Below are 111,227 nucleotides of genomic sequence, written 5' to 3' on the forward strand. Positions count from 1 at the left end.
TAAGCTGCTCAGGGCTTTGCTGTAAGCGTTACGTCTTTGTGACGCGGGGTTTGTGGCCTCGGTCCCACACGATGCCCAGGCCTGTGCCTGGGCATTTGTGTTTCTGGGGTGTGCCAAAGGTTGCGCCATCCGTCTGGATGGCAGACCTTCCATCCCTAAAGCCTGTGCGACTGCCTGAGCAGGCTATTGTCGGTACGCCGGGCCTCTGATAACGTAGACTGCGGGGTCACTACATAAATGGCCACGCCCAAACCATGTCCGGGCGGGGGCGGTTCTGCAAACGTGTGAGGGGTGGTAATTGGCAAAGTCTTCAAAAGCGGGAGCAGGCTCTTTCTGGCGCGCCGACTGGTTCGCTGGCGTGCTCGTCGTATTGGCGACGGTGGCTTTGCACCTGTCCACCGACCTCATTGGCACTCTGGAGCGGCGTTTCTACGATGTGGCCAGCACAACAACTTCCCGTCAGCCTTCGGACCGCATCGCCGTCATCGCCATTGACGACCAGAGCATTGCCAACCTGGGGCGCTGGCCCTGGCCGCGCGATATCCACGCAAAGCTGATCGACCAGCTTGCGGCCGCCAAGGCCAAGACGGTGGTGCACACCGCATTCTTTTTTGAGCCGCAGGTGGATCGCGGCCTGGTGTTCATCCGCAAGATGAAGGAAGCGCTGGCAGCGGGTGGGGAGACCGGCGCTGCCAATGAATCCGTCAGCAACCTGATCACGGAAGCTGAAACCGCCTTGGACACGGATGCAATACTGGCAGCTAGTCTGGAAAAGGCGGGCAATGTGCTGATTCCTTCTGTATTCACACTGGGTGAACAGCAAGGCAAACCCGACAATCCCTTGCCACCGTACGCGCTCAAGAGTGCGTTGGACGACGTGAATGGTTTTTCCGTCAGTGCTGTGCGCGGCCAACAACCCATTGAACTGCTGGGCAATGTGGCTTCAGGCATTGGCCACCTGAATCAGTTTGTGGATGTGGACGGCGCGGTGCGCAGCGAGCCATTGCTGGTGAATTACTACGGCAAGGACATTCCGTCCATCTCCCTGCTGGCAGCGCTCAAGAGCCTCAATCTCAATGTGGGAGATGTTAAGTTGCACCCGGGTGAGTCCGTGCAAATTGGCAAACTGCAGGTACGTACCGATGACTCCGCATTGATGCTGCCCCAGTTTTACCGGGGACGGGACGGCCGACCCGCGTTTTCTGTGGATTCGTTTTACGACGTGCTGACCGGCAAGATTCCGGCCAGCAAATACACCGACAAGATCGTCATCATCGGAGCGACTGCCGCTGGCGTTGGCGTGCAGTTTCCCGTGCCGGGCAATCCGGCCCTGTCACCCGCCGAAACCGTCGCGCACATCACCTCCAGCATATTGAACGAGCACTTCATCGTGCTGCCATCCTGGAGCCACTGGGCTTCATTGGCGGCGTTTGTCCTGATTGCTGCCTATGTGATCGGGGCATTGCCAAGACTGTCTGCGGGCAAGGCGGCCGGTCTGACGCTCGCCGTATTCGTCATCCTGCTGGTGACGGAATTCAGCTTACTGTCTGTATCTGCGACCTGGGTCAAGCTGGTGTTTCCCGCCATGGCGCTGCTGCTGGGGCATCTGGCGCTGACCACCAAGCGCTTCCTCATGACCGAGGCGGGCAAGGTGAAATCGGATGAGGAGTCTGCCGAGACCAATCGCATGATGGGGTTGGCACTGCAGGGCCAAGGGCAGTTGGACATGGCGTTCGACCGTTTTCGCCGCGTGCCCATGGGCGAGGCGGTGATGGGCAATCTCTACAGCCTGGCGCTGGACTTTGAGCGCAAGCGCCAGTTCAACAAGGCCGAGGCCGTGTACGAACACATGGCGGCCTTTGATCCGGACTACAAGGACATCAAGGCCAAGCTCAACCGCGCCAAGAATCTGTCGGAAACCGTCATCCTGGGCGGCGGCAACGCACACCCGGGCGGCACCATGCTACTGGACGGCGGAGCCGTAGAGAAGCCCATGCTCGGGCGTTACCAGGTCGAAAAAGAGCTGGGCAAAGGAGCGATGGGCGTGGTCTATCTGGGCAAGGATCCCAAGATCGGCCGTGTGGTTGCCATCAAGACGATGGCACTCAGCCAGGAGTTCTCGGGCGACGAGCTGATCGATGCGCGGGAGCGGTTTTTCCGCGAGGCGGAGACGGCTGGACGGCTGCAGCACCAGAACATCGTCACCATCTTTGATGCGGGCGAAGAACACGACTTGGCCTATATCGCCATGGAGTTCCTCAAAGGGCGGGACCTGACCGATCACTGCAAGCGCGACCAGCTGTTGCCGGTGCCAACCGTCCTGAGCATTGTGGCGCGGGTGGCGGAGGCGCTGGCGTACGCACATCGCCAGAACGTGGTGCATCGGGACATCAAGCCGGCGAACATCATGTACGAGGGCCAGAGTGATTCGGTGAAGGTGACGGATTTTGGCATTGCGCGCATCACCGACTCCAGCAAGACCAAGACCGGCCTGGTGCTGGGTACACCCAGCTTCATGTCGCCGGAGCAATTGGCCGGAAAAAAGGTGGATGGCCGCTCGGATCTGTATTCGCTGGGCGTTATGCTGTACCAGTTGCTGTCGGGCGTGTTGCCGTTTCGCGGTGAATCCATGTCCGAGCTGATGTACAAGATTGCCAACGAGGAAGCTGCCGATATCCGCACGATTCGGCCAGAACTCTCTGAAGGATTGGCCAATGTGGTGGCGCTGGCACTGAGCAAGCGGCCTGAAACGCGGTATCAGACGGGTGAGCAATTCGCGGCAGATTTGCGTTCTGTGGATGCGGGCCTGACAAGCTCTGCCTCGGTCCCTGCTGCTGCCGAAAGTCGTAGCGGATCTGGCATGGAGAAGACCGAGGCGTTTGAAGTGACTGTCCCGACCATGCCGGCTGGCATTGCACGGACGGATGACAGTGCGGATATTGAAATATAAAGACGGTAATGATTTACAAATTTTGCGCAAAAACCGATACCGGCCGTGCCCGAGACAACAATGAGGACTCCGTCTCCATTGATGAAGAAAGCCGTGTTGCGGTATTGGCCGATGGCATGGGGGGCTACAACGCCGGTGAAGTGGCCAGCGGCATGGCAACTGCCTTCATCAAGTCCGAACTCAGTCGGTGGCTGGCAGAAGCTGGTGCCAATGCACGTGCCAAGGATGTGCGCCGGGCCATGGAAATCTGCGTGGACAGCGCCAACACCTCGATTCTGAATGCCGCGACCGCCAATGCCCAATATGCTGGGATGGGAACCACGCTGGTGGTTGGCGCCTTTCGCGACGATGGCTTGGTGTTGGGACATATCGGAGATTCGCGTTGCTACCGACTGCGTGCCAACCGGCTGGAGCAGATCACACGCGACCACTCTTTGTTGCAGGAGCAGTTGGATGCTGGCTTGGTCACACCCGAGCAGGCGCAGCACTCCACCATCAAGAATCTGGTCACCCGCGCGCTGGGCGTGGAGGACACGGTCATGCTGGAGGTGAGCGAATACCCTGTTGAGGCGGGGGATATCTATCTGATGTGCTCGGACGGGCTGTCCGATATGGTGAGCGATGGAGCCATCGCTAAAATTGTTTCCTCCGATTCGGGGCTGGAGCAAAAGGCGCAGATGCTGGTGGATACCGCCAACGAAAATGGCGGGCGCGACAATATTTCCGTTTTAATGGTTGAAGTCAGTGAAGCCGCCGAAAAGCGGGGTTTAATTGCAAGATTGCTCGGGAAATAGTGCATGTTTAGTTTTCCAGAATCAAATTACAGGAAAAGGAGCCGATCGTGCCGAAGATGATCGTGTCAATTGACGAGGTTGTCATCAAGGAAGTGCAGCTGACCAAGGACAGAACCACCCTGGGGCGCAGGCCTTACAACGACGTTGTGATTGATAACCTTGCCGTCAGTGGTGAGCATGCTGTCATCTTGATGCACGGCTCGGAGGTCACTTTGGAGGACCTCAACAGCACCAATGGAACGTACGTCAACGGCAAGGCCATCAAGAAGCAGGTTTTGCAAAATGGCGATTCCATTGAAGTTGGCAAGTACAAGATCAAATTTGTGGGAGATGCCGCTGCCGACAACTTCGACAAGACCATGGTGGTACGTACCCCCCGTCCTGCGGCACCTGCTCCGGTGCCCACGCCGGCCGCTGCCGCTCCGGTTGCGGAGGCTCCTGCGGTCTCCCTTGCGGCAGCATCCATCAAGGTGCTGTCCGGGGCTGCCGCCGGGCGCCAGGTTCCGCTTACCAAAGTGGTGACAACCATTGGTAAGCCGGCGGTGGCTGTTGCGGCCATTACCAAACGTCATCACGGCTACGTCGTCCACCATGTGGAAGGTGGGGGGAGTCCTACCCTCAACGGCTTGCCGATAACGGCAGATCCGGTGCCCCTGAAGAATGGCGATGTGATTGAACTGGCGGGTACGCAAATGCAGTTTGTCCAGACCTGAAGCACGCCGATTCGGAATCGGGACAGTTCAGCTTATGACATGTACAACCGCCTGACATGCGCTCCTTATCCAAGCACTGGCCCCGCATTGCAGTAACCCTGCTGCCGCTGGTGATCGCGCTGATGCATGCGGTAGGGGTGATGCCCCTGGGTGTGCTCAAGCGCTTGGATGACATTATTTATGACGCCCGGTTGACGGCCACCGCCCCCAAAACGCTGGATGACCGGATTGTCATCGTCGACATCGACGAGAAGAGCCTGGCGGAGGTGGGGCGCTGGCCGTGGGGGCGCAACCGCATGGCCCAACTGGTCAACGAATTGTTTGACCAGCAACAGATTGCCATTGTTGGGTTCGACGTAGTCTTTGCGGAGCCGGACGGCAGCTCCGGTTTGCCCCAGCTCAATGCGCTGGCCAGCGGAGAGCTCAAGGATCAGCCCGCCTTTGCCGAGCGCCTGCGCAGCTTGCGCCCGGCGTTGGACTACGACGGCCAGTTTGCCAAGGCGCTGGAAAACCGCCCGGTGGTTCTTGGCTACTACCTCAATAGCGATGCCAAGGAACGTGTCAGTGGGGTCTTGCCTGAGCCGGTCATTCGTGCCGACGCGTTGCAGGGGCGCATGATTCGCTCTACGTCATGGACTGGATACGGCTCCAATCTGGAGGTATTGGCCAAGGCGGCTCCCGTGGCGGGGTTTTTCAATTCCATCACCGATTCTGATGGCGTAGTGCGTTCACTGCCCTTGCTGGCTGAGTACAAAGGACAGTACTACGAGTCATTGGCGTTGGGCATGTTCCGCATGATGGCAGGCTCTCCGACTGTGGCGCCCGGCTTCTCCAACGAGCAGTACCTGTCGCACGCATACCAGGGAATGGACAGGGTGCTGCTCAAGCAGGGCGACAAAAGTCTAGCCATCCCCGTGGACTTCCGGGTGGCAACGCTGGTGCCATTTCGCGGACGGGGCGGTCCGGATGGCGGGTCTTTCAAGTACATCTCAGCGGCGGACATCCTCGCTAAGCGTCTCGCGCCAGGAACTCTGCGTGACAAGATCGTGCTGGTCGGCACGACAGCGCCGGGTTTGCTTGATTTGCGCGTGACACCCATGAGCGAGGCCTATCCGGGTGTGGAAACCCATGCCAACCTGATCTCCGGACTGTTGGACGGAAACGCGCTGCTGCGGCCGGATTACGAATTGGGGTATGAAGTACTCACCCTGATTCTTGCGGGATTGATTCTGGCGCTGGCGCTGCCTTTGTTACCGGCCCTGCAGGCGGTTGGTTTGAGTGTGTTGGTAACGGCATCACTTGTGGGCTTGAATTTTTGGCTGTATGGCTCCTACGGCCTGGTGTTGCCGTTGGCATCTTCGGTATCGATGGCTTTGACAGCGTTTGCGCTCAACATGAGCTACGGCTACTTTGTGGAAAGCCGCACCAAGCGTGAACTGGCCAATTTGTTCGGCACCTATGTGCCGCCCGAATTGGTGGACGAAATGATCAAGGACCCGGACGCCTATTCCATGAAGGCGGCCAACCGTGAACTGACCGTGATGTTCTGCGACATGCGCGGCTTTACCAAGATGTCCGAGAACATGGAGCCAACCCAGCTGCAGGAGCTGCTGACGGGTCTCTTCAGCAATCTGACCACCCTGATCCGCAACAACAAGGGGACCATCGACAAATACATGGGGGATTGCGTGATGGCCTTCTGGGGTGCGCCCGTGGAGACGCCCAACCATGCTTCCTTGGCGGTGAAGTCGGCCATTGAGATGACTTATGCGGTACAGGACATCAATGCGGAGCATCGCACCAAGGGTCTGCCCGAAATCGGTATTGGCATTGGGTTGAATACCGGCCCCATGTGCGTGGGAGACATGGGCTCCAATATCCGGCGCGCCTATACCGTCATTGGCGATTCGGTCAATCTGGGTTCCCGTCTGGAAGGCCTTTCCAAGGCCTATGGCGTTGAAGTTGTGGTGAGCGAATCTACCCGCAAGCTGGCTCCTGATTTCGAGTGGGAAGAACTTGACAGTGTTCGCGTCAAGGGGAAGGCGCAGGCTGTGTCCATCTTCAGGCCGCTAGCGGTGAAGGGGGGCTTGTCCGAAGAGGCAGCACGCGAACTCAAGACCTGGGGCGTCTTCCTGGCTGCCTATCGGGCGCAGGACTGGAATCAGGCGGAACTGTTGCTGGGCGAACTGATGCGGGCCAGTCCCAAAACCTACCTCTACCAGCTCTATGCTGAGCGAGTGGCCTCCATGCGTTTGCTGCCCTTTGATCCCACCTGGGATGGCGCAACCAATTTCGAAACCAAATGAGGTCAACACCGTGAAAGTACGTGTTCTCGGCTGCTCCGGCGCCATCGCCAAAGACTGCAGAACCACGTCTTTCTTGATTGACAAGGACCTGCTGGTGGATGCCGGTACCGGGGTGGGAGATCTCACCATCGAAGAGATGAGTCAGGTGGACAGCGTTTTGTTGACCCATTCCCACCTGGATCACATTGCGGCGTTGCCGCTGATGCTCGACACCGTGGCCTCGCGGCGCAAGGAGCCGCTGAAGGTATATGCCTTGGCGGGAACCATCGCCGCCCTGAAGGCGCATGTGTTCAACGATGTGATTTGGCCCGACTTCAGTCGCATTCCCACGCCGGAAAACCCGTTCGTCCGCTTTTACGAGATCACCACCGGCCAGACCATGCAATTCACCAACAAGGTGGTAGAGGTCATGCCGGCCTTGCACACGGTACCGGCAGTTGGCTACGCCATTACGTCCGGTGACGGGTGCTGGGTCTTTACCGGTGACACTGAACGTAACGAGGCATTTTGGTTTCGCCTGAACCAGTTGCGTGTCGCCATGCTGGTCATCGAAACCGCATTCAGCAATCGGGAGAAGGATCTCGCCAGACGTAGCTTGCATCTGTCGCCCGAATCCTTGGCCGAAGAACTCGATTGCATAGCCAAGGACAAGCGCTTTCCCATCTACATTACGCACACCAAGCCGACGGAAACAGAAATGATCATGTCTGAGATTCAGCAGTTTGATCAGACCATGCCGTTCGGCGCCCACGTCACCCACGATATCCGCTGGCTTCGGGCTGGCCAAGAGTTTGATCTATGAGTGCAGTGCTACCTGCTTCTGGTCCGGAAGGTTCTGCAGAGCAGGCCTTTTACGAATCGCAAAAACTGCCATCGCAAAAGCGGGGCATGACTTTTGAAGCGCTGTTCTATCGGCAGCTGCATCAGGTGACGGCGCGCATCCACGACACGGTCAACGTGGAGCAGATCATGCTGGAAACCAGCCAGGACATCTGCAAATTGCTCAACGCGGACCGTCTGACGCTGTATGCGGTCAATGAGGATCACACGGCCATCGTCTCCAAGATCAAGACTGGACTCAACAGCAGCCGTGACCTTAAATTGCCGATCTCTCCCCAGAGCCTTGCAGGTTATGTGGCCTTCAGCAAGAAGGCGCTGAATTTGCCGGATGTGTATGACGATGAAGCGCTCAAGCGCATTCACCCGGCGCTGACCTTTCTGAAAGAGGTCGACAGGCGTTCGGGATATCGCACGCGCCAGATGCTGGTGGCACCCATTCTGGAGGGCGACGTCCTGCATGGCGTACTGCAGGTGATCAACAACAAGAGTGATGAGCCTTTTGGTGCGCTGGAGTTGGACGGCGTCTCGGAGGTTTGCAAGACGCTCGCGACGGCCATACGCCAACGTGCACTGAAGTCGGACGAAGGCCCACGGCGCAAGGCAACCAAATTTGATGGACTGGTCACCGACGGGCTGCTGACGCAAGAGGAATTGAGTCAGAGCGTGCACGATGCTCGCATGGAAGAAATGCCGATCGAGCAGGTGCTCATCAACAATTTCAAACTCAAGCCCGCACAGATCGGTTCGGCGTTGTCGAAGTTTTTTGGTGTTCCCTACGAGCCCTTCAATGCCGGGCGCATCCGGTCCGAGGCATTGCATGGCATTCTCAAGCGTGAGTTCGTTGAGGAGCAGGGCTGGATACCGCTGGAAGAGTCGCCCGAAGGGTTGGTCATCATGTGCCGTGACCCTGAGGCCGTGCGAGGCTCCAGGGTGGTGCCGCAGGTGTTTCCGCGCATCACCAAGTTTGCCTATCGCGTCACCACCCATTTTGATTTTGACCAGACGCTGGCCCAGTTATTTGGCGCCGCCATTGACAGTACGTCCATCGACCAATTGCTGGCCGATATGGATGGCGGTCCGGTAGACGACGGACTCAACGAAGATTCCCTGGAGTCCGCTGCGGCAGACAACGAGCTGGTCAAGTTCGTAAACAAGGTCATTGTGGATGCCTATAACCAGAAGGCATCGGACATCCACATCGAGCCCATGCCGGGCAAACTCAAGACCGGTATCCGCTTTCGTATTGACGGCAGCCTGATTCCCTACATCGAGGTTCCAGCGCATTTCCGCCAGGCCATGGTGACCCGGTTGAAGATCATGTGCGAGCTGGACATCTCCGAGCGCCGCAAACCGCAAGACGGCAAGATCAAGTTCAAGAAATACGGACCTCTGGACATCGAGCTGCGCGTTGCCACTATCCCTTCTGCTGGCGGGGTGGAAGACGTAGTCATGCGTATCCTCGCGGCTGGCGAACCGATCCCGCTGGACAAGCTGGGCCTCACCCCGCACAACAAGGCGCGGCTGGAAGCCACGGTCAGCAAACCCTATGGACTGTTTTATGTCTGCGGACCTACCGGCTCCGGCAAGACAACGACGCTGCACTCCATACTGAAGTTTCTCAATACGCCCGATACCAAGATATGGACGGCAGAGGATCCAGTCGAAATTACGCAAAAGGGTTTGCGCCAGGTGCAGATCAACAAGAAGGCAGGCATCGATTTCGCATTGATCATGCGGGCCTTTCTGCGGGCCGATCCAGACATCATCATGGTGGGTGAGTCGCGTGACAAGGAAACCGTTTCCATGGGCGTGGAGGCCTCGCTGACAGGGCACTTGGTGTTCTCCACCCTGCACACCAATTCAGCGCCCGAATCCATCACCCGTCTGATGGACATGGGCATGGATCCGTTCAACTTCGCGGATGCCCTGCTGGGCATTCTGGCGCAGCGCTTGGCCAAGCGATTGTGTGACTGCAAGCAGGCCTACGTACCCGACGCCGAGGAGATGCGCCTGTTTGCAGCGGAATATGCCGAAGAGTTGCGTCACTCCAAAGCCTGGACCTTGGACTATGCCGGCGAAAGCAAGAAGATGGTTGACCAATGGCAGCAAACATACGGAGAGAACGGCAGCATCAAGCTGTACCGGGCCGTAGGATGCGATAAGTGCAACAACACGGGTTACAAAGGGCGTGTGGGGCTGCACGAACTTCTGGTGGCCGACGATGGCGTGAAAAAGCTGATCCAGGAAAGAGCCCGCGTGGCGGAGCTGTTTGCTGCCTCGGTGGAGGGTGGTATGCGTACCCTCAAGATGGACGGTATGGAGAAAGTCATGATGGGGCTGACCGATCTAAAGATGGTCCGACAGGTCTGTATCAAGTGAACAGGGGTATGTGACAAAAATGTCGACTGCGTTCGGTTTTTGTCACACATCAGGGGGAATCCTGACCCATTTGGTCAAAATGTTTAGACAAATGACATCAAACCGTAGCTAGAATGTGTGGCATGGAACCTGCTGGTACGTAGGCTCCTGTACTTTCAACCAAGGAGCTGAATATGAAGCGTTCTATGCAAAAGGGTTTCACCCTGATCGAATTGATGATCGTGGTAGCGATTATCGGTATTTTGGCTGCGGTGGCATTGCCTGCGTACCAAGACTACACAAACCGTGCGAAGTCGTCAGAAATTATTTTGGCCGCCAGCGGGTTGCGTACCTGCGTGACTGAGTCCGTCAGCACCATTGGTAGTGCTAGTGGTCTAGCTGCAGCTTGCCCGTTCACACCGACCCAGAGGGCAACTGCTGGAAACATTAATGACACCGGGCCTGTCATCACAATCACAGGATCAATCCTTGCTGCGGATGACTTTATCGTATCGTTGGCTGGTAGTGTTTCTGGCGGCGCTGTTGTTTCGTGGTCATGCAAGTCAAGCAACACTAAATGGGCGCCGTCCAGCTGCAAGTAGGCTCCTTTTGAACGTACGCAAAAAAGGGGGGCAACCCCCTTTTTTTATGTCTAAAAATAGCGAACCCAAAAATGGAATTAAAAATTAGTTCATTTTGGCTTGCTGTGATGTCAGCTGCGCTTTCGTTGGCCTATTTATTGCCAAATCACTATGCCCCATGGAGTTCATTCCACGCAGAAGCAGTGGCATGCGTAACATTAATAATTCCGTGCATATGGGTAGTGCTACAGTCGCGAGAGTCCATTAGGATATACAAGTCTAACCTAACAATATTGATGGCAATATTGATATGCGTAATGCAATTCGCATATGGAGTAATTGAATTTTTTGGTATTCTTTGGCTAGATATAGTGTATCTATTTGGTTTCTTGCTTATGCTACACGTTGGTGATGCTTGGCAAAGGCAAAAGCCCGGGCAGTTACTAAATTACCTCTCCTACGCGTTTATGCTGGCAGCAGCCATATCATTGCCCATACAGATGTATCAATGGATGGGTATGATGGCGGAAAATCCATTAATAATGAACGTGCCAAATGTTCAGCGACCATTTGCGAATATAGCGCAGCCAAACTTGCTAGCGGATTTGTATTTAATGTCCCTTGTTGGCATATCGTGGATAGTGAACCAGAATAGGAATTATGTTAGGACCGCATTTATTTTTTCCATATTCATGATATGGGGGGTGTCGCTAACTGGGTCCAGAGCCGGATGGATTAATGTTGCTATATTGACGGGATTTGCTCTATATAGCCCACGCAGAAATGGAGTCGTAATTTCCAGACGAGCAGTTATGGCGTTATTTGCAGTGTTTGTGATGTTTGTTGTGACAATGCCAATAATACAGAGGGTGCTGCTGGAGACGCAAAATCAGGAGATGGCGCAGTACACAAGTGCATCACTGTTTGGGCGCATAAACGTTTGGAAAATGATGCTTTCAGCAAGCTTTCTTAGTCCATGGTGGGGATATGGATGGGGCCAGACAATAAAGACAAATTTCGTTTTTGATGATGCGCTCGGAGTTGAAAAGGGATTGTTTAATCAATCACACAATATATTTCTAGATTGTGTATTGTGGATGGGTTATCCGTTAGCAATTATATTCTCATTTTTATTAATATGGTATTTTATAAAGCTAATGAAAAAAAAAGGAGATGGCATGATGTGGCATGCTCAAATGATGTCAATCGTTTTTGCCACGCGCTCGTTGGTTGAGTTCCCACTTTACTATATGTACTTCTTACTTCCATTAGGACTGGTATTAGGAGCAGTCCAGAGACAAGTATTTGCAAAACCGGTTTTTGAGGTGCGTAGTATCTTTGCCATTTCGGCAATTTGCATAGCGATTGCCATGATCGCGCTGACAGTAAAGGACTATTTCCTAATTGAAAAGAGCTACTATGCACTTCGCTTTGAAAGTAGAGGGTATCTTACGGATCAAAAAAGAGAGCCGCCAAATGCATTGGTATTGACACAATTGAAAGAACATCTGCGTTTTTCACGTAGTGAAGCTAATAAACATAACAATCCTGAAGACTTTATTTACATGGAGCGCGTAGTGCGGCTTACGCCGGGAGCATATATCATGTTCAAGATTGCATTGAATTACGGGTTAAGCGGAAATGCAGATAATGCCAGATTTTGGTTGAAGCAAATTTGTGAAAAAATTGCAGTGACGCAATGTTCATATGCGGAAGAAAAATGGGAGGCGGCAATTCAGAAATATGGAGCAGAAAATTTAATGCCTTGGCCACTGCAGTGAGATAGCGTACTAAATCTAGCTTTCAATGTCTTTCCGCTGCAGCATTACGGCACGATGATCAGAGAAGTAAACCGTCCATTTATTAACAGCATTAGGATTCGCCACGTTAAACTTTTGGAAGACCCCTGTATCCATCAGGATGTAGCGAACATCGTACCGATTAACAAATTCATCCAGCAATTTATTATCTATGAAAAGTGTAGAAATGAAGCTGTTATATTCGACATTGTATGAATCAACTCTACAATCAATAGCTGGTTTCAATCTTGGGTAGGCCAGATAGATAAGTTCAGCCCCCAGCTCCATGGTATTCAATACGTTCCCATGTATTTTAGGATTCTTAATGGCTTGAACCATCGGAATGGTAAATTTAAACCTATCAAGGCTGTTATAAATCCCATTCTTAGAAGCATTCCCAAACCGATTGGCCAAGAATAAAGTGATTATGCCAATCGCGATGCAAAGCACATAAATGAGGCGTTCTTGGCGTTTGCTACATCTTTTTGAATAGGTGCAAGTGGGGATAATATAGGCCGCTACAATTCCGAGATAAACAGGAAATCGGATAGCTTTGACGGCAAGAATGGAGAAGGCTAAAAATAACCCAACCTCGGAAAATCCAATCCTATTGCGCCCATAAAACATAAAGAATAAAGTCAAAAACCACACAAATAATCCAATCCAAAAACCCGGTATATGAAACATGACCGGAGAGAATGTAGGCATCCATTCTGTAAGGGTACGGGTGGCGTCGGCATCGGCGCTAAAAGAGAAAGCAAAATAAATTAGATCAATGCCAAATGGATTGATAAGGCAAGCGGCGGAAACAGTAACAAGCAGCATTGACAGTTGTTGAACTGTCGCTGCATTATTTAGTTCGCGTTTCCCTAGTTTTCTGTCAAAAAGTCTTCCTGCAGCAAGGATGGCGGTCACTATGGGGCCCAAAATAAAGGAGCCGTGTGAATTGGCCCACACTATCATTATCAGAGCGCATATAACATAGTGTTTTAATTGCGGTCTATTGGCAAATGATTGAAGTGTATAAAGCAGCCAAGTAAATAGAATTAAAGTTGGAAGCTCAGGACGCAATACATGCCGATAATTTTCAGCGAGCACTGCCAAAAATCCGCAGAGCAAGGCAATGGGATAATCCCCGTTGCTACGAGCATAGGCCAGCTGAGTTGCGGAAATAAATAGAGTCAATCCCAAGCCTCCAATCATGAATGGCATTACGTCCTCTCCTAAATGTGAAAGAGAGAAGTAAAACAACAAAGATGTTAACCACTCATGAGCGTTAAAATGCTCAGTGGCAATCTCAGTGAAGGGGAATAGTAGCGTGCTGGGAATGGAGTGATTGATCGCTATCAGTTCACCGATTTTTGCTTGCAACCAAAAATCAATTCCAGAAAGACGAACTGTACTGGCATAAAGAACGCAGATAACTATTGAAGTCGTAGCTGCTATGGAATATACCGACGTCTGGTATGTTTTTATATTGACATGCATCTGTGTGAAATACTGGATTGTTAACCAAACAAAATATAGATCGCTGGGGTTAATGGCTTTCTATAGAGATATCAGACCTTTGAAACAGTACAGCCTTATGGTCCATGCAGTAGATCCGCCATCTTCCCTGTTTCCAACTCATCAGACTGATAAAGTCATTGTACTTTCCCCCATCGACTAGTACGTATCGGACGTCATACCGTGTGACAAATGCATTGAACGCTGCATCGTCTTTCAGCAAAGAATAAATGTAGTTGACGTATTCTGTCCCGTAGGAATCAAGTCTAGAGTCAATTGCAGGTCTTAAACGGGGATAGGCTCTGTAGATTAGTTCAGCTCCAAGTTCCATGCTGTTTAGCACGTTGCCACGAACCAAGGGGTACGATATAGCACTTATCATCTTCTGTGTGAGTTTAGTTGGATCGTCATAGTAGTATGGCCTTCTTCCTGCAGCATTTCCATACAATGATGCAGTACAAATGATGCCAAGGACCAATACGCACATTACTTGTAAACAACGTGTCACCCTGGCGGAACTGCAAATTCGTGAATTCAAATATGACGGGCAAATATACGCAAACGCCATGCCTAGATAGACTGGAAAACGAATGGCCTTAGCAGCCAGTATGCTAAAGGCAATATAAACAAGAATATCTGTGGAAGACGAACGACGAATATTGGCAAACAATATGACAGACAAAGCCAACCAGACGATAAGAGCAAACCAAAAACCTCGTAGCGAATACAGTCGATGATCAAATGTTGGAATCCACTCTGTCAGATATGTTGGAGAGTCAACGTTGCTGCTGAAAGAAAAGACGAATCGAATCAGTTTCCAGCCATATGGGTTAATAAGACAGCAAGTTAACATAGCTACTATCAATATGAACAGACGGCGTGTAAGCTGGCTTTGATAAAGGGATGCAAAATCTGTGTTTCGAATATCATCCAGATAGTGACCGAAAGCATATAGAGCAACAAGAATAGGCCCCAGCACAAATGATCCATGACAATTCGCCCAAAAGATCATTGTCAGCATCATCAGCGGGGCTTTGGATACATTCGGAAGACGTCGAAAATCTTCCAATACATTCCAAAAAATCGCCATAAGCAATAGGGAGAGCAATTCTGGTCTAAGCTCGTGACGATAGTTTTCTGCAAGCATAGACATTGAACCGCAAATAATGGCGACAGCAAAGTTATGTCCTCCCCTTAGATATGCGAGACGAGTCAAAAGTGCAAACAGGAATAGGCCGAGAAGCCCAATAAACAAAGGCAGCAAGTCCTCGCCTAAAAAATCAAGCAAAAAATAAAACACCACAGAAGCCAACCATTCATGAGAATTGAATTTAGCAGCGGAAATCTCGGTAAAGGGGAATAGCAGAGTAGCTGGTATGACGTGTTCATGAACAATAAGTTCGCCGATCTTCGCTTGTAGCCAGAAATCATTGCCACCTATGGGCACAATGCTTACATATAGAACGCATATGGCCACCAAAGTCGTCGCGCAAACTCGCCAGAAAGAAAGAAAATTCGTGGATGAATTACCGGGGAACATCGACAGAAATTCTTTCTAATAAAATAGCCTTGTAATCCTCTGAGATAGTGCGCCACTCTGATGGTATTAGGGTCTTCTTCTTTAAGAGAGAGTCATAATCTTTACCATCAACCAAAACAAAACGAACGGCGTACTTATTTAGGAATGCCCTCATGAGAGAACGATCGGACAAGAGTGCTTCGTGCATCCAAAAGTACGCATCGCCATAAGAGTCAACTCGGGAGTCAATTGAAGGCTTCAATCGAGGATAAGACCTATATATTAGCTCAGCACCTAAATCGTAGGAAACGAAAACATTTCCCTGCAATTGAGGATTCGACAAACTCCTGATCATTAAGGGTGAAAGTGACTGTTCATCGGGGGGCGTAAAAGGATAGACGCCATAGGCATTTCCGAATTTGGCAACAAGGCACCACATTCCCACAATCATTGAAGCAAGAGCTGCAAAGTTGCGAAGCTGAGAAGACATGGAAGTCGATTTGGAATAAGAAGCTGAATAAGCTAAAGCAATCCCAATGTAGACAAGAAATCTTACTGCCTTAATTCCCAATGTGGCGAATATAAAGAAAATGAATACATCGCTAAAACGCAGCTGCTTTCGGGAGCGCCACATAAAAAATACACCTATGCACATGACTGTTAATCCAATCCAAACCCCCCAGATACTCCGAACACGGCGGTCTAACGTAGGGATCCACTCAATGATCAGACTCTTTGCGCTGGAAGATTGGGAGAAGTCAATCACAAAGCGCCAAAGATCTGCTCCTGAAGGGGTAATAAGGGTGCAAAGAAAGGTAAACGCTAACAATGAGAAGTAGGTGGAAAAACCAGTTCCCGGCAGATGCTTCATTCGTCTAAACCGCATGTCCAACCATTCGCCAATAGTAACAGCGGCTACCAATATTGGAGCAAGAATTACGGAGCCATGCGTATTGGCCCAAACCAAAGTACTAATGCAGTAAACAAAAAAGCTCGGTCTTGAGTATTTTTCTTGCATCTGACGAAGACAGTTTAGGCAGACTACAAGACAAAGCAAAGACAGTAATTCGGGGCGTAAAATGTGGCGATAATTCTCCGCAGCGATGGCAAGTAGCCCAAATGCCAAAGACAAAGGTAGATTGCCGCCGCTCTTCTTGTAGGCGAGCCACACTACCAATATGAAGAGAAGGCACTCGATGCCGCCACTTACAAATGGCAGACTGGATTCGCCTAAAAAATGTACATTCAGATAGAAAAGTACGGATGCCAGCCACTCATGTGAATTGAACGGAGAGTCGCGAATTTCAGTAAAAGGGAAATATAAGGTTGCAGGGATTGAATGGTTTGAAAGTACCATTTCGCCAATTTTTGCTTGCAACCAGAAGTCATTGGATACTTGCTGCGTAACGCCAACAAATACAACGAGAGACAAGGCGCCAATTATGGAAATAATACGTAAGATACGTAGAGAGTCTTCTCCAAAGGATGTAAATATTCTTGATCGTGTGAAGACGGTCATTGGCATTGAATTGTGATGTGGGTGCGTGCCGCTATAAAAGAAGATGCTAACGCGATACAACTGAAAGGTGTGTTTTCCTTGATCTTAAGCCGAGAGCCATGTCTACATCCACCATTTAGATAAAATGTTTGATGACATCACACGGGAAGATCGCAAACGTGAAGTACAACTCCCATGCGGAAAATGCCATAAAAATTCGGACTCTAAGCATTTCGTTCTTGGTTACTGGACTATTGGCCTTGCCTTGGCTCAATCCAATTGTCTATGGCCCAACTCCTGCAGTGCTTCAGTGGTTGATCGCATGGTCGGCAGGAGCGCTGAGCTGGCTACTCATGCAAGCTACAGCTACTGGGAGTCGTGCCAGAGTTCAGATTGTCATCTTCGCGTGGATAGCGGCCGCACTACTCAGCGCCGTGATCGGAATGCTGCAGTACCTAGGGCTGTCAGGGCATTTGGGCGGTCTCGTAAGTTATGTAGAGGCGGGGCAAGCATACGCAAATCTGCGACAACGAAATCAACTTGCAACATTGCTGTCTATAGGAATAGCAGCACTCGTATGCGCAATGTCGAATTCCCAGAGCGAAGGAAGTCCAAGCTTCAATCTCCAGTGGAAACATGGAGTATGGGTGGGATCCACCATACTTCTTGCTGCAACGGACGCTGCAACAGGGTCCAGAACCGGTTTGATTCAAATGCTACTACTGTTGGCACTTGCAGTGATTTGGAAGCGAGGACGAAGGACCATGGCCTTGGTAGCCATAGCCTATCTCTTTTCCGCCTACCTTTTGCCACTGGCGATAGGAATTGACCCGCTCAGTAGCACCATTCTGGGGAGGCTCAGGGAGGCGGCGGCTCCATGTACGAGCCGGTTGACGCTGTGGGAGAACGTGCTGGGCCTGATTGCGCAAAGGCCATGGCTGGGGTGGGGTTGGGGTGAATTAGCCTATGCACATTTCATGAACCTATATTCTGGACCGAGGTTTTGTGAAATTTTGGGAAATGCGCACAATCTACCGTTGCATCTAGCGGTTAGTTTTGGTGTGCCGTTTGCGCTTGCAATCTGTGGAGGAGTCACTTGGATCCTGATTCGCGCAAAACCTTGGCGTGAAAAAGATCCCGCTAGACAGCTGGCATGGAGCGTTCTGGCAGTAATTGGCCTACATAGTATGTTGGAGTATCCCTTATGGTATGGCCCTTTCCAGCTGGCAGCAATTTTCGCGATTTGGATATTGTGGATTTATCCATCATCCAAATCAGTACGATCGCTGTTACATATCGCGTTAGCAGTTGTAATGATCGCTGCCTGTGGCTATGGAGCATGGGACTACAGACGCATCAGCCAGATTTACTTGCCATTGACAGAGCGTGCTCCTGAATACCGAGATGAAACATTGAAGAAGGCAAGAAACTCCTGGCTATTTCATCAGCAGGTAGAGTTTGCTGAACTTGGCATTACTTCGATAAACGAAGAAAACATTGGATATATACATGGATTGGCACTTGAGCTTTTACATTTTTCGCCGGAAGCGATGGTGATTGAGAAATTAATTAAAAGTGCACAATTGCTCGGTAACGCAGAAGAGGCAGAGTACTTTGCCCAGCGTTATAAAGAGGCGTATCCGCAGGACTATGAACGTTGGAAAAAATTATCAGAAGAACTAAAATTTCAAATGAATTTAAGTAGGCAGTAGCCTGACCTTACATGACCGTTTGGTGGATTGTATAAATGTCAGCACGAAATACATCAGTAACAATAACCAAGAAAATCCAGATATGAAAAATCCTGAAATAACGGAGGGAAGCCAGTATTCCAACTTAATCATGTGATGGCCTTTCATTAGGGGAATTGCGCGAATTACATAGTCTGCCGGCTGGACCGTATATTCCTGTTGGATACTGCCCTGCAAAGATATAGCTCGCCAATAGCGAGAATAAGTATCGGAAATCAACAATATTGTAGGGCGATCAACATTGACCTCTACGATCATTTCATCTGTAGTCTCTGACAGTAAACGAACATTACCAACAGCATCGGACGCCGGAGTCGGAATGGGGCGGCTTTCCAGAATCGCCAACTTGCTGGGGTCAAAGTCATTCTTAGACAGTTCACTAAAAATCGTTTTCCTGTCTGTAATCACTCTGTAATTGGACACCAGGGTGAAGCGTTGAATTGAATTCTCATTGATAATTACATGAAGGGTGTTGCTGTCTAAAAAATTAAATATATATTTCAGGCGGAGTAAGGACAGCATTCGGTGCGGAAATACTCTTCCTAGAAACTGTGTGGGATGGTCAGGGGACTTGCCCTGAACAAAAGCCATGAATTCAGCATACCGCAATATGATGCTCGGGTCGTTTCCCGAAATATCAAATGCATTTAGGGACATCGCAGAACTGGGATTAGAGTTGTTGGCAACACGATAGTCACCAGGATGTTCCTTTAAAAAATTCGAGATCAGTTGAGAATTGGTATCCTGTATTTCCATGCTCTCTGTTGCCTGCCTGGCAAACCAGAACATTTCGGTAAACATAAGAACGCCGATCAACCAAACTGCATGTGGTGTTTTACGGAGCAACAAAAACAGTATGCATAAAATTATTGAAGTGAAAGCCACCTTGAAAAGGGACAGGTCAACCATGTAGTGAGCAAAATTGGCGAACAAAAGAAGTCGCGGTGAGTAGCCTTGATCTCCAAAGATGTCTGCAGGGAAAAATGTCTGGCCAGTAGAATATATCGTTTGAATAACTGCCATCCAGTCTATTTTGGCAGTTAAGCAGAGCAATCCAAAGGAGAGGATTGACAGCAGTGATGCCACAATCAGTTCAAACAAATATTTGTTGCGGAATTTCAAGTATTGATCAAATGCAATGCCCGCAAACAAGGATAAAAAAATACAAATGTATATGCCGAATTTCGCAGTGCCGCGAAATCTGTCGTATCCCGGAAGATGATTAAATAGAAATTCGAAAAGAAATGTATTTGAGCCAAGGGCAAGAAGAAATAATATCAGCAGTGTGATTGCCGGCGCAGCGTATAGCATTCTGTTGTTTTTGGAGCGAAAATATAATCGCATTGAATGCGAAATGCCTGATAGTGCTAGTATGAAGCCGGTCACGCCAATAAACAGTGACATCTCCCAAAGATACCATCTGCCAAAATACTGGGGAGGAGAAAGTTTTCCTAAAATCCATGGGGACAACATGGTAAATAGGCTTTCCGGAGTTAGAGAGAACATTGACGCAAAATGCAAGGTCAATGGAACAGAGCGCAATGTCTCAGAATTGGATTGGAGTCCCGGCAGCAACTGCATGGCCGAGAGCAGTAAAGAAAATGCAGGAATTGTCGTTAGAATAATTGCTGTCTGGCCCATTTTTGGATGACCTAGAAGCCGCAAAGAGCAATATATAGCCGCAGTTATGCCTGTGTAATAGAAGTATTGAGGGTGACCTGACAGAAGCTGCATGGAAGTCATACTGGCACCTATCAGTGCCCATTTCACAAGATGCTGCATATCCTTTTCAGCAGGAGCACGCGGTTGTAGTATTTCATCAATACAAATGAAAATTGCAGGTATCCAAGCCATTGAACTCAAGTTCGAGAGATGGCCAGCATAAATATGCAGAAAGAATGGACCACTCAGCATGACAAGTATGCCAGTCAGTGCGGAAGCAGATGGATGAAGGCCACGTCTTAAAGCCCAGCAGTTCGTAAAGGCCCCCATCATATATACATGAATCACAATGCTCACATTCACTGCAATAGAAAGCGGAAGTATGAGGAATATCCAGTTCAGGGGATAAAGAAGCGCTGGTTGGAACGTGCCAAAAAATGGTGCTCCGGAAAATACATGAGGATTCCATAGCGCAAGGTGCCCATGAAGTAATTCGCTGAAACCAAATTTTCGCAAATGCAGAAACTCATGAAAGAGATCGGCACTTGAATTTCTGGTATGGTCTCCGACGACTATGGTTCCATCAGACCAAAATAAATCTCCGAATAGAGTAATGCACACTGCAAAGATGAGCAAATACCCAAAATGATTGTCTTTTGTGAAGTTCTTCAGCTTGTTTGGAATTTTCATTTCATGACTTACTTTTTTCTTGCTTGGTAATTTTGATCGCACCTAAATTCATGCTGAAGCGTAATAATTGCGCGACATCCAATGTCGAAATGTTCCTATTGGAAACAGTCGCGAGGATTGTTGCGGTAATTTGACAAAATTGCAGCGTTCAAAGATTAGTTAATTATTGAATGCGTCGATAAAGCGATATGTTGCCTAAGACCTCCGCCCTATAGAAAGTGTGCCGTGTCAATTCAGGGCGAGTTCCATCGTCCGGGCGCGACCTGCGAATTGGCAAAATAGTTCTTTCGTAGCCGGCTACTGTAGAGGGGGCTTGCGGCGATTCATATATAACCCACTTAGGTGCCGCTTGAAACCGTGCAATTGTCTTTTCGTCAATGTGATGACGTACGGCGCTATCACCAACAGAGCCTGATTCCAAGTTTGGTGCGACGATGAACTTGTGTCCAAGATAAAAAATTGCCACCTCTTGCAACCACTGTGGGACAACTGCCAAGGTTTCAAATTCGCCGGGAACTACGGTGGGGTCCTGATCAATCAAATGCATAGCGGCATCCCATGCTTCCCGTTGCGGAAGCAGTATCTCAAGGTATGTTGCGGGCCACCAAGACAAAGGAATAGGTAACTCAGAGGACCCGCGCCAGTATGAAATGGTCGGGATATTGGTGAAGGCTATGGCAACGCACAAGGCAGAAAAAACGGTTCGCCCACTGGCCAGTTTCCCGATCAAGATAAACAACAAAATAGGCGCGAACACGATCAGGTGAGGCATATAGCGCAACAGAGCGTAGTTACCGGCGGTCTCTGTTCCGAATAGCACGGAAATAAGTGCAAGTTGTGCAGTCAGAGTGATTCCTACAAATGCAACCAAAGGATCTTTCGAGAACTGCGAAAAACGGTCGGGAAATACCTTGTACAAGATAAACAGGCCCATCACCCATGCCAGCAACGGCATACCTTGAACCGCATCTATGTCGAACAGTGAATCTGCAAAGTTCTGTATGGCGATAGATACCCATTCGGAGGGTAACTTGCCTTGAAAATCCGCAAATAGGGTTGGCGCAATCAATGTGGGACCAACACTGGCATACCAAAGCAACCATGTGCCTAAGCCTACAGAGCTAGCCAGAAGGTAAGTGGAAAATCCTCGCCTACGCCATAGTGCCTGCAGCAGAAGGCCCACACTGCAGGTCAATGCAGCCAGCGGATGGGTATGAAACATGAGAGCCATCAACACCGAACACAAGATGGTGCGAGAACGCCGAGACATGCTTTCCCGGCATACAACCCAGGCCAGTAGTGAGAACAGCAATGTCAGCATTGAGTAGTAACGCGCGTTGCGATGAAACAGGATTACCTGCGGCATGAGCAGGACTAACGTAGTAACAAAGAGAGGGGATGGCACCCTGTTTCGCAATACGGCAGCCATGGGAAATAGGCTCAGGGCACCCAACAATGCAAACACGGCGCGCAGACCATGTGCATCATCCCCAAACAAGCGCAGGGATAATGCGCCAAGATAAAACTGAATCCAAGGGATTTTGACAACCACCAGATCGGCGTTGAGTTCTGCACCGCCATCGTAAATGGACAGATTGCGTCCATCGTATGCAGTGGGGTAGCCAAACTTCAATACGTTGCGCGCAAATATCCCGGTTCCGGCCTCATCGCCCCATAGTGGCGGGCTGCCCAGATTGTAAAAATACGCCGTAGCTACGACAAGCGCGGCAAGCGTAAAGCGCACAACTGTCTTCCAATCGGTGCGAATGTAGGCAGAGACGACTTCTGTCATGCCGATGCTCGCCGTCGCGCATAGGAGTGCGTCAGAATCAATGCGGAGAGCAACCAGAATCCAAGTGCTCCCAGGACCCGAAGTATTTGCCACGAATCTTCAGACACCATCCAGGTGCCCACAAAAAAGCGATTACTTACAATCAGCGCCGCAAGAGCAAGCGTGCACCCAAGCCCGGCCGTTCTCAGGGGCTTGTACTTCGACTCCGCGCAGTGCATAGCCATCAGCACATAGCATGGAGCCAGTAACACATATGTGAAAACTTCTGACTTGGGGCTAATCAAAAGCATTGCAGAGAACCCCAAAGTAATCCATGGTCGCCAGTCTGCAAGATCAAGGTTCCGTACAAGTAGAAAAAGCGGAATCGAGACCAAGCCAATAATCCAGGGCAGGCGTTGTCCAAGCTGAACTAGGCCTGCACGCAGAAATGCTGATTGGAGATCAAGAATCCCATTGCTGTGCACCTCTTGCGTCAGCAAATGCAACCACGATTGGTGGATGGCCCAGTCTGCCGACAATCCTACAAAAAGTGAGGGCAAGAGGAAGGAGCTCACTCCACAAACCAGTGCACCTAACCAGTAGCGGCGGTTTCCCAGCATGCACAAGGCAAATAGAAAGATGCCCGGGTAGATTTTTAGATTGGTGGCGAGCATCAAGGTGAAACCTGCTGCAAAGAAGCGTTGGTCGCGGTAATTGGCCAGACCTACCAAGGCCAATCCAATGACTAACGCATTGGCCTGATTGGCCCAGAGGCAAACGCCCAAATCGATGAAACAAGCCAACAGTACCAGAGGCATGAGCGGTGTTGGAGTTGAGCGCCAGTCGACCCAGCGAAACAGCCCGACCAAGAAGGCCGTGATGCTGAGCAAAGTCCACAAGGCGATTGAAAGCACAATAGGCTGCACTTGGGATAGAAATGCCATGCCTACAGCAAATAGCGGAGAGTATTTAAACTGACTCTGGGAGTCGTATCTCGCAGTGTAGGTGTAAGGATTTAACCCATTTTTGAAAGCTTCTCCGGCCGCCCAATAGACCCCCAAACTGTCAACATGCAGCCCGAAGGAAAGGACGAAAAGGAAGAAAACAACCAGGATGGCCGCTACTAGCGTGGCTAACGGCAAATGCGGAATATGTTGGACGGTTTTCACAGGAAGTGCTTGAAGCTATTGATCTGCCACAAAACTCCCTGACTTACCTCCATGCTTTTCCAGCAACCTGACCCCATTGATGGTCATTCCCCGATCCACCGCCTTGCACATGTCATAGATCGTCAGCAGCGCCACTTGCACCGCAGTCAGTGCCTCCATCTCCACTCCTGTCGGTCCCACGGTTTCTGCGGTTGCGGTGCACACAACGTGTGGAAGAGCCCCCGCTCCTCCCTCCACGGTCTCAAACTCCACAGCCACACGCGTAAGCGCTATGGGGTGGCATAGCGGAATCAGTTCGCTGGTGCGCTTGGAGCCCTGTATGCCTGCAATCCGGGCAATGCCCAACACATCGCCCTTTTTTGCATTGCCCGATTCGATAAGTGAGAGCGTGGCAGGCAGCATCTCAATACGCCCCTGTGCCACGGCGATGCGGTGCGTGGGAGTCTTGCTGCCTACGTCCACCATGTGGGCCTGGCCTTGGCTGTCGAAATGGGTGAGTGTGCTCATGGGGTAGGGGTCACAAGTTTTACTTATCGTTCATACAATCAGGTCTTACCGCGCACATCATACGTATATGGAAATGAAGCATCAGCCGATGTGAATGCGACCATGCCGCTGGATTCATTTTGAGAAACCCTGTGCCTACCACGCCCCTAAGCAGAACTGCCCGATCGCTCCTTTCGACACTGGTGCTTGCTGCCCTGCTGGCACCGCTCGGCGGAGTCCCTTCCTTGGCCCAGCAAAATGCACCAGCTGCCCTTCCCAACCTGGGTGACAGCAGTGACCTGTCCCCGGCGGCGGAGCGGCGCATCGGCGACCGCATCGCGCGCGAGCTGTATCGGGACCCGGACTATCTGGATGACCTCGTCATCACCGACTATGTCCAGGACATCTGGCAACCCTTGCTCGCCGCAGCGCGTCAGCGGGGGGAGTTGACGGGGCAGATTGACGAGGCGTTTGCCTGGGAAATCCTGATGGGGCGGGACCGCACGGTAAATGCGTTTGCGCTGCCCGGCGGCTACTTCGGGCTGCATCTGGGGCTGGTCGGTATCGTCACCAGCCGGGACGAACTGGCTTCGGTTCTGGCGCACGAGCTCAGCCACGTGACGCAGCGCCACATCTCCCGTTCCATGGCACGCCAGTCAGCCCAGGCGCCATGGGTGATGGGCGCGCTGATCCTCGGCATGCTGGCGGCCAGCAAGGATGCAAGCGCAGCCCAGGCCACCATAGTGGGCAGCCAGGCTGCCGCAGCGCAGAACCAGCTCAACTATTCGCGTGACATGGAGCGCGAAGCAGACCGCATCGGCTTTGGGGTGCAGACACAGGCGGGATTTGCTCCCCAGGGCTTTGTCAGCATGTTTGAAAAACTGCAACAGTCCAATCGCCTCAATGACAACGGTGGGTACCCCTATCTGCGCACCCATCCGCTGACCACCGAACGCATTGCCGACATGCAGTCCCGGGTGCGCCAGTCCGACAAGGCAACGCTTCAGCCGGCTACAAGCATGGAGCACACCATGGTCGCAGCCCGGGCAAGACTGCTTGCCAACGGCGCCGTTGACGCCTTGCGGCTGTGGGAGCAGGAGGTGCAGCCATCGCATCTGCTCAAGCAACCTGCCGCCGTGCAGGTTGGCACTTTGTATGGCGCCACCCTGGCCGCGCTCAAGTTGCGGGATTTTCCCCAGGCACAGACCCTGTTCACCCGCCTGAAAGAACGTACACAGACCGATCCAGCCGCCAGCCGCCTAACCCGGTTGCTGGCCATTGATGCGGCGCTGGCGCAAGGCAACATTGCACTGGCAGACACGGTAGCCAAAGAGTTAGCGGACGCCAGTCGCGCTTCCGTGTTGACGCGCGCACATGTCGACACGCTGGCGGGCCGCGCGTCGGTTGCGGCGCAGAACCTGCAAACCTGGGTGTCCAACCATTCGCGTGACGCCACAGCTTGGCAATTGCTGGCAGCGGCAGACAGCGCCAGCGCCCGCCCGGTAGCTGCTGTGCGTGCCGAGGCAGAAGTCAATGTGGCGGAAATGGACTATGCGGCGGCGCTTACCCGCTTCAAGGCGGCGCAGGACATGGCACGCAAGAGCGGTACGCAGGCAGACCTTATCGAAGCGTCCATCGTGGACGTGCGTGCCCGCCAGATGGAATCACTGCTTAAAGAACAGGCTCTCGAGCGCTGAGTTGATCACCAACCCGATCAGGGTGTAGAGCAACGAACCGATCAGTGCGGCCGTGAAGCCCTGTACCTGGAAGCCGTCCAGCAGTGCCGCGGCCCAGTAAAACATCAGCGCGTTGATGACGAACAGGAACAGGCCCAGCGTGAGCACCGTTACCGGCAGGGTCAGCACAATCAGCACGGGCCGCAGCACGGCATTGAAAAGACCGATGACCAGCGCTGCCACCAAGGCGGATGAAAAACTCTGCACCACCACGCCGGAGTACAGATGCGCCACGGCCAACAAGGCGGCGGCACTCAAAAGCCATTTGATGAGAAGTTTCATGCGGTCAGCATAGCACCGGGAGCTACCCCAGGCAAAACGGCCCCCCAGACTCAGTGGACCTTCCTGTGCTTGACCCACCAGCCGGCACCCAGGACGCCAGCAATGGCCAGCGCGTATGCGGCCCAGCGTGCGCCGGTTTGCAGCGGCTCCAAAGGTGTGTGGGTCGCACCGAAAAAGTCCGCCAACAAAGGTTCGCTCACCACCATCTTGGCAGCAGTGAAGGCCAGCACAGCCGCTCCCAACTGGATGATCACGGGGAAACGCTCGACCAAATGGAGCACCACCGTACTGCCGTAGACGACGATGGGTACGCTGACCAGCAGGCCGATGATCACCAGATCAAAAGCGCCATGCGCCGCTCCTGCCACACCCAGTACGTTGTCCACGCCCATGAGCGCATCGGCCACGATGATGGTCTTCATGGCGCCCATGAAAGAAGTCGCCTGGGGATCGTCGTGCGCTTCGCCGCCTTCATCCGCCAGCAGCTGGTAGGCAATCCACAGCAGACACAGACCGCCCAGGGCCATCAGGCCCGGAATACGCAGCAGCCAGACCACGCCTATCGTCATCAGTGCGCGCACAGAAATGGCACCCACGGTGCCCCACAGAATCGCCTTGGATTTCAGGTGGAGCGGCAGATTGCGCGCCGCCAGCGCAATGACAATGGCGTTATCACCTGCCAGCACCAGATCGATCAGCACGATGGACAACAGCGAAGACCACCAGTGCACAGAAAACAGTTCCATAAGAATCACCTTTGCCGGAAATTCTAGGCAAGCGCGTTAAGCCCCGAACAAATTAGGGCTGGGTGGGTACTGAATCGGAGGCGGGCAAGCTCCTTGCGTGCGGGATATGATGCGCCTCCCCTCACTTGGACACTGAGCGCCGCGAACGCGCAATTCGGATCTTGGCAGGCATACACATTACCGACATCGAGGCGGCCATCAACTACTGGCGCGCGCGCAATCCCTCGCCGGATGGTGTGGCTTTGCCTGCGCCCACGCGCGCGCTGGCCGAGGTGTATGCCTTGATGGTGTACTACCACGAGAGCGAAGCGGACGAGGCGTCCATGCCGCCCAAGGCACGGGATGCCTGGCTGGACTGGTACCACTCCACGCCGGACACGCCATGCATCGCCATCTGCTCCACCAGCCAGGGCGATGCCTTGTGCAAGGGCTGTGGTCGGACCTTTGAGGAAGTGCAACGCTGGACTGAAATGACACCCACGCAGAAACGCTCGACCTGGCGCCGCATCACAGCCGAGGGCACGGCCTGGCGCTTCAACAAATACGCAGAGCGCGCTGCGGAAGGTGTGACCCCAGCTGATTCCGAAGCACTGGGGACCCAGCGCTGAGAATTCCGCCAGCCGAACGGCCTAACTGGCGGTGCTATTTCCAGCGAATGGGTTCGATGTCGACGGTGTGTGCGCTGTCCCCCAACGTCAGCGCACCTTCCTGAATCGTGGCCTGCAGCTGCATGCTGCGCTGGGCCAACGGAATCAGTGCTTGGCTCGCCGCCGTGGGAATGCGCAACACGGACAAGTTCTTGGGGCGGCTCAGCTTGCTTTCCATGCCCTTCCACCAGACTTCGGCTGCGTGGTTGAAGCAATACAGCACCACTTCATCTGCCTTGCCACAGGCCTTGATCAAGGGCTTGTCTTCAGGCTGGCCTACCTCGATCCACAGGCGTGTCTGCCCGGTGAAGTCGCGCAGCCAGGCATCAGGCTCATCCGGGTCTGACAGGCCCGCACCAAACGCCAGCGTGCCATCGCCACCGCACACGCTTTGCAGCTTGTGCGCCTGCAAGGCCAGCGCCACCAGGCGCACCATCATGCGTTCATCGGTTTCGCTGGGGTGGCGCGCCAAGGTCAACGCATGGTCCGCGTAGTAGCTGTTGTCAATGTCTGCGATCTGCAGATTGGCCTTGTAGATGGTTGATTTGAGTGCCATGGTCCGCGATAGGAGGGGAGTTGTTCAGAAATGCCGCGGAACCGGCTTCGCCGGGCCGCAGGCATTGCCCCCTGCAAGGGGGCGGCGGCGCCAGCCGCACGGGGGTGTTAAACCCTTTTCGCGAGCTCCGCCGCCTTGCCGGTATAGGTCGCAGGGGTCATGGCCAACAAGCGGTCTTTCTCAGCCTGCGGAATATCCAGACCGGCGATGAATCCGCGCATCAGTTCCTTGGTCATGGCCTCACCGCGGGTGAACTTCTTGAGCTGCTCATAGGGCTGGGGCAGACCAAAGCGGCGCATCACGGTCTGGATCGGTTCGGCCAGCACTTCCCAGGACGAATCCAGGTCCTCCGCGATGGCGGCGGTATTGATTTCCAGCTTGTTCAGACCGGTCATGAGCGACTGGTAGGACAGTGCTGCATAGCCCAGGGCCACGCCGATGTTGCGCAGCACGGTGGAGTCGGTCAGGTCGCGCTGCCAGCGCGACACGGGCAGTTTCTCTGCCAGGTGGCGCAGCACGGCGTTGGCCAGGCCCAGATTGCCCTCGGCATTTTCAAAGTCAATCGGGTTCACCTTGTGCGGCATGGTGCTGGAACCTACTTCGCCATCACGCAGCTTCTGCTTGAAGTAGCCCAGTGACACATAGCCCCAGATGTCGCGCGCGAGGTCCACCAGAATGGTGTTGGCACGGGCGACCGCGTCAAACAATTCGGCCATGTAATCGTGGGGCTCGATCTGGATGCTGTAGGGTTGGAAGTTCAGGCCCAGACCCAGGGGTTCTGGCGTCTCTACGACCTTCTTGCTGAATGCTTCCCAGTCGAAGTCGGGCCAGGCCGACAGATGGGCGTTGTAGTTGCCCACGGCGCCGTTCATCTTGGCCAGGATCTTGACCGCAGCAATGCGGTCGCATGCGGCCTGCAGGCGCACCACCACGTTGGCGATTTCCTTGCCCACGGTAGTGGGGCTGGCGGTCTGTCCATGGGTGCGGCTGAGCATGGGCACGTCGGCATAGGCGTGGGCCATGTCGCGTAGCTTGAGCACGATCTTGTCGAGCAACGGAAGCACCACCACGTCACGGGAAGCGCGAAGCTGCAGCGCGTGGCTGGTGTTGTTGATGTCTTCACTGGTGCAGGCGAAGTGCACGAATTCGCCGGCCTTTTCCAGTTCGGGACGGGCTTCGAACTTGGACTTGATCCAGTACTCCACCGCCTTCACATCGTGGTTGGTGGTCTTTTCGATGGCCTTGATGGCTTCGCCGTCGGCTTCCGAAAAGTTCTTCACCAGGCCCAACAAGTAAGTGCGCGCTCCGGCACTGAGCGGCTTGAATTCGTCAAAGCCTGCGTCACTCAGTGCGATGAACCAGGCGACTTCGACCTGCACGCGCCGGTGCATGTAGCCGAGCTCGCTGGTCAGCGGGCGCAGGGTGGAGAGTTTGGCAGCGTAGCGGCCGTCCAGGGGCGAAAGGGCGGAAATGGCGGAGAAAGTCATCTCTGAATTGTAGGTTGTGTACCACCCCCGTGCCGATACGCATCATTGTGGCGCCCAATGGATAGAATGAAAGCCATACCTATTTCCAGATCACCCATGAAATTAATCGGATCCACCACTAGTCCCTACGTACGCAAGGTGCGCGTAGTGATGGCGGAAAAGAAGCTCGAATACGCATTCGTCCAGGAGGACGTCTGGGCCGAAGGCACGACCATTTCCGGCTCCAACCCGCTGGGCAAGGTGCCTTGCCTGATCATGGAAGGTGCTGAAGCGCTATTCGACTCGCGCGTGATCGTGGAATACCTGGACACCCTGTCGCCAGTGGGCAAGCTCATTCCCACCGTGGGCCGTGAGCGCGCCGAAATCAAGACCTGGGAGGCACTGGCCGATGGTGTGCTCGATGCCTCCATCCTGGCGCGCCTGGAGTCCACCTGGGCCGGTCGCACCGAAGTACAGCGCAGCCAGGCCTGGATAGACCGGCAGATCCACAAAGTCAACGACGCCCTCAAGGCCATGAGCCTGGGGCTGGGGGACAAGGCGTTCTGCTCCGGCATCCATCTCACCCTTGCCGACATTGCCGTGGGTTGTGCCCTGGGTTATTTGGACTTCCGTTTCCCCGACTTGAGCTGGCGCAGTGAGTATCCCAATCTGGTCAAGCTGCACGACAAGCTGATGCAGCGCCCCAGCTTCGCTGACACGGTTCCAGTCTGATGCGGCCTGCGGGCCGCTAGCTGTTGGCCTTGCGCTTGAGCCAGCGCATCAGGCCCCCGAGCAGCGGAAGTTTTTCATACAGCTCTTCTGCTGCATCCCAATAGTCGCGGTGCAGGGTCACTAGGCCTTGGTCTGAAAACTCCAGATGGGTGGCGCCCAGAATCACCTGGGGTTGGTCCTGCTTGAAGCGCTTGAAGCCAAAGCGGAATTCCCAGGTCATGAAGCAGTGCGCGCCCTGCACCACTTGCTGTGTCACTACAAAATGCGGCTGCTCCAGGGCCTCGAACATGTGCTCGAAAACCCGGCGGATTTCCGCAGTGCCGCGTACGTCATTGAAAGGGTCCTTGAAGCGCGCGTCACTGGCGTAATACTTCGCGACTTCCGCCACGCTGCGCGGGCTGAGCGTTTCGAAATACGCGGCCAGGCGTGCGGCTGCGGCAGTGCATTCCGTGTCGGATGAAGTGGATGCGTTCATGATGTGGCGCGTGCAACCAATGCGAAGTAGGCGCGGTACGGTAACACGCGCAGCAGCTTGAGCCACCAGGTGAAGCGCTTGGGGAAGTGGATTTCGAATGCACCGCTGGCCCAGCCTTTCAGAATCGCCTGCGCCGCCTGTGGCGGTGTCATCAACGCTGGCATGGCAAAGTCATTCTTGGCCGTGAGCGGTGTTTCCACAAAGCCGGGGTTGATGATGGACACGCCCACGCCGGAGGTCTTCAAATCCAAATACAGCGTTTCGGCTAGGTGGATGAGGGCGGCCTTGCTCGGGCCGTAGGCCAGGCTGTTGGGCAACCCCCGATACCCGGCTACGCTGCCCACCAGGCTGATGTGGCTGTTCCCTTGTGCTACCAGTTGCGGCAACAGGGCATCCAGCAGGTACAGGGCCCCGGTGTAGTTCACCTCCATGTGGCGCAGGGCGTCTTGCAACTGCAGGGTTTGCGCCCGCATCGGGTTGTAGTAGCCCGCGCAGTACACCACGCAGTCCAGCGCACCCAGTGCCAGCACGCTGTCTGTTGCCGATCGCACCGCATGCCGGTCGGTGGCGTCCAGCGCCAGCGCCTGGGCTCCGGCGTGTCTGTCCACAAAGTTCTGCAAGGCTTGCAGGTTTCGGGCCGAGACGATCACGCGGGCGCCCTGCGCATGCAGCGCACTGGCCGTGGCCTCGCCGATGCCGGAGCTTGCGCCCACGATCCAGACGCGCTTGCCCTGCCAGTCGCTCAGGGGTCGGTTGGTGCGCGTGAAAAAAGCCATGGTGTGACCGTCTCAGCGTTTGGAAAAAGAAAGGGTGACCTCACCCAGGCGCACGCCGAACTTGCTCATGGTGGCCTTGTTGAGCATCACCTTGTCGTTCATGAGGTACATCCAGTCGTCAAATTGCACCTCGTATACCGACCCGTCCACTGGCAGATTCAGTGTGTAGTTCCAGTGAAATGCATTGCCCCGGCTCTCGCCCTGGGCCAGTCCCACCACATCATCGGCGCGCCCCACATACCGGCCATCGGCTTGCCGCGTCAGGTGCCAGACGCGCTTTTGCTTGCTGCCATCCGAATAGCTGAAGTCTTCGTCCAGTGTGCCTTCATTTCCCTGCCAACTGCACACCATGACTACGCTGAAGCGCTTGACGACGGCACCCGACCGGTCGGTGAAGACACCATAGGCGTCGAGGGTGCCGTTGAAATACTGCCGCAGGTCCAGCGGTGGTTTTTCATTGGTATAGCGGTCAATCTGCACGCCGCTGCAGCCGCCCAGAACCAGGGCGGCGGAGGTGGCAAGAAAGGTGGTCAGGAGGCGTCGTTGCATGGTGGTTTGTGGATGATGAGGGTGTAGAGCAGCGTGGCTGCGAGCAGCTTGAGTGCGCAGGGCACCAGGCAATAAGCAATGGTGAGGGTGCGCAAGGCGGTTGCATCCTGTGCGCCCGGGGAGTAGCCCGAAAGACCCAGCAGCGGCAGGGCGACGCCGGCAGCCAGCGCCAGGTTGAGCTTGGTCGCAAAGTTCCACCAGCCGAAGTAGGCGCCTTCTGCTTGCCCTCTGTCGCCAGAGGCGGCTATGGTCCCGGCCATCAGCGCAGCAGGCAGGGCCAGGTCGGTACCCAGTGCCACGCCGGATAGTGCGCACACCACCATGAAGGCAGCGGAGTCCCCCGCGCCCAGCTGGGCGGCAAATGCAAACACGGCGATCGCCATCAGCATGCCCAGTCCCCAGGTGCGCGCCAGCCCCAGCCTCGGCACCAGACACAGCCACAAGGGCATGGATAGCGCAGCGCACAGGAAATAGCTGCCGAGAAAGAAGGGTTGCAGATGGGCCGGCGCCTGCAGGCGGTCCTGAACGAAGAAGAGAATCAATGTGGCAGGTACTGCACTGGCGATGCCGTTGGCCATGAAGACCGCCAACAGGGCGCGGAACGCAGGGCGAGAGAAGGGCAGCCACAGGGGCTCAGGGGCTCGTACAGCGTGCACGCGGGCCACGGACGGAGGCTGCACGGCCTGTCTCCAGGCCCACCAGCCGCCTGCCAGCGCCAATGCAAACAGCACGGTCGTGGCCTCCATGCCCAGGGTGAACGGAGCAACCGAGGCCAGCACCACCCCCAACAGACCCAAGCCTTCGCGCCAGGCCACGATGCGGCTGCGCTGTGTTTCATCTCCACCGAGCCGGGCACCCCAGGACTGGTGCAGTATCGACAGCGCACTGAAGGCCGTGTAGGTCAGCAGCAGTGCCAGCCCAGCCCACACCAGCAGCGCGGTTGGCGTGTTCACTGGCGGGAAGAACAGTAGTGCAAATCCCAGAGCCAGTGCCAAGGCCGCCACACCGCCCCAGCGCAGGACGAGGGGATTGGACTGGGCATACAGGTGGTCGCTCCAGCGCCCCAGCAACGGGTCAATCACGGCATCGAGCAGACGTGCACCCAGCATGAGCGCGCCCAGTGCTGCCAGTGGCACATGCAGCGTGGTCGCATAGTGGTTGGGCAGCACCACGTACAACGGCAGGGCCACAAACGCCAGGGGAAAACCCATCCAGCCATAGCGCAGACCGGCCTGCCAACCGGTGAACACCGTCTTGTCTACAGCGGTTGTCGAAGCGCCTGCAGGTGACGTAACCATCGCTGGCGCAATTACGTCGGTCATGATGCGCTACGCCCCAGCAGGCTGGCACGCAGTTGCGGCTCGCTGGTGGCGTCCGCCAGCCAGATGCCGAAGAAGACGCGGCTGAAGTCCGCATCCCGTATGGCGGGCAGGGACTGGCCGTTGAACCAGAAGCGCGCGCCGGTACCAGGAAAGTGCGCACCGACAATGCGGTCCCCCGCCTTCACATCGGGAAAAGTGCGCACCATGGCCGCAAGCCAGGCCTTTTCCTGCTCGGCGCCAAAGCCTCCCTGGCGCTGCATCTCCTTGAGGGAGCGCTCGGCAATCGCCTTGCCGTTCAGGCTGCGCAAGTAGTTCAGTTCGAGCGCAAAGGGCGTGGCTGCATAGGCCTCCGGCTTGAAGCTACTGCTCACCCATAACCGGGCTTCGTAGATATCAAAACCGAAGAAGCGCATGCGGGCGGAGCCCAGCTTTTGCAGGCCCGGCAATTCGCTGTCCAGTTCTGTTGGCAGAGCGCTTGTGCCTTGGGCCCGTGCTGCAAAAGCGGTTGCCAATCCGCTGACGGCAAGCCATGCGGCGACGGTGGCGCGCATCAAGGCGGTACGCCGGGAGTGGTTCATGGCCGGGCCAGTGGCTTGCGCAGGGTGAACTGCACCACGTCGGTATTGCGCTCGTCGAACGCTGCTTCGCAGTAGGCCAAGTAGAACTCCCAGATGCGTACAAAGCGTTCGTCGAAGCCATTGGCCATGACGGCGCTGCGCTGCGCCACAAAGGCATCGCGCCAGCGCCGCAAGGTCTCGGCGTAGTCTGGCCCAAACGCCAACTCGCGCTCCACCTCCAGCCCCGCCGCCTGTGCCTGCTCCTTGAACACGCGCGGGCTGGGCAGGCAGCCGCCAGGGAAGATGTATTGCTGGATGAAGTCGGTGGAATGGATGTAGCGCGCGTAAAAGGCGTCATTGATCACAATGCTCTGGATACAGGCGCGGCCACCCGGCTTGAGCAGCTTGGACACTGCAGCAAAATAGGTTGGCCAATATTCGCGGCCCACTGCCTCCACCATCTCGATCGAGCAGATGGCATCGAACGGCGCATCATCAATGTCGCGGTAGTCCTGCAGCCGCAGGTCGGCATGCTGCTCCGTACCCAGGCGCTGCATGCGTGCGCGGGCATAGGCCAACTGTTCGGTGCTCAGCGTCACGCCGGTGATGTGGGCCTGCATGTCGGTGGTCGCCATCTCGGCCAAGGCTCCCCAGCCGCAGCCGATCTCCAGCACGCGGTCGCCCGGCTTCACCGCCGCCTCGGTGAGTGCACGCCGCACCTTGGTGCGCTGGGCTTGGGCCATGGGCTGGGACAGGTCACCCTGGAACAGGGCGCTGGAGTAGTTCATGGTCTCATCCAGCCACAGGCCATAGAACGCATTGCCCAGGTCGTAGTGGGCATGGATGTTCTTCTGGCTGTTGGCGCGCGTGTTGCGGTTGAGCAGATGCTTGATGCGGTAGATCAGACGGCCGGCCCAGCTGCCGTAGATCACATCTTCCACCTCGGCGCGGTTCTTGATGAGCACGCGCAGCAGGTCGGTCAGGTTGGGCGTGCTCCAGTCGCCGGCAATATAGCTTTCGGCAAACCCGATGTCGCCGGACTTCAGCGCCGCGCTGCAGACGTTCCAGTTGTGCAAGGCCAGGGTGGCATGCGGCAGAGACTCGCCGCCAAAGCGCTGCATGCTCCCGTCCGGGAGCTGCACCGTCAGACTACCGTGGTGCAGCCGGCCGAGCAGCTTGAAAACCGTGCGTGCAGAAGCCGGTGTGTCAGGAGGCAATGCAAAGCGATCGCCCAGTGTCGTGCCTATGGTTTTACTGTTCATGAAAGACAGGGCTCCATTGAAAGTCGGGTGAGGTCTGGGAAGTTCATCGCACTAGCGGCTGGTGAACGTGGCGGGCAGCGGTGGCTTGCCAAAGAAGGGCGTGCGTTTGATAAACAGCTTGAGCGCCTGCCAATGGATGCGTGCCACCACACCCCAGGTCATGGCCGGGTAGCGCCACAGCGCATGGCGCACCGCTGCAGATGTGAGTGGCTGCAGCGTGCCGCTCACACTGGTCTCGATCAGCGGCCCCTGCGCGTCGTCATAGTCGATGCGCGCCACTGTGCGTTGCAGATCCGGCGTGACCATGAAGCGAAAGCGGTAGCCCCCTTCGACCGGGCAGAACGGCGATACATGGAAGACCTTGGTGGCGCGCAGCTCCACGCCAAATGCCGGGCGGTCCAGCAGATAGCAGTGCCGTTCGCCAAAGGTGTTGTTCACCTCCACGACGATGGCCCGCAGCTTTCCGCCGGCAGCATGGCAATACCAGAAGCTCACCGGCTTGAAGGTAAAGCCCAGCACGCGCGGATAGCAGTGCAACCAGACCTCACCGCTGGCATCGTCAATGCCTTGTGTCCGCAGCAGTTCGTCCAGCCAGGCCAGGGCGCCGCCCTGCTCGGGGCCGCGCCCGTCGCCGTGGTCCTTGTCGAAGAAGGACAGCGCCGCCAAGCGGTTGCGGGCCAGCGCACCCGGCCCATTGGCCTGCAGGCTGCGCATGGGCAGCATGAGAAAGTAGGTGCCATACACAAAGGCATTGCGCGCCGGGCGCAGCCTGCTGTGCCGCACCTGGCCAAAACCGATGTGGGCCAGCGCCTGGCCTTTGCTGCGCGTGGTCATGCGGCAAGGCGCTCTGTGACGACCAGCGAATTGTGGATGCGGCGCGCCACATCCAGTCCCGATGCCAGACCGTCCTCGTGAAAACCGTAGCCGGTCCAGGCGCCGCAGAAATAAGTGTGTTGCTTGCCCTGCAAGGTGGGAATCTGCCTTTGTGCCTGGATGGCAGCCAGGTCAAACACAGGGTGATCGTATGCATAGCTGCCCAACACATGGCGATCGGCAATCGCGCGCACCGGATTGAGGGAGACCACCACGCTGGTTTTGAAAGGCAGCGGTTGCAACCGGTTGAGCAGGTAGTGCAGGCACACCCGTGCGCTCTCTTGCGCCTTGTCCGTCGCACGCTCGTAGTTCCAGGCCGCCCAGGCGCGCCGGGTGCGAGGCAGCACCGAGGTGTCGGTGTGCAGCACCGCACGGTTGGGCTGATAGCGAATGGCGCCCAGGACGCTTCGCTCTGCGGGGCTGGCATCGGCCAGCAGACGCAATGCCTGGTCCGAGTGACAGGCCAGCACAAGCTGGTCGTATCGCTCGGTCTGGCCGTTGGCACGGACCCAGACACCTTGTGCATCGCGGCGTACGCTGTCCACGCGGGAGTTCAAACGCTTGTCGGCGATGCCGGCCACGATCTTGTCCACATAATGGCGCGCGCCGCCTTGAACAGTCCACCACTGGGGGCGGTTGGTCACCTGGATCAGTCCGTGGTTGTGGCAGAAACGGATCATGGTGGCCACGGGAAACTGCAGCATCTGGTCGGTGGGGCAGCTCCAGATGCAGCCCAGCATGGGCAGGAAATACCAGTCCCGGAATTCTGCGGAAAAGCCGTGTTGGCGCAGGAAGTCACCCAGCGGCTGCACCAGCTCGATTTCCGAGCCGCTTTGCGCAATGCGGGTAGCCAGTGCGTTGAAGCGCAGGACCTCGCGCAGCATCCTCCAGAAACGCGGCCTTAGCAGGTTGCGGCGTTGCGCGAACACCGTGCCCAGCGAAGAGCCGCTCCACTCCAGCGCCGCCCCGTGTGGCTGCGGAACCTGCACCGAGAACGACATGTCGGACTTGGCAGTGGCAATGTCCAGTTCCGCAAACAGAGCGATCAGCTTGGGATAGGTGCGCTCGTTGAACACCAGAAAGCCGGTGTCCACGCCGTGTGTGACCGGCCCTTGCGCGCCTTCCAGGGTCACGTCCACTGTATGCGTGTGGCCGCCAAAGTAGCTGCCTGCTTCAAACAGCGTGACGTTGGCCTGCCCGTGCAGGCGGTGCGCTGCGGCCAGACCTGCGATTCCCGAACCGATGATAGCTATTTTCATGGATTTATTACCTTTTGGTCATTTTGTGACTGATTGGTAATAAAGCGAATTGATTAGTTCAAAGACCTCGACGCGCATAGGGTATTGGCGATGCCGGGCACGCCACCTTCCGCCTCGTGGGCGTCCATGGCAGGGAGCGATCCGTTCTCAGGGGTGGGTTGTAAGAGGGGCCGGCCACAGCAGCGCAGCCTGTTGCCGCAGCACAGGCAACAGCCGGTTGGCCAGCTGCAGCTGCACCAGCAGGAGGTTTTGCACCTGACGGGATTCAGGCGTGGTCGTACTGGCGGCAGAGTCCCCTGCCGCCTCAGGTGCGGCAACCGGCCCGCCCGCATCAAGGGCCTGCGCCAGTCCCTCCAGGCCTTGCAGTAGCTCCTGCGCAGCCTGCAAGGTGGTGCTGTCCAGAGCTTCGGCCTGCGCCTCGCCGCGGTGCGCACCCAAGGCCGACAGGTAGCTCAGCAGCATGTGGGACTGCAGCAGGAAGCGGCCGCAGGCAACCATGTCCAGCTGCGCATGCGCAGGCTCGTTGGCCATGGCGCTGTAGGCATTGGACAGGGCCGCATCGGCATTGTGTGCGTCGCGCCGGGCCACGCGGTAGGCCAGGTGGTCCTGCTTGCCTTGCTGGTATTGCAGAAGGATTTCACGCAGATAGCCAGCCTGGCTTTTCAGGGTTTGCGCTGCCAGCCGGGGCCAGTGGCGGGCCTGCCAGTTGGGCAGGATCAGCCAGGCGGCCAGGGCGGCGATGGCACTGCCCAGCGCCGTGTCCAGCAACCGCGCCGGGATGACTCCCTGGGACATGCCCATCTGATGGAAGCTCAGCAGCACCAGCGTGGTGACCGCCGCGCTGCTGACGCGCGGGTCGGTCTGCCGTGTGCCGATGAACAGGGTGCCTGCCAGCACGGTACAGGCCGCCTGCAGAAGCGCCCCCGGAAACAGCCGTATCAAGGCCCAACCCACGCCCAAACCCACCACCGTGCCCAGCGCACGCTGGCCCAGGCGCTGGAGCGTGGCGCTGTACTGCGGCTGGCTTACGAACACGACGGTGAGCAGGATCCAGAAACCATGTGGGTCCTGGGTCAGGCGCATCACACCGAATGCCACCAACAGCGACAGCGCCAGGCGCACCGCGTGGCGCATCAGGGCCGAACGCAGGTTGAGCTGCGCGCGGATGCGTGACCAGGCTTCGCCCAGGGTCTGGGGCTGGCGATCCAGCAGCGCAAGGTTGGGTGCGTCCACCGGCCCGCTCATGGCGCCGGCAAACACACTGGCCAGAGCGGTCAGGTTGTCACCCAGCGCACGCAGGGCCCGCAAGGGCCGATCGGCCAGAGAGGAATTCGGATCCAGATGGCGGATACCCGCTTGCATCTCCTCGATGGCGCGTGCGGTCGTCCCGGTGTGGCGGGGGCTGGTGTCCTCGCGTATCACCAATGCATATTTGTGCGCCTGCTCGCCCAGCACGCAGAGCACGCGCTCACAGCGGTAGAGCGCATCTGAGCGCGCAAACACCTTGGCCAGCAGCACATAGCTCTCATGGGAAGAGCTCACCCGCTCATGAATGTCCTGCGCGGCCAGGTACTGGTGAATGGACTGCTGCAGCCGTGCGGATGGCGTGCCGCTTCCCAGGCGGGTGAACAGGGACTCCTTGGCGGCGTTGAGCGCATCGACCACCCGGCCGTTGTGCAGCGCCAGATCCAGCCTGCGCCGACTCATGTCGATGTCCCCCACGGGCTCAAACAGCTGTGCCTTCAGGCGCAGGTATTCGCCCAACAACGAGTACAGCGTGGAGAGCCGGTGGCGTACCGTGGGCATGGGCCAGGCGGCAGCCCACAGCAGGGAGACCAGGCCATACCAGGCCGCTCCGCCCAGGAGATACGGAGCCACCAGAACCGCCTGTGCGCGGTCGCCCTGTGCCGACAGTGCGGTGTAGATGAACAGCACCAGTGCACCGAACGCGATGGCTCGGTAGCGCTCGCCCACAGCGCCCAGCATGGTGAGAAAGAAGGCTGACGTCGCCAGCGCCAGGGCCAGCAGCACGGGCGATACCAGCGTGGCCCAGACCGCGCCCATGACCAGGCTGAACACACACAGCGAAATCAGCTGGGTTTGAAGCCGCTTGCCCCAGTTGTCATCGGTCTCGGTAAAGGCACTGGCAAGAACGCCGAGCAGCACGGTCATCAGCTCGTCCTGCCAGTCGTATGCCCAACCCACGGCCAGCACCGTGCTCAGCGCAAGCAGCGCCTGCGCGCCGCGCATGAAGCCTTCGTGATTGCGGGTCCACTGGAGATTGGCCAGCCAGCTGTCGTTCACTGGGCAGCCTTACCAGACCCGGTCATTGCCAGTGGTTTGGGTAAGCGGTAGCAGACGGTCCAGATGGATCTGCACCTTGACCTCGCTGTGCGCAACGCTTGCCACCACCTTGTAGTCCTTCTGGCTGGTGTCGCGCACTGCATGTTCGGCCGTGGGCATGCCACTGCGGTTGAGCACCACCGCCACGCGTGGGGTGCTGGTGTTGGTGCCACGCCGAACCACCACGGCCACTTCGTCGGAGGCCAGTCGTACATAGGAGCCTGGTTGGTAAATGCCGACTGCCTTAATCAGCGCCGCACCGGCTTCGTCCACCTGCTTGTTCTCATCAAAATAGCAGGCCTGCATGGCCACCGCCGGAGGCACCGGCGGACGAGACAGGCGTGGCGAGAGGCGAGCCGCAAACATGTCGGCGCGCTGGATCATGCGTGCCAGCCGCTGCGCCGGTGTCTTGCTGCGCAGGTCACCCGGCGCCTGTGCATGGTGTTCGGCCACAGCCTGCAGCCAGGTCGGGTCTTCGATGCCGACGGACTTGAGGATATCCACCGAGCGCTGCGCATGGCTGTCGATCTGGGCCAGTTGGGTATCGTCCGGCGGGCGCTTTTGCGAGGTCAGCTTGTCCTGCAATTCGGTCATGGAGACGTTCATGGTCAATGCCGCCTTGCACAGCAGCATCTCCACATGCTCGGGCCAGGCCAGCACCTCGCGTGCGGCCAGACCGCACATCACGCTCACCAGCATGGCGTGGGTCGCGCTGTACATGGAGGTCTCTGAGGCCGATAGCTGGATCAGTGCAAACAGCACCCCATTGGGGTTGCGATGCGACTCGCGTTGCAGGGTGCGGAACACATGCTCCAGCCGCCATTTGAAATGTTCGCGGTTGGGGTCGCGCAGCAGGATGTGGGCTTCCACCTGCAGATCGCGCCAGTCCACGCGGTCCGTGGTGACGACTTCGCGCTTGGTCGCCTTGTCCACCATCAGTTTGGACTCGGCGATTTCGCCAATCGACTTTTCCTTGCGCATGAGCGTTTGCAACTGGTCGATGTAGGCCTTGCGCAAGGCTTCAGCATCCACACCATCAATGAACAGGCCGCCACTGCGGTTGTAGAACATTTCCAGATCGGCCCGGGAGGCCACTACAAACGACTTGCGGGCCAGCAGAATGCCGTTGCTGTCCACGAGATCACAAGGCAATGGTTGCCCAATGCGGATGGAGTCGATTTCAACGGGAATCAGGTTCATAGAGTGCAAAGATTATGCCCTCTCGCCCCTGTTTCAACTATCAAAATACCGGGCAAATACCCGCCTGAAGCCCTGCTAGCATTGCGTGCATGCAAGCTCAAGACACCCCCCCCGCTTTCCTGGAGAAGATCCACCACCGCGGCGATCTGGTCGCGGCCTTGAGGGCTTTGCCCAGACCCTGGGTATTCACCAACGGGGTATTCGACGTGTTGCACCGTGGCCATGTGGTCTATCTGGCGCAGGCCCGTGCGCTCGGTGGCAGCCTGATTGTGGCGCTCAATACCGATGCATCGGTCAAGCGCCTGGGCAAAGGCGACGACCGCCCCTTGAACAAGGACGAAGACCGTGCCATCGTGATGGCCTCACAAGAGTCGGTCAGCTTGGTGACCTGGTTTGACGAAGACACGCCGCAGGAAATCATTGCCGAGATCCGCCCGGACATCCTGGTCAAAGGCGGGGACTACGACATGGCCAAACTGCCGGAGACTGCCCTGGTGCAAAGCTGGGGCGGACAGGCACTGGCCCTGCCATTTGTGCAGGGTTACTCCACCACCAAGCTGGTCAACCGGATACGCGCCGGCTAGGCCTTCAGCCGAATACTGCCGCCCACAGCGCCAGTCCGGCTTCGCGCTCGGTTCGCACCTGGTCTTCGTCGACCTGGGTAGGTTCTTCGTTGAGGCGAGCCCGGTGCTGGATCTGGCGCAATGCACGGTAAGCCTGTGCCGCGTTGTCGCCGGTATGGCCGGGCAGCAGTCCGCAGGTCTGGGCGCGCTGCAGCAGGGCGATGTTGCCCACATTGGCGCGCAGCTCCGGGTGGTGTGCGCTCTGGGACAGCACCAGGTACTGCACCACGAATTCGATGTCCACCATGCCGCCGGGGCTGTGTTTGACATCGAACTGGTGGCCGCGCACCGGATGGGCAGACCGCACCTTGGCACGCATGTCCATGATCTCCTTGCGCAGCCCGGCATCCTCACGCGGGGTGCTGATGACGGCCTCACGCACCGCGTCAAAGCGCTGGTGCAATCCAGGTTCACCCAGTACACAGCGCGCCCGGGTCATGGCCTGGTGTTCCCAGGTCCAGGCGGTGTTGCTGCCGCGCTGTTGCTGGTAGTTGGCGTAGGAGGTGAAGCTGGTCACCAGCATGCCCGAGTTGCCGTTGGGCCGCAGCGCGGTGTCGATCTCGTAGAGGTCGCCCTCGCCGGTCTTGACGGTGAGCCAGTTGATCAGCTTGCGCACCAGGGCCCCATACACCTCGGTAGCCCGCTCGTCCTCGTCGTCGTAGACGAACACGATGTCGAGATCGCTGCCGTAGCCCAGCTCCTTGCCGCCCAGCTTGCCGTAGGCAATGATGGCAAAGTGGTGCTCATCGCGGTGGCGATTCTTCAGACGCTGCCAGCACCAGCGGGTGGTGGTGCGCAGCATGCAGTCTGCCAGTGCACTGAGGTCGTCTGCCACCTGTTCCACGGTGATGCGGCCTTCCACGTCGCGCGCCAGGGTGCGGAATACTTCGGCATGGTGGGCGCGGCGCAGCAGGTTGAGCAGGGCTTCGTCGTCGTCCTCGCCACTGGCTGCCAGTGCCGTGCGGCGGCTCTCCAACTCGGCCTCGAACGCGGCGGCATCAAAGCGCTCCTCCAGCATGGCACTGCCGGCAAGCTCGTCAATCACACCAGGGTGTTGCAGAAGATAGCGCGCGGGCCATTTGGCGGCGCCCAGCATATGCAGCAGGCGCTCGTGGACGTTGGGCCGTTCCAGCAGCAAAGCCAGGTAGCTCTCGCGGCGCAGCAGCGGCTCGATCCAGTCCGACAGCCTGACGGCAGCGTCTTCACTCACCTTGCCCTCGGCCACCCATTGGGCGGTGCGCAGTATCAGGCGTCCCAGGCGGGCACGTGACTCTTCGCGCAGGGCGAGGATGCGCGGGTGCGCCTGCCAACTGGTCAGGCGTTCGCGGAACTTGCCCTGGGTGTGGGTGAGCAGGACCTCGAAGTCGCTGACGTTGGGTGCCGAGGCCTTGTTGCAGCCGCCCTTGCACGGCGGTTGGGCACCCCCCAACAGTGCGTCGAATTCCTGCGCCACAAACTCGCGGTGGGTATCCAGAGCGCCCAGAAAGTCGCAGGATTGGGCAAAGCCCATGGTCTGTGCGACCCAGTGCAGGTCGGCGTCGTTGGTGGGCAGCACATGGGTTTGCTGATCGTCCAGAAACTGGATGCGATGCTCCACCTGCCGCAAGAACACGTACGCCGCGGCCAGCCGGTCGGCGGTGGCCTGTGGCATCAGTCCGGACTTGGAGACACGCTGCAGCGCACTCAGAGTGGGGCGGGTGCGCATCTCCGGAAATTGGCCGCCGCGCACCACCTGCAGCAGCTGCACGGTGAACTCGATTTCGCGGATGCCTCCGCGCGAGAGCTTGACGTCGTTGCCGCGCTCCGGGTGTCCGGCGCTGCGCTTGGTGGCGTGGTCGCGGATCTGGCGGTGCAGCACGCGCAGGGCGTCAAAGACGTTGTAGTCCAGGTAGCGGCGGAACACGAAGGGCACCACCACCGAGCGCAAACCCTGGGCGCAAGAAGAGCCTATCGCGGCGCGTGGCGCCACCACCCGGCTCTTGAGCCAGGCAAAGCGCTCCCATTCACGTCCCTGCACCTGGAGGTACTCTTCGAGCGCCGCCAGCGAAACGGCGGCCGGCCCTGAGTTGCCGTTGGGTCGCAGAGCCAGGTCGACCCGGAACACAAATCCGTGCTCGGTGGTGTCGCCAACCAGGGCATAGATGGCCCGCACCTGCTTGGCAAAGTACTCCTGATTGGAAATCCGGCCCCGCCCCTCAGCACTGCCACTGGTCTCGCCGTCCTGGTCGTAGATATAGATCAGGTCGATGTCGCTGGACACATTGAGCTCGCGCGCACCGAACTTGCCCATGCCCACGATGCACAGTTGTGCGGGTTCACCCAGCGGCCCCAGTGGTGCGCCGTGGGTTTCCTGCAAGGCCAGGCTGCTCGCGTCAAAGGCTATGTCCAGCGCAAACTCCCCCAGCGTGGTCATGCTTGCAGTCACCTCGCCCAGGCTGCAGGCGTCTTCGCAGTCCAGGGTCAGCAACCGCTCCATCACCAGTTGGCGGGTTACCCGCAACGCGGCGGAGACGTCCATTCCGGCCCCACGCAAATGGTCATAGACGGACTGCATGGATGCCCGCGTGGGGAGCCCGGGGGGCAGCAGGGACATCTGCGTCTCGTAGCGCCGACGGACGCGTTGTCCCAAGCGTGGGTAAGCTGACCGGCTGAGCGCACTGGATGCTTCTGGGTTGCGGGTCATAATTCCTGACATGGTGATCATTTTCTAATAGCGCAGGTGCACGCAACTCCCTCACTGTGGCTCAGAGGTTCCGCCGCGGCAGCGCACTGGGCACTATGGATTTTGCTGGTCGCCTGGATTACCTTGGGCCTGGCTTGGGGTGCCTTGCATTTTTTGATTGTGCCGCGAATCGGAGATTTCCGTCCGTGGCTGGAACAGCAAGCCAGTCAGCGTATGGGGATTACCGTGCGGGTGGGTGACATCGTGGCGCGCTCCAACGGGCTGATTCCATCGGTGGAATTGCTCGACGTGCGCTTCCTGGACGCGGGTGGTCGCGAGTCCCTGCGCCTGCCTTCGGTGCTGGCGGCGCTGTCGCCCCGCTCGGCCTTTGGCCTGGGTTTTGAGCAGTTGTATATCGAGGCGCCCGAGCTGGCCGTGCGTCGCAGTGCCGACGGACGCTTCTGGATTGCCGGCTTTGCCCTGCCCGATACCCACACCCAAGACAGCAGTGCCAGTGATTGGGTGTTTTCCCAGAAGGAACTGGTGGTGCGCCATGGCAAGGTGCGCTGGACCGATGAGCTGCGCGGCCTTCCCACGCTGGAGCTGGATGATGTGGACGTGGTCATCCGCAACAAGCATCTGGCCCACTCGGTGCGGGTGGATGCCGACCCGCCTGCGGGGTGGGGTTCCCGTTTGTCCTTGCGCGGCATCTTCCAGCAAACCCTGTTTTCGCGCCGCAACGGGGATTGGCGCAATTGGGTCGGGCAGCTCTATGCACAGGCCGACCAGGTCGATCTGGCGCAGTTGCGCAACTATTGTGATCTGGGCGTGGACCTGAGCCGTGGGGCCGGTTCCCTGCGCGCCTGGGTGGATGTGGACCATGCCCAGGCCAAGGGCGCCACGGCCGATTTGGCACTGCAGGCGGTGACGGTCAAGGTGGCCGCCGATCTGGAGGCATTGGATCTGGAGCGCGTCTCCGGGCGTCTGGGCGCGCGTCGGCTCGATGGCGGCTATGAGTTGTCGGCCCAGGCGCTGACATTCGATACCCGCGACGGACTGAATTGGCCCGGCGGCAATCTGCAGCTCGGCGTATTTGCACCCAAACCCAAACAAGGTGCCCATGGCACGTTGGTGGCAGACCGGTTGGATCTGGCGGCACTGGCGGAGGTGGCCAGCCGACTGCCGCTGGATGACACATTGCATGCCATGGTGCAGCGTGTGGCCCCCAAGGGCCTGGTGGAGAAACTGCAGTTCAACTGGCAGGGCGAAGCGTCCAACCCCACCAGCTACGCTTTGACCGGCCGCGTCTCGCAACTGACCTTGGCGGCGCAGCCATCCGGCCACAACGGCATCCCCGGCTTGCGCGGGGCCAGCGCGGATTTCGACATCAGCCAGGGCGGCGGCAAGGCCAGCCTGCAGATACAAGGTGGCGCGGTGGAGTTCCCAGGCATCTTTGACAACCCGGTGGTGCCATTCGATTCTCTGAGCGCTGACGTGCAGTGGAAGGTGGACGGGCAACGCATCAGCGTGGACGCCAGCAAGGTGCGCTTCGCCAACACCGATGCACAGGGCGAGGCGCAAATCAAGTGGCAGACCGGTGCCGTGCCGCGTGCGGGCGCGCCCGACCTGCGCTTCCCCGGTGTGCTGGATCTGCAGGGCACGCTCAGCCGTGCCAATGTGGCTGCCGTGCCGCGCTACCTGCCGCGGGTGATGAACAAAGAGGCACGCGAGTACCTGGAGCAGGCGTTGGTGGCGGGAGAGGGCAGCGGCGTCAAGTTCAAGCTCAAGGGTGATCTGGACAAGTTTCCATTTGACTCGGCCAAGCAGGGTGAGTTCCGGATTTCGGCCGATGTGCGCAACGTCAGCTATGCCTATGCCCCGCCCCTGGTCATGCCCAAGGACAGTCCGCCCTGGCCTTTGCTGACGCAGGTTGCCGGTGAGTTCGTGCTGGACCATGACCTGCTGCAGGTCAAGGGCGCCAAGGGGCTGCTGTCCACCGGTACCGGCCTGCAGTTCAGCAAGACCGATGTGACGGTTTCCAAGCTGTATTCCGGGCCCCAGGTGGTAGTCGCGGCGGAGGCACGCGGGCCCCTGACCGAGGCGTTGGCGTTTGTGAATGCCTCGCCGGTGGGCGGCTGGATCGGCAATGCCCTGGCGCGCAGCACGGTGACCGGTATTGCCGACTACAAGATCAAGCTCAACATTCCGGTGGACCATGCCGAGAAGTCCACCGCACAGGGCAGTGTTGCTTTGGCCAACAGCGACTTCCAGCTGGTGCCCGGCGTGCCGCGTCTGAATCGCATCAAGGGGCTGGTGAACTTTACCGACACCGGTTTTTCCCTGAGTGGCGTGCAGGCACGCATTCTGGGCGGTGACGTGCGTGTGGAAGGGGGCATGGTCTTTGGCAGCGCGGCCTCGGCGCGCAATGGGCCGGGTAGTCTGCGTTTTCAGGGGGTGGCTACGTCCGAAGGTCTGCGCCAGGCTTCCGAGCTGGGACTGGCGGCCCGGCTGGCGCAGTTCAGCACCGGGAGTGCCGCCTACAGCGCCAATCTGACCTTGCACGGCGGGGTGCCGGAGCTGCTGGTCACCAGCAGCCTGATCGGCATGGCCATCAACCTGCCGGAGCCCTTTGGCAAGTCGCCCGAAGCACCGTTGCCACTGCGTCTGGAGAGCACGGTCGTGCGTGCCTCGCAACAAGCAGGTGCCCGTCTGCAGGACCAATGGCAGGTGGATGTCGGCAAGCTGGCCAATGTGACCTATGTGCGCGATATTTCGGGCGCCGAGCCGCGGGTGGTGCGGGGTGCCATCGGGGTGGGACTGACCGCGGAGGAGTCCGCGCCCATGCCCAGCGAAGGCGTTGCGGCCAACCTCAACCTCAACCGCATTGACGTGGACGCCTGGTCCACGGTGGTGTCGCGCCTGATGGGCGTTGCAGGAGCTGGCACACCGCTCAGCGGCAATGACAGCAGCTACCTGCCCACCACGGTCGCGTTGCGTGCCAAGGAGCTGCTGGCCGACGGGCGCAAGTTCAACCAGATCCTGGTGGGCGGTGCGCGCGACGGGCTGGTCTGGCGCGGCAATGTGGACGCGTCCGAACTCAATGGCTACGTGGAATACCGCCAGAGCACCAGTGCCGCTGCGGGCCGGGTGTACGCACGCCTGTCACGCCTGGTCATAGGTCAGACGGTGGCACAGGATGTAGAGAACATTCTGGACCAGCAGCCCGCCAGCATTCCGGCGCTGGACGTCGTAGTGGATGACTTCGAGCTGCGCGGCAAGAAGCTGGGGCGGCTGGACGTGCAGGCCATCAACCTGGGCGGCGTTCCCGGTCGGGATACGGCGCGGGAGTGGCGTCTGAACCGTTTCAACATCAATACGCCCGAAGCCACGCTGACCGCCTCCGGCAACTGGGTCAACGTGAACGCGCAAACACCTGGCGCTGCAGCGCGCGGTGTGCGCGAGCGCAGGCGTACCGTGTTGAACTTCAAGCTGGATGTGGTCGATTCCGGCGACCTGCTCAAGCGCATGGGCATGCCGGGCGTGATTGCGAAGGGACGTGGCAAGGTGGAGGGCCAGGTGTCTTGGCTGGGCTCGCCGTTTTCGCCGGACTACCCCAGCATGGCTGGCGGCTTCAACATGAACATGGAGTCTGGCCAGTTCCTCAAGGCCGAGCCCGGCATTGCCAAGCTGCTGGGGGTGCTCAGTCTGCAGTCGCTGCCACGGCGGCTGACGCTGGACTTCCGCGACGTGTTCAGCGACGGATTCGCCTTCGACTTCGTGCGTGGAGATGTCACCATCGAGCAGGGCATTGCGCACACCAGCAACCTGCAGATGAAAGGTGTGAACGCGGCCGTGATGATGGAAGGCCAGGCCGACATTGCCAAGGAAACCCAGATGCTCAAAGTGCTGGTGATTCCTGAAATCAACCTGGGCAGTGCCTCCTTGCTGTACTCGGCCATCAATCCGGTGGTGGGGCTCACCACCTTCCTGGCCAATGTGATTCTGCGCCGCCCATTGATCGAAGCCAATACGCAGGAGTTCATGATCGACGGCACCTGGGTGGACCCCCGTGTGACCAAGCTGGAGCACAAACTGGAAACCCCCTCAAACCCGTCTTCTACGCCGACACCCGCAAAATAGGCACCCCTAGAGAGGAACCCCACCATGAAAGTCGCAGCCATTCAGATGATCTCCACCGGCGTCGTGCAGGAAAACCTGAATCAGGCTCGAACCCTGCTGGAGCAGGCCGCACAGCAAGGAGCCGAGCTGGCGGTGCTGCCGGAGTATTTCTGCCTGATCGGCCAACGCGATGCCGACAAGCTGGCAATCCAGGAGGCCTTTGGCAAGGGCCCCATCCAGGACTTTCTTTCGGAAACTGCGCGCACACTGGGCCTGTGGATCGTGGCGGGGACGCTGCCACTGAGCGCTTCGGCGCCGGACAAGGTGTTCAACAGCTCGCTGGTGTTCAACCCGCAGGGGATGTGTGTGGCGCGCTACGACAAGATCCACCTGTTTCGCTTTGACAATGGCCGCGAGCAATACGACGAATCGCGGGTGCTGGACCGTGGCAACACGCCAGTGCGTTTTGCCCTGCCTTCCAGGGACGGCCACACCTGGCAGATCGGCATGAGCGTGTGCTACGACCTGCGCTTTTCCGAGCTCTATCGGAGCTATGCGACCGAAGGGGTGGACCTGTTGCTGGTACCCGCGGCTTTTACCCACACCACCGGCAAGGCGCATTGGGAAGTGCTGTTGCGCGCCCGCGCCATTGAAAACCTGGCCTTTGTGGCGGCGGCGGCTCAGGGCGGCACACACCCCAATGGCCGACAGACCTGGGGACAGTCCATCCTGATTGACCCCTGGGGCCATGTGCTGGCCCAGCAGGCGCAGGATTCGGGCGTAGTGATTGCTGAGCTGGACGCGCAGGCGATGCAACAGTGGCGCAACCAGTTGCCCTCGCTGCAGCACCGCATACTATGACGCGGGCTTGTCCTTGTCCTGCTCCGTCGAAGAAGGCGGGTCGCCATCCGGGCGGCCCGAAAACATGGTCCACCAGATGATTCCGATGAATAGTAGTCCGGCCCCCAGGGCTTCCAGTAACAGCAGTGTCATGAAGATGGCTTTGGCTTGGTGGTGTGTGGCCCTGATTGTAGGAATGCTGGCCGCCTGTGGCAGTGCCCCGATGAGTCCTGTGGCCACTGCGCCAGTCTCGGCAGCTCCGGCGCGTGCGCCTGCGCCTGCGCCCGGGGCGGTCATCTCTGGCACCAGCACGCAACGCGCCAAGAACCGCTGGACCACCGTGGCGTGGTCGGATCTTCCGGGCTTTGAGGAAGACAACCTGTTTGAAGCCTGGAATGCCTGGATCAAGAGCTGCGAGCGCCCGGGCGCGGCCTTTGCCAGCTACTGCGCCGATGTGCGACGCCTGAGCATTGCGACACCGGAAATGCAGCGCGACTGGATGCGCCAGCACTTTCAACCCCAGCGTGTGGAAAGTGCGCAGGGAGATCCCAACGGGCTGTTGACGGGCTACTTTGAACCGCAGTTGGACGCCAGTCGTGTGCAGACGGCGGCCTTCAGCATTCCGGTGTACCAGCCGCCGCGCAACCTCAATCAGCGCAAGCCCTGGTACAACCGCCACGACATCGACACCCTGCCCGAAGCCCAGGCCGCGTTACGTGATCGCGTCATAGCCTATGTGGCCGATCCGGTGGATGCACTGGTGCTGCAGATCCAGGGCTCGGGGCGCCTGCGCATTGCCCAGCCGGACGGCAGCAGCAAGCTGATTCGGGTGGCCTATGCCGGCACCAACGACCAGCCCTATCGCAGCGTGGGCCGCTGGCTGCTGGACCAGGGACTGATCAAGGACGCTTCCTGGCCGGGCATCAAGGCCTGGCTAGCACAGAATCCGCAGCGCCAGCAGGAAGCGCTCTGGAGTAACCCGCGCGTGGTGTTCTTCAAGGAAGAGCCCCTGTCCGAGCTGGACGCCGTGTTTGGCCCCAAAGGCGCGCAAGGCGTGGCACTGACACCCGGGCGCTCGATTGCAGTGGACCCTGAGAGCATCCCCTACGGTACCCCGGTGTGGCTGGTCTCCAGCGGCGCACAGACGCGGCTGCAGCGCATGGTGCTGGCACAGGACACCGGTAGCGCCATCACCGGTGCGGTGCGAGCCGATTACTTCGCCGGCTGGGGGCCTGATGCCATGGAACTGGCCGGGCGATTGCGCCAGCCGTTGCAGATGTGGGTTATTTGGCCGAAGTAGCCCAGTTGCAGTTACCATGCCCCTTGCAGGGGCTTTTAACTACAAATCCTCATATTCATATTGGAGAACACCATGAGCAGCAATTCGGCCATGCGCGACATTGATGAGCGCACCAACCTCACCGGAAACAGCATGTTCGAGCTGCTGCTGTTCCGATTGGGTGAGGCCAAGAACACGCAAAAGCGCGAGCTGTTCGGCATCAACGTGTTCAAGGTGCGCGAGATCATGGTCATGCCCGAAATCACCGCCATGGTGAATGCGCCGGATACGGTGATGGGTGTGGCCAACATCCGCGGGCAGATGATTCCCGTGATCAACCTTCCCCTGATTGCCGGTTGCAACCCGACCAAGGGATTGGGCATTTTGCTGGTGACTGAATTTGCCCGTACCACCCAGGCTTTTGCCGTGGAAGAAGTCAACGAAATCGTACGTCTGGAATGGAAGCAGGTGCTGTCCGCCGAAGGCACGGGTGGCGGACTGGTGACCAGCATCGCGCGGCTGGACGGCAATTCGGAAAACACCCGCCTGGCCCAGGTGCTGGATGTGGAGCAGATCCTGCGCGATGTATTCCCCGAACAGCACAAGGGCGTGCTGGACGGTGACAAGCTGGCGACTGCTGCGATTCCACCCGGTTCCGTGGTGCTGGCGGCGGACGATTCCGCTGTGGCCCGCATGATGATCGAGCAGGGCCTCAAGGCCATGAACATCCCCTACATCATGACCAAGACCGGCAAGGAAGCCTGGGAAAAGCTGGGCTCCATGCAGGCCGACGCCGCTCGGCAGGGCAAGTCCATCAAGGACCTGGTCGCGCTGGTGCTGACCGACCTGGAAATGCCGGAGATGGATGGCTTCACGCTCACCCGCAACATCAAGCAGGATTCGCGTTTTTCCGGCATCCCGGTGGTCATCCACTCTTCTCTCACAGGGACCACCAACGAGAGCCACGTCAAGAGCGTGGGCGCAGACGCCTATGTGGCCAAGTTTGTGGCCGAAGAACTGGGTGCAACCATCCGCAAGGTGCTGGAGCGCTGATTTGTTGCTGGACGCAGCCTGCAAGAGCTTCCCTCTGGCTGCTGGAAGTCTGGAGTCAGAGGAACTTGCCGCACTTCAGTGGAATCTGCTGGCCGATGACTTGGCTTATCCGCTGGCCGTGCTCAAGCGTTCCGCGCTGAACCACAACCTGGCCTGGATGCAGGCCTATGCTGCACGCAAGGGCGTACATCTGGCGCCGCACGGCAAGACCACCATGTCGCCCGAACTGTTTCGCATGCAGCTGGATGCCGGCGCCTGGGGACTGACCTTCGCCACTGTGTTCCAGCTTGCCGTGGGGGTGCAGGCCGGTGTGCGCCGCGCCATCATTGCCAACCAAGTGCTGGCGGCGGCGGACCTTGCGGGATTGCGCGGCCTGTTGCAGACGCATGCCGATCTGCGGGTCTGGTTTTTGGTGGACTCGCTGGCGCAACTGCGGCTGATCGAGCAATGGGCGGTCGCGCAAGCCGTCTACCAGCCCTTTGACGTGCTGCTGGAAATGGGCGTTGCGGGCAAGCGCACCGGTTGCCGCACGCAGGAGGAAGCATGGGAGCTGGCGCAGGCACTCGCTTCCTCGCCCGCAGTGCGCCTGTGCGGCGTGGAGTGCTACGAAGGCATCGCCGCACAATGCGACAACGATCACGATGTGCGCGCCGTCTCGGACCTGGTGCGCCGCGTGGTGCAGGTGGTGCGGGCCTGTGATGCACAAGGGCTTTTCGCCGATGAACGCATCCTGCTCAGCGCCGGCGGCTCTGCCGTGTTCGACCTGGTGCTGCCGCTGCTCACCACGGAGCAGTTGTCAAAGCCCGTGGATGGCGTGCTGCGCTCAGGCTGCTATGTCACGCACGACCACGGACATTACACCCGCTACCTGCACCTGATGGAGCAACGCGAAGGCTTGCAGGAATCCCTGCAACCGGCGCTGGAAGTGTGGGCGCTGGTTCAATCGGTGCCCGAGCCGGGCTTGGCCTTTCTGAGCTGCGGGCGCCGCGATATTTCGCACGATATCGAGCAGCCTCTGCCGCAACGCTTTGCCCGTGCCGGTGTGCGTTCGGTGGATGGCATGCAGACCACGCCACCCGACTGGCGCATCACGGCACTCAACGACCAGCATGCTTACCTGCAGTTTGACCCGGCGGGTGTAGTGCCCGCTGTGGGTGACCGCGTGGTGCTGGGCATTTCGCACCCTTGCACCACCTTTGACAAGTGGCGCTGGATGGCGGTGGTGGAAGACGACTACCGCGTTTGCGGCGCCATTCACACCTGCTTCTGATTGCGTCGCAGGTGGCTGAGCGGCAAGGCGCTGCTGGCCTTGATCTCCCCCAGTGAAAAGCTGGTGTGCACGTCCTTGACGTTGGGCAGATTGATCAGCACATTGCGGGCAAACTGGCTGAAACTCTCCAGGTCGCGACTCACTACCTGCAGCTCGAAGGTGCCGGTGCCGCTGATGTAGTGGCAGCTGATGATCTCGGGAATGGAGCGTATGCCTTCCTCCAGCGCCTGCAGCACATCCCCGCTGTTGCGGTCCGCATCCAGCCGCACAAAGGCCAACACTCCCAGCCCGATCTTGTGGCGGTTGATCTCGGCGCGGTAACCGCTGATGTAGCCGCTCTCCTCCAACGCCCTCACGCGCCGCCAGCAGGGCGCCGCGCTCAGACCCACACGCTGGGCCAGTTCGGCATTGGTCAGGCGGCCATCGTTTTGCAGCTCATTCAGGATGGCTACGTCGAACTGATCAAGTGTTTCCAAAATATGCCAATATAAGAAAGACTATTGCCACATTATTCTAAATTCAAGCAAACAAAGCAAACACTTATCTGGCTTGCAGGCATACACTTTCCGCACAAAACGCCGGAGACAAAGCCATGAACGCACCCCTCAATCGCGACCTGCCAGAGCACATCCGCAAGGCACTGGAAACCGTCACCCTGGACGACAAATACGCCATTGACCATGGTCCGGCCTTCATGAGTGGTGTGCAGGCCTTGGTGCGCCTACCTATGCTGCAGCGCGTGCGCGATGCACAGCTGGGCAAGAACACCGCGGGTTTCATCAGCGGCTACCGCGGCTCGCCCCTGGGCGGCTACGACCAGGCGCTGGTCAAGGCGCAAAAGCACCTGGCAGCGAACCACATCGTGTTCCAGCCCGGCGTGAACGAGGAGCTGGCCGCCACCGCCCTATGGGGCACGCAGCAACTGGGCTTTGCACCGCCCGGCACCAACCAATTCGACGGCGTGTTCGGCATCTGGTACGGCAAGGGCCCCGGCGTGGACCGCTGCTCCGACGTATTCAAGCACGCCAACATGGCCGGCACCACACCCTGGGGCGGTGTGATCGCAGTGGCGGGTGACGACCACATCTCCAAGAGCAGCACGGCCGCGCACCAGAGCGACCACATCTTCAAGGCCTGCGGTTTCCCGGTGTTCTTCCCGGCCAATGTGCAGGAGATCCTGGACCTGGGTCTGCATGCCTTTGCCATGAGCCGCTTCTCCGGCGTTTGGGCGGGCCTGAAAACCATCCAGGAAATCGTGGAGTCCAGCGCCACCGTGATGGTGGACCCCAACCGCGTGCAGATCCAGACGCCCACCGACTTTGTCCTGCCCCCGGGCGGCCTGCACATCCGCTGGCCGGATCATGCACTGGAGCAGGAGGCGCGGCTGTTTGATTACAAGTGGTATGCCGCACTGGCCTATATCCGTGCCAATCGGCTGAACTACAACGTGATCGAGGGGTCGAACGACCGCTTCGGCATCATCGCCAGTGGCAAGGCCTTCAACGACACGCGCCAGGCGCTCTTGGACCTGGGGCTGGACAACGCCACCTGCCAGCGTCTGGGCATACGCCTGCACAAGGTGGGCGTGGTGTGGCCGCTGGAAGCCCAGCTCACACGCGAATTCGCCACCGGCCTGCAGGAGATTCTGGTGGTGGAAGAGAAGCGCCAGGTCATCGAATACCAGCTCAAGGAAGAGCTGTACAACTGGCGCGCCGACGTGCGCCCCACGGTGCTGGGCAAGTTCAACGAAGTGGAAACCCCCGACCACTACGGCGCAGGCGGCGAATGGTCCATGCCCAATCCCACAGCCAACACCTTGCTGCGGGCCAATGCCGACCTCAATCCCGCATTGATTGCCCGTGCCATTGCCCAGCGCATCAAGAAGCTGGGGCTGGATGCCGACACCGCCGCGCGCATCGACGCGCAGCTCGCCATCCTGCAGGCCAAGGAGCAAGCCATGCATGCCATCGAGCTCTCCAGCGGGCAGGGTCCGCAGCGCCAACCCTGGTTCTGCTCGGGCTGCCCGCACAACACCTCCACGCGCGTGCCCGAGGGTTCACGCGCCATGGCCGGCATTGGCTGCCACTTCATGACCATCTGGATGGACCGCGACACCGTGGGCTTTACGCAAATGGGCGGCGAGGGCGTGCCCTGGGTCGGGCAGCAACCGTTCAGCAAGGACCAGCACATGTTCGCCAACCTGGGCGACGGCACCTACTTCCACAGCGGTCTGCTGGCGGTGCGCCAGAGCATTGCGGCGGGTGTGAACATCACTTACAAGATTCTGTACAACGACGCTGTGGCCATGACCGGTGGCCAGCAGGTGGGTGAGCGCCCGGAGGGGCACAGCGTGGTGCAGATTGCGCAAAGCATGCGCGCAGAAGGCGCGGTGAAGATCACCATCGTCACCGACGAGCCGGAGAAATACGCCACCGTGCAGGGCCTGCCCGCGGGCATTGCCATCCAGCACCGCGATACGCTGGATGCGGTGCAGCGCGAGTTCCGTGAAATCAAGGGCACCACGGTCATCATCTACGACCAGACCTGCGCCACCGAAAAGCGCCGCCGCCGCAAGCGCGGCACGCTGGAGGACCCGGCCCGCCGCGTGGTCATCAACGAAGCCGTGTGCGAAGGCTGCGGCGACTGCAGCGTGCAGAGCAACTGCATCAGTGTGGAGCCGCTGGAGACCGAGCTGGGCCGCAAGCGCCAGATCAACCAGAGCACCTGCAACAAGGACATGTCCTGCCTCAAGGGCTTCTGCCCCAGCTTCGTCACCATCGAAGGCGGCAAGCTCAAGAAACCCAAGCCCGCTGTGGACAAGGCCAAGGAATTGCCTGCGTTGCCGCTGCCGAATGTTCCTGATCTGCAGGGCACTCCCGGCGCGGTCTGGGGCATCGTGGTGGCAGGCGTAGGTGGCACCGGCGTGATCACCATAGGCCAGTTGCTGGGCATGGCCGCGCACCTGGAAGGCAAGGGCATCGTCACCCAGGACGCTGGTGGCCTGGCACAAAAGGGCGGCGCGACCTGGAGCCATGTGCTCATAGGTGCCACGCAGAACGATATCCGCACCACCCGCGTGGGCACTGCCTCGGCCGACCTCATCATCGGCTGCGACCCCATCGTGGTGGCTGGCAAAGAGACGCTGGTGCGCATGCGCCCGGGGCGCACCCATGTAGCGCTCAACAGCAACAGCACGCCCACCGCAGGTTTTGTGACCAATGCCAACTGGCTCAACCCAGGCGAGCAGTGCATTGCCGATATCGGTCGCATCGTGGGCGAGCGCCTGTCTACGTTCGACGCTGACGCGCTGGCGGTGCAGGTACTGGGCGACAGCATTTACACCAACCCCATGATGCTGGGTTACGCCTGGCAAATGGGTTGGGTGCCGCTGCGCCTGGAGTCCCTGATGCGCGCCGTTGAACTCAATGCCGTAGCGGTGGAAAACAACCGGACCGCCTTCGAATGGGGCCGCCGCGCGGCGGTGGACCCGGCAGCGGTGCAGCGCATGCTGCAACCCGCACAGGTCATCGCCTTCACGCCGCGCCGCAAGACCGGCAAAGATGGTCTGGATGCGGCCATCCAGTTCCGTGTGGAATACCTCACCGGCTACCAGAATGCTGCCTATGCCGAGCAGTACCGCGCCTTTGTGGAGCGTGTGCGCGCAGCCGAGTCGGCGCTTGGCATGTCAGACGCCATGCCCTTGACCGAGGCCGTGGCGCGCTATCTGTTCAAGTTGATGGCCTACAAGGACGAGTACGAAGTGGCACGCCTGCACAGCGATGCCGCCTTTGCGGCCAAGGTCCAGGCGCAGTTTGAAGGTGACTATCAACTCAACTACCACCTCGCTCCACCCCTGTTTGCGCGCAGGAACGACAAGGGTGAACTGCAGAAGATGCGCTTTGGCGCCTGGATGGGCACGGCCCTGAAGCTGCTGGCGAGCATGAAGTTCCTGCGCGGCACGGCGCTGGATGTCTTCGGCCGCAGCGAGGAGCGCCGCACCGAGCGAGCACTCATTGCCGAGTACCGCAGCGCCATCGAAGGCATGCTGCCTACGCTCACCCTGGGCAACCGCGACGCCGCTGCCGCCTTTGCCCGTGTGCCCGAGCAGATACGCGGCTTTGGCCATGTGAAGGCGCGACATCTGCAGGCGGCGCGCCTGCAATGGGACACGCTGCTGCAGAAGGCCCGCGCGCCAGAGGCCAAGCGCGCCTAACGCGCAACAGCTCCTACGGTGATGGGCGCGCAGCTGGCAACAATCTTGCCCAGCGCCGCCATGGCCCGTTCGCTGGCGTCGTTCCAGGCGTGACCGAAATTCAGGCGGATGCAGTTCTTGAATGCATGCGACGCTGAAAAAATCGGGCCCGGTGCCACGCTGATGTCCATCGCAAGTGCGCGCTCATGCACATGCATGGCGTCCACTCCTTCGGGCAGTTCGACCCACAGGAAATAGCCGCCTTCTGGTCGAGTAGCGCGTGTGCCGGCGGGAAAGTAGTGACCTACCGCTTGCGAAAAAATGCGCTGCTGCTCGGCCAGGGTCTGACGCAGTTTGCGCAAATGCTTGTCGTAGCCGCCCTGTTCCAGATAGTTGGCAAGACCTCCTTGCGCCGGTGCTGAAGTGGTCAGCGTGGTGATCAATTTCTTCTGCGCCACTCGCCGCGCATAGCGGCCAGGTGCGGACCAGCCGATGCGGTAGCCTGGTGCCAGGCACTTGGAAAACGAGGAGCAATGCATCACGATGCCCGTCGTGTCATAGGCCTTTGCCGGTAGCGGCCGCTTGTCGCCGAAGTACAGCTCGGCGTACACGTCGTCCTCGATCAGGGGAACATCATGCCGTGTCAGCAACTCGACCAGCGCCTTCTTCTTGTCCTCGGCCATCAGCGTGCCCAGCGGATTCTGGAAATTGGGCATCAGCCAGCAAGCAGCCGGTTGGTGCAGCTGTATGGTTTTCTCCAGGCTGGGCAGGTCGATTCCGCCTTTGGGGCAGGTGGGTACCTGGATGGCACGCAGCCCATGGTTTTCCAGCGCCTGCAGCGCGCCGTAGAAGGTCGGGCATTCCACAATGACAGCATCACCCGGGCGTGCGACCGCTTGCAGGCACAGGTTGAGTGCCTCCAGCGCTCCGTTGGTGATGACGATCTCATCCATGTGCACCTGCATGCCGTCGGCCAGATAACGCAGCGCGATCTGGCGCCGCAGATCGGGGCTTCCCGGTGTCAGATAGTCCACCGTATCCCAGGGTTCAAAGTTCTTGGCACTTTGGGCCATGGAGCGGCCCAGGCGCGCCAGTGGAAAGAGCAGCGGGCTGGGAAAGGCCGAGCCAAAGGGCACCACGTTGCGCGAACGGGTGGACTCCAGAATGGCGAATACCCGGGCGCACACATCGACGGAGATGGGTGTATTGGCGGGTTGTGAGGGGGCATCCACCGTGGGTGGCGCCTTGCGCGAGCTCCAGTTGACGAAGTAACCCGAACGTTGCCGGGCGCGGATGATGCCGCGCGCTTCCAGCAGGTAGTAGGCCTGGAACACGGTGGAAGCGCTCAGGCCACGGCTGGTGCTGGTACTGCGTACCGAGGGTAGCCTGTCACCGTTGCGCAAAACGCCGGCATGGATGGAGCCCTCGATTTCCTTGGCGAGTACTTCGTAGCGCTTCATCGGCAACATTCCTTCCCTGCGACCTGCAACAAATGGTATGGGATTGAACGCTGCAGCGGCAGGGCTGTCAATGCGCAAATCCGGTCTGGCGCGGGTTGCTGCGGTCATCTGCTATGGCGAAATGAGCCGTATCTGCTCCTTTTATTTGTACCGGGCCGACGCAATAGTACGTATCAGCTGACTTGCAGACCTGCAGTCACACCGTTCTTTCTGGCGACCCCACCAGAGAGAGGCCCAGGCAATCCACCCGGCGCAGGGGCCTGCAATACCCGTCAACGATTCAACTTGTCATGAGCAATGTCCGCTTCAACGAAATGGTGCGCAGAGCCCTGGTGCATGTCCTCAAACTCAGGATTTACCAGGCCGACTCTCCGGGATTCAGCAGCAAAAGTGCAGCACAACTGCGAAGGATTGAACAGATGATGACCACCGCAATGAACGAAGCCCTGCCAGCCAGCCGACACCACCAGAAAACGCGCCATGCCGGCAACAGCATGCGCACGGCGGAGCGCAAACGCATAGAGCGGGAGTTGCGCATTGCGGCTACCGCCTTTGAGGCGCATGAGGGCATGATGATCACCGATGCCAACAAAGTCATCCTGCGCGTCAACCGGGCGTTTGCCGAGTCCAGTGGTTACACACCGGAAGAAGTGATCGGCAAGACGCCCCAGCTGTTTCGCTCCCATTGCCACGGCTCAGCGTTTTATGAAGAGCTCTGGCGTGAAGTGGATCAAAAAGGGTATTGGCGTGGCGAGATGGTGACCCGGCGCAAGAACGGTGAGCTCTTCCCGGTCTGGTACACCATGACAGCTGTCAGAGGAAGCAATGGCGCCATTACCAACTACGTGACCACCTCTACCGACGTCACCCGCCAGAAGAAGGCCGAGAAGGAGATTGGCGAGCTGGTGTTCTACGACCCGCTCACCAAGCTGGGCAACCGCCGACTGCTGATGGATCGCCTGCAGCAGGCGCTGACAGGCATTCGCCGCAGTGGCAACCGCGGCGCGCTGTTCTTCATCGATCTGGACAATTTCAAGACGCTCAATGACACGGCCGGGCACGAAGTGGGCGACCTGCTGCTGCAGCAAGTGGCCAAGCGGCTGGGAACCTGCATACGCGATGGCGATACGGTGGCCCGATTGGGGGGTGACGAATTTGTGGTCATCCTCACCGACCTGAATGCACAGCTCGAGCCCGCCATGCACCTGGCCCGCCAGGTGGGCGAGCGCATTTTGGAGACGCTCAACATGCCTTATGAGCTCGCCGGGCAGGTCCATCTGAGCAGCCCCAGCATTGGCGTGGTGATGTTCTGCAAGTCGAATGAGACCGTGCAGGAACTGCTGCGCCACGCCGATCTGGCGATGTACCAGGCCAAGGCCGGCGGGCGCAATGGCTTGCGATTTTTTGACCCGGCCATGCAGACCGCCATCAAGGTGCGCGCCGATCTGGAAGCCGCCTTGCGCCAGGCCCTGCAGCGCCGCGAGTTCGTGCTGCACTACCAGCCGCAGATCAATGCCGAGGGCAAACTCGTCGGTGCAGAAGCCCTGGTGCGCTGGCAGCATCCGCAGCGCGGGCTGTTGTCGCCAGGTGAATTCATTGGCGTTGCAGAAGAGTCGGGCATGGTGGTGCCACTGGGCCTGCAGGTGCTGGAGATCGCCTGCGAGCAGCTGGTGCAGTGGGCGCGCAGTTGCACGCTGTGTGACTTCGTGCTGTCGGTCAACGTCAGTGCCCGCCAGTTCCACCAGAGCGAGTTTGTGGAGCAGGTGCTCGCCACCCTGCAGCGCACTGGTGCGAACCCCAAGAGGTTGAAGCTGGAGCTGACCGAAAGCCTGCTGCTGGACAACGTGGAGGACACCATCACCAAGATGACCACGCTACGCTCGCACGGCGTGAGCTTTGCGTTGGATGACTTCGGCATCGGCTATTCGTCGCTCTCGTACCTCAAGCGCCTGCCGCTGGACCAGCTCAAGATCGATCAGTCCTTTGTCCGCACGGTGCTATCGGATGCGAACGATGCGGCCATTGCCAAGATGATTGTTGCCCTGGGCCAGACCATGGGCCTGACCGTGATTGCCGAAGGCGTGGAGACGCAGGAGCAGCGGGACTTCCTGCTGGAGTCGGGCTGCATCGTCTACCAGGGCTACTACTTTGGACGCCCCATGCCGACGGAGCAATTCGAAGCCTTCCTGCGCAATATCGAATGCCTGGAGGAGACATCGACGCTGATTCATCGCTGCATGCAGGTCGGCAGACCCGATGGCGAGCGCAGCATGCGCGTCGCCTAGTCTGCTGCCCGGTAGACCAGCACTTTGAGCGCACGCTCGGGTGACACGTCTGCAAACGCAGTTGGGTTGGCAACGCGTTGCACATATTGCAGTTCGGGCGCCAGCTCCTGCATCTGCTGCTGCAGGAAGTCGCTGCCCAGCTCGGGCGCATTCAGGCACAGCAGTGCATGCCCGCCTGCATCCAGCAGGTCTGGCAGGCGGCGTATCAGGCGGGCATAGTCCTTGGTGGCGACAAAGCTGCCCTTCTGGTAGCTGGGTGGGTCCATGATGACCAGGTCATACGGGCCGCTGCGCGTGATCTTTCCCCAGGTTGAGAAGATGTCATGCGCCAGAAAGCTGGCCCCCGCCGTGATGCCGTTGAGCTGGTGGTTGTGCTGGCCGTCGCGCATGGCGCCGTGGCTCATGTCCACGTTGACCACCTGCCGCGCACCGGCCTGCAGGGCCACCACGGAGAAGGCGCAGGTATAGGCAAACAGGTTGAGCACCTTGCAGCGCGGCTGGCTTGCCACATGGTCACGTACCCAGCGCCGCCCCTCTGCCATGTCCAGGAACAGACCATGGTTCTGGCCCTTGTCCACATGTACGCGAAAACGCGCCCCACCTTCCTGCACCACATGTGGGTCCGGCACGGTGCCGGCCATCAGCCGCGTCTCGAGGTGTCCTTGCGCACGGCATTGGTACACCCAATTGAGCGGCTGCTCGCTAGCGATCTGCTGCCAGCGTGCGGTCAGCGCCGTGTGGACCTGTGAGAGTGCGGCGTCATCCAGCGGCAGAAAACTGGTTAGCACAAAAACGGGTGTGTAGCTGTCCAGCGCCAGGTGTTCGCAACCGGGAAAGAGGCCGCCACGGCCATGGAAGAGGCGCGTGGCATCGGAGCAGGGTTCCATCGTGGCGATGGTGTCGAGTAAGGCTTGCATAGGTGGGCTGAGCTTACCAACCAACCACTTCGCGGCCTGGTGCCGGGCTGATTCTCAAGCCCGGCAAGAAAGTCCTTCAAGGCGCAAACGCATTCTCAAACGGGGCTGAAAGTCCAAGAATTCCTCCATGCGCACATTCCGCGCACAACTGTTTTGAGGAACTTTTCGCGATGCTTCGTTTACCCCTGTTTCCTGCCCTGATGGTGGCCCTGCCGGTTGCCACGTTTGCTGCAGCAACTCCGCCTGCCGACGATCTGCCGCAGCCGCATCACCTGGTTGCCGCGCCCGATAGCCAGGGCGCCGTACTGGCCGCGCGCCGCTATGCCGCCTTCTGGAATACCGGCCAACCCGCCTTTGCCGAAGCGGCACTTGCCACCAGCTTCATGGACCGCACCTTGCCCGCCGGCCGCCCGCAGGGCCCCCAAGGTCCGTTGGCAGCATCGCAGGCCTTTCGCGCGGCCGTGCCCGATCTGCGGGCTGAAATCGATGACATGGTGGTGGCGGGTGACCGGGTCAGCGTGCGGCTGCATTTCCAGGGGCACTTCAGTGGTCAGTTCGGCGGCGTGCAGGGCCAGGGCCAGGCCGTCGACTTCCGGGCGTTCGACCTCTACCGCGTGGAAGCGGGCCGTATCGCCGAGAACTGGCATCTGGAAGACAACCTGACCCTGCTGCAGCAACTGGGTGTGGTTGCCCGCTGATGCAGTCCACACAAAGGAATACACCATGAACTTCTCTTCTTCCTTGCAAGGCCAGCATGTGGTCGTTGTGGGCGGCACATCCGGCATTGGCCGTGCAGTGGTCCGTGCTGCAAAGACTGCAGGCGCCGAGGTAACAGTGCTGGGGCGTGGCAGCGAGATTGCCTGCGATGTGACCGACCCGGACAGCGTGAACCAGGCCTTTGCACGACTGGGACCTGTGGACCACCTGGTCATCACTGCTGGCGCACGCGTGGGCTCGCCCAGCCTGGCGCAGCTTAGCGATGCCGAGCTGGCGTTGACTTACGAGGTCAAGCTGTTTGGCGCCTTGCGCGCCATTCGTTCCGCCCTGCCAAAGCTGGCGCCGCAGGCGTCGGTCACCCTGACCTCCGGATTGCTGTCGCGCAAGCCCAGTGCAGGCGGCTTGCTCAAAGGCAGCGTCAATGCAGCCATTGAAGCGGCGGCGCGCCAGCTGGCCAAGGAGCTGGCACCCCGGCGCGTCAATGTGGTCAGCCCCGGTGTCGTCGATACCGAGCTCTGGAGCGGCTCCACGCGTGAGGCAACGTTGGCGCGCATAGGCGCCGGTCTGCCCGTCGGGCGTGTCGGTCTCCCCCACGAGCTGGCGCAGGCCTACGTGCTGGCCATGGCCAACGGATTCATGACCGGCGCGGTCATCGACGTGGATGGCGGAGGCCTGCTATGAAAACCCACTGGCCCGAGGGCATACGCCTGGTTGTTTCGCTGTCCATGCAATTCGAAGCGGGGGCGCAAGGCGAGCGCGACAACGGCGCACCTTTTCCACCGCTGCGCGAGGCCGTGCCCGATCTGCCGGCGGCCACCTGGTTTGACTACGGTGTGCGCGAGGGCATTCCCCGCATGCTGGACCTGTGGGACCGCTACCGCGTGCCGGTGACCTCGCATATGGTGGGCCGTGCGGTGGAGGCTACACCCGCTTTGGCCCGCGAGATTGTGGAACGGGGCCACGAAGCCGCCGCCCATGGACACACCTGGACGCCCCACTGGACGCTCAGCCCCGAAGAAGAGCGCGCATCCTATGTGGCCAATGTGGCAGCCATCGAGCGCGCCACCGGCACCCGGCCCACCGGCTTCAATGCCTTCTGGCTGCGCGGTACGCCGAATACGCTGTCGGTTTTGCAGTCCCTGGGTTTTCGTTACCACATCGACGATTTGTCGGCGGACGAGCCGCTGCGCACCACGGTCAATGGCCAGCCCTTTGCCATCGTGCCCTACACGCTGCGCAACAACGACATTACCCGTTACGGCGCGGAGGGGCCACTGACCGCGGCAGCGTTCGGCCAGGAGCTGCGCGACGAGTTTGACCAGCTGTATGCCGAGGCCGCGCTACGCCGACGCATGATGTCAGTCTCGCTGCATGACCGCATTGGTGGCACGCCCGCACGCATCAAGGTGCTGGGTGACTTCCTGCGCTATGCCCTGGGCCATCCGGGCGTGGTGTTCCTGCGCAAGGACCGCATTGCCGAATGGGCGCTCACCATGCCGGGAGTGCCCGAGCGATAGTGCAAGTCGCACCACCGGAGACATGCGCATGGTGGATACTGCCGGCATGGATCGACTCAACGATTTGCGCCTGTTTGTGGACGCTGCGGCACTGGGCAGCTTTTCTGCCGCGGGCCGCAAGCAGGGCCTGTCGGCCGCTGCATCCAGTGCCTGCATCCAGCGGCTGGAAGCGGCCCTGGGTGTCAAGCTGTTTGAGCGCACCACGCGACGCCTGCGCCTGACCGAAGAAGGCGAGGCGTACCGGCATTACGGCCAACAGGCGCTCGACGCCTTGGCCGAGGCCGAACAGCTGCTGCTGGCCGGGCAGACCGAGGTGCGGGGCACCTTGCGCATCTCGGCTCCGTCCGACCTGGGGCGCAATGCCCTGCTGACCCACCTGGGCAGTTTTCAGGCCCAGCACCCGCATGTCCGTGTGGTGCTGTCCCTGGACGACACGCCGGTCAACCTGGTGGGCGATGAAATCGATCTGGCCATCCGCTACGGGCAGCCACCGGACAGCCGCATGGTGGCCCGCCTGCTTGCACAAAGCCGCCGGGTGGTGTGTGCGTCGCCCGGTTTGCTGGCCCGTGTGGGCGTGCCGCAGGCGCCTGCGGATCTGGCCGGCCTGCCCACCCTGGCGCTGGTGACCTCCGGCGGGCTCATGAACGAATGGGTCTACCGCAGCAACGGCGCCCGGCGCACGGTCAAGGTAAACCCACAGCATGAGAGCAATGACGGGGAGGTGCTCCGGCGCTGGGCCGTCAACGGACTGGGGTTTGTGTACAAGTCGCTGCTGGATGTGTCCGACGATCTGCAAGCCGGGCGGCTGATCACCGTGCTGGACGGCTGCTTCACAGAGGCGGCACCGCTGCACCTGCTTTACCACCCGCACGGATTCCAGCCACCGCGCCTGCGCTTGATGGTCGCGCACCTCCAAAAAACCTTTGCCGGGTAGCACAGTCAGCGCTTCCCGTGCAGCTTTACATGGCAGCTGGCGCATTCCCTTGCAAATCCTGGGCTTCCTGAAACGCCGTCATCCCCGCCCAATTACAATGCAGGGTTGCCTCGCACGCAGACCTGACTCCATGTAACAAGGGGCGGGCGGTGTGCGTGAGCCGTCTTTAATCCCCTTTTGTGGAGTTTGCCTGTGTTCATTTCTTCTGCCTACGCCCAAACCGCTCCTGCCGCCGCTGGTGGAGACATGCAGTCTTCGCTGATGAGCATGCTGCCTTTGGTGCTGATGTTTGTGGTGCTGTACTTCGTCATGATCCGCCCCCAGATGAAGAAGCAAAAGGAAACCAAGGCCATGATCGATGCGCTGGCCAAGGGTGACGAAGTGGTCACCGTGGGCGGTATTCTGGGCAAGATCACCAAGATCAGCGACAACGCCCTGGGCCTGGAAGTGGCCAACGGCGTGGAAGTGCAGATTCAGCGCAATGCTGTGGTGCAAGTGCTGCCCAAGGGCTCCATCAAGTAATTTTCCCCAAACAACCCTGGCGCGAACATGAACCGTTACCCGGTATGGAAGTACGCGATCATCCTGATCGCGCTGTTGGTGGGCGGGCTCTATGCCCTGCCCAATTTTTTTGGTGAAGCCCCGGCGGTACAGGTATCCGTGGGTAAGACCGGGATGCGGCTGGATTCCGCGTCGCTGGGTCTGGTGGAAGATGCGCTGAAGGCCGCAGGGATTGCACCCGACGCGGTGGCTTTGGATGGAACTTCCATCCGCGCGCGCTTTTCCAATACCGATGCGCAGCTCAAGGCCAAGGATGCGATCCAGAAGGCGCTGAACCCGGATCCGGCAGATCCCGCCTATGTGGTGGCGCTCAACCTGCTGAGCCGTTCGCCAGCCTGGCTGAGTGCGCTGCATGCGTCTCCCATGTACCTGGGCCTGGATTTGCGCGGCGGCGTGCACTTCATGCTGCAGGTGGACATGCAGGCCGCTTTGAGCAAGCGCGCCGAATCGCTGGCCGGCGATATTCGTACGGTGCTGCGTGAAAAGAATGTGCGCCACAGCGGTATCAACCGCAATGGCCAGACCATCGAAGTCAAGTTCCAGGATAGCCAGACCATGGATGCGGCCAAGGGCATCATCCAGGACCAGTTCAATGAGCTGACCAGCACCGAGTCGCCCGATGGCACAGGATTCAAGCTGGTGGCCTCCATCAACCCGGTGGCGGGTCGCAAGATTCAGGAGCAGGCGCTCAAGCAGAACATCACCACCCTGCACAACCGGATCAATGAACTGGGCGTGGCCGAGCCGGTGATCCAGCAGCAGGGGCTGGACCGCATCGTGGTGCAACTGCCCGGCGTGCAGGACACCGCCAAGGCCAAGGACATCCTGGGTCGCACCGCCACGCTAGAAATCCGCATGGTGGAAGAAAGCGCGGAGGCCCGCGCTGCCGAGGCTGGCACCGGCCCGGTACCCTTTGGAACCGAGCGCTACCTGGAGCGCAGTGGCGCGCCGGTGATCGTCAAGAAGCAGGTCATCTTGACCGGCGACAACCTGACCGATGCCCAGCCCGGCTTTGACAGCCAGACGCAAGAGGCTGCGGTCCACCTGACGCTGGACGCCAAGGGCGCACGCATCTTCCGCGACGTGACGCGCGAGAGCATTGGCAAGCGTATGGCCATCCTGCTGTTTGAAAAAGGCAAGGGTGAAGTAGTCACCGCACCGGTGATCCGCTCCGAAATCGGCGGCGGTCGGGTGCAGATTTCCGGTCGCATGACGACCACGGAAGCCGCCGACACGGCCTTGCTGCTGCGTGCCGGTTCCCTGGCTGCGCCCATGGAAATCATCGAAGAGCGCACCATTGGTCCGTCGCTGGGTGCCGAGAACATTGCCAAGGGCTTCAACAGCGTGACCTGGGGCTTTTGTGCCGTGGCCGTCTTCATGTGTATCTACTACATGCTGTTTGGCATGATTTCCAGCCTGGCGCTGGCGGTCAATCTGTTGCTGCTGGTGGCGGTGCTGTCCATGCTGCAGGCCACGCTGACGCTGCCCGGCATGGCGGCCATGGCGTTGGTGCTGGGTATGGCGATTGACTCCAATGTGCTGATCAACGAGCGCGTGCGTGAAGAGCTGCGCAACGGTTCTTCGCCGCAGGCTGCCATCCACGCCGGTTACGACCGCGCCTGGGCCACCATCATCGACTCCAACGTCACCACCCTGATCGCGGGTCTGGCCTTGCTGGCTTTCGGCTCCGGGCCGGTGCGTGGTTTTGCCGTGGTGCACTGCCTGGGCATTCTGACGAGCATGTTCTCGGGCGTGTTCTTCTCACGCGGCGTGGTCAACGTTTGGTATGGCCGCCAGAAGAAGCTCAAGACCGTGTCCATTGGCACGGTGTGGAAGCCCACGGCGGGCGACCAGATCATCAAGAGCTAAACGGGAAGTACTGACATGGAATTTTTCAAAATCCGCCGTGACATTCCCTTCATGCGGAATGCACTGCTGTTCAACGCGATTTCGGCCCTGACTTTTGTGGCGGCTGTCTTCTTCCTGTTCTCCCGCGGTCTGCATCTGTCGGTGGAGTTCACCGGTGGCACGCTGATGGAGGTGAGCTACTCCCAGCCCGCTGACCTGAATGCCATCCGCTCCGCCGTCGACGCGCTGGGCATCCAGGACGTGCAGGTGCAAAACTTCGGTACCGCGCAGGACGTGCTGATCCGCATGCCGGTGCAAAAGGGCAGCAACTCGGCACAGCAAAGTGAGAAGGTCCTGACCGCGCTCAAGGCGGGCGATGCCAGCGCGACCCTGCGCCGAACCGAGTTTGTCGGACCCCAGGTAGGCGACGAACTGGCTGCAGATGGTCTCAAGGCCCTGGCCTGCGTGGTGGCCGGCATCATGATTTATCTGGCCATCCGCTTTGAGTGGAAGTTTGCGGTTGCGGCCATCATCGCTAACTTGCATGATGTGGTCATCATCCTGGGCTTTTTCGCCTTCTTCCAGTGGGAGTTCTCGCTGCCCGTTCTGGCGGCGGTGCTGGCTGTGCTGGGTTACTCGGTGAACGAGTCGGTCGTGATCTTTGACCGGATTCGTGAGAACTTCCGGCGCTACCGCAAGATGAACACGGTCGAGATCATCGACAACGCCATTACCTCCACCATCAGCCGCACCATCATCACCCACGGCTGTACCCAGCTGATGGTGCTGTCCATGCTGTTGTTTGGTGGGGCCACTTTGCATTACTTTGCACTGGCCTTGACCATCGGCATTTTGTTCGGCATCTATTCCTCGGTGTTTGTGGCGGCAGCCATTGCCATGTGGCTTGGCATCAAGCGCGAAGACCTGATCAAGGGCACGGTCAAAAAAGATGAAGACCCGAATGACCCCAACGCAGGTGCCACGGTTTAATATCTAGCCAGATATGGCAACCACACCCAAGTCAGCATCCCGTTTGCAGTTCGCCAGGAGCTTGCGAGAGCGCTTTCTGGCCGATGTCAGCGGGGCAATGGAGGAAATTGCAGCAGCCGTGCAGGTGCGACTCACCGAGTTGGTGGATGAGCCCTGTGCACCCAAGGAAGTGCAGCCCCGCCGCGATGCCTGGATGGCCTACAAGGATGCGCGCCAGGTGTGGGTCAATCGGACGATTGCGGAGTGGAAGTCCTGCCTGGAACCGGTCAAGACCAAGAAGGATTCGACGCGCTTGGACACTTCCGCCATGACCTTGGTGGGCACCGACGAGGTGGAAAACAAGATCGTGGCTTCGCGCCTGGTGCTGGCAGTCAACGACAAGGTGATCTCCGAACTGGACGACTTGCGGGTACGTATCAAATACCTGGAAGATATTGAGGACTTGGCTGACCGCGATCTGTTCAGGCCGGAAGTTCTGGTATTGCTGCTGGTCGAGCAATGGCCCAAGTCGGGGATGTCATCCGATAACTGGGGCATGGTCAGCGAAGTGGTGCAGCGTGGCCTGATAACGGCCATGAAAGCAGCCTACAAGGCGGTCAATGACGAGTTGGTCAGCAGGGGCGTATTGCCAGTAATTGAACTCAAGGACCGGGTCAAGGCGCCACGTGCCCTGCGTGGTGGTGTTCAACGTCCGGCTTTCCGTGCGCCAGAGCCACCGCAGCCACAGTCGCCGGTGACCGGCTCGGATTCGGTTGCACCACGTTATGGTGATGCCGCCAGTGGACACGAGGGCGGAGCGACTCCCCGCAGTTCGGGTGCCGGTGGATTCTTTTCTGGTAGTACGCCGTTCTGGAAGCAATCCGCGCCCACCGAACCTATGGGATCCGATGCAGGATATTCCGCAACTGAAGAAGCGCGCATATTGTCTGCTGGCACTCCATTGGCGCGTGCCAGAGTCCGTGCCCAAGGTGTTCTGAGTCAGCTGAAACGTATCTTTGTCAGCCACGCAGTGGATGACTTTGCCGCCACCGAGCTGCACCGGCCATCCCACGCGCTGACCGAGGCCATCTCACCACAGGTGGTTGCCGCGCGTTATGCCGCAGGCGGCACCCTGTACGAAGACTTTAGCCCGGCGGGTGTGGCCCGCGTGGCCGTGGACTTGCGGGAAAAGACGGCCGAGCTCAAGCAAAAGGCTGAAACCAAGAGCGAAAAAGCCACCATTGAAATCGTGGCCCTGATGTTCCAGGCCATACTGGCGGAAGAGCGTATTCCACCGGGAGTCCGAGTCTGGTTTGCGCGTCTGCAGATGCCGGTCTTGCGGGTGGCTCTGGAGGATTCTGAATTCCTCAGTACCACAGACCATCCAGCGCGCCTGTTGATCGACCGCATGGGCTCTTGCGTCATGGGTTTTGATGGCACGGGTGTGCAAACTGCTGCTATGGAAACCGAGGTCAAGCGCATCGTTCAGGTCATCGAGCAATATCCGGAGACTGGCAAAAAGGTTTACCAGATTGTCTACGAAGAGTTTCAGAAGTTCCTCTCCAAGTTCCTGACCGAAAAGGGCACCACCCAAAAAGTGGTCAGTGTCGCGCAGCAGGTGGAGCAAAAGGAAACGTTGGCAATCCAGTACACCATTGAAATCCGGGACATGCTCAAGGATTTGCCGGTGCGCGATGAAATTCGCGATTTCCTGTTCAAGGTCTGGTCCGAAGTGCTGGCCGTGTCTGCCATCCGCAAGGGCGCCAAGCATGCGGATACACAGACCCTCAAGAAATGCGCGTCCGAGTTGGTGTGGGCGGCCAGTGCCAAGCCCAACCGGACGGATCGTGCCAAGGTGATTCAGGAGTTGCCCAATCTGCTGCTGCGCTTGCGTGCCGGCATGACTTTGCTGGCGATGGCGCCGAGTGAGCAGGAGCGGCATGTCAAGAAGATCAGCGATACGTTGGCAGATGCCTTCTTGTCCAAGACGCAAGCCATTCCGCAAGCCAAAATCGATGCCATGGCACAGCGCCTGAGCAATCTCGAGGACTTTGTCAGCGATGACGTCATGGGCGACCTGCCGCTGGATTCCGAGAGTCTGGAGATGATGCTGGGGATAGAGGCCGCCGCGATAGAGGTGGTGTCCGGCGGTGGCGCCAAGCCCACGGCAGCCATGCTGGCCTGGGCGGCGGAGTTGCAGCTGGGTTCGTGGTTCACTCTGGATCACAACAACCAGGTGACACAGGTGCAGTTTGCCTGGCGCAGTGAGCGCAAGCACCTGAACCTGTTTGCCGCCACATCCGGCAAGAGCTTCCTGATTCAAGGCGGACGCCTTGCTGCCTATTTGCAGGCTGGTCTGCTGAAGCCGCAGGAAGAAGAGGCACTGACGGTACGCGCTACGCGCGACGCACTGGCCAAACTCGAAGCCAACCCCGAGCGTCTGTTGGCTTAGTAGCTAAGCGCTTCCAGATCAGTGTGATACGCGCGCGCTGGCGTTGTCACAGAGCTCATCCAGCACCAGCGCATCGGGCTCCTGACCAAAACGCCAGTACACCATCAATACGATGAGTTTGAGGTCGTCTAGCGACACCGGTCCGCCTGGTGCGGCCATGGCACGGTCAATGACGACTTCGCGCAATTCGGCCGACATCTTTCCGGCGTTTTCCATGAAATGCAGAAAACCCATAGCGGCCACGCCCAGGTGGTTTTGTTCGTGACGAGGATAGATGCGTGTACTGCCTGCTTCAGGCTGTATCAACCATGGGGTGGGCGGTGAGGGGCGGACTGCGCCATCAAGACCCTTGAGCCAGGTAATTGCTTCGCCAATTTCGTCGGATTCAAAGCCCACCGCGCTGAGCTTGCGCTTCAGGTGTGCGGGTTCCGGACAGGATTCACCCGGGTCGTAGTTCTCGTAAACAAACGCTAGGACTTCAAACATGGAGGGGACTATAGCGCGTAATAAATGCCCCTTGGCCGTTGGCCGGACTTCCCCCCTTTTTCTTGCGTTCAGACCAATACGGCAACGCCTTCAGGCCTGCACCAAGCGCTGGTAGAGCCCGCCCGGCAGGCGGGCCACCATACCTTCCAGTTCCAGCGTCATCAGTTCCGCCAACAGCGAGGGAGTGGGCAGGCCGGTTCGCGCCTGCAAGGCATCCAGACTGCAGGCATCGAAACCCAGGGCCTGCAACAGTGCAGATTCGCTCCCCTGCTCCCGCACGGTCTGTTGCCCGATAGGGATGTTTGCGGGCTGAGTCATCTCCAGCACCAGCTCATCCAGAACGTCCTGCGCACTTTCGACCAATTTGGCGCCCTCCTTGATGAGGGCGTGGCAGCCGCGTGACTGGGTTGCGTGGATGGAGCCAGGTATGGCGAACACGTCACGGCCCTGTTCCACGGCCAGTCGGGCAGTGATCAACGAACCGGACTTCAAGGCGGCCTCCACCACCAACGTGCCTTGCGAAAGACCCGAGATGATTCGGTTGCGCTGCGGAAAATTGGGCGCCAGAGGGCCAGTACCGAGGGCAAATTCGCTCAGTATCACGCCACGCTGGGCAATGCGATGTGCCAGATCGCGGTGTTGCCTGGGATAGACCCGGTCCAGGCCGGTGCCCACCACCGCAATGGTGGCCAGCCCGTCTGAAGCTGCCCCTTCTAGCGCACCCTCATGCGCAGCGCCGTCCACGCCAAGTGCCATACCGGAGACGATGGTGAGGCCCGCGCCTGCCAGCGCGGAAGCAAACTGCCGTGCGTTGGCAGCACCCTGCGGTGTGGGGTTGCGACTGCCCACGACGGCCAGGCAGGTTCCGGCGTTCAGCAGGTTGTTATCCCAGGCTTCAGGTCGACCCACCGCATACAGCAGCAAGGGAGGGTCTTCAATGTCCAGCAACCGTTGGGGAAACAGCGGGTCACCCAGGCAGAGCACACGCCGCATGTAAGGATCAGCGTTCAGCCATGCCCAGGTGACATCCAGTTGCGATGCCAGGTCGTGTGGCTCGATCGACAAAGCATGGACTTGGGCCGGGCTGAGCAGTTCAGCCAAGACAGCCGGGGATTGCTCCAACACCGTTGCGGGCAGGCCAAAGGCCGTCAGCAACTTACGCGCCGTGCCTCTGCCGATGCCAGGAGTCAGTAAAAGCCGCAGCCAGGCGGCAAGTTCGTAGTGATTCATGGGCCGCATTGTGCCCATGTGCAAAATTAAAAACTAGCGGGGAGACGCCAACCTGTCACCCACCCGCACGCCGTCGGTAATGTCCAGAATCAGCGCGTAGGACAGGTGGTCAAAGGTCCGGAACACCATCATCAGACCGTTGCGCTCATCGGGCAGCTTGAGCAGAGGACGGGCCTCGTCCTGCTTGTCGATGATGCGTGCACCGTTCTTGAGGATGGCGAGCACCGTGCCGCTGTCCACCCCGTCGAGTTTGCCCTTGTTGATGACTACCACCTGGTTCTGGGCGGCGTTTTCCACGGCGCTGCCATAGACCGAGACGATGCGTCCGGTAAGGGCACCTTGCGGCGCGTGCGGGGTGTAGGTGCGGATATCGCGCGGCGGTTCGGGCAGCAGGCGGTCTCCTACCCGTATCTCTTCCTTGGCACTGATGATGTCAATGCGCGCAGGAACGATGGCAGTGCTGACTTTCCCGCTGGCATCCACCTCTTCCGATGTGGTCTCGCTGCTCTTGAGTTTTGCCTTGCCAGCGTAAATGGCCTCATAACCCAGCACTGCGCCGGTTTCCGGATCTTTCAGGGGGGTCGCGGTACGGAACACCCGGAAGATCTTCTCGGATTGCTGGTCGTCCAGCAGCGGCATGCCATTTTGTCCGCGTGCATAAGCCCGGTCACCACGGGTCAGTAGTACGCGGCCCTCCTGGGCCGACACGATCCGCGGCGCAGCAGCAAACTCGAGCGCATCCACAATGATGGGCTCGGCAAGGAACGGTTCGATCACGCTGGGTCGCAAGGTCGGCAGCGCGCTATCAGGCAGCGCCTCCAGGCGATTCCGCGGTGAAACCCGTACGGTATTGATGTCTGCCGGTACCAGCCCACCGTCATCGATGCGCAAGGTGGCACGCCCATCCGCGCGTTCCAGCACCAGAACCTGACCGGGGTAGATACGGTGCGGATTCTTGATCTGGTCCAGGTTCATGCCCCATAGCTCAGGCCAGCGCCACGGGCTCTTGAGGTACAGCTTGGAGATGTCCCACAGGGTGTCGCCGCTCTTGATGGTGTAGCGGTCAGGGGCGTTGGGCGCCAGCTCACTCAGAGGGACGCCTTTTTGTGCGACTTGATTTGCTGTGGCCCTTTGGGCCGGGGTAATGGGGTAATTTTGTGCAAATGCTGGCGCAATCAATAGTGCGCTGGACAATGCAGTCAGGGCGGCCAGTGCCACTTTGGATTTCGCCATCAGGTGTATCGTCATATCGTGCAGCCGTCCCGGGGTTTGACTTGATAGTTTACGCACGATTTTGCGCTCAAGCCCTTGATTGGGCAACGTTTTTGGGTGTGCTGCCCAAACCGAATAGGCAAAAGTGGCGAAAATAGCGACATCTCTTCAGCAAAAACATGGCACTACTCCCGATTCTTTGTTATCCCGACCCCAAGCTATTCAAGGTCGCCAAGCCCGTCGCCTCCGTGGACGAGCGTATCCAGACGCTGGTTTCCGACATGCTGGAAACCATGTACGAAGCCAAGGGCATTGGCTTGGCTGCGACCCAGGTGAACGTGCATGAGCGCGTCATCGTTATCGACATTTCAGAGGAGCGCGACCAGCCACTGGTACTGATCAACCCCGAATTGACCTGGAAGAGCGAAGCCACCAAGCTCAACGAAGAAGGTTGCCTGTCGGTGCCCGGCATCTATGACGGAGTGGTTCGCCACGAGGCCGTGCACGTGCGGGCCTTGGACGAAAAAGGCCAGGAGCGCACCGTCGAAGCGGATGGCCTGCTGGCCATTTGCGTTCAGCATGAAATGGATCATTTGCTGGGCAAGGTGTTTGTGGAATACCTGTCTGTGCTCAAGCGCAACCGCATCAAGACCAAGATGCAGAAGCTGCAGCGCGAGGAAGCGCGTTGACTTCATTGCCTACAACGCCCCTGAAAGTCATCTTTGCCGGTACGCCGGAATTTGCACGCACGGCTCTGGAGCGCATCCACGCCGCCGGTATGCAGGTGGTGCTGGTGCTGACCCAGCCAGACCGGCCGGCCGGGCGAGGCATGAAACTGCAGGCTTCCAGCGTCAAGCAATTTGCGGTGGCCCAGGGACTGCCGTTGGCGCAACCTCAGGGCTTGAAGCTCGACGGAAAATACGCGCAAGACGCCGCCGCTGCGCGAGCGATGATCGAAGCCTGCGACGCTGATGTGATGGTGGTGGCTGCCTACGGGCTGATCCTGCCCCAGTGGGTGCTCGACACCATGCAAACGCCTCTCGCGGATGGCCGCAAGCGCTTGGGATGCCTCAATATCCACGGGTCCCTCTTGCCACGTTGGCGCGGAGCTGCACCCATTCACCGCGCCATTGAAGCCGGAGACAGCCAGACTGGCGTCACCATCATGCAAATGGATGCCGGGCTGGATACCGGTGACATGCTGCTGTGCCAGGCCATTGCCATCGAGGCGGACGACACGACCGCCACGCTGCACGACAAGGTGGCCACATTGGGTGCAGACATGATCGTGACCGCACTGCATGCGCTTGCCAAAGGCGAGCTGATGGCAACGCCCCAGCCGCAAGAGGGCGTGACTTACGCCCATAAGATCGAGAAGCACGAGGCAGCTATCGACTGGCGCGAAGATGCACTCAGCATTTGCCGCCGGGTGCGGGCCTTCAATCCCTTTCCGGGTGCCAGTACGGTGCTGCAAGGGGAGACCGTCAAGGTCTGGCAGGCGGTGCCGGGCTCTGCACCTACGGATGCCCTCCCCGGAACCGTGGTGGCAGTGGATGCCTCTGGCATTACCGTTGCCACAGGACGTGGTGCTGTGGTCATGCGGGAGCTGCAGCGGCCTGGGGGCAAGCGTTTGCCGGTTGATGCCTTTTTGCGCGGTTTTGATCTGCAAGCGGGGATGTGCTGCGAATCGGCTCCATCGACCAGAGACGCTGCACTCTGATGCAGACCATTCGCCAGATCGTCAGGAATACGGAGTTTCGCCAGGGTTTTGTGGAGATGGCGCAGGTCGCGCCGGGCATTGCCGCATGGGGGTTGATGACGGGTGTGGCCATGGTCAAGTCCGGATTGGGGACGGCTGAATCCTTGTTCATGGCCCTGACCGTGTTTGCCGGAAGTGCACAGCTCGCAGCCATTCCCCTGATGCTAGCGGGCGCGCCGATCTGGGTTATTCTGGCGACGGCGTTTTGCGTGAACCTTCGCTTTGTTGTGTTCAGCGCCCATATGCGCAGGTATGTCATGCATGTGCCATTCCTCAAGCGTCTCTTGTGCGGTTACCTCACCGGTGATCTGACTTACGTGCTGTTCGTCAAGCGTCACCCCGAACCGGCGACAGACGATGCAGGACGGGCCGATCAAGTCGCCTACCTGCTGGGCAATGGCAGCATCAATTGGTTCAGCTGGACCGCCAGCAGTCTGGTAGGCGTGGTACTGGCCAACTTCATTCCCACTACCTGGGGATTGGGCTTTGCAGGCATTCTTGCCTTGGTCGGTATGACCTGTTCGCTTGCTTCGTCCCCTTTGCGTTGGATTGCCGGAGGTATTGCGGCAGCAGCCGGCGTGGCGGCCTTTGCGCTGCCGCTCAAGCTGAATATTTTGGTGGCCATCGCGGCGGCCGTAGCTTTCAGTCTGATGCTGGAGCGCTCGCCCTGGGCGGGCCCTCTCACTGGCAAACCGGGTCGCTAGCCATGGGCACATTCATTGCTGACATCAGCGGCTGGCATATGGTGACCATCGTGGCGCTAGTGGGTGTGTCAGTGCTGACGCGCTGCTTTTTCTTCATCTCAGAGAAGGAATGGCAGCTGCCACATTGGGCCGAGCGCGGCCTGCAGTACGCGCCCATTGCGGCATTGGGCGCGGTCATTGCACCCGAGATCGTCATGAGCCAGGGGCAGCTGATTCACACGTTGGAAGATGCGCGCCTGTTTGGCGCATTGGGTGGTCTGGTCTACTATTTTGCTCGTCGCGGGGGAGGTCAGGCGGTGCTCGGCACCATAGTCGCCGGCATGGCAGTTTATCTGCCGCTGCATATCGGTTTGGGCTGGTGACACCACCTCGGTTACAGACTGCGCCTTGATACTTGTCACGCTCAGGACGTGTGCTGGCTTCTACAATCCGGCAAGCTTTATTGATCTTCCAACCAAGGTGAACCCATGAACGTAATCCGTTTTTCCGATTTGTGCGCCCAAGGCAAGGTGGCTGGCAAACGCGTGTTTATCCGCGCTGATTTGAATGTTCCACAAGATGATGCAGGCAACATCACCGAAGACACCCGCATTCGCGCCAGCGTTCCGTGCATTGAGCTGGCCCTGAAGGCCGGCGCTGCCGTCATGGTCACCTCCCATCTGGGGCGCCCCACGGAAGGAGCCTTCAAACCGGAAGATTCGCTGGCTCCGGTGGCCCGCCGCCTGGGTGAACTGCTGGGGCGTGAAGTGCCTTTGCTGTCCAACTGGGTGGACGGTGTGAGCGTGGCGCCCGGCTCACTGGTCATGCTGGAAAACTGCCGCGTCAACAAGGGCGAGAAGAAGAACGACGAGGCCTTGGCCCGCAAGATGGCGGCGTTGTGCGACATCTTCGTGCACGACGCGTTTGGTACCGCTCACCGCGCCGAAGCCAGCACCTACGGTATCGCCCAGTACGCCCCGATAGCCTGTGCGGGTCCGTTGCTGGCCGCTGAGATGGACGCCATTTCCAAGGCATTGATGGCACCCAAGCGTCCCTTGGTCGCCATCGTGGCGGGCTCCAAGGTGTCGACCAAGCTCACCATTCTCAAGAGTCTGGCCGCCAATGTGGACCAGCTCATTGTGGGTGGCGGCATTGCCAATACTTTCATGCTGGCGTCGGGATTGAAGATCGGCAAGAGTCTGGCGGAACCCGATCTGCTGGCTGAAGCGACTGCCGTGATTGAAGCCATGCGCGCGCGTGGAGCCGCCGTGCCTATTCCTACCGATGTAGTAACGGCAAAGACCTTTTCTGCGGACGCAATCGCGACCACCAAGCTGGCCATGGAAGTGGAGGACGACGACCTGATTCTGGACATCGGCCCTCAGACTGCGAAGGTACTGGCGGAGCAGCTCAAGGCCGCGGGCACCATCGTCTGGAATGGCCCCGTGGGCGTTTTTGAATTTGCTGCTTTCGAAGGTGGCACCCGCACCATTGCCCATGCCATCGCCGAGTCCAGCGCCTTCTCCATCGCGGGTGGTGGTGACACCCTGGCAGCGATTGCCAAGTACGGCATTGAAAAGCAGATTGGCTACATATCCACCGGTGGCGGTGCTTTCCTCGAAGTGCTCGAAGGCAAGACCCTGCCGGCGTTCGAGATTCTGAGCCGCCGCGCCGCGCAATAGGCGCAGTGGAAGGGGCGGCTCAGGTGGCCGTCTCCAGCACGCTGCTGCACACGCGGGCACGCCCCGTGTGCTTGGCCTCATACAGCATGATGTCGGCTAGGCCGATCAAGTCCGTTGCTTCGTTTCCCGCATTGCCGACACGCGTTGCCAGTCCCACACTGATGGTGATGACATCGGCGACGCTGGAGGTTGCGTGCGGTATGTTCAATTCCCGGATGCTGCGTTGCAGGCGGTCCGCAATGGCCAGAGCATCTTCATAGGAGGTTTCTGGAAGTATGCAGGCGAATTCTTCTCCGCCGAAGCGTGCAACCAGATCCGCGGGGCGCTTCAGGCTGATTTTGAGTGCATTGGCAACCTGTCGGAGCGCATCATCACCGGCTTGGTGGCCGTATTGGTCGTTGAACAGCTTGAAGAAGTCCACATCCAGAAGAATGAGCGACAGCGGTGAATTGCTGCGCACCGCACGTGCCCATTCCGTGAGAATTTGCTGGTCGAAGTAGCGCCGGTTGAACACACCAGTCAGACCATCCAGGAAGACCAGCCGACGCAACAGGTCGGATTGGAACTTGAGGGTCAGGTGAGTCTTGACCCGGGCCCGCACCACGTCCGGATTCACCGGTTTGGCAATGAAGTCCACCGCGCCCAGATTCAGGCCATGCGTCTCTTGCGCCGGATCGGTGTGGGCGGTCACAAAAATGATGGGTATGTGACTCGTGGTTTCGTCAGCCTTGAGCCGTTTGCAGACTTCAAATCCATCCAATCCGGGCATCACCACGTCCAGCAGAATCAGGTCCGGGGGATTGCCCTTGCACAGCTCCAGAGCCTGCTCGCCACTGGTGGCCATGAATACCTGATAGTCGCCAGCAAAGCACCGGTACATGACCTGGATGTTGATGGGCTGATCGTCCACGACCAGCAGCTTGGGCTTGCCGTGCGTGCTATCCAGTAACTTCGCCACAGAGGTCTCGATATCGTTCATGTTCTACTATGCGAGTGGGCTGCATTTGCGAATCAGTTCATCGCATTGAACCATAGCTTGTGAGAAATCAAAAGCCTTGAGCCATAGCCCGAGCTGTTTCAGAGGCTCAGCCAAATCTGGGTAGGTTGTCTGCAGTGCAGAAAATCGGTCCAGAGCCGCCAGGTCGGATCGGGCCAGCAAGTGGCGCAAATCCCGCAAGTCGTTCAGGAGAGCGAGATTGTGTTGACCTTGCGCCGAGGACGAGGCATCCATTGCTGTCGGCTGGGCTTGCTGTTTCAGATAGGTCTCAAGTTCAGCAGCAGTTTGCTGCGTTCCCTCCTGCAGGGCGGCAGTCATCTTGCTGCGGATTACGGCGTCGAGTGTGCGGGACTCGGCGAGCATGGTCTTGAGCACGAGTTCGCAGCGCCTGCATATTTCTGAAAGTCTTTGTGCTCCTACCGTCAACGACAAGCCCTTGAAGGTATGCAATGTCCGCGTGGCTTCCGTAAGGTCGGTACGAGCCAGGGCGGTTTCCAGTGATGCAAGCAGACCGGCAAGTTCGATCACGTAGGCTTGGGCTATTTCAAGGTACAGCTCCTCACTCTCGTCCATCAGGGTAATGGCGCCAGCGGTGTCCAGGACCGGCACAATATCCAGCCCGGTGGAAAAGGCATCGTTGCCCATTGGGGCAGGCTGGGGTGCAGAGGAGTGCATCAGATGGTAGTCTTGTGCTTGGATTGTCGCATGCGTAGGCGCCATCTTGTCGCAGGTTTGTAACTGGAGTGGTGGCCCTTCCGTGTGAGAATGGGCGGATTATTCCAAGGAGACGTTTCCATGCCCCGTCGCGCTACCAAGATTGTTGCCACCCTGGGTCCAGCCTCCAGCGACCCGGCGTTGCTGGAGCAGATGATTCGTGCAGGCGTGAACGTCGTGCGCCTGAATTTCAGTCATGGCAAGGCGCAGGACCATATCGATCGCGCCCGTCTGGTGAGAGAGGCGGCCCATCGTGCCGGCCGTGAAGTCGCCATCATGGCCGACTTGCAGGGCCCCAAGATCCGCGTGGGCAAGTTTGCCGAAGGCAAGGTGTTTCTGGAGCCTGGGCAGAAGTTCATTCTGGACGCGGCCCGCACAGAGCTGGGTGATATTGATGCCGTAGGCCTGGATTACAAGGAACTGCCGCGCGAAGTGAAGGCCGGGGACGTGCTGCTACTCAACGACGGGTTGATCGTGATCACGGTGGATGCGGTCATCGGGGAGCAGGTGCACACCACTGTCAAGCTGGGTGGCGAGCTATCCAACAACAAGGGTATCAACAAGCAAGGCGGTGGCCTGACGGCGCCCGCATTGACGGCCAAGGACATGGACGACATACGCATCGCGATGGGCTTCCAGGCCGACTATGTGGCAGTGAGCTTTCCCAAGAATGCCACCGACATGGAAATGGCGCGCCAGTTGTGCAATGTGGCCGCGCATGAGTTTGGTCACAAGCCGGGGCTGATTGCCAAAATCGAACGGGCCGAGGCTATCCCCAAGCTGCTGGAAATCCTGTTGGCCAGCGATGGCATCATGGTGGCGCGTGGGGACTTGGCCGTAGAAGTGGGCAATGCCATTGTTCCTGGCCTGCAAAAGCGCATGATCAAACTGGCACGCGAACATGACCGCGTGGTCATCACTGCGACCCAGATGATGGAGTCCATGATCACCAACCCGGTCCCGACCCGCGCTGAGGTGAGCGACGTGGCCAATGCAGTGTTGGACGGAACGGACGCCGTGATGCTGTCGGCTGAAACCGCGTCCGGCAAGTACCCGCTGGAAACCATTGTGGAAATGGCCAAGATATGCCATGCCGCCGAAGGCCACGAGGACTTTGAGCTGGAAGCCGACTTCACTGGCAAGAAGTTCAGCCGCATCGACCAAAGTATCGCCATGGGCGCGCTGTTTACCGCCCACCACCTGGGCGCCAAGGCGATTGTGGCCATGACGGACAGTGGCTCTACGCCCTTGTGGATGAGTCGCCATCTGATTCGTGTGCCAATCTATGCCCTGACCTCGAAAGTGGCTACACAGCGCAAAATGGCCTTGTACCGCAACGTGCGTCCGCTCTTCATGGACACCAGCGGCGATCGTGATACGGCCTTGCACCAAGCCGAAAGCCACCTCAAGGCGCGAGGCATTGTGCAAAGCGGCGATGTGTACGCCATCACCTGCGGTGAGCCTATGGGGGAGCCTGGTGGCACCAATATGCTCAAGATTTGTCAGGTGAGCTAAAGCGCCTGCACGGTAGAATCGCCCCCGAGGTACAGGTTACCAAGCGGTTACAGAATGGAGCCGCGGCAGATTTTTTAACTTCCTGGGGATTCACCAATGGCACTCGTTTCCATGCGCGAACTGCTGGACCATGCAGCAGTCAAGGGTTACGGCATTCCAGCCTTCAACGTCAACAATCTGGAGCAGGTGCAGGCCGTGATGGCAGCCGCAGATGCGGTGGGTGCTCCCGTCATTCTTCAGGCCAGTGCAGGTGCACGCAAGTACGCTGGTGAAGCCTTCATCAAGCACCTGATATCCGCCGCCGTGGAGGCCTATCCCCACATTCCCTTGGTGATGCATCAGGATCACGGCCAGAGCCCCGACGTCTGCAAGGGGGCCATCAACCTGGGCTTCAGCTCGGTGATGATGGATGGCAGCCTAGAGGCTGACGGCAAGACCATTGCCAGTTACGAATACAACGTCGACGTCACCCGCAAGGTGGTGGAGATGGCCCACGCCACTGGCGTGACGGTGGAAGGGGAACTGGGTTGCCTGGGTAGCCTGGAAACCATGAAGGGCGACAAGGAAGACGGCCATGGCACCGATGCCACCATGACCAAGGACCAGTTGTTGACCGACCCCGAGCAGGCTGCCGACTTTGTCAAGCGTACCCAGCTGGACGCTCTGGCCATCGCCATCGGCACCAGCCACGGCGCATACAAGTTCACCCGCAAGCCCACAGGGGATATCCTGGCCATCGAGCGGGTCAAGGAGATCAACCGTCGCCTGCCCAACACACACTTGGTGATGCACGGCTCCAGCAGCGTGCCACAGGACCTGCTGGCCATCATCAACCAGTACGGTGGCAAGATCAAGGAAACCTACGGCGTGCCGGTCGAGGAAATCCAGAAGGCCATCCAGTTCGGCGTGCGCAAGATCAACATCGATACCGACATCCGCTTGGCCATGACCGCCGCCGTTCGCAAGTTCCTGTTTGAAAACCCCGAGAAATTTGATGCCCGCGAGTGGCTCAAGCCAGCGCGCGAAGCGGCCATGAAGATTTGCAAGCAGCGCTATATCGAGTTTGGCTGTGAAGGCCAGGCTGCCGGCATCAAGGGCGAGAGCCTGTCGGTGGTGGCGGGCAAATACAGCCGCGGTGAGCTGGCGCAAGTCGTACAGTAAGCACCACAGCCGCGCTTTGCGATAATCGCAGGCTCGCCAAGGCCCTTCGGGTTGTGGCGGGCCTTTTCACTTTCAGGATGCCATGACCGCAGTAGTACATACCTCCGCCCTTTCCCTTCCCTTGCTGGCCCGTGGCAAGGTGCGTGACAATTATGCGGTGGGGGATGACCGCATACTCATGGTAGCCAGCGACCGGCTATCAGCCTTTGATGTGATCATGGGCGAGCCCATTCCAGGCAAGGGCGCTTTGCTGACCCAGATGGCGCTGTTCTGGTTCGAAAAGTTGGGCCCCCACGGCGCCAATATCTGCCCCAACCACCTCACTGGCGATGCACCCGAGAGTGTGGTTCAACCGTCCGAGGTGGCGCAGGTAGCAGGCCGCTCCATGCTGGTCAAGCGCCTCAAGCCCTTGCCGGTAGAGGCGGTGGTGCGCGGCTATCTGGCTGGCAGTGGCTGGAAGGAATACCAGGAAAACGGTGCAGTCTGCGGCGTGAAGTTGCCAGCTGGCCTGAAGAACGCGTCCAAGCTGCCGGAACCGATCTACACACCGGCTGCCAAGGCCGCCGTGGGCGACCATGACGAGAACATCACCTTCGAGAAGACGGTGGAGATGATCGGTCTGGAGCTGGCCACGCAAATCCGCGATATCAGCATCCGCCTGTACAAAGCCGCTTCCGAGATTGCGCTGACCAAAGGCATCATTATTGCCGACACCAAGTTCGAGTTTGGTCTCGACAAGGATGGCACGCTCACGCTGATGGACGAGGTGCTGACGCCAGACTCGTCGCGCTTCTGGCCGCAGGAAAGTTACCAGGAGGGCACCAATCCGCCTAGCTATGACAAGCAGTTCGTGCGCGACTGGCTGGAGCAGGCCAAGGTCGATGGAAAGCCATGGAGCAAGACTCCGCCGGCACCTCGCGTGCCCAATGAGGTGATTGCCAAGACGGCTGCCAAGTACCAGGAAGCGTTGGCGCGATTGACGGGTTGAGCCCTGGATTGAAACAATAAAAGGCATAGCCCAAGAGGGCTATGCCTTTTTGATGGCTGTCAAAAAGTTTGGCGTATCAGAACGCGTAACCTACAGACAATATAAGTACAGACGGGCTGAACTTAATGTCGGTCTTGCGTTCTATGCCGTATGTATTGTTGGTTAGCGTGGATTTCACGTCCGCCGTTGACCATGTCCCAGAGATGGACCATGGGCCATCCAATTTATATGTCGCTCCAACCTGCGCAGCTAAGCCCCATGAATCAGTGAGTTTGTTATTTGTGGTTCCGCCACTCAGTTGGTTGAAAAGCGGTGCGGAGTTGGCTTGGTCAAACATGGTGTAGTTGATGCCAATACCCACAAAAGGTCGGAATTTGTCTGTGGACTCGCCGAACTTGTAGTTGGCAAACAACGTCGGAGCGATCTGGCGCACAGTGCCAATCAACTGCCCTTGTTTGGAAGCAACGCTGGGCGGAAGGTTGGCAGCATTGAGTACCTTCAGAGTCACATCATGTGTGGGTGGCAGGCCCAGTGCCAATTGCAAATCCCAGTTGTCTGTGATGTTGCGTGAAATGCTGAAAAATACCGTATCTTGTGACTTGACGTTCAAGCTCGTCGTATTCGCCGGCAGGAAAGGACCTGATGTTGCACCGGCATTTGCACCCGGGTCTACATTCGCATATCCGATTTGCACGGTGTACTGAGCGAATGCCCCGCTAGTTGATAGGAGTGCACCGGCTGCAATGATGGACAACGGAAAGAATTTGTTTTTCATATCGATTTCTCCGTCAAATTAGAAGTTAGCAAAGTACCCGCTCGCTGCCGCAAGGCAAAACGGGGGAACCAGCGATCCGTGATATGCCTTTACTACTGCAAGCGGGTCAGTAGGAGCAGCCGCTTGTGTCGCTATCTTGGCTTGTTGGAAGCCAGCCTGCAGTGCGGAAATAGTTGCACCGGTAACTTTTGTGACGGTACCTAGACTATTTGTCACCGGATATGTGTTTTCCAAATCGAGAATACTGAGGTATGGATTTGATGCGTGAGTGGCCGCGAAATAATCGGCATTCACGTAAAAGAAGACCGTTGGGTCCTGGGCTCCACCACAGAGCATCATGGGCTTGTCCACGGTCATCGAAAGTACGTCGTTTAACTTCAAGGCTGACCGCAGGGCATTGGTCGGTGTGGCATTGGGGATATCAGTCGCGTATGCGCTCCTTGCGGTATCAGTGATCAGATTTCCGGGGCCCACGCCACCTGCAAACAATTGCGCAAATGCTGCGGGACTAGATGCTGCACCTCCCGAGAACAACGTTGCGGCTGGGACTATGCCGCTGGTTATAAGGGTCGTAGACGTGTAGTTTCCAGGAAAAGCTGCTTCTATGCCTGCAGCATAGGTCGACGAATAATAGTCTGTTGGCGCACTGTATATCGTTCCGTAGGTTTTTTGGTAGCCATTGATGACCATAGGCATCAGGGTCGTACTACCCGCAGGAACTTGGCCAGAAATGATTGCGTCACCATAATTAAGGAGTGAACTTACGGGCTCCAGCGGCGCCGTCGCCGTGACGGTCATATTGAGCGCACGCATGGCCCGCAAAGTCGCCATTGCAACATGTCCGCCCTGCGAGATACCTGTAATGAACAATTTGCCATTGTCGGAAACCGGTGCCAACAAACTTGGAAGCGCGGTTCTTGCAGCCGTCAAGGCATCTATCATGTCCTTGGACTGCTGATCAGCTACCAAGAACGGGTGATAAGGTAGCGGGGAACTGTCATAGCCAGCATAGTTGGGTGCCACCACGATGTAGCCCTTTGCAGCCAGTTGTGACGCGACAAGTGTTTGTTCGCCATGTGCCGGATTGGTGGCGTCAATAAAGTCAGCTAGGTTATAGCGACGCTCTACTGCAGTGCCATGCGCGTGCAACACGATGGGGCGGGCGCCTGAGCAATTGGCACCGGGACCAGTAGGTACCATTAAGGCCGCTGAAGCTTGAGTCGCCTCGCCTTTGCCACCAACGGTTCCATACTTTATGTAATGCACGTCAATGCCGCACGGCAGCGTGCCAGAGGTGGATCCCGTTGCCAGTTGAAGCAAAGTCTGCCCGCTGGCCCCGGCCGCGATCAATTCGCCGGAAAACTCTGCGGCACTAAGCGAGAGTGTGCGCGGTGGCGGGCTTTGTACCAGCGTGCCCCGTCCAGGGTTGTTATTGACCGAGCCAGCATTACCGCCGTCGCCTCCACCACCGCAGGCGGCCACCAAGAGCGCGGCGCCTACTGCGGCCCAGGTTGATTTCGAGAATTTCATTCATCGTCTCCTAAATTGATCTTCTGCAAATAGAACGATCGTGCTATTTCAGGAGCAGATGATCCTATGCTCCCTTCATTTTGAAGAGAGGGTAAACACCAAAGCGGCGACGATTTTTTGAGCTAATTGAGAAAAAGCAAGGTCAATTCAGCGCCATGCTGAGCTTGCGGCGGTAGCTGGAAACCATTTGTGCCTGCGGGTCGAGTTCGGTTACACCCTTGCCAGTGAGCTCGATTCCGCCAGCGCTTTTGCCCGCATTGGCCGGGTCCAACTTGGGCTTGGGTGGGGTTAGCAACTCCAGAATGGCCACAAAAGTCTTGCGTGGAACCGCATCGTTCCAGGTCTTGTCGCGCATCACGATTTCCAGCAACTCATCCATGGCGGCGGTCCAGTTGCCGCTCACCATCAGCACCCGGGCCTTGGCTAGCCGGGCATCGAAGTCGCGTTTGTTGGCGGCAATCAATGCATCAAATTGCTCGGGCGCCCAGCCGCCGCGCGGGTCATTCTCCACAAACAGGATGGCGTGCAGAAACTGCTCCAGCGCCTCAAACCGGATCTGGCGCGGGATTGCCGCCAGGGCAGGGGCCAGAGCGGCTTCTGCGTCCTGCAGCATATTGCTTTCGATGAGCAGCTTGACGTAGTCGTAGCGGGCGTCGTCATTGCCGGGATCGATGGTCAACGCTTCGTGCAGCTTGTGCAGCGCGGCCTGCGGGTCACCAGCGGCCAGGAGGGCCTGCGCACTCTCTGCATCTTCCTCGGCCTGCATTTCTTCCGCGGCCGGCACATGCTTGTCCAGAAACGCCTTGAGCTGTCCTTCGGGAATGGCACCCATGAAGCCGTCCACTGGTTTGCCGCCGATCATGAGCACGCAGGTGGGAATGCTGCGGATGCCGAAGGCCTGGCTGAGCTCCTGCTCCTGATCAGAGTCAATCTTCACCAGCTTGAAGCGCCCGTCATAGTCGGCTTCCAGCTTTTCCAGCAACGGACCAATCACTTTGCAAGGGCCGCACCAGGGCGCCCAGAAGTCCACCAGCACGGGAATCTGGTGGGATGCGGCGACGACTTCGGCTTCGAAGTTTTCAAGGGTGACGTTGATCATGGGTACAGGCTCTGGGTAAAACGTAAAATTCAGGGATGAAAACCATCCAAGTAGGCGTCGTCATGGGTTCCAGCTCCGACTGGGACACCATGCAACATGCAGTGCAGATTCTCCAACAGTTTGGAATCGGCTTTGAAGCAAAGGTGGTTTCCGCCCACCGCATGCCTGATGAAATGTTTGACTATGCAGAGCAAGCGGCAGGCCGTGGCCTGAAAGCCATCATCGCCGGAGCTGGCGGTGCAGCCCACCTGCCGGGCATGCTGGCGGCCAAAACCACCGTGCCGGTGTTGGGCGTTCCGGTGGCCAGCAAGCATTTGCAGGGCGTCGACTCCTTGCACAGCATCGTGCAGATGCCCAAGGGCGTTCCCGTGGCGACCTTTGCCATCGGCAATGCCGGTGCGGCCAACGCGGCGCTGTTTGCGGTGGCGCTGTTGGCCAACTTTGACAGCGATCTGCGTCTGGAGCTCGAAGCCTTCCGCCGTGACCAGACCCAGGCAGCCACCGATATGGTGCTGCCCATTACCGGTAGTGCAGCGTAATGGCGGAGCTGAACCTACTGGGTGGACCGCAGGAAATCACGCTGGGCGTGATGGGCGGCGGGCAACTGGGCCGCATGTTTGTGCATGCGGCGCAGCGCATGGGTTACTTCACTGCCGTGCTGGACCCTGATCCTGTCAGCCCTGCAGGACGGGTCTGCCACCACCACATCCAGACCAGTTACACCGACCCGGCAGGCCTGGCTCGCTTGGCTGAAGTGGCGCATGCCATCACCACCGAATTTGAGAACGTGCCTGCGCCAGCTCTGGCCGAGCTGGCCAAGAGCCGCCCCGTTGCCCCTGCCGCATCGGCTGTGGCCATTGCCCAGGACCGCGCGGCCGAGAAGGCGCATTTCGGGAACTGCGGCGTACCGTGTGCGCCCTATGCGGTCATTGAAACCGCTGAGCAACTGGCTGCCGTGCAGGACCAGCTGCTGCCAGGCATTCTCAAGACAGCACGCCTGGGCTACGACGGCAAAGGCCAGGTGCGGGTTCGCACCCGTGCCGAACTGGCCGAAGCCTGGAGCACCTTGAAGCAGCAGCCTTGCGTGCTGGAAAAGATGCTGCCACTGCAGCTGGAGTGCTCGGTGATCGTGGCGCGCGGCAGCGACGGGCAATGTGTCAACCTGCCGGTACAGCGCAATCTGCACCGCAACGGCATTCTGGCCGTGACCGAGGTATATGCCGGCAATATCCCCGTAGCCCTTGCGCAGCGCGCGATCGCTGCTGCGAAATCCATAGCGCAGGGGCTGCAATACGTGGGTGTTCTCTGCGTGGAGTTCTTTGTGCTGGACGAGGCCAGCCCCGAGGGGCAAAGCTTGGGTGGTCTGGTAGTAAACGAGATGGCACCGCGCCCGCACAACAGCGGCCACTACAGCATGGACGCCTGCGATGTCTCCCAGTTCGAGTTGCAGGTGCGCACCCTGGCCGGGCTGCCGCTGGTGCAGCCGCGCCAGCACAGCCCCAGCATCATGCTCAATCTGTTGGGCGACATCTGGCCCGAAGGCGGCGTGCCCGCGTGGGACCAGGTGCTGGCCTTGCCGGGCACGCATTTGCATCTGTATGGCAAGCTCCAGGCCAGCAAGGGCCGCAAGATGGGCCACCTCAACATCACCGGTGCCTCGGTGGAGCAGGTGCGCAACACCGCACTGCAGGCCGCAAGGATTTTGGGCATTGAAGCTTTCTAAGCCAACCAAGAGGCCAACGCCATGATCGTGTCCGCCTATGTGTTTGCCGACGGCGTGGAGCTCGCACCTGATGCCATCGCTGCAGCAGCGCAGGCGATCCGCAAGGGTGGCCTGCTGGGCTTGCCGACCGAGACCGTCTATGGCCTGGGTGCCGATGCCGACAACGGTACGGCGGTGGCGGGCATCTTTGCCGCCAAGGGCCGGCCCAACGACCATCCGCTCATTGTGCATGTGGCTTCCTTTGATGGCGGCATGTCTGGCGTGTCCCACTACGCCGCACGTGTGCCAGCCTTTGCGCAGCAGCTGATGTCGGCCTTCTGGCCGGGCCCGTTGACCCTGATCCTGCCACGCCGCGACGGCGTGGGCGCTGCGGCTGCGGGCGGGCAGAACACCATTGGCCTGCGCTGCCCAGCGCATCCGGTGGCGCAGGCGGTGCTCTCGGCGCTGCGCCAACCGACCGATGGCGAGCCGGTCGTCTGGGGCATAGCGGCACCCAGTGCCAACCGCTTCGGGCGGGTAAGCCCCACTACGGCGCAACATGTGCTGGGCGAGTTTGCCGACAGAACCGACCTGCTGATTCTGGACGGCGGCCCCTGTGACGTGGGCATTGAGTCCACCATCATCGACTGCACCCGCGGCGCCCCGGTGCTGCTGCGCCCCGGCGCCATCACCGCGGACCAGGTGGCCGCAGCCTGTGGTCGCGCCTTGGTTACACCCGAGGAACTGGAGGCCCAAGGTCAGGCAACGCCACGCGCCTCCGGCACACTGGAGTCGCACTATGCACCCAATGCCACCGTGCGTCTGATGGATGCCAAAGCCTTGCAGCAGGCGCTGGACATGCTGGGTACTACCGACGTGGACAAGACTGCGAAGGGCGGCCCCTCGATTGCGGTCTATTCCCGCACTGCGATGAAGACGGCTGCGCGCCAGATCGAGCAGCGCCGCATGCCCTCCGACCCTGCCGTGGCAGCGCATGAACTGTTCTCGGTGCTGCGTGAGCTCGATGCCTTGCGCGTCAAACTGATCTGGGTGGAAACACCGCCCGCGGGCAGCGCCTGGGACGGGGTGCGGGACCGCCTGCAGCGCGCCGCCGCCTGAGCCACGGACTCAGTTGTCCTTGGCAACCCAGTCCACCAGCGTCTCCATCACCGTGCGCGCGGCGTCCGTGCTGGCATTGGCATGGTTGATCAGCGCCACCAGGATGTAGCGTTTGCCGCTTGCGCCATCCACATAGCCCGCGCGGGCGATCACGTTGCTCAGCGAGCCGGTCTTGAGGTGGGCGCTGGCCATTGCCTTGGACTTGAAGCGCTTGAGAGTCCCGTCCACGCCGGTCAGGGGCAGCGAGCTCATCAGCTCCGGCATGGTGGGTGAGCGGTAGGCCTTCTGCAGCAGCAGTGCCAGACCCTGGGCGCTGATGCGTTCGTTGCGCGACAGGCCGGAGCCGTTGTCCAGCACTGGCACATCCTCCGTGCTGATGCGGTCCTTCCACCAGCGCTGAATCACGGCACGCGAGGCGATGAAGCTGCCGCCGCTCATTCCGCTCGCTGCGTCCGTTGCGGGCGCCGACGCATCCGCTGGAGGCGCCAGCACACGCCCCAGGGTCAGAAAGACCTGCTGCGCCATCACGTTGTTGCTGAACTTGTTGATGTCGCGAATGATTTCCGCCAGCGGCGCCGACGTGCTTTCCAGTGTGGGTTTGCCCGCTGCCAATGGGGCGGGAACCGTCCCGTAGCGCACGTTGCCGGTGAGCTTTCCACCCATGTCCAGCCAGAGCCCCTGCACTGCGCGCAAGGCGTAGCTGCGTGGTTCTGCGTAGGCCACCGGCCAGACTTTCTCGCTGCAATCTGCGGCGTAACTGCCCGCAAACCGGATGCGACTGGCGTCGGAGAAGTCCGCCTTGAGCGCTGCGCGGTAATCGCCACACTCCGCGTTGCTTAGCGGTACCGTGTTTTGCGTCAGCACGCCGTACAGCGCGGGATCAAACTGGACCAGGGCGGTATTGCTGCCGCGGTCCGGGGTGAAGGTCATCACCACCGATTTGTAGTTGATCAGCAGGGCATCGGGCGATGCGTTGTAGGGGCGCAGGGGCTCGCCATCAAAGCTGGCCGGGTCGGTGTCGGGAACGTCCAGCGCGCTACGGTCCAGCACCACGTCGCCAGCAATCTGCCGGATGCCCAAGCCCTGCAACCGGCGCAGCAGCAGCCAGAGCCGCTCCAGCACCAGCTTGGGATCGCCCTGGCCCTTGATATAGACATTGCCGGTGAGCGTGCCGTCGTGCACCGCACCATCCACATACACCGGCGTGTTCCAGGTATAGGCCGGTCCCAGGAGGTCGAGCGCCGCATAGGTGGTGACCAGCTTCATCACGGACGCCGGATTCATGGGAGCCTGCGCGCGGTGGCTCAGCCTGGGTGCTGCATTGGCGCCGTCCGCATCGACGACCAGCAGGGCCACTGCATCGCGCGGTATCTTGGCGCGCGCCAGTGCGGCATCCACTTCCACTGGAATGGCCGCCACGGGCGCGGCCATGGCACCACAGCAAAGGGCGCACAACAGCAGGACACGCAAGATGGAAGACAGCATGCGTCCATTATCCGGTGCAGCCAGCGGCCATGGACTAGCCGCGATAATCCCTGCATGTCTCTCCCTCCCGCAACTGCAGTGCCTGGCGCCATGCCACGCCTTTCGCCCAAAGTGGTGGGTCTTTTGGCAGCCTTGGTCACGGTGCTGATCTGGACCGGCTTCATCGTGGTGGCGCGTGCCTCGGCCGACCCTTCCCGTGCGCCCACCCTGGGTCCCCTGGACATCGTGTTTACCCGTCTGCTGGGTGCCGCTGCGATTCTGTTGCCCATGGGCTGGTGGCTGACCCGGGTGCAGCGCTTGCGCCAGCAGGAGGCCGGGCAAGTGGCCGATGCTGGCTCTATGTGGGGCTTTTCGCCACTGCCGTTGCGCACCACGGTGCTTACCGGTTTGTTTGGTGGCCTGCTGTATGGCGTGCTGGCCTATAGCGGTTTCGTCTATGCGCCTGCAGCGCACGGCTCGGTGCTGCTGCCGGGCAGTCTGCCCCTGTGGACGGCGCTGTTGTCCATTCCCTTGCTCGGGGACCGTATCACCCGTACGCGCGCCCTGGGGCTGCTGTGCATCGTGGCCGGGGACCTGCTGGTGGGCGGCGGTAGCCTGTTGCATGCGCTCAATGGCAGCGGCATCTGGCGCGGTGACTTGCTGTTCATCGCCGCTTCGGTGGCCTGGTCGGTCTACAGCGTGCTGGTGCGCAAGCATGCGCTGCAGGCGGTATACGCCACCACGGCGATCACGGTGTTTGCCTTCTTTGTGTATGTGCCGCTGTACTGCATCCTGGTCTGGGCCGGTGTGCTGCAGGGCTTGTTCTTCACGGCTCCGCTGCATGACGTGGTGTTGCAGATGCTGATGCAGGGCGTGGGCTCGGTGGTGGTGTCGGGCATTACCTTCAACATGATGATCCGCACCTACGGCCCGGTGCGCTCCACCATGCTGACCGCGGTGGTGCCCGGCTTGTCTGCACTGTCGGCAGCGTTGCTGCTGGGTGAGCCATTGCCGTGGAATGTGCTGTGCGGGTTGACGCTGGTGACCATGGGCATCGTGTTTGGTGTGCACCAGGCGGGAGCGAAGAAAGCATGAAGCTGCTGGCCTTTGATACCAGTGCCGACCAGATGACCATTGCGGTCTCGCGCGATGACGGCGCTGCTGCAGGCCTGTGGGAACTGCAGGGCGAGGGCGGAGCCAAGGCGTCTGCCGGTCTCATCGCCGGCGTGCTGGATCTGATGCGCCAGGCCGGCCTGGAGCTGCGTGAGCTCGATGCCATCTGCTTTGGCTGCGGACCGGGTTATTTCACTGGTTTGCGTACCGCCTGCGCCGTGGCCCAGGGTCTGGCGTTTGGCGCGGATGTGCCGGTGCTGCCGGTCAACTCGCTGCTGGCCGTGGCCGAAGATGCGCGGCAGCAGTTCGCTGAGGCAGCCGGGACGCTGCGCGTGCACGCCATGCTCGATGCGCGCATGGACGAAATCTACAGCGCCGTCTTTGACTGCACCGGCGGTCTCTGGACGGAAGTGCAGGGCGCGGTGCTGGCGAGTCCTGAGGCTATTGCCATCACCGTGCAAGCCGAAGCCACCACGCTGGCAGCCGGCAATGTGTTTGGCGTGTATGGAGCGCGCCTGCACGGCATCCAGAGCGAGGTGCGCCAGGTGGCGGCTGCGCCCAAGGCCAGCGCCATGCTGCGCCTGGCACCGCAGCTGCTGGCCGCGGGCAAGGCCGTACCCGCCGAGCAGGCGCTGCCCACCTATGTGCGCGACAAGGTGGCACAGACCACGGCGGAACGCGCCGCCATCAAGGCCGCCCAGGCTGCGGGAGCCCACCTATGAGCGCGCAGTTCGATGGCCGCCGCGAGATGGCAGAGGCGCATTTCGAGCCGTTGCTGGCGGACCGTCTGGAAGAGGTCATGCGGGTGGAGCAGCGCGCCTATGCCAGTCCCTGGTCGCGCACCAATTTCCTGGATGCGCTGCACAGCGGCTACCAGGCCCAGATGCTCATGGCCAACGGCTACGTGCTGGGCTACTTTGTGGCCATGAAGGGCGTGGACGAGGTGCACCTGCTCAACATCACCGTGGCACCCGAGTTCCAGGGCCAGGGCTGGTCCCGGGTGATGCTGGATGCCTTGGCGCTCTGGGCGCGCGGGCAGGGCGCCGAGTGGCTGTGGCTGGAAGTGCGAGTGGGCAATGTGCGGGCCATCAAGGTCTACGAAGCCCACGGTTACCGCCGCGTCGGTTTGCGCAAGGCCTATTACCCGGCCGGGCACGGCCAGCGCGAAGACGCGATTGTGATGAGCCTGCGCCTGTGAAAGACAAGGAACCCCATGGCTCTTGAACTCGACTCCCGACAGCGCGCCATGCTGCAGGAAATGGGCGTGCACGTCTGGTTGCCCGAAAGCGGTGTGGTGACCTTGCAGGCGCCACAGCCACAGACTGCAGCACCTGTAGTGCAGGCCAGACCTGCGGCACCGGTGCCACCACCCGCTGCGCCTGCTGCACGGGTTGCAGTCGAAGCACCCGTAGCCGCCCCGGTTGCCGCGCCCGTCCAGCCGCTGGGCGACGCCGCCACACTGGATTGGCCGGCGTTGGCCGAGACGGTGCGCAGTTGCCAGGCTTGTGGCTTGTGCGCCGGGCGCCGCCATGCTTCCATCACGCCGCTGCCCGATGCGGCACCCTGCGACTGGATGGTGGTGGGCGATCCGCCCGATGAAGAGGAAGACTATGCGGGCGCACCCTTTGCCGGACAGGACGGCGTGCTGCTGTCCCACATGCTGCGCGCCCTGGGGCTGCAGCGCGCCAACCCGTTGCCCGGGCATGCGGCGGTTGCTCCGGCCCCGGTCGTACAGCGTGCCTATGTCAGCCATGTACTCAAGTGCCGTCCGGCCCACGGCGCCATCCCACAAGCCGGTGATCTGGCGCAGTGCGCCGCCTACCTCCAGCGCGAAATAGCGCTGGTGCAGCCCAAGATGATTCTGGCCATGGGCCGCTTTGCCAACCAGGTGCTGCTGGGCGAAACACCGGCGCAGGCCACCTTGCCGCTGGGCAAGTTGCGCGGCAGCGTGCACCGTTTCCAGGGCATCCCCGTGATCGTGACCTATCACCCCAAGGCGCTAATGCGCAACGGTGCCGACAAGGCCAAGGCCTGGGCCGACCTGTGCCTTGCAGCAGACACTCTCGACCATAAACTCACACCATGACCTTCATCGAACAATTGCGCAATGCCGAACGCGCCAACGGCTCCCTCTTGTGTGTGGGGCTAGACCCGGAGCCGGCCCGCTTCCCCGCCGGCATGGCCGGCGACGCCAGCAAGATCTACGACTTCTGCGCCGCCATCGTGGATGCCACAGCCGACCTGGTGATTGCCTTCAAGCCGCAGATTGCCTACTTTGCTGCCCATGGTGCCGAGGCCCAGCTGGAACGCCTGATGGAACACATGCGCCGCAACGCGCCCCACGTGCCCACCATTCTGGATGCCAAGCGCGGCGACATCGGCAGCACCGCCGAGCAATACGCCAAGGAGGCGTTTGACCGCTACGGCGCAGACTGCGTGACGCTCTCGCCCTTCATGGGTTTTGACTCGGTGCAACCTTATCTCAAGTACCAGGGCAAGGGCGCGTTCCTGCTGTGCCGCACCTCCAACCCCGGTGGCGACGATCTGCAGAACCAGCGCCTAGCCAGCGTAGAGGGGCAACCCCTGCTGTACGAGCACATCGCCCATCTGGCGCAAGGCCCGTGGAACCTAAATGGCCAGCTGGGCTTGGTGGTGGGTGCCACTTACCCAGCCGAGATCGAGCGGGTGCGCAAGGTGGCGCCCACCGTGCCGCTGCTGATCCCCGGCGTGGGTGCACAGGGTGGCGATGCGGTCGCAACCGTCAAGGCGGGCTACCGTGCCAGCAACGGCGAAACCACCGCGCCCATCGTGGTGAATTCTTCACGGGCCGTGCTGTACGCCTCGGGTGGTGCCGATTTCGCGCAGGCCGCACGTGCGGCCGCCACTGCCACGCGCGACCAGTTGCGTGCCGCGCAAAAGGACGCACTGTGATCCTGCACAGCGCCCACCGCGCGCCCAACCCGCGCCGCGTGCTGATGTTCATTGCAGAAAAGGGCATTGCCAACATCGCGGTGCAGAACATCGACCTCAATGCCGGTGCGCACCGCAGCGCGGAGTTTCTGGTCAAGAGCCCGCTGGCTACCGTGCCGGCGCTGGAGCTGGACGATGGCCGCGTGCTCACCGAGACGCGAGCCATCTGTACCTACCTCGAAGGCGTGCAGCCCGAGCCCAATCTGATGGGCGTGGATGCCACCGAGCGCGCGTTCATCGAGATGGCCGACCGGCGCGTGGAAATGAAGCTGATGCTGCAGATTGCCAATGCCATCCGCCATACGCACCCCGGCTTGGCGCCGCTGGAGCAGCCGCAGTTTGCCGACTTCGGCAAATCGCAGGGCGAGAAGATGCTGGCCACGGCGCGCATCTTTGACGATCTGCTGCAGCAACAGGAATGGATGGCGGGCAGCCGCTTCACCATTGCCGACATCACGGCGTTCTGCGGCCTGGAGTTTGCGCGCGGGCTGCTCAAGTTCGTGCCCAAGGATGCCGGGCTGCACGCGTTGCAGGCCTGGCGTGACAAGGTGGCTGCACGGCCCAGCGCAAAGGCCGTGTGATTCAGATGGCGATCACGCGCTGCGTGAAGCCCTGCAGGTAGTCGCTCAGCCGCTGCGCTCCGGCTACCGCCTGCGCTTCATTGCCGGAGGCAATGCCCTCAGCCAATTGCATATGGGCCGCCGCGCCCTCGGTGATATCACCCGCATGGCGGTAGGCGTACCAGAAGCGCCGGCACAGCACGATCAGTGGCAGCACGGCCTTCACGGCGGAATGGTTCTGGCTGGCGGCGTGGTTGACCCTGTCAAGCTCGATGTCAGCCTTCATGTAGTCGTCCAGCCGCTCGGCAGTAGCCGCCTTCACCATGCGCTGGGCGCATTGCACGATGTCCTTGCGCTGCTGCCCGGTAGCGCGCCGTGCCGAACATTCCGCAATCAGACACTCCAGCACACGGCGGGTTTGCACCACATCCAGGTGGTCGGCCAGGTCGATGCTGGAAATCAGCAGACCGCGGCGGGGCTGTTGCACGATCAGGCCGGTGGACACCATGCGCAGCAGCGCTTCGCGGATCGGCGTGCGGCCCAGCTGCGTGCGCTCCACCAGCTCGCTCTCCACCACCTGGGCGCCGGGTTGCAGCTGCAGGGTGGAGATCATGTCTTCCAGCGTGTCATAGGCCACGTCGGCGGCGCGGCGCTTGGGTTGCGCGGGCGTTGGTGTTTTTTTGATGCGGGCCATGGCGGATATTTTAGATTTGCGTTAATATATTAACAACATATTTATTCAACCCCCGGAGCTTCGCATGAAAAACACCCCCTGGCAAGGCATCTTCCCCGCCATCACCACCAAGATCAACGCCGACGAGAGCATCGATGCCGAAGGCACGGCGCGCCACATCGACTTCCAGATCCGCAACGGCATCCACGGTCTGGTGACCTGCGGCTCGCTGGGTGAAGCCAGCACGCTGACGCTGGAAGAAAAGCTGCAAGTGGCCAAGATCGCGCTGGAAGCCGCCGACGGCCGCATCCCGGTGCTGGCCAATGTGTCGGAGACCAGCACCCGCGAAGCCCTGCGCTACATTGACGGCGCCAACAAGCTGGGCGTGCAGGGCTTTATGGTCATGCCCTCGGTGATCTACGTGGCCGACGCCCGCGAAGCCATGCTCAATGTGCGCACCATGGCCGAGGCTGCCCAGCAGCCGATCATGGTCTACAACAACCCGGTGGCCTACCGGGTGGACCTCAAGCCCGAGCACATGGTGGAGCTGGCCGATTGCAAGTGGATTCACGCCATCAAGGAAAGCACCGACAACATCCGCCGCATCACCGACCTGCGCAACACCGTGGGCACGCGCTACCAGCTGTTCCTGGGCGTGGACGATCTAGCCTATGAAGGCCTGGCACTGGGCTGCGACGGTCTGCTGGCTGGTGTGGGCTGCGCCTTCCCGCGCGAAACCGTGGCCCTGTACGACCTGATGAAGGCCGGCAACTTTGCCGAAGCACTGCCGCTGTACCAGTGGATGACGCCCATGTTGCACCTGGATGTGTCCACCAAGCTGGTACAAAACCTCAAGCTCATCGACGCCCTGGTCGGCGTGGGTACCGAGTACGTGCGCCGTCCGCGTCTGCCGCTGGTCGGCGAGGAGCGTGCCCATGTGGAAGCCGTGGTCAAGAAGGCCCTGGCGACCCGCCCTGCCAAGTACCAGTCCGTGATGTAAGGTGTGGTGATGAAGCGCATCTCCATCATCGATTCGCACACCGGCGGCGAACCCACGCGCCTGGTGGTGGGTGGTTTTCCCGATCTGGGCAAGGGCAGCATGGCCGAACGCAAGGCCTTGCTGTCTTCGCAATACGACGACTGGCGTGCTGCCACGGTGCTGGAGCCGCGCGGCAATGACGTGATCGTGGGCGCACTGCTGTGCGAGCCGGTGTCCCCTGATGCCGCGGCAGGTGTGATCTTCTTCAACAACACCGGCTACCTCAATATGTGCGGCCACGGCACCATCGGTCTGGTGGTGACGCTGGCGCACATGGGCCGCATTGGCGCCGGTGTGCACACCATTGAAACCCCGGTGGGCGATGTGACAGCCACCCTGCACGAAGACGGCACGGTGAGCGTGCGCAACGTGCCCGCTTATCGCTACCGCAAGCAGGTGGCGGTGGACGTACCCGGCTACGGCACGGTGCGCGGCGACGTGGCCTGGGGCGGTAACTGGTTCTTCCTGGTCAATGACCACGGCCAACGCATCGCGCTGGACAATGCCGTTCACCTGACCGACTACACCAGCAAGATGCGCCACGCTCTGACCGAGCAGGGTATCAGTGGTGCGGACGGTGCCGAGATCGACCACATCGAACTGTTCGCCCCCGACACGCAGGGCGCCGACAGCAAGAACTTCGTGCTCTGCCCTGGCAATGCCTATGACCGGTCTCCTTGTGGCACCGGCACCAGCGCCAAGCTGGCCTGCCTGGCGGCGGACGGCAAGCTCGCGCCCGGCGCCGTGTGGACGCAGGCCAGCGTGATCGGCAGCACCTTCGAAGCCAGCTATGAAACGGATGGCGAGCGCATCATTCCCACGCTGCGTGGCAGTGCCCATGTGTGCGCCGAGGCGACGCTCCTGATCAGCGACAACGATCCGTTTGCCTGGGGCATACGCGCGTACTGAACCGGATGCAAAAGACCGACGTCATCGTCATCGGTGCCGGCATCATCGGCGCCGCCTGCGCCCATGCGCTGGCGCGTGCCGGGCAGCAGGTGCTGGTGATCGACTCCGGCACCGGCGGTGCAACCCATGCCGGCATGGGGCATCTGGTGGTGATGGATGACAACCCGGCCGAGATGGCTCTGAGTCAGTACTCGGTGGACGCCTGGCGCGCAATGGCGGCTTCCATGCCAGCCGAGTGCGCCTACAGCCACTGCGGCACGCTGTGGGTCGCGGCCAATGCCGAGGAAATGGCCGGTGCCGAAGAGAAGCGCCTTCGCCTGCAACAGCATGGCCTGGGCTGCACCTTGCTCAGCGCCAAGGAGCTTGCGCAGGCCGAGCCCGGTTTGCGCAGTGGTCTGGCCGGTGGTCTGCTGGTGCCGGGTGACGGCACGCTGTATGCACCCAACGCCACACGCTGGTTGCTGGGTCTTCTGCCGCAGCGGGTTACGGTGCAGCGCGGCTTGGCGGTGCGCATCGACGGCAATACCGTCGTCTTGTCGGACGGCACAGCGCTGCAGGCTGCGCAGGTGCTGCTGGCCACCGGGCTGCAGTCCGCCAAGCTGGTGAGCGGCCTGCCCATTCGCGCCAAGAAGGGCCATCTGGTGATCACCGACCGTTACCCCGGTGCGTTGCAGCACCAACTGGTGGAACTCAGCTACATCACCACGGCACACCACAGCGACGGCCCTTCGGTCGCCTTCAATGTGCAGCCCCGCCCAACCGGCCAGTTGCTGATTGGCTCCTCGCGCCAGTTTGACACCGAGGACACGGCGGTAGAGCCCGCCATGATGGCGCGCATGCTGCAACGGGCCATCTCCTACATGCCCGGCGTCGCCGACCTCAATGCCATTCGCTGCTGGACCGGGTTGCGACCCGCCACACCCGACAGTCTGCCCATTCTGGATCGTCACCCCGACAACCCCCACCTGTGGATGGCGGTAGGGCACGAGGGCCTGGGCGTGACCACCGCCACGGGCACGGCCGCCATCATGGCCGCGCTGATGACCGGTGCTACCGCACCGCTGGACCCGGCACCTTTTGCACTTTCACGTTTCCCGTCATGACGCCTTCTTCCTCCCACGTGCTGGTCAATGTCAATGGTCGCTACATCACGGTGGCGCATGGCACCACGGTGGCTGCCGCGCTGGCACTGGCGGCTTGCGGTGCCGCGCGCACCTCGGTGAGCGGGGAGCCGCGCGCGCCGGTCTGCGGCATGGGCATTTGCCAGGAGTGCCGCGTGCGGGTGGATGGAAATGTGCGCCTGGCCTGCCAGACACTGTGTGCCCAAGGCATGCTGGTGGAGCCCATGGCATGACAACGCAAGACACGCCCACGCAACAACGCTGTGACGTCCTCATCGTGGGCGCCGGGCCTGCCGGACTGTCCGCCGCCAAGGCTGCGGCCAGCAACGGCGCCCGCGTGCTGGTGCTGGATGACAACCCGGCGCCCGGAGGCCAGATCTGGCGCGGCGGCCCCCATGCGGATCTTCCCGCCGTAGCCACAGCCTTGCAGCACGCTGTGCGCGCCAGTGCCAATGTGCAGGTCCTCAACAGCGCCAAGGTCGTCGGCATTCTGGATGCCAATACCTTGCTGGTGGAAACCAACCAGGGCGCCTTGCATGTGCAATGGAACAAGCTCATTTTGTGCACCGGCGCGCGCGAACGCCTGCTGCCTTTTCCTGGCTGGACCTTGCCCGGCGTGACCGGCGCGGGCGGCTTGCAGGCGCTGATCAAGGGCGGCCTGCCGGTGCAAGGCCAGCGCGTGGTCATTGGCGGCAGCGGCCCCCTGCTGTTTGCCGTGGCGTCCACCGTGCGCAAGGCCGGCGCCAAAGTGCTGATGGTTGCCGAAAACGCACCGCTGTCGCGCATGACCACCTTTGCCCGCAAGCTGCCGCTATGGCCTTCCAAGCTGGTGCAGGCGGTGCAACTGCGCGAAGCGAGCTACCGCACCTCGTCCACCGTGCTGTCCGTCCAAGGGCAGGGCAAGGTGCAACAGGTCACCATCCGCCAGGGCAGCCGCACACTGACGCTGGATTGCGATCGCGTGGCCGTGGGTTATGGCCTGGTGCCCAACACCGGACTGGCCCAGGCACTGGGTTGCAAGCTGCACACGGCCGATGGCGCGCAGGCCATCACCGTGGACACGTGGCAGGCCACCAGCGTGCCCGGTATCTACGCTGCTGGCGAGTGCACCGGCCCTGGCGGCTGTGAGCGCGCTCTGGCCCAGGGCAGCATCGCCGGCTATGCCGTCGTCGGGCAGACCGCCAAGGCCCATGCATTCGAGAAAGACCGCAAGTACTGGAGCGCTTTTGCCGCGCATGCCAACGCCTGCTTTGCGCTGGATGACCGGCTGAAGCAACTGCCACAGCCCGACACCCTGGTGTGCCGCTGCGAAGACGTCAGCCACCAGGCGCTGCAGCCCCACGCCAACTGGACCGAAGCCAAGATCCACACCCGTTGCGGCATGGGCGCGTGCCAGGGCAAGGTCTGCGGCACCGCGGCGCAGTTCCTCTATGGCTGGAACCCGCCGCAGGCACGCATACCGTTTACTCCGGCGCGGATTGGCACGTTGGCGGCAGATCCGGAGGCGCGGTAGTTCGCATCCAGTCCACCTTGCGGGTAAGGTACATGGTGATGCCCAGCAACGAGAATATCAGCCAGGCGCCCAGCAATAGCGCATAGTCTTCCGACTGCAGCATCAAGTACAGACCCGCGTACAGCAGGCCGTAGCTGATGGCCACTACACTGGCCAAGCGCGTGCTGCGCATCAGCACCCGGCTGTAGCTGGAAATCATCAACATGCAGGCCGCTGCGGCGATCAGGTAGGCCCACTTGAACGCCATGTGCTCGGACAAGGCCAGCAACAAAAGGAAGAAGATCACCACGGCCAGGCCGATCAACAGATATTGCATCGGGTGCAGGCGGTCACCTTGCAGCTTTTCGAAAACAAAGAAGCCACCCAGCGTCAGCATCACGAACAAAAAACCATAGACAACGGCGCGCATGGACAGGCTATAGGCGTTGATCGGGTCAATCAGGGAGACACCGAAATTGCTGTCCTTCTGGCTCGCGCCACCCGTAGCGAAATCGTTGACGTGCCAGGTCGCCTTGAACCCATTGCCGTCCACACTGCGTTGGTCAGGCAAGAACTTTCCCTGAAAGCTGGGGTGTGGCCAAGCAGATTGCAGCACGATTGCATTTTGTTCAGCCAATGGACGGAAGAAGAGGCTGCTGGTGCCAGCGATGTCCATCCGGGCCTGCAAGGTATGCGGGGTTTTCAGAAGTTCTGGCGCCACGTCAATGTGAAATCCGCCTTGTGTATCGTTATTCAGGCTGCCTGGCAGTGCCTCCAACGGGTTGCCATCCAACTGCGCTTCCACCTGCTTGATGCCGCGCGGATCAGTCACGGCAAATACGATGCTGGCCCTGATCTGGGCGCCCGGCGGAGGTGTCCACTCCGGTAGGGTGGCTTTCACGAGCATTTTGGCGGCATAGACGCGTGCCTTGTAGATGCCGCGGTAACGTTCACTGACATCCAAGGAGCCATTCACCTCTAGCATTTTGGGGCGCAGTGTTTGCGAGCAATCGCGCTCGGTAGTGACCATCCGTTCATGGGATGACGCATCCACCACCTTCTCTGTGCTTTTGGTTACGCAACGGATCTGCAGCAAGGGGCCGTCCAAAACCTGATCGGTAGCAAACTGATTTGCGATGCTGCGCACTACCTCATCTCGGGTGTTGGAGCGCTCATTGACTTTGCCCTCAATCAGCGACAACGCCCACGCCAGGGCGAGCGCTATCAACACCAAAGCCGTTAACTTTCCGGGAAACCATCGGTTCATGCAATCCTCCTAATGAAGGCGAGGATTGTTCGTGGCGTCTATGGAGTCAGTGTGGAATGCGTGTGAAATCCATGTGAAATCGGCTCGCTTGGAGTGGTTGGCGCCAGAGGCAACAGCAAGCGCACGATGGCGCCGCCCTCGGGGTGGTTGCCAACCGAAATGTCGCCCTGGTGCAGACGCACAGCTTCTTGCACCAGATTGAGCCCCAGTCCGCTGCTGCGCGCACCGGTTCCAGGTCGAGGTGTGGAATAAAAGCGCTCAAATACCCGCGGCATGGCGAAGTCAGCTATTCCCGGGCCGTGGTCACGCACAGTGAGCTGCGCCTTGTCTGCTGCAGTATCCAGGTGAATATCCAATGCGCCGCCGTGTGGGCTGAAATCCAGCGCGTTGTCCAACAAGTTGGCAATACACTGGCGCAACAGAAAAGGGCTACCCAGTACGGAAACAGCCGCCATTTCGCAGTGGACTTGCATGTCTTTTGCCTCCAGACGTGCCGCGCGACTGGCCAGGGTTTCGTTCACCAGAGTGTCCAGCGCAATGCGCTCCTTTTGATCCAGCTGGCCTCGGTTCTCTGCACGTGCCAGATTTAGCGTACCCTCCACAATGCGGCGCAAGCGGTCGGTCTCGGCCAGAATGTTGGCCTCCAGTTTTGCGCGCTGCATGGCATCTACCTCATTGCACAGTAACTCGGCTGCGCCTTGAATGGCAGCAATAGGGCTTTTGAGTTCGTGAGCCAGTATTTGGGACACTTTTTCGACGTGGGCCTTGCCATCCAACTCGGCGCGCAGGTTCTCCAATGCCTTTGCCAGTCGCCTGAGTTCGCTGCGGCCCACTGTGGGGATGTGGCTGCGTTTGCCGCTGGCGACTTCATTGGCGTAACCCACCAGACGGCTCAGATCGCGCGTCATCCACCACGAAAAAGCAAATGCAACCAGCAACAGCAACAGGAGCAACCAGAGCGCGGACTCCCACACTTTGGTCTGGGCCATGTCGATAAAGTTCTGAAATGAAGCGGCCGGTTTGCCCACACTCAGAACCCCGATGATTTTGTCGTCGCGCCTAATGGGTGCGGCCACGTACATCACGGAGCTCTGCGTGTTGTAGACATCCTCACGCGTGGTGCGTGCACCGTACTGACCTCGCAGTGTGCGGGCGATGTCCCGCCAGGCCGAGTAATCTTTCCCGACATCCAGCCCTCTGCTGTCATACACCACTTGTCCTGTGCCATTGGTCATGATGATGCGCAAGTCCGGGTCGGACTTCAGTACGCCGTAAATGCGCCCATTGAGGTGGCGTTGCGCGTAAGCCTGAAAGGCCTTGTCCACTGGCAAGGCGTCTTGTTTGCCCGTGCCGTTGGAAATTTCATCGGTAACCATTTCCGCCAATAGATTGGAGGTTTGCAGCAGCATTTCCTCTACAGATTGCCGAACACCCGGCACAAACTGCTCGTTGAACAGACGAACCGCCATGCCCAGCCCAACGCCTGCAATGATGAGGAAACCAAGCAGGAAGCGCGTTAGGAAGTTCATGACCCAATCGGTAGGCGAAGGCTGTAGCCCATGCCACGGTGTGTTTGGATCTGAAACGTGCCATTGGCGCATTCACCCAATTTGGCGCGCACGCTCTTGATGTGGCTGTCGATCGTGCGTTCCAGGCTCGCTTCGGCCAGTTGTGCAGCATCCATCAGTTCTGCGCGGCTGAAGACACGCTCTGGCCTAGTTACCAACGCCTTCAAGATAAGGTATTCAGCCCGACTCAGGTTCAGTATGTCGCCAGCGCACCGGATGCAGGCACGCTCTTCATCCACTTCCAAGCCGTTGGAAGGCGGTTTGGTGGTTGACGTGGGGATTGCGGTTTGGGCTGTCGGGGCTGGTCGGCTGCGCCGCAACACAGTTTTGACACGCGCAGCCAGCTCGCGCGGGCTAAAGGGTTTGAGGACATAGTCGTCTGCACCCATTTCCAGACCAACGACGCGATCAATTTCGTCGTCCCGCGCAGTCAAGAAGATGATGGGAATCGCGGAGGTTAGCCTCAGTCTTCGACAAAAATCGAAGCCGTTTCCATCAGGTAGACCAATGTCCAATATCAGCAGATCAAACGCGTTATCTTGCAGCGCTGCAAGTCCGTTTTGACCCAGGTTGCAATGGGTACACCGCATGCCCTCACGTTCGAGCGCCAACATGACGTTGTCGGCAATTGGTTGATCGTCTTCAATCAACAGGACATGGGGCATAGGGCTCATGGCAGTAACTTCGCCAGATAACGCCCAGTAAAGCTGGCCGGGTTGGCCGCAATGTCTTCTGGCGTGCCCACACCCACCACCGTGCCGCCACCCGAACCGCCTTCCGGCCCCATGTCGATCAACCAGTCGGCGGTCTTGATGACATCCAGGTTGTGCTCGATCACAACAATGGTGTTGCCCGCGTCGCGCAGCTGGTGCAGCACCTTGAGCAGCAGGGCAATGTCGGCAAAGTGCAACCCGGTGGTGGGCTCGTCCAGAATGTAGAGCGTGCGGCCGGTGTCGCGTTTGCTGAGTTCCAGCGCTAGCTTGACGCGCTGGGCTTCGCCGCCCGAAAGCGTGGTCGCCGCCTGTCCCAGCTTGATGTAGGACAGGCCCACATCCAGCAGCGTCTGCAGCTTGCGGGCAATGGTGGGCACGGCTTGGAAGAAGTCGTACGCGGCTTCCACCGTGAGCTCCAGGATCTGCGCGATGTTCTTGCCCTTGTAGAGCACTTCCAGCGTTTCGCGGTTGTAGCGCTGGCCAGCGCATACATCGCAGGGTACGTACACATCGGGCAGAAAGTGCATCTCCACCTTCACCATGCCGTCACCCTGGCAGGCCTCGCAGCGGCCACCGGCCACGTTGAAGCTGAAGCGTCCCGCGCCATAGCCGCGTTCGCGTGCGGTGGGTACCTCGGCCATGAGTTCGCGGATGGGGGTGAACAGGCCGGTGTAGGTGGCCGGGTTGGAGCGGGGCGTGCGGCCGATCGGCGACTGGTCCACGTTGATGACCTTGTCGAAATGCTCGATCCCTTCAATGGCCTCGTGCGCTGCGGGCTCGTCGTGCGCACGATACAACTGACGCGCCACGGCGGTGTAGAGCGTGTCGTTCACCAGGGTGGATTTGCCAGAGCCGGATACACCGGTCACGCAGGTGAGCAAGCCCACCGGGAATTCGACGTCCACCTTTTTGAGGTTGTGGCCGCTGGCGCCAATGATGCGCAGGGCCTGCAGGTCGCCCTGGGTTGCAAGGTGGGCGGCATGGCGTTCGGCCCAGGCCAGCGCGGCCTTGCTGGGAGCGCCTTTGGCCACTGGCTTTTTCTCTGCCACAGCGGGCTGCACTGTAGGCAGCCAGGGTGTGCGGCGTGTGGGCACTTCGATCTTGCGTGTACCGGCCAGATATTGACCTGTGAGCGATTCGGGGCTGGCCTTCACATCGTCAAAGGTGCCTTGTGCGATCACGCGTCCGCCGTGGATGCCGGCACCCGGGCCCATGTCGATCACATGGTCGGCGGCGCGCATCATGTCTTCGTCATGCTCCACCACCAGCACGCTGTTACCGATGTCACGCAGGTGCTTGAGGGTGTCGATCAGGCGGTCGTTGTCGCGCTGGTGCAGGCCGATGCTGGGCTCGTCCAGCACATACATCACGCCGGTCAGACCGGAGCCGATCTGCGACGCCAGGCGGATGCGCTGCGATTCGCCGCCGCTGAGCGTCTCGGCACTGCGGTCTAGGCTGAGGTAATTCAGACCAACATCGTTGAGGAACTTCAGCCGCAGCCCGATCTCGCGTATGACCTTGGAGGCGATTTCGCCGCGGGCGCCGTGCATGGTCAGGGCATTGAAATAGGCGTAGCTCTCGCGCAGGGTGGAGCTGCTGATCTCGTAGATGGCGCGGGCTTGCTCGCCTTCGCCAATCTTGACGTTGCGCGCTTCGATGCGCAGTCGGCTGCCGCCGCAGTCGGGGCAGAGCTGGACGCTGCGCAGGCGCGCCAGGTCTTCACGGACCATGGCCGAGTCGGTCTCGCGGTAGCGCCGCTGCATGTTGGGGATGATGCCCTCGAAGGGGTGCTTCTTGGTGACTTTTTTACCCTGCGAAGCGCCCGAGTCCATGATGTAGCTGAACTTGATTTCCTCTTCGCCCGAGCCATACAGAATGGCATTGCGTACCGCCTCTGGCAACGTGTCAAATGCGCTGTCGATGTCAAAGCGGTAGTGCTTGGCCAGGCTCTCCAGCATGGAGAAGTAGTAGCCGTTGCGCCGGTCCCAGCCCTTGATGGCACCGCTGGCCAGACTCAAGGTGGGGAACGCCACCACGCGTTCGGGGTCGAAGAATTCCTGATGGCCCAGTCCATCGCAGCTGGGGCAGGCACCCACTGGCGAGTTGAACGAAAAAAGCCGCGGCTCCAACTCGCTGATGGAATAGTTGCACACCGGGCAGGCGAACTTGGCGTTGAACAGGTGCTCCACCGGTTTGCCATCGGCAGGAGCGTCCATCTCCAGCGCGATGGCGCGGCCCTGGGCCAGTCGCAGTGCGGCTTCAAAGCTTTCGGCCAGACGCTGGCGCAACCCAGGCGCACGGGCGCTGCCCGGCTCTGCCTGGGCCACTTCGGGGCGGACCTTGATGCGGTCAATCACCACGTCGATGTCGTGCTTTTCGGTCTTCTTGAGCTTGGGCAGGTCGTCGAACTCAAAGGTCTCGCCATTGACGCGAAAGCGCACATAGCCTTGCGCCTGCATGTCCTCAAACAATTCCAGGAACTCGCCCTTCTTCTCCCGCGCGATGGGCGCCAGAATCATCAGGCGGGTGTCTTCGGGCAGGGCCAGCACGGTGTCCACCATCTGGCTGACCGTCTGGCTTTGCAGGGGCAACTGGTGGTCCGGGCAGTAGGGCGTGCCGGCGCGGGCAAACAGCAGGCGCAGGTAGTCGTGGATTTCGGTCACGGTGCCCACCGTGGAGCGCGGGTTGTGGCTGGTGGCCTTTTGCTCGATGGAGATGGCGGGCGACAGGCCCTCGATCATGTCCACATCGGGCTTGTCCATCACCTGCAGGAACTGTCTGGCGTAGGTGGACAGGCTCTCCACATAGCGGCGCTGGCCTTCGGCATACAGGGTGTCGAATGCCAGGCTGGACTTGCCGGAACCGGACAGGCCCGTGATCACCACCAACTGGTTGCGCGGGATATCCAGGTCGATGTTCTTGAGGTTGTGCGTGCGCGCACCGCGGATGTGGATGCTTTGGTGCTGCAAGGCGTGAACCAGATACGTGCCCTCGGCTGCGGCGGATGGAATACGGGCGTCGGAAGAGGTGGTCAAAGCGGTGGCCGGATGGAAAACAACCCTCCATGATAGACAGTAAGCTTCCCGGCTGCCGTCTGGGGCCGCACCGCAGCCTGGCAAAGGTGTTTGGTCCGGCTGTTGGGAGGTGGCTTCAAAGGCTGGATAATCCACGGACATTCTGGAGAAACCCATGGCATCCGTTAACAAAGTCATTCTGGTCGGCAATTGTGGCCGCGACCCCGAAATCCGCTACTTGCCGTCCGGGCAGGCCGTTGCCAACGTGAGCATCGCCACCACCAGCCGTCGCAAAGACAGGACCAGCGGCGAGTTCGTTGAAGAAACCCAGTGGCACCGCGTCACCTTCTTTGAGCGTCTGGCCGAGATCGTGGGCGAATACGTGAAGAAGGGCACCCCCATCTATGTGGAGGGCCGTCTGAGCTATCGCAAATACACCGACAAGGACGGCATCGAAAAGAACGCTACTGACATCGTGGCCTCCGAAATGCAGCTGCTCGGCGCTCGCCAAGGCATGGGTGGCCCTGGTGCGGGTGACGGTTATGGTGATGAAGGCGGTGCCCCTGCCGCCCCCGCCCGCCGCCCGGCACCCGCCGCTGCCCGTCCAGCCGCGCCTGCGGCACGCCAGGCCCCGGCTCCACGCCCGGCCAGCGGTTTTGACGATATGGACGACGACATTCCGTTCTGATCCCCGGACGGCCGTTTCAGCGGCCGACAAACACGCAGCTTCCCTCACACCTAGGCATTTTTTGTTCATTGATGTACAAAAAGTGCCGCATGGAAATGCGTGTCGCACCAAGCTTCGGGTCTTGACCAAGGTCTTCGGTGCGCATGCGCTTTCGCTCGCGCGCACCGTGACGAGGAGTTGTGATGCCGAAGAAATCGAATATTCCCCAGCCTTCGAACCCCGTTTCGCTGCAAGCCATTGAGCTGCTGACCCATCTGGGTGGCGCGCTCAAGCTCCAACGGCGTCATTTCGATGAGGCTGTGGTGACCCATTGCGTGCAGTTGATCCAGGAGTACGTGCAGGGCAGTGCGCCGGAGCATCGTGTCCAGGAGCTACCGGCCCACTACGGCGGCAAGAATCTCTAGGAATGGGCGGAGCTATTCCGCAGCCAGCTCTGACAGCAGCTCTTCAAAGCTTGGATTGAGGTCGTTGAATTTGCGTGCGCGCTGCTTGTTGGAAAACCGCTGCCAGTTCGGTAGCGACAGGATTTCCAGCCTTCCGTAGGAAATGGACAACCAGCCTTTTGCTGCGAGCTTTTGCACGTGCTCGGAAAAGACTGTTCTGGAGACTCCGCACAGGTCGGCCAGCGTCTTTTGCTTGACCGGGATTTCCACGCCCTGGCCGAAGCCAATCGTGGGCGGCCGGTCAGAGTGGTAGTTCAGCGCCTCGGCGAACTGGGACAGACCCATCACCACGCGCAGGCACGGGTTGCCGAACTTCATCAGCATCAGAGTTTCTGAAGTCTTTTGGACGCGCCAGGCCATCAGCCGTGTCAGGTACAAGGCAAATGCGGGTTGCGTCTCCATCAACTCCAGCACGATGTCACTGGAAATGCCCATGACCTCGGTTGTAGACAGGCAGACGAAGTCGGCGTAGCTGGCTTTGCGGTTGATGATGGATTGTTCGCCGAACCAGGAGCCTTCACCGTAGATGCTGATGGGCATCATCTGCCCGGTGGGCGCTTCCAGGGAGGCGGAAACGAGGCCGCTGATGATGAATTGCCAGGCGTCCACCTTGGAGCCCTTGGACCAGATGACTTGGCTTTCCTCGAACGAAGAAACCCTGATGAAGGCGGCCATCTGCAGGGCTTTTTCCTGCGAGATGCCTAGGTTGCGGAGCTGCTGGTATTTGAAGTTTCCGTACATTTCTTATTGGATCGTTATTCATGTGTACAGACTCCCTTTCAAATTTCAGCTGATCACCCCCCCACCGAGACACACTTCACCGTCATAGAGCACAGCAGATTGACCAGGAGTCACCGCCCATTGTGGCTCTGTGAATTCCAGCGCAAAGCTTTGTATATCCAGATTTTGCAATTGGCATGCCGCGTCGTTTTGCCGGTAGCGGGTCTTTGCCGCCAGGGAGCCTTCTGCAGGTGCATTGCCAGCAATCCAGCTTGCATCCTGTGCCTGTAACTGTGTCGATTGCAGCCAGGGGTGGTCATGACCCTGCACGACCCACAGTGTGTTGTTCTCCACATCCTTGCGCGCCACAAACCAGGGCTGGTGCTCGCCACCGCCGCGCTGCGCACCCTTGGCCTTGAGGCCGCCTATGCCCAGGCCTTGGCGCTGGCCCAGGGTATAGAACGACAGGCCGACATGCTCACCGATGGTGCGTCCCTTTGGGTCCTTGATAGGCCCCGGCTCCTTGGAGATGTAGCGGTTCAGAAAATCGCGGAATGGCCGTTCACCGATGAAGCAGATGCCAGTGGAGTCCTTCTTGCGCGCATTGGGTAACTGGATTTCTGCAGCAATGCGCCGCACCTCGGTCTTGTGCAGCTCGCCCACGGGGAAGAGCGTCTTGGCGAGCTGCGCCTGGTTGAGCCGGTGCAGGAAATAGCTCTGGTCCTTGGACGGGTCCAGTCCCTTGAGCAATTCGTGCAGGCCGGTTGCCGGGTTCTGGCGCACTCGCGCGTAGTGGCCGGTGGCAATCTTCTCGGCACCCAGGCGCATGGCATGGTCCAGAAAAGCCTTGAACTTGATCTCGGCATTGCACAGAATGTCCGGGTTGGGCGTGCGTCCGGCCTGGTATTCGCGCAGGAACTCAGCAAAGACCCGGTCCTTGTATTCGGCGGCGAAGTTGACGTGTTCGATTTCTATGCCAATGACGTCGGCCACGGCGGCCGCATCGACAAAGTCGATATTGGAGGAACAGTATTCGCTGTCGTCATCATCCTCCCAGTTTTTCATGAAGATGCCGATGACCTCATGGCCCTGTTGCTTGAGCAGATAGGCGGTGACCGCAGAGTCCACGCCCCCACTCAAACCGACCACGATTCGTTGTTTTGCCATCCCCCGATTTTAGGTGGGCGACTGCAAAGCCCGTACCGACGGGTGGGTATGCACCAAACCCAGGTCAAATCGCTGACCCGACAGGTAGTCTTCCATGCACTGCAAAACCAGCGGGCTGCGCAGCCGGCTTTCCTGTGCGCGAATCTCGTCAGCCGTGAGCCAAAGTGTCCTGATGATGCCTGTGTCGAGCGTGCGCTGTGTGTCCAGCACACCCAGCTGACCGCAAAAGGCGAAGCGCAGATAGGTGATGTCTTGCGCGACTTCGCCCGGTGCTGGGCCGGGTCGTTGAAAGCGCGCCAGATACACGCCAACCAGCGCCTGTGGAGTGAATTGGTAGGCCGTTTCTTCCAATGTTTCGCGCGCACAGGCTTGTTCAGGCGATTCCCCAGGGTCCAGATGCCCGGCCGGGTTGTTCAGACGCAAGCCCTCGGGTGTGTGCTCTTCCACCAGCAGGAATCTGCCGTTGTTTTCAATCACGGCCGCGACCGTGACGCTGGGTTTCCATCGATTGTCCATGGGGCATTATCCAAAGGCTTCCGCTGGGCTGTCTGACCTATGGTTTTAACGGGTAAGAACAGGTCGCAAACTCATGTAAGCTCTAAGACAGCATTCCAACCAGATTTCCCAAGGAGTTCCCCATGCAGATAGGCATACCTGCCGAGACGCTGGCAGGCGAGAGCCGGGTGGCTGTCACGCCCGAGACGGTGAAGAAACTCAAAGCCCAGGGCCATAGCCTGCGGGTACAAAGCGGAGCCGGTGTCGTTGCCAGCGTGACCGACGAG

Annotated in this window: 95 protein-coding genes and 1 pseudogene; 53 read left to right on the forward strand and 43 right to left on the reverse strand. The window is 59.6% G+C overall.

Going from position 1 to position 111,227, the window contains the following annotated elements; all coding sequences use genetic code 11:
• The first annotated feature begins 298 nt into the window (after nt 1–298).
• The 8 genes from AC1RMF_RS21540 (at nt 299) to AC1RMF_RS21575 (ending at nt 12,323) form a co-directional block, all read left to right on the forward strand.
• Nucleotides 299–2,950: a CHASE2 domain-containing serine/threonine-protein kinase gene (locus AC1RMF_RS21540; RefSeq protein WP_342620297.1), complete on the forward strand. Its 2,652-nt coding sequence runs from the start codon at nt 299–301 to the stop codon at nt 2,948–2,950.
• An 8-nt stretch (nt 2,951–2,958) separates the two neighbouring features.
• Nucleotides 2,959–3,744, forward strand: coding sequence for a Stp1/IreP family PP2C-type Ser/Thr phosphatase (locus tag AC1RMF_RS21545; protein ID WP_342620298.1), 786 nt, complete (start codon nt 2,959–2,961; stop codon nt 3,742–3,744).
• 47 nt (nt 3,745–3,791) lie between these two features.
• Nucleotides 3,792–4,457, forward strand: coding sequence for an FHA domain-containing protein (locus AC1RMF_RS21550; RefSeq protein ID WP_493144226.1), 666 nt, complete (start codon nt 3,792–3,794; stop codon nt 4,455–4,457).
• Nucleotides 4,458–4,513: 56 nt separating this feature from the next.
• On the forward strand, nt 4,514–6,763 hold the full coding sequence (locus AC1RMF_RS21555; protein WP_493144227.1) for a CHASE2 domain-containing protein: 2,250 nt from the start codon (nt 4,514–4,516) through the stop codon (nt 6,761–6,763).
• Nucleotides 6,764–6,773: 10 nt separating this feature from the next.
• Nucleotides 6,774–7,565 (forward strand): 3',5'-cyclic-nucleotide phosphodiesterase, encoded by a 792-nt coding sequence (locus AC1RMF_RS21560; RefSeq protein ID WP_493144345.1) that lies wholly within the window; start codon nt 6,774–6,776, stop codon nt 7,563–7,565.
• Nucleotides 7,562–9,982: a GspE/PulE family protein gene (locus tag AC1RMF_RS21565; RefSeq protein WP_493144229.1), complete on the forward strand. Its 2,421-nt coding sequence runs from the start codon at nt 7,562–7,564 to the stop codon at nt 9,980–9,982. The genes AC1RMF_RS21560 and AC1RMF_RS21565 overlap by 4 nt, the downstream gene beginning before the upstream one ends.
• Before the next feature lie 173 nt (nt 9,983–10,155).
• Nucleotides 10,156–10,563, forward strand: a complete 408-nt coding sequence (locus AC1RMF_RS21570) for a pilin (protein ID WP_493144230.1) — start codon at nt 10,156–10,158, stop codon at nt 10,561–10,563.
• A gap of 296 nt (nt 10,564–10,859) precedes the next feature.
• Nucleotides 10,860–12,323: a PglL family O-oligosaccharyltransferase gene (locus tag AC1RMF_RS21575; protein ID WP_493144231.1), complete on the forward strand. Its 1,464-nt coding sequence runs from the start codon at nt 10,860–10,862 to the stop codon at nt 12,321–12,323.
• 15 nt (nt 12,324–12,338) lie between these two features.
• Here the strand turns inward: AC1RMF_RS21575 and AC1RMF_RS21580 are convergent, their stop codons facing one another.
• Genes AC1RMF_RS21580 through AC1RMF_RS21590 form a run of 3 tightly spaced genes read right to left on the reverse strand, consistent with a single transcriptional unit; the run spans nt 12,339 to nt 16,798 of the window.
• Nucleotides 12,339–13,829, reverse strand: coding sequence for a hypothetical protein (locus tag AC1RMF_RS21580; protein WP_493144233.1), 1,491 nt, complete (start codon nt 13,827–13,829; stop codon nt 12,339–12,341).
• A 49-nt stretch (nt 13,830–13,878) separates the two neighbouring features.
• Nucleotides 13,879–15,387, reverse strand: a complete 1,509-nt coding sequence (locus AC1RMF_RS21585) for a hypothetical protein (protein ID WP_493144235.1) — start codon at nt 15,385–15,387, stop codon at nt 13,879–13,881.
• Nucleotides 15,374–16,798 carry a hypothetical protein gene (locus AC1RMF_RS21590; protein WP_493144237.1) on the reverse strand — a complete coding sequence of 475 codons (1,425 nt, stop codon included), beginning with the start codon at nt 16,796–16,798 and terminating at the stop codon, nt 15,374–15,376. Before AC1RMF_RS21590 ends, AC1RMF_RS21585 begins: the two co-directional genes overlap by 14 nt.
• A 509-nt stretch (nt 16,799–17,307) precedes the next feature.
• Here AC1RMF_RS21590 and AC1RMF_RS21595 point away from each other — a divergent pair.
• Entirely contained in the window at nt 17,308–18,576 is a 1,269-nt protein-coding gene (locus AC1RMF_RS21595) for a PglL family O-oligosaccharyltransferase (RefSeq protein WP_493144347.1), read from the forward strand.
• On the opposite strand, the gene AC1RMF_RS21600 is transcribed toward AC1RMF_RS21595, so the two are convergent.
• From AC1RMF_RS21600 to moaC, 4 genes are all read right to left on the reverse strand, one after another.
• Complete coding sequence (locus AC1RMF_RS21600; RefSeq protein WP_493144238.1) at nt 18,562–20,967, reverse strand: hypothetical protein; 2,406 nt, start codon at nt 20,965–20,967, stop codon at nt 18,562–18,564. The genes AC1RMF_RS21595 and AC1RMF_RS21600 overlap by 15 nt on opposite strands.
• A gap of 163 nt (nt 20,968–21,130) precedes the next feature.
• A complete protein-coding gene (locus AC1RMF_RS21605) occupies nt 21,131–22,759 on the reverse strand; it encodes a hypothetical protein (protein WP_493144240.1) in 1,629 nt (542 codons plus the stop codon).
• Entirely contained in the window at nt 22,756–23,907 is a 1,152-nt protein-coding gene (locus tag AC1RMF_RS21610) for a glycosyltransferase family 87 protein (RefSeq protein WP_493144242.1), read from the reverse strand. The genes AC1RMF_RS21605 and AC1RMF_RS21610 overlap by 4 nt, the downstream gene beginning before the upstream one ends.
• Before the next feature lie 15 nt (nt 23,908–23,922).
• Complete coding sequence (gene moaC, locus AC1RMF_RS21615; protein WP_493144244.1) at nt 23,923–24,414, reverse strand: cyclic pyranopterin monophosphate synthase MoaC; 492 nt, start codon at nt 24,412–24,414, stop codon at nt 23,923–23,925.
• A gap of 131 nt (nt 24,415–24,545) precedes the next feature.
• Here moaC and AC1RMF_RS21620 point away from each other — a divergent pair, with 131 nt between their 5' ends.
• Nucleotides 24,546–26,090 carry a M48 family metalloprotease gene (locus AC1RMF_RS21620; protein WP_493144246.1) on the forward strand — a complete coding sequence of 515 codons (1,545 nt, stop codon included), beginning with the start codon at nt 24,546–24,548 and terminating at the stop codon, nt 26,088–26,090.
• On the opposite strand, the gene AC1RMF_RS21625 is transcribed toward AC1RMF_RS21620, so the two are convergent.
• Together AC1RMF_RS21625 and AC1RMF_RS21630 are read right to left on the reverse strand one after the other, a co-directional pair.
• Nucleotides 26,058–26,411: a phage holin family protein gene (locus tag AC1RMF_RS21625; protein ID WP_342620314.1), complete on the reverse strand. Its 354-nt coding sequence runs from the start codon at nt 26,409–26,411 to the stop codon at nt 26,058–26,060. The two genes, AC1RMF_RS21620 and AC1RMF_RS21625, sit on opposite strands and share 33 nt — an antisense overlap.
• Before the next feature lie 50 nt (nt 26,412–26,461).
• Nucleotides 26,462–27,157, reverse strand: coding sequence for a TerC family protein (locus AC1RMF_RS21630; protein ID WP_493144248.1), 696 nt, complete (start codon nt 27,155–27,157; stop codon nt 26,462–26,464).
• Between the two features lie 161 nt (nt 27,158–27,318).
• Here AC1RMF_RS21630 and AC1RMF_RS21635 point away from each other — a divergent pair, with 161 nt between their 5' ends.
• Nucleotides 27,319–27,765 carry a DUF3717 domain-containing protein gene (locus tag AC1RMF_RS21635; protein WP_493144250.1) on the forward strand — a complete coding sequence of 149 codons (447 nt, stop codon included), beginning with the start codon at nt 27,319–27,321 and terminating at the stop codon, nt 27,763–27,765.
• Between the two features lie 34 nt (nt 27,766–27,799).
• Here AC1RMF_RS21635 and AC1RMF_RS21640 read toward each other — a convergent pair whose 3' ends face one another.
• Nucleotides 27,800–28,360 carry a YaeQ family protein gene (locus AC1RMF_RS21640; protein ID WP_493144252.1) on the reverse strand — a complete coding sequence of 187 codons (561 nt, stop codon included), beginning with the start codon at nt 28,358–28,360 and terminating at the stop codon, nt 27,800–27,802.
• Nucleotides 28,361–28,467: 107 nt separating this feature from the next.
• Nucleotides 28,468–29,847 carry an adenylosuccinate lyase gene (gene purB, locus AC1RMF_RS21645; protein ID WP_493144254.1) on the reverse strand — a complete coding sequence of 460 codons (1,380 nt, stop codon included), beginning with the start codon at nt 29,845–29,847 and terminating at the stop codon, nt 28,468–28,470.
• 96 nt (nt 29,848–29,943) lie between these two features.
• Between purB and AC1RMF_RS21650 the strand changes: the two genes are divergently transcribed.
• Nucleotides 29,944–30,558: a glutathione S-transferase N-terminal domain-containing protein gene (locus tag AC1RMF_RS21650; RefSeq protein ID WP_342620319.1), complete on the forward strand. Its 615-nt coding sequence runs from the start codon at nt 29,944–29,946 to the stop codon at nt 30,556–30,558.
• Nucleotides 30,559–30,574: 16 nt separating this feature from the next.
• Here AC1RMF_RS21650 and AC1RMF_RS21655 read toward each other — a convergent pair whose 3' ends face one another.
• From AC1RMF_RS21655 to AC1RMF_RS21700, 10 genes are all read right to left on the reverse strand, one after another.
• Entirely contained in the window at nt 30,575–31,033 is a 459-nt protein-coding gene (locus AC1RMF_RS21655; RefSeq protein WP_493144256.1) for a nuclear transport factor 2 family protein, read from the reverse strand.
• Nucleotides 31,030–31,809, reverse strand: coding sequence for an SDR family NAD(P)-dependent oxidoreductase (locus AC1RMF_RS21660; protein ID WP_493144257.1), 780 nt, complete (start codon nt 31,807–31,809; stop codon nt 31,030–31,032). The genes AC1RMF_RS21655 and AC1RMF_RS21660 overlap by 4 nt, the downstream gene beginning before the upstream one ends.
• Nucleotides 31,810–31,821: 12 nt before the next feature.
• Nucleotides 31,822–32,358 carry a DUF3833 domain-containing protein gene (locus tag AC1RMF_RS21665; protein WP_493144260.1) on the reverse strand — a complete coding sequence of 179 codons (537 nt, stop codon included), beginning with the start codon at nt 32,356–32,358 and terminating at the stop codon, nt 31,822–31,824.
• Nucleotides 32,340–33,680: an MFS transporter gene (locus tag AC1RMF_RS21670; RefSeq protein ID WP_493144261.1), complete on the reverse strand. Its 1,341-nt coding sequence runs from the start codon at nt 33,678–33,680 to the stop codon at nt 32,340–32,342. The genes AC1RMF_RS21665 and AC1RMF_RS21670 overlap by 19 nt, the downstream gene beginning before the upstream one ends.
• The gene (locus AC1RMF_RS21675; RefSeq protein WP_493144263.1) at nt 33,677–34,258 is read right to left on the reverse strand and encodes a chalcone isomerase family protein; all 582 of its coding nucleotides are present in this window, start codon (nt 34,256–34,258) and stop codon (nt 33,677–33,679) included. The genes AC1RMF_RS21670 and AC1RMF_RS21675 overlap by 4 nt, the downstream gene beginning before the upstream one ends.
• Nucleotides 34,255–35,499 carry a class I SAM-dependent methyltransferase gene (locus tag AC1RMF_RS21680; protein ID WP_493144265.1) on the reverse strand — a complete coding sequence of 415 codons (1,245 nt, stop codon included), beginning with the start codon at nt 35,497–35,499 and terminating at the stop codon, nt 34,255–34,257. The genes AC1RMF_RS21675 and AC1RMF_RS21680 overlap by 4 nt, the downstream gene beginning before the upstream one ends.
• A 51-nt stretch (nt 35,500–35,550) precedes the next feature.
• Complete coding sequence (locus AC1RMF_RS21685; protein ID WP_493144267.1) at nt 35,551–36,333, reverse strand: DUF1365 domain-containing protein; 783 nt, start codon at nt 36,331–36,333, stop codon at nt 35,551–35,553.
• Nucleotides 36,330–37,631 carry an NAD(P)/FAD-dependent oxidoreductase gene (locus AC1RMF_RS21690; protein WP_493144269.1) on the reverse strand — a complete coding sequence of 434 codons (1,302 nt, stop codon included), beginning with the start codon at nt 37,629–37,631 and terminating at the stop codon, nt 36,330–36,332. Before AC1RMF_RS21690 ends, AC1RMF_RS21685 begins: the two co-directional genes overlap by 4 nt.
• Nucleotides 37,632–37,778: 147 nt before the next feature.
• The gene (gene yccS, locus AC1RMF_RS21695; protein WP_493144271.1) at nt 37,779–39,935 is read right to left on the reverse strand and encodes a YccS family putative transporter; all 2,157 of its coding nucleotides are present in this window, start codon (nt 39,933–39,935) and stop codon (nt 37,779–37,781) included.
• A 9-nt stretch (nt 39,936–39,944) separates the two neighbouring features.
• The gene (locus tag AC1RMF_RS21700) at nt 39,945–41,174 is read right to left on the reverse strand and encodes an HD-GYP domain-containing protein (protein ID WP_493144273.1); all 1,230 of its coding nucleotides are present in this window, start codon (nt 41,172–41,174) and stop codon (nt 39,945–39,947) included.
• An 89-nt stretch (nt 41,175–41,263) separates the two neighbouring features.
• Between AC1RMF_RS21700 and rfaE2 the strand changes: the two genes are divergently transcribed.
• Entirely contained in the window at nt 41,264–41,758 is a 495-nt protein-coding gene (rfaE2, locus tag AC1RMF_RS21705; protein WP_493144275.1) for a D-glycero-beta-D-manno-heptose 1-phosphate adenylyltransferase, read from the forward strand.
• A gap of 4 nt (nt 41,759–41,762) precedes the next feature.
• Here the strand turns inward: rfaE2 and glnE are convergent, their stop codons facing one another.
• Nucleotides 41,763–44,492: a bifunctional [glutamate--ammonia ligase]-adenylyl-L-tyrosine phosphorylase/[glutamate--ammonia-ligase] adenylyltransferase gene (glnE, locus tag AC1RMF_RS21710; RefSeq protein WP_493144277.1), complete on the reverse strand. Its 2,730-nt coding sequence runs from the start codon at nt 44,490–44,492 to the stop codon at nt 41,763–41,765.
• Between the two features lie 24 nt (nt 44,493–44,516).
• Here glnE and AC1RMF_RS21715 point away from each other — a divergent pair, with 24 nt between their 5' ends.
• Both AC1RMF_RS21715 and AC1RMF_RS21720 read left to right on the forward strand, forming a co-directional pair.
• Nucleotides 44,517–48,599: a YhdP family protein gene (locus AC1RMF_RS21715; protein ID WP_493144279.1), complete on the forward strand. Its 4,083-nt coding sequence runs from the start codon at nt 44,517–44,519 to the stop codon at nt 48,597–48,599.
• A gap of 24 nt (nt 48,600–48,623) precedes the next feature.
• Nucleotides 48,624–49,439, forward strand: a complete 816-nt coding sequence (locus tag AC1RMF_RS21720) for a carbon-nitrogen hydrolase family protein (RefSeq protein ID WP_493144281.1) — start codon at nt 48,624–48,626, stop codon at nt 49,437–49,439.
• Here AC1RMF_RS21720 and AC1RMF_RS21725 read toward each other — a convergent pair.
• Complete coding sequence (locus AC1RMF_RS21725; protein WP_342620332.1) at nt 49,434–49,571, reverse strand: hypothetical protein; 138 nt, start codon at nt 49,569–49,571, stop codon at nt 49,434–49,436. The genes AC1RMF_RS21720 and AC1RMF_RS21725 overlap by 6 nt on opposite strands.
• Here AC1RMF_RS21725 and mltA point away from each other — a divergent pair.
• The 3 genes from mltA to AC1RMF_RS21740 all read left to right on the forward strand — a co-directional run bounded on the left by mltA (nt 49,570) and on the right by AC1RMF_RS21740 (nt 53,020).
• Nucleotides 49,570–50,718: a murein transglycosylase A gene (gene mltA, locus AC1RMF_RS21730; protein WP_493144283.1), complete on the forward strand. Its 1,149-nt coding sequence runs from the start codon at nt 49,570–49,572 to the stop codon at nt 50,716–50,718. The genes AC1RMF_RS21725 and mltA overlap by 2 nt on opposite strands.
• Before the next feature lie 72 nt (nt 50,719–50,790).
• Nucleotides 50,791–51,750 (forward strand): chemotaxis protein, encoded by a 960-nt coding sequence (locus tag AC1RMF_RS21735; RefSeq protein ID WP_342620334.1) that lies wholly within the window; start codon nt 50,791–50,793, stop codon nt 51,748–51,750.
• The gene (locus AC1RMF_RS21740) at nt 51,689–53,020 is read left to right on the forward strand and encodes an amino acid deaminase (RefSeq protein ID WP_493144285.1); all 1,332 of its coding nucleotides are present in this window, start codon (nt 51,689–51,691) and stop codon (nt 53,018–53,020) included. Before AC1RMF_RS21735 ends, AC1RMF_RS21740 begins: the two co-directional genes overlap by 62 nt.
• Here AC1RMF_RS21740 and AC1RMF_RS21745 read toward each other — a convergent pair.
• A complete protein-coding gene (locus AC1RMF_RS21745) occupies nt 53,005–53,496 on the reverse strand; it encodes an Lrp/AsnC family transcriptional regulator (RefSeq protein WP_493144287.1) in 492 nt (163 codons plus the stop codon). The two genes, AC1RMF_RS21740 and AC1RMF_RS21745, sit on opposite strands and share 16 nt — an antisense overlap.
• 116 nt (nt 53,497–53,612) lie before the next feature.
• Between AC1RMF_RS21745 and AC1RMF_RS21750 the strand changes: the two genes are divergently transcribed.
• A complete protein-coding gene (locus tag AC1RMF_RS21750; protein WP_493144289.1) occupies nt 53,613–57,233 on the forward strand; it encodes an indolepyruvate ferredoxin oxidoreductase family protein in 3,621 nt (1,206 codons plus the stop codon).
• Here AC1RMF_RS21750 and AC1RMF_RS21755 read toward each other — a convergent pair.
• Nucleotides 57,230–58,672: an aminotransferase-like domain-containing protein gene (locus AC1RMF_RS21755; RefSeq protein ID WP_493144290.1), complete on the reverse strand. Its 1,443-nt coding sequence runs from the start codon at nt 58,670–58,672 to the stop codon at nt 57,230–57,232. The genes AC1RMF_RS21750 and AC1RMF_RS21755 overlap by 4 nt on opposite strands.
• Before the next feature lie 419 nt (nt 58,673–59,091).
• Between AC1RMF_RS21755 and AC1RMF_RS21760 the strand changes: the two genes are divergently transcribed.
• The gene (locus AC1RMF_RS21760; protein WP_493144291.1) at nt 59,092–60,957 is read left to right on the forward strand and encodes a putative bifunctional diguanylate cyclase/phosphodiesterase; all 1,866 of its coding nucleotides are present in this window, start codon (nt 59,092–59,094) and stop codon (nt 60,955–60,957) included.
• Here AC1RMF_RS21760 and AC1RMF_RS21765 read toward each other — a convergent pair.
• Complete coding sequence (locus AC1RMF_RS21765) at nt 60,954–61,874, reverse strand: class I SAM-dependent methyltransferase (protein WP_493144293.1); 921 nt, start codon at nt 61,872–61,874, stop codon at nt 60,954–60,956. The two genes, AC1RMF_RS21760 and AC1RMF_RS21765, sit on opposite strands and share 4 nt — an antisense overlap.
• A 170-nt stretch (nt 61,875–62,044) precedes the next feature.
• On the opposite strand from AC1RMF_RS21765, the gene AC1RMF_RS21770 reads away from it, so the two are divergent.
• From AC1RMF_RS21770 to AC1RMF_RS21805, 8 genes are all read left to right on the forward strand, one after another.
• Entirely contained in the window at nt 62,045–62,572 is a 528-nt protein-coding gene (locus AC1RMF_RS21770) for an ester cyclase (protein WP_493144295.1), read from the forward strand.
• Nucleotides 62,573–62,597: 25 nt separating this feature from the next.
• A complete protein-coding gene (locus tag AC1RMF_RS21775; protein ID WP_493144296.1) occupies nt 62,598–63,272 on the forward strand; it encodes an SDR family oxidoreductase in 675 nt (224 codons plus the stop codon).
• Nucleotides 63,269–64,108, forward strand: a complete 840-nt coding sequence (locus AC1RMF_RS21780) for a polysaccharide deacetylase family protein (protein ID WP_493144298.1) — start codon at nt 63,269–63,271, stop codon at nt 64,106–64,108. The genes AC1RMF_RS21775 and AC1RMF_RS21780 overlap by 4 nt, the downstream gene beginning before the upstream one ends.
• A 28-nt stretch (nt 64,109–64,136) precedes the next feature.
• The gene (locus AC1RMF_RS21785) at nt 64,137–65,042 is read left to right on the forward strand and encodes a LysR family transcriptional regulator (protein WP_493144300.1); all 906 of its coding nucleotides are present in this window, start codon (nt 64,137–64,139) and stop codon (nt 65,040–65,042) included.
• A gap of 192 nt (nt 65,043–65,234) precedes the next feature.
• Nucleotides 65,235–65,564 carry a preprotein translocase subunit YajC gene (gene yajC / locus AC1RMF_RS21790; RefSeq protein WP_342620345.1) on the forward strand — a complete coding sequence of 110 codons (330 nt, stop codon included), beginning with the start codon at nt 65,235–65,237 and terminating at the stop codon, nt 65,562–65,564.
• A gap of 27 nt (nt 65,565–65,591) precedes the next feature.
• On the forward strand, nt 65,592–67,472 hold the full coding sequence (secD, locus tag AC1RMF_RS21795; protein WP_493144302.1) for a protein translocase subunit SecD: 1,881 nt from the start codon (nt 65,592–65,594) through the stop codon (nt 67,470–67,472).
• A 15-nt stretch (nt 67,473–67,487) separates the two neighbouring features.
• Entirely contained in the window at nt 67,488–68,441 is a 954-nt protein-coding gene (gene secF, locus AC1RMF_RS21800) for a protein translocase subunit SecF (RefSeq protein WP_342620347.1), read from the forward strand.
• A 13-nt stretch (nt 68,442–68,454) separates the two neighbouring features.
• On the forward strand, nt 68,455–70,872 hold the full coding sequence (locus AC1RMF_RS21805) for a DUF1631 family protein (protein ID WP_493144304.1): 2,418 nt from the start codon (nt 68,455–68,457) through the stop codon (nt 70,870–70,872).
• An 18-nt stretch (nt 70,873–70,890) separates the two neighbouring features.
• Here the strand turns inward: AC1RMF_RS21805 and AC1RMF_RS21810 are convergent, their stop codons facing one another.
• From AC1RMF_RS21810 to AC1RMF_RS21820, 3 genes are all read right to left on the reverse strand, one after another.
• Entirely contained in the window at nt 70,891–71,358 is a 468-nt protein-coding gene (locus tag AC1RMF_RS21810; protein WP_342620349.1) for a Smg family protein, read from the reverse strand.
• A 90-nt stretch (nt 71,359–71,448) separates the two neighbouring features.
• The gene (gene dprA, locus AC1RMF_RS21815; RefSeq protein ID WP_493144306.1) at nt 71,449–72,588 is read right to left on the reverse strand and encodes a DNA-processing protein DprA; all 1,140 of its coding nucleotides are present in this window, start codon (nt 72,586–72,588) and stop codon (nt 71,449–71,451) included.
• A gap of 33 nt (nt 72,589–72,621) precedes the next feature.
• Nucleotides 72,622–73,836, reverse strand: a complete 1,215-nt coding sequence (locus AC1RMF_RS21820) for a LysM peptidoglycan-binding domain-containing protein (RefSeq protein ID WP_446738009.1) — start codon at nt 73,834–73,836, stop codon at nt 72,622–72,624.
• A gap of 143 nt (nt 73,837–73,979) precedes the next feature.
• Between AC1RMF_RS21820 and def the strand changes: the two genes are divergently transcribed.
• From def to AC1RMF_RS21845, 5 genes are all read left to right on the forward strand, one after another.
• Nucleotides 73,980–74,489 carry a peptide deformylase gene (gene def, locus AC1RMF_RS21825; RefSeq protein ID WP_342620352.1) on the forward strand — a complete coding sequence of 170 codons (510 nt, stop codon included), beginning with the start codon at nt 73,980–73,982 and terminating at the stop codon, nt 74,487–74,489.
• A 20-nt stretch (nt 74,490–74,509) separates the two neighbouring features.
• Nucleotides 74,510–75,520, forward strand: a complete 1,011-nt coding sequence (fmt, locus tag AC1RMF_RS21830) for a methionyl-tRNA formyltransferase (RefSeq protein ID WP_493144349.1) — start codon at nt 74,510–74,512, stop codon at nt 75,518–75,520.
• A complete protein-coding gene (locus AC1RMF_RS21835; protein ID WP_493144309.1) occupies nt 75,520–76,263 on the forward strand; it encodes an AzlC family ABC transporter permease in 744 nt (247 codons plus the stop codon). The genes fmt and AC1RMF_RS21835 overlap by 1 nt, the downstream gene beginning before the upstream one ends.
• A gap of 2 nt (nt 76,264–76,265) precedes the next feature.
• Nucleotides 76,266–76,625 carry an AzlD domain-containing protein gene (locus tag AC1RMF_RS21840; RefSeq protein ID WP_493144311.1) on the forward strand — a complete coding sequence of 120 codons (360 nt, stop codon included), beginning with the start codon at nt 76,266–76,268 and terminating at the stop codon, nt 76,623–76,625.
• A 105-nt stretch (nt 76,626–76,730) separates the two neighbouring features.
• Nucleotides 76,731–77,924: a phosphoglycerate kinase gene (locus tag AC1RMF_RS21845; RefSeq protein WP_493144313.1), complete on the forward strand. Its 1,194-nt coding sequence runs from the start codon at nt 76,731–76,733 to the stop codon at nt 77,922–77,924.
• 19 nt (nt 77,925–77,943) lie between these two features.
• On the opposite strand, the gene AC1RMF_RS21850 is transcribed toward AC1RMF_RS21845, so the two are convergent.
• Entirely contained in the window at nt 77,944–78,903 is a 960-nt protein-coding gene (locus AC1RMF_RS21850; RefSeq protein ID WP_493144314.1) for a diguanylate cyclase, read from the reverse strand.
• Between the two features lie 6 nt (nt 78,904–78,909).
• Nucleotides 78,910–79,566, reverse strand: a complete 657-nt coding sequence (locus AC1RMF_RS21855; protein ID WP_493144316.1) for an Hpt domain-containing protein — start codon at nt 79,564–79,566, stop codon at nt 78,910–78,912.
• A gap of 150 nt (nt 79,567–79,716) precedes the next feature.
• Here AC1RMF_RS21855 and pyk point away from each other — a divergent pair, with 150 nt between their 5' ends.
• The 3 genes from pyk to AC1RMF_RS21870 all read left to right on the forward strand — a co-directional run bounded on the left by pyk (nt 79,717) and on the right by AC1RMF_RS21870 (nt 83,299).
• The gene (pyk, locus tag AC1RMF_RS21860; RefSeq protein ID WP_342620358.1) at nt 79,717–81,150 is read left to right on the forward strand and encodes a pyruvate kinase; all 1,434 of its coding nucleotides are present in this window, start codon (nt 79,717–79,719) and stop codon (nt 81,148–81,150) included.
• Between the two features lie 96 nt (nt 81,151–81,246).
• Nucleotides 81,247–82,311, forward strand: a complete 1,065-nt coding sequence (gene fba / locus AC1RMF_RS21865) for a class II fructose-bisphosphate aldolase (RefSeq protein ID WP_342620359.1) — start codon at nt 81,247–81,249, stop codon at nt 82,309–82,311.
• Between the two features lie 82 nt (nt 82,312–82,393).
• Complete coding sequence (locus AC1RMF_RS21870) at nt 82,394–83,299, forward strand: phosphoribosylaminoimidazolesuccinocarboxamide synthase (protein ID WP_493144317.1); 906 nt, start codon at nt 82,394–82,396, stop codon at nt 83,297–83,299.
• Nucleotides 83,300–83,375: 76 nt separating this feature from the next.
• Here AC1RMF_RS21870 and AC1RMF_RS21875 read toward each other — a convergent pair whose 3' ends face one another.
• From AC1RMF_RS21875 to trxA, 3 genes are all read right to left on the reverse strand, one after another.
• The gene (locus tag AC1RMF_RS21875; protein ID WP_342620361.1) at nt 83,376–84,074 is read right to left on the reverse strand and encodes an OmpW/AlkL family protein; all 699 of its coding nucleotides are present in this window, start codon (nt 84,072–84,074) and stop codon (nt 83,376–83,378) included.
• Nucleotides 84,075–84,092: 18 nt separating this feature from the next.
• Nucleotides 84,093–85,604, reverse strand: coding sequence for an alpha/beta hydrolase family protein (locus AC1RMF_RS21880; RefSeq protein ID WP_342620362.1), 1,512 nt, complete (start codon nt 85,602–85,604; stop codon nt 84,093–84,095).
• 142 nt (nt 85,605–85,746) lie between these two features.
• On the reverse strand, nt 85,747–86,703 hold the full coding sequence (gene trxA, locus AC1RMF_RS21885; RefSeq protein ID WP_493144319.1) for a thioredoxin: 957 nt from the start codon (nt 86,701–86,703) through the stop codon (nt 85,747–85,749).
• Nucleotides 86,704–86,738: 35 nt separating this feature from the next.
• Here trxA and purE point away from each other — a divergent pair, with 35 nt between their 5' ends.
• From purE to AC1RMF_RS21900, 3 genes are read left to right on the forward strand one after another with little or no spacing between them, the layout of a single operon-like run.
• Nucleotides 86,739–87,242, forward strand: a complete 504-nt coding sequence (purE, locus tag AC1RMF_RS21890) for a 5-(carboxyamino)imidazole ribonucleotide mutase (RefSeq protein WP_493144320.1) — start codon at nt 86,739–86,741, stop codon at nt 87,240–87,242.
• Nucleotides 87,242–88,426: a 5-(carboxyamino)imidazole ribonucleotide synthase gene (locus tag AC1RMF_RS21895; RefSeq protein WP_493144321.1), complete on the forward strand. Its 1,185-nt coding sequence runs from the start codon at nt 87,242–87,244 to the stop codon at nt 88,424–88,426. The genes purE and AC1RMF_RS21895 overlap by 1 nt, the downstream gene beginning before the upstream one ends.
• A gap of 39 nt (nt 88,427–88,465) precedes the next feature.
• Entirely contained in the window at nt 88,466–89,524 is a 1,059-nt protein-coding gene (locus AC1RMF_RS21900; RefSeq protein ID WP_493144351.1) for an L-threonylcarbamoyladenylate synthase, read from the forward strand.
• 9 nt (nt 89,525–89,533) lie between these two features.
• Here the strand turns inward: AC1RMF_RS21900 and dacB are convergent, their stop codons facing one another.
• Nucleotides 89,534–91,009, reverse strand: a complete 1,476-nt coding sequence (dacB, locus tag AC1RMF_RS21905; RefSeq protein ID WP_493144323.1) for a D-alanyl-D-alanine carboxypeptidase/D-alanyl-D-alanine endopeptidase — start codon at nt 91,007–91,009, stop codon at nt 89,534–89,536.
• Nucleotides 91,010–91,063: 54 nt separating this feature from the next.
• Here dacB and AC1RMF_RS21910 point away from each other — a divergent pair, with 54 nt between their 5' ends.
• The 6 genes from AC1RMF_RS21910 to AC1RMF_RS21935 are packed head-to-tail and all read left to right on the forward strand — an operon-like array spanning nt 91,064 to nt 95,652.
• Nucleotides 91,064–92,083, forward strand: coding sequence for a DMT family transporter (locus AC1RMF_RS21910; protein ID WP_493144324.1), 1,020 nt, complete (start codon nt 91,064–91,066; stop codon nt 92,081–92,083).
• Nucleotides 92,080–92,823: a tRNA (adenosine(37)-N6)-threonylcarbamoyltransferase complex dimerization subunit type 1 TsaB gene (tsaB, locus tag AC1RMF_RS21915; protein ID WP_493144326.1), complete on the forward strand. Its 744-nt coding sequence runs from the start codon at nt 92,080–92,082 to the stop codon at nt 92,821–92,823. The genes AC1RMF_RS21910 and tsaB overlap by 4 nt, the downstream gene beginning before the upstream one ends.
• Complete coding sequence (gene rimI / locus AC1RMF_RS21920; RefSeq protein ID WP_342620370.1) at nt 92,820–93,299, forward strand: ribosomal protein S18-alanine N-acetyltransferase; 480 nt, start codon at nt 92,820–92,822, stop codon at nt 93,297–93,299. The genes tsaB and rimI overlap by 4 nt, the downstream gene beginning before the upstream one ends.
• Before the next feature lie 15 nt (nt 93,300–93,314).
• A complete protein-coding gene (locus AC1RMF_RS21925) occupies nt 93,315–94,187 on the forward strand; it encodes a uracil-DNA glycosylase (RefSeq protein ID WP_493144327.1) in 873 nt (290 codons plus the stop codon).
• The gene (gene pyrF, locus AC1RMF_RS21930) at nt 94,184–95,032 is read left to right on the forward strand and encodes an orotidine-5'-phosphate decarboxylase (RefSeq protein WP_342620372.1); all 849 of its coding nucleotides are present in this window, start codon (nt 94,184–94,186) and stop codon (nt 95,030–95,032) included. The genes AC1RMF_RS21925 and pyrF overlap by 4 nt, the downstream gene beginning before the upstream one ends.
• Nucleotides 95,029–95,652, forward strand: coding sequence for a glutathione S-transferase family protein (locus AC1RMF_RS21935; RefSeq protein WP_493144329.1), 624 nt, complete (start codon nt 95,029–95,031; stop codon nt 95,650–95,652). The genes pyrF and AC1RMF_RS21935 overlap by 4 nt, the downstream gene beginning before the upstream one ends.
• Before the next feature lies 1 nt (nt 95,653).
• On the opposite strand, the gene AC1RMF_RS21940 is transcribed toward AC1RMF_RS21935, so the two are convergent.
• Nucleotides 95,654–96,325, reverse strand: coding sequence for a GntR family transcriptional regulator (locus AC1RMF_RS21940; RefSeq protein ID WP_493144330.1), 672 nt, complete (start codon nt 96,323–96,325; stop codon nt 95,654–95,656).
• Between the two features lie 64 nt (nt 96,326–96,389).
• Here AC1RMF_RS21940 and AC1RMF_RS21945 point away from each other — a divergent pair, with 64 nt between their 5' ends.
• Genes AC1RMF_RS21945 through AC1RMF_RS21965 form a run of 5 tightly spaced genes read left to right on the forward strand, consistent with a single transcriptional unit; the run spans nt 96,390 to nt 100,886 of the window.
• Nucleotides 96,390–97,304, forward strand: coding sequence for a dihydrodipicolinate synthase family protein (locus tag AC1RMF_RS21945; RefSeq protein WP_342620375.1), 915 nt, complete (start codon nt 96,390–96,392; stop codon nt 97,302–97,304).
• Between the two features lie 9 nt (nt 97,305–97,313).
• On the forward strand, nt 97,314–98,252 hold the full coding sequence (locus AC1RMF_RS21950; RefSeq protein WP_342620376.1) for a 4-hydroxyproline epimerase: 939 nt from the start codon (nt 97,314–97,316) through the stop codon (nt 98,250–98,252).
• A 5-nt stretch (nt 98,253–98,257) separates the two neighbouring features.
• Complete coding sequence (locus AC1RMF_RS21955) at nt 98,258–99,355, forward strand: NAD(P)/FAD-dependent oxidoreductase (protein ID WP_342620377.1); 1,098 nt, start codon at nt 98,258–98,260, stop codon at nt 99,353–99,355.
• Nucleotides 99,352–99,606: a 2Fe-2S iron-sulfur cluster-binding protein gene (locus AC1RMF_RS21960; protein WP_493144332.1), complete on the forward strand. Its 255-nt coding sequence runs from the start codon at nt 99,352–99,354 to the stop codon at nt 99,604–99,606. Before AC1RMF_RS21955 ends, AC1RMF_RS21960 begins: the two co-directional genes overlap by 4 nt.
• Nucleotides 99,603–100,886, forward strand: coding sequence for an FAD-dependent oxidoreductase (locus tag AC1RMF_RS21965; RefSeq protein ID WP_493144334.1), 1,284 nt, complete (start codon nt 99,603–99,605; stop codon nt 100,884–100,886). Before AC1RMF_RS21960 ends, AC1RMF_RS21965 begins: the two co-directional genes overlap by 4 nt.
• Here the strand turns inward: AC1RMF_RS21965 and creD are convergent.
• The 4 genes from creD to uvrA are packed head-to-tail and all read right to left on the reverse strand — an operon-like array spanning nt 100,837 to nt 107,424.
• Nucleotides 100,837–102,132, reverse strand: coding sequence for a cell envelope integrity protein CreD (gene creD, locus AC1RMF_RS21970; protein ID WP_493144336.1), 1,296 nt, complete (start codon nt 102,130–102,132; stop codon nt 100,837–100,839). The genes AC1RMF_RS21965 and creD overlap by 50 nt on opposite strands.
• Nucleotides 102,133–102,170: 38 nt before the next feature.
• The gene (gene creC / locus AC1RMF_RS21975; RefSeq protein WP_493144337.1) at nt 102,171–103,661 is read right to left on the reverse strand and encodes a two-component system sensor histidine kinase CreC; all 1,491 of its coding nucleotides are present in this window, start codon (nt 103,659–103,661) and stop codon (nt 102,171–102,173) included.
• Nucleotides 103,658–104,374, reverse strand: a complete 717-nt coding sequence (gene creB / locus AC1RMF_RS21980) for a two-component system response regulator CreB (protein ID WP_493144339.1) — start codon at nt 104,372–104,374, stop codon at nt 103,658–103,660. The genes creC and creB overlap by 4 nt, the downstream gene beginning before the upstream one ends.
• Nucleotides 104,371–107,424: an excinuclease ABC subunit UvrA gene (gene uvrA, locus AC1RMF_RS21985; RefSeq protein WP_493144352.1), complete on the reverse strand. Its 3,054-nt coding sequence runs from the start codon at nt 107,422–107,424 to the stop codon at nt 104,371–104,373. Before uvrA ends, creB begins: the two co-directional genes overlap by 4 nt.
• Before the next feature lie 178 nt (nt 107,425–107,602).
• On the opposite strand from uvrA, the gene ssb reads away from it, so the two are divergent.
• Both ssb and AC1RMF_RS21995 read left to right on the forward strand, forming a co-directional pair.
• A complete protein-coding gene (gene ssb / locus AC1RMF_RS21990) occupies nt 107,603–108,115 on the forward strand; it encodes a single-stranded DNA-binding protein (RefSeq protein ID WP_342620379.1) in 513 nt (170 codons plus the stop codon).
• A 182-nt stretch (nt 108,116–108,297) separates the two neighbouring features.
• The gene (locus AC1RMF_RS21995; protein ID WP_493144341.1) at nt 108,298–108,519 is read left to right on the forward strand and encodes a hypothetical protein; all 222 of its coding nucleotides are present in this window, start codon (nt 108,298–108,300) and stop codon (nt 108,517–108,519) included.
• A gap of 12 nt (nt 108,520–108,531) precedes the next feature.
• Here AC1RMF_RS21995 and AC1RMF_RS22000 read toward each other — a convergent pair whose 3' ends face one another.
• The 3 genes from AC1RMF_RS22000 to AC1RMF_RS22010 are packed head-to-tail and all read right to left on the reverse strand — an operon-like array spanning nt 108,532 to nt 110,961.
• The gene (locus AC1RMF_RS22000; RefSeq protein ID WP_342620381.1) at nt 108,532–109,299 is read right to left on the reverse strand and encodes a Crp/Fnr family transcriptional regulator; all 768 of its coding nucleotides are present in this window, start codon (nt 109,297–109,299) and stop codon (nt 108,532–108,534) included.
• A 45-nt stretch (nt 109,300–109,344) separates the two neighbouring features.
• Entirely contained in the window at nt 109,345–110,445 is a 1,101-nt protein-coding gene (mnmA, locus tag AC1RMF_RS22005; protein ID WP_493144342.1) for a tRNA 2-thiouridine(34) synthase MnmA, read from the reverse strand.
• Nucleotides 110,446–110,454: 9 nt separating this feature from the next.
• The gene (locus tag AC1RMF_RS22010; RefSeq protein ID WP_493144343.1) at nt 110,455–110,961 is read right to left on the reverse strand and encodes an NUDIX hydrolase; all 507 of its coding nucleotides are present in this window, start codon (nt 110,959–110,961) and stop codon (nt 110,455–110,457) included.
• Nucleotides 110,962–111,083: 122 nt separating this feature from the next.
• Here AC1RMF_RS22010 and AC1RMF_RS22015 point away from each other — a divergent pair.
• A pseudogene (locus AC1RMF_RS22015) lies at nt 111,084–111,227 on the forward strand (NAD(P)(+) transhydrogenase (Re/Si-specific) subunit alpha); the annotation flags it as partial.

The sequence above is a fragment of the Rhodoferax sp. GW822-FHT04A08 genome (assembly GCF_058801025.1).

Excerpts from the sequence above, each read along its gene's own strand:
- AC1RMF_RS21675 (WP_493144263.1), bottom strand. The coding sequence starts at position 34,258 with ATGAACCACTCCCGGCGTACCGCCTTGATGCGCGCCACCGTCGCCGCA.
- AC1RMF_RS21950 (WP_342620376.1), top strand. The coding sequence starts at position 97,314 with ATGAAGCGCATCTCCATCATCGATTCGCACACCGGCGGCGAACCCACG.
- pyk (WP_342620358.1), top strand. The coding sequence starts at position 79,717 with ATGCCCCGTCGCGCTACCAAGATTGTTGCCACCCTGGGTCCAGCCTCC.
- def (WP_342620352.1), top strand. The coding sequence starts at position 73,980 with ATGGCACTACTCCCGATTCTTTGTTATCCCGACCCCAAGCTATTCAAG.
- AC1RMF_RS21580 (WP_493144233.1), bottom strand. The coding sequence starts at position 13,829 with ATGCATGTCAATATAAAAACATACCAGACGTCGGTATATTCCATAGCA.
- AC1RMF_RS21870 (WP_493144317.1), top strand. The coding sequence starts at position 82,394 with ATGACCGCAGTAGTACATACCTCCGCCCTTTCCCTTCCCTTGCTGGCC.
- glnE (WP_493144277.1), bottom strand. The coding sequence starts at position 44,492 with ATGTCAGGAATTATGACCCGCAACCCAGAAGCATCCAGTGCGCTCAGC.
- AC1RMF_RS21855 (WP_493144316.1), bottom strand. The coding sequence starts at position 79,566 with ATGGGCAACGATGCCTTTTCCACCGGGCTGGATATTGTGCCGGTCCTG.
- AC1RMF_RS21820 (WP_446738009.1), bottom strand. The coding sequence starts at position 73,836 with ATGACGATACACCTGATGGCGAAATCCAAAGTGGCACTGGCCGCCCTG.
- AC1RMF_RS21735 (WP_342620334.1), top strand. The coding sequence starts at position 50,791 with ATGAGCAGCAATTCGGCCATGCGCGACATTGATGAGCGCACCAACCTC.
- purE (WP_493144320.1), top strand. The coding sequence starts at position 86,739 with ATGAAAACCATCCAAGTAGGCGTCGTCATGGGTTCCAGCTCCGACTGG.
- secD (WP_493144302.1), top strand. The coding sequence starts at position 65,592 with ATGAACCGTTACCCGGTATGGAAGTACGCGATCATCCTGATCGCGCTG.
- AC1RMF_RS21690 (WP_493144269.1), bottom strand. The coding sequence starts at position 37,631 with ATGAAAATAGCTATCATCGGTTCGGGAATCGCAGGTCTGGCCGCAGCG.
- moaC (WP_493144244.1), bottom strand. The coding sequence starts at position 24,414 with ATGAGCACACTCACCCATTTCGACAGCCAAGGCCAGGCCCACATGGTG.
- fba (WP_342620359.1), top strand. The coding sequence starts at position 81,247 with ATGGCACTCGTTTCCATGCGCGAACTGCTGGACCATGCAGCAGTCAAG.
- AC1RMF_RS21775 (WP_493144296.1), top strand. The coding sequence starts at position 62,598 with ATGAACTTCTCTTCTTCCTTGCAAGGCCAGCATGTGGTCGTTGTGGGC.
- AC1RMF_RS21925 (WP_493144327.1), top strand. The coding sequence starts at position 93,315 with ATGGCTCTTGAACTCGACTCCCGACAGCGCGCCATGCTGCAGGAAATG.
- AC1RMF_RS21785 (WP_493144300.1), top strand. The coding sequence starts at position 64,137 with ATGGTGGATACTGCCGGCATGGATCGACTCAACGATTTGCGCCTGTTT.
- AC1RMF_RS21805 (WP_493144304.1), top strand. The coding sequence starts at position 68,455 with ATGGCAACCACACCCAAGTCAGCATCCCGTTTGCAGTTCGCCAGGAGC.
- AC1RMF_RS21660 (WP_493144257.1), bottom strand. The coding sequence starts at position 31,809 with ATGGCTTTTTTCACGCGCACCAACCGACCCCTGAGCGACTGGCAGGGC.
- AC1RMF_RS21880 (WP_342620362.1), bottom strand. The coding sequence starts at position 85,604 with ATGAAATTCTCGAAATCAACCTGGGCCGCAGTAGGCGCCGCGCTCTTG.
- AC1RMF_RS21565 (WP_493144229.1), top strand. The coding sequence starts at position 7,562 with ATGAGTGCAGTGCTACCTGCTTCTGGTCCGGAAGGTTCTGCAGAGCAG.
- AC1RMF_RS21545 (WP_342620298.1), top strand. The coding sequence starts at position 2,959 with ATGATTTACAAATTTTGCGCAAAAACCGATACCGGCCGTGCCCGAGAC.
- AC1RMF_RS21650 (WP_342620319.1), top strand. The coding sequence starts at position 29,944 with ATGAAATTAATCGGATCCACCACTAGTCCCTACGTACGCAAGGTGCGC.
- pyrF (WP_342620372.1), top strand. The coding sequence starts at position 94,184 with ATGACCTTCATCGAACAATTGCGCAATGCCGAACGCGCCAACGGCTCC.
- purB (WP_493144254.1), bottom strand. The coding sequence starts at position 29,847 with ATGACTTTCTCCGCCATTTCCGCCCTTTCGCCCCTGGACGGCCGCTAC.
- dprA (WP_493144306.1), bottom strand. The coding sequence starts at position 72,588 with ATGAATCACTACGAACTTGCCGCCTGGCTGCGGCTTTTACTGACTCCT.
- AC1RMF_RS21725 (WP_342620332.1), bottom strand. The coding sequence starts at position 49,571 with ATGACACTGCTGTTACTGGAAGCCCTGGGGGCCGGACTACTATTCATC.
- mnmA (WP_493144342.1), bottom strand. The coding sequence starts at position 110,445 with ATGGCAAAACAACGAATCGTGGTCGGTTTGAGTGGGGGCGTGGACTCT.
- AC1RMF_RS21940 (WP_493144330.1), bottom strand. The coding sequence starts at position 96,325 with ATGGCCCGCATCAAAAAAACACCAACGCCCGCGCAACCCAAGCGCCGC.
- trxA (WP_493144319.1), bottom strand. The coding sequence starts at position 86,703 with ATGATCAACGTCACCCTTGAAAACTTCGAAGCCGAAGTCGTCGCCGCA.
- AC1RMF_RS21960 (WP_493144332.1), top strand. The coding sequence starts at position 99,352 with ATGACGCCTTCTTCCTCCCACGTGCTGGTCAATGTCAATGGTCGCTAC.
- AC1RMF_RS21965 (WP_493144334.1), top strand. The coding sequence starts at position 99,603 with ATGACAACGCAAGACACGCCCACGCAACAACGCTGTGACGTCCTCATC.
- AC1RMF_RS21765 (WP_493144293.1), bottom strand. The coding sequence starts at position 61,874 with ATGCAAGCCTTACTCGACACCATCGCCACGATGGAACCCTGCTCCGAT.
- secF (WP_342620347.1), top strand. The coding sequence starts at position 67,488 with ATGGAATTTTTCAAAATCCGCCGTGACATTCCCTTCATGCGGAATGCA.
- AC1RMF_RS21760 (WP_493144291.1), top strand. The coding sequence starts at position 59,092 with ATGATGACCACCGCAATGAACGAAGCCCTGCCAGCCAGCCGACACCAC.
- AC1RMF_RS21895 (WP_493144321.1), top strand. The coding sequence starts at position 87,242 with ATGGCGGAGCTGAACCTACTGGGTGGACCGCAGGAAATCACGCTGGGC.
- AC1RMF_RS21640 (WP_493144252.1), bottom strand. The coding sequence starts at position 28,360 with ATGGCACTCAAATCAACCATCTACAAGGCCAATCTGCAGATCGCAGAC.
- rfaE2 (WP_493144275.1), top strand. The coding sequence starts at position 41,264 with ATGCAAGCTCAAGACACCCCCCCCGCTTTCCTGGAGAAGATCCACCAC.
- creD (WP_493144336.1), bottom strand. The coding sequence starts at position 102,132 with ATGAACCGATGGTTTCCCGGAAAGTTAACGGCTTTGGTGTTGATAGCG.
- AC1RMF_RS21595 (WP_493144347.1), top strand. The coding sequence starts at position 17,308 with ATGCTGCAGTACCTAGGGCTGTCAGGGCATTTGGGCGGTCTCGTAAGT.
- AC1RMF_RS21840 (WP_493144311.1), top strand. The coding sequence starts at position 76,266 with ATGGGCACATTCATTGCTGACATCAGCGGCTGGCATATGGTGACCATC.
- AC1RMF_RS21835 (WP_493144309.1), top strand. The coding sequence starts at position 75,520 with ATGCAGACCATTCGCCAGATCGTCAGGAATACGGAGTTTCGCCAGGGT.
- dacB (WP_493144323.1), bottom strand. The coding sequence starts at position 91,009 with ATGCTGTCTTCCATCTTGCGTGTCCTGCTGTTGTGCGCCCTTTGCTGT.
- AC1RMF_RS21605 (WP_493144240.1), bottom strand. The coding sequence starts at position 22,759 with ATGACAGAAGTCGTCTCTGCCTACATTCGCACCGATTGGAAGACAGTT.
- AC1RMF_RS21680 (WP_493144265.1), bottom strand. The coding sequence starts at position 35,499 with ATGAACAGTAAAACCATAGGCACGACACTGGGCGATCGCTTTGCATTG.
- ssb (WP_342620379.1), top strand. The coding sequence starts at position 107,603 with ATGGCATCCGTTAACAAAGTCATTCTGGTCGGCAATTGTGGCCGCGAC.
- AC1RMF_RS21670 (WP_493144261.1), bottom strand. The coding sequence starts at position 33,680 with ATGACCGACGTAATTGCGCCAGCGATGGTTACGTCACCTGCAGGCGCT.
- tsaB (WP_493144326.1), top strand. The coding sequence starts at position 92,080 with ATGAAGCTGCTGGCCTTTGATACCAGTGCCGACCAGATGACCATTGCG.
- AC1RMF_RS22000 (WP_342620381.1), bottom strand. The coding sequence starts at position 109,299 with ATGTACGGAAACTTCAAATACCAGCAGCTCCGCAACCTAGGCATCTCG.
- AC1RMF_RS21575 (WP_493144231.1), top strand. The coding sequence starts at position 10,860 with ATGCAATTCGCATATGGAGTAATTGAATTTTTTGGTATTCTTTGGCTA.
- AC1RMF_RS21700 (WP_493144273.1), bottom strand. The coding sequence starts at position 41,174 with ATGAACCTGATTCCCGTTGAAATCGACTCCATCCGCATTGGGCAACCA.
- AC1RMF_RS21995 (WP_493144341.1), top strand. The coding sequence starts at position 108,298 with ATGCCGAAGAAATCGAATATTCCCCAGCCTTCGAACCCCGTTTCGCTG.
- mltA (WP_493144283.1), top strand. The coding sequence starts at position 49,570 with ATGAAGATGGCTTTGGCTTGGTGGTGTGTGGCCCTGATTGTAGGAATG.
- AC1RMF_RS21600 (WP_493144238.1), bottom strand. The coding sequence starts at position 20,967 with ATGAAAATTCCAAACAAGCTGAAGAACTTCACAAAAGACAATCATTTT.
- creB (WP_493144339.1), bottom strand. The coding sequence starts at position 104,374 with ATGAGCCCTATGCCCCATGTCCTGTTGATTGAAGACGATCAACCAATT.
- creC (WP_493144337.1), bottom strand. The coding sequence starts at position 103,661 with ATGAACTTCCTAACGCGCTTCCTGCTTGGTTTCCTCATCATTGCAGGC.
- AC1RMF_RS21770 (WP_493144295.1), top strand. The coding sequence starts at position 62,045 with ATGCTTCGTTTACCCCTGTTTCCTGCCCTGATGGTGGCCCTGCCGGTT.
- AC1RMF_RS21810 (WP_342620349.1), bottom strand. The coding sequence starts at position 71,358 with ATGTTTGAAGTCCTAGCGTTTGTTTACGAGAACTACGACCCGGGTGAA.
- AC1RMF_RS21780 (WP_493144298.1), top strand. The coding sequence starts at position 63,269 with ATGAAAACCCACTGGCCCGAGGGCATACGCCTGGTTGTTTCGCTGTCC.
- AC1RMF_RS21625 (WP_342620314.1), bottom strand. The coding sequence starts at position 26,411 with ATGAAACTTCTCATCAAATGGCTTTTGAGTGCCGCCGCCTTGTTGGCC.
- AC1RMF_RS21850 (WP_493144314.1), bottom strand. The coding sequence starts at position 78,903 with ATGAACGATATCGAGACCTCTGTGGCGAAGTTACTGGATAGCACGCAC.
- AC1RMF_RS21655 (WP_493144256.1), bottom strand. The coding sequence starts at position 31,033 with ATGAACGCATCCACTTCATCCGACACGGAATGCACTGCCGCAGCCGCA.
- AC1RMF_RS21720 (WP_493144281.1), top strand. The coding sequence starts at position 48,624 with ATGAAAGTCGCAGCCATTCAGATGATCTCCACCGGCGTCGTGCAGGAA.
- rimI (WP_342620370.1), top strand. The coding sequence starts at position 92,820 with ATGAGCGCGCAGTTCGATGGCCGCCGCGAGATGGCAGAGGCGCATTTC.
- AC1RMF_RS21845 (WP_493144313.1), top strand. The coding sequence starts at position 76,731 with ATGAACGTAATCCGTTTTTCCGATTTGTGCGCCCAAGGCAAGGTGGCT.
- AC1RMF_RS21665 (WP_493144260.1), bottom strand. The coding sequence starts at position 32,358 with ATGCAACGACGCCTCCTGACCACCTTTCTTGCCACCTCCGCCGCCCTG.
- AC1RMF_RS21585 (WP_493144235.1), bottom strand. The coding sequence starts at position 15,387 with ATGTTCCCCGGTAATTCATCCACGAATTTTCTTTCTTTCTGGCGAGTT.
- AC1RMF_RS21755 (WP_493144290.1), bottom strand. The coding sequence starts at position 58,672 with ATGAAGCGCTACGAAGTACTCGCCAAGGAAATCGAGGGCTCCATCCAT.
- AC1RMF_RS21685 (WP_493144267.1), bottom strand. The coding sequence starts at position 36,333 with ATGACCACGCGCAGCAAAGGCCAGGCGCTGGCCCACATCGGTTTTGGC.
- AC1RMF_RS21875 (WP_342620361.1), bottom strand. The coding sequence starts at position 84,074 with ATGAAAAACAAATTCTTTCCGTTGTCCATCATTGCAGCCGGTGCACTC.
- AC1RMF_RS21555 (WP_493144227.1), top strand. The coding sequence starts at position 4,514 with ATGCGCTCCTTATCCAAGCACTGGCCCCGCATTGCAGTAACCCTGCTG.
- AC1RMF_RS21750 (WP_493144289.1), top strand. The coding sequence starts at position 53,613 with ATGAACGCACCCCTCAATCGCGACCTGCCAGAGCACATCCGCAAGGCA.
- AC1RMF_RS21740 (WP_493144285.1), top strand. The coding sequence starts at position 51,689 with ATGTGGCCAAGTTTGTGGCCGAAGAACTGGGTGCAACCATCCGCAAGG.
- AC1RMF_RS21955 (WP_342620377.1), top strand. The coding sequence starts at position 98,258 with ATGCAAAAGACCGACGTCATCGTCATCGGTGCCGGCATCATCGGCGCC.
- AC1RMF_RS21570 (WP_493144230.1), top strand. The coding sequence starts at position 10,156 with ATGAAGCGTTCTATGCAAAAGGGTTTCACCCTGATCGAATTGATGATC.
- AC1RMF_RS22010 (WP_493144343.1), bottom strand. The coding sequence starts at position 110,961 with ATGGACAATCGATGGAAACCCAGCGTCACGGTCGCGGCCGTGATTGAA.
- AC1RMF_RS21910 (WP_493144324.1), top strand. The coding sequence starts at position 91,064 with ATGTCTCTCCCTCCCGCAACTGCAGTGCCTGGCGCCATGCCACGCCTT.
- AC1RMF_RS21630 (WP_493144248.1), bottom strand. The coding sequence starts at position 27,157 with ATGGAACTGTTTTCTGTGCACTGGTGGTCTTCGCTGTTGTCCATCGTG.
- AC1RMF_RS21945 (WP_342620375.1), top strand. The coding sequence starts at position 96,390 with ATGAAAAACACCCCCTGGCAAGGCATCTTCCCCGCCATCACCACCAAG.